Source organism: Sphingopyxis sp. FD7 (assembly GCF_003609835.1).
Taxonomy (GTDB): Bacteria; Pseudomonadota; Alphaproteobacteria; order Sphingomonadales; family Sphingomonadaceae; genus Sphingopyxis.
In genome coordinates, this window is the sequence record NZ_AP017898.1 from 510,072 (window position 1) to 622,714 (window position 112,643).

Consider the following 112,643-nt stretch of genomic DNA (forward strand, 5'->3'; position numbering starts at 1 on the left):
GACGGCGACGAGCATCACGAAGCCGGCAAAGATCATGTTGAGCCTGCCCTTGTCGGCCGAGAGAACGCGCGCCGCTCGGGTCCCGATCGCGCTCCCCGCCACCCCGCCAAGGATGAACACTGCGGCGAGCGGCCAGTTGACGAGGCCCGACATCGCATAGTTGAACGAGGTCGTGAGTCCGAAGGCGGTCACCGCGACCAGCGAGGTGCCGATCGCGCGCAGGATCGGCATCGAGGTCGAGGCGACGAGACCGGGGACGATCAGGAAGCCGCCGCCGATCCCGAAAAAGCCCGAGAAGGCGCCGGTGCCGAGGCCATAACCGGCAACTTTGCCCACATTCTCGCGGCTGCACATCGCGCCTTCGATGCCCTCGTTCCCGCGGCTGCGGAACATTAGGATGGCGACAAGGATCATCAAAAGAGCGAACAGCAGCAACAATTGATGCCCGTCGATGCTCTTGCCGAGGGTCGACCCGGCAAAGGCACCGATGACGCCGGCCCCGCCGTAGATGAAACCGCAGCGCCAATTGACCGTGCCCGCGCGCGCGTGATTCCACAATCCGATCGCGGCATTGGCTGCAACCGCGAAGGCGCTGGTGCCGATGGCGACATGTGGGTTCTTCACGCCGACGAGATACAGGAGCAGCGGGACCGCAAGGATCGATCCGCCGCCGCCGACAAGGCCGAGCACGAAGCCGACCGATATGCCCGACACGCCGCCGAGGCCGTAGTGAAGAGCATCGATCATGCCGTCACCCTTCGGCGCCGATCATGTGGGGCTTCACCATCCATTCGCGGCCCTTGAGCATGCCGTGCCAATAGACGGGCGGCAGGATCGTGTCCTTGAGCAGCCACGACAGGCGCGAAGGGCGGGTGCCGTCGATCAGCCACGACGGAAAGCTTGGCAGCAGCTTGCCCCCATAGCCGAATTCGGCGAGGACGATCTTGCCCGCCTCGACCGTCAGCGGGCAGCTGCCATAGCCGTCATAATCGGCCACCGGCGGCTTGCCCGCGAGCGCGGCGAGCGCGTTGACCGCGACCACCGGCGCCTGTTTGCGTGCCGCCGCAGCGGTCTTGGCGTTGGAGGCGGCGCATGCGTCGCCAAGTGCAAAGATATTGGGATAGGCGGGGTGCCGCAGGGTGGCTTCGTCGACGGCGACGAAGCCGGACGGCGCGGCGAGCGGACTTGCTCGCACGAAGTCCGGCGCGACTTGCGGCGGCACGACATGAATCATGTCGAAGCGCTGCTTGATCGTCGTTACCTCTTCGCCGCGACGCTGTTCGAAGGTGGCGGTGCGTCCAAGCCCATCGATCGCGACGAGCTTGGATTCGAAATTGAGATCGATGCCATACCGTCCGACATATTCCATCAGCGCCGGAACATATTCGGGAACGCCGAACAGCACTGCGCCTGCGTTATGGAACCGGACGTCCGCTGCAGCAAGTGTTCCCGACTTCTCCCAGCGGTGGCACGACAGATACATCGCCTTTTGCGGCGCGCCGGCGCATTTGATCGGCATCGGCGGCTGGGTGAAGATCGCGGTTCCGCCCTTGAACTCGCGGACGAGCCGGTTGGTGTATGGTGCAAGGTCGTAACGATAGTTCGACGTCACCCCGTTGCGCCCCAGCGTCTCTGCCAGCCCCGGGATCGCATCCCAGTCGAGCTTGATCCCGGGGCAGACGATCAGCACGCGATAGCCGATGCGCCGCCCGTCGCCGAGCTCGACGCGATTGGCGTCGGGTTCGAACCGCGCCACCGCGTCCTTGATCCACTCGGCGCCCGCCGGGATCAGGCTTGCTTCGCGCCGGTGGGTGAACGGCGCGTCGAAAACCCCCGCACCGACCATCGTCCAACCGGGCTGGTAATAGTGGTCGTCCGACGGCTCGATGACGGCCAGTTTGACGTCGCGACTGCGCCGGAGGATGCTCGCGGCGGTGGCAATCCCCGCCGCGCCGCCACCGACGATGACGATGTCGAACTCGGCGCGCGCGCCAGACCTGTCCTGCCGCTCCGCCATCGCGGCGAGCTTTTCCGAACGGCTGCCCGAACGACAATAAGCGAGCACGGGCCCGGGCAGGTTGCCGAGGGCGTTTGCCATCAGGGCGGCGTCCGTGTCGCTTGCCTGGCCCGGCACGACCGGCAGGTGGGTGAAGGCAAGTCCGCTCGCCTCCGCCGCGGCGGCAATCGCTGCGGCGGGCGGCTGCCCCGCGTCTTCGCCGTCGGGACGGTTGCAGATGATCGTTCGATAGCCTGCCGCGGCGATTGCGGGCACGTCCTCGGGGCGGATTTGCGGGCTGACGCTCAGCCGCGCGTCGATTGTCCTGATGTCCATGGATACCACTCCGTTATCCTTTATCAGCGTCTCGTCAGGCGGTGCAGCACCATGCCCGCGATCATCGCCGCGACTGCGATGCCGGCCTGGGAGGGCGCGATCGCAAGCCCGGCGATCGCTGGACCGGGGCAAAGCCCGCTCAGCCCCCAGCCGATCCCGAACAACATCGCGCCGACGACCAGGGGCGCGTCGATGCCGCGCGTCGCGGGTAGATCGAAGCTGTCGGCAAAAGCCGGGCGCGGCGAGCGGCGCTGCAGCGCCCAAGCCAGCGCCATCGGCACCAGCGCTCCGGCCATGACGAACGCCAGCGTGGGATCCCATTGGCCGAAAACGTCGAGGAAGGCGCGGACGCGCTGGGGATCGGCCATGCCCGACAGCGCGAGCCCGGCGCCGAAGATCGAGCCCGCGAGGAGCGCGGCAACCAAGCGGCTCACAACAGGCCGCCCGCGCGCATCATCGCGACGCTCGCGATGCCGCTGGCCATGAACACGAGCGTTGCAATGACCGATCGCGGCGATAGCCGCGCCATACCGCATACGCCGTGGCCGCTCGTGCAGCCCGACCCGAGCCGCGTGCCATAGCCGACGAGAAGCCCGCCGACGACGATCTGCCACGTCGCGGCGGGATAGCGCGCTTCGACCGCGCCGAGCAGCAGCGCGACAAGCGCCGCGCCGATCGGCAGGCCGATCACGAAGGCAGCCGCCATCGCGCGCGGCGCCCCGATATCCGCGATGCCGAGCGCCCGCGCGCCGAGCCCGCTGACCCCGGCGATGCGGCCGTTGCCGAGCAGCATGATCGCGGCGCTCGCGCCGATCAAAAGGCCACCGAGCAATCCTTCGACCGGCATCGCCTGAGGAAAGGACGCAATCATACGGCGTTCACGGGAATCTTAAGGTAGCGGATGCCATTGTCTTCGGGCGCGGGCATGTGGCCCGCGCGCATATTGACCTGGATCGACGGCATGATCAGCCGCGGCATCGACAGCGAGATGTCGCGCGCCTCGCGCATCGCGACAAATTCATCCTCGCTTACCCCGTCATGCGCGTGGATGTTGTGCGCGCGCTCGTCGGCGACGGTGGTTTCCCACACATAATTGTCGCGGCCTTCGGGTAAATAGTCGTGGCACATGAACAGCCGCGTCTGCGGCGGCAGCTCGAGAATGCGGCGCAGCGAGCGGAACAGCTGGCGCGCATCGCCGCCGGGGAAGTCGGCACGCGCGGTACCATAGTCGGGCATGAACATCGTGTCGCCGACGAACACCGCATCGCCGATCACATAGGCATTGTCTGCGGGGGTGTGGCCGGGGACGTGCAGGACCGTCACGGGAATCTCGCCGATCCGGAACTGGTCGCCGTCCTTCCACAGTTGATCGAAATCCGACCCGTCGCGCTGGAAGTCGCTACCCGCGTTGAACAGCTTGCCGAAATTGCGCTGCACGGTGACGATATGCTCGCCGATCGCAATTTTTCCGCCCAGCTTGTCCTGCAGATAGGGGGCGGCTGACAGATGATCGGCGTGGGCGTGCGTTTCGAGCAGCCAGTCGACCGTCAGGCCTTGCGCCTCGACATAGGCGATCACCGCGTCGGCCGACTCGTGCGACGTGCGCCCGGCGGCCGGATCATAGTCCAGAACCGAGTCGATCACCGCCGCGCGGCGCGTCGCGCGATCATGTACGACATAGGAAATCGTGTTCGTCGCATTGTCGAAAAAGGCCTTGATTTCGAACGCTTGCGCCTTTGCTGCCTCGACCTGGGCGCCAGCCTTTTCGATAACCTGGTCCATCATTTGCCGATCCTTTAAAATCAGATTTACATAAATTATGTAATTGAATAGAGTGATTGCGTCAAGCCGGGCTGCGAGGCAAGGCTTGGAACACAGGAATGGATGACCAAATGACCGAGATGACCGACGCGCCGCGACCGATTGGATTGGGCGATGCCGCCCCGAATTTCACCGCGCGCTCGACCAGCGGGCAGCTGGCGCTGGCGGACTATCGCGGGCGCTGGCTCGTGTTCTTTTCGCACCCCGCCGACTTCACGCCGGTCTGCACGACCGAGTTTATTGCCTTTGCGAAGCGGCAGGCGGATTTCGACAAGCTGGAATGCTCGCTTCTCGGGCTGTCGGTCGACAGCCTCTACTCGCACCTCGCGTGGGTGCGTGCGATCGAGGCGCATTTCGGGGTCGCGATCGGGTTTCCCATCGTTGAGGATCCCAGCATGGCGATCGGCCGCGCCTATGGCATGATCGACGCCGCCGCGCAGGACAGCGCCGCTGTTCGGGCGACCTATATCATCGATCCCGAGGGCATCGTCCGCGCGATCAACATATATCCGCACACCGTCGGTCGGTCTGTCGACGAGATATTGCGCACTGTCGCCGCGCTCCAGCAGACGGCCGACGGCAAGCGGCTGACGCCCGAAGGCTGGCGACCGGGCGACGCGTTTCTGGCGCCGCCGTCCGAAAAGGTGATGGAGGGTAACGACCTCGGCTGGTTCTGCCGCACCATGGATGCGCCATGACTGCGATCTACGAGGATCGTGCGATGGCGGACAAGGTGGTCGAAAAGCTGCGCGTCTATGCCCAGCCGCAACGGCTGATGATCCTGTCGTGCCTGCTGCGCGGCGAACGGACCGTCAGCGAGATCGAGGCGGCGACGGCCATCGGCCAACCCGCGCTCAGTCAGCAACTTGCCGAGCTTCGCCGTGGCGAACTCGTCAAGACGCGCCGCGAAGCCAAGCAGGTCTATTATGATTTGGTGGACGATCAGGTTGCGCTGTGCGTGCGGAGCATGGAGGCGATTTTCTCCGGAGCGGTCTCAAGTGTGAGTGATCTTGCCACCGCCATCGCCGAGCCTTCGAAAGTAAATCCCGTCGCCCCGGCGGGCGCGGCAGCCTTTGCGCGAATTGAGAGGTAATGGTCAGGGCGCGAAAAAAATGATCTGTCTACCCGTGTGAAATTTGGATTGGGGGGCTTATGATCTGGTTCCGGCTTTTCCTTCTCGCGTGCTTGCTCTCGATCCTAATTTACACTGGCGTCACGATCGCCGCGCACGGATGGAACCTGTTGCCGGTCTTCTTCGGCGATATGGCGGCCATGGGTTGGCCGGGGCAGTTCAATTTCGACTTCTTCACCTTTCTGCTATTGTCTGGACTGTGGACTGCCTGGCGCAACGACTTTGCCGTTGGAGGCTGTTTGCTTGGCTTGGTGGCTATCTTCGGCGGCATGCTGTTCCTCTCGATCTACCTCTTGGCCCTCAGCTTCCGGCACAAAGGCGATATGGGCGAAATAATGCTCGGGACTAACCGGACGCGTTCGAAATCTTGATCGGAGCGAAGGCAATCCAACCTGAGTTAGCACGCTGCGATCCTTCCATTACATCGATTTCAACTCGGTCTGCTAGCCGCGCAAGCATCCCAAGCGTTCCCATTTCGGCCATTTCGGCCGCAGGAGAACGATCATGGGTAGATCAGAATTCGACTATTTACCGCCACGCCCGGCGTGGAATGCCGGTCGAAAGGTAGGCGCAAAGCGACCGTTAAAGCCACGGCAGATATGGGCAATTCGCTTTCACCTGGATCGGGAGCATCGGCTTCGCGACCGGGCGCTTTTCGATCTTGCGATCGACAGCAAACTGCGAGGCTGCGATCTTGTGAAGATCAGGATTGGTGACCTTGTCACCGGCGGTGAGTTGAGAACGCGAGCAATGGTGATTCAACAGAAGACCGGTCGACCAGTCCAATTCGAAATCATGTCGGATGCTCGCGGCAGCCTCCTCGCTTGGCTCGAACGTCGCGGCGGATCGATAGAGGACTACGCGTTCCCAGCCGGATCGACCACTCCGCTCATATGAGCACGCGCCAATATGCGCGTCTGGTCGACGAATGGGTCACGGTGACGTGACCCCCTGATTTTCCTCCAACAGTGATTAGAGTCCGGTCTTGAAGGAAGGACGGACAGATGAAGCGTTTGAGGTTTTCGGAAGAGCAGATCATCGGGGTGTTGAAGGAAGCGGAGGCGGGCGCGAAGACCGGCGAGCTGGCGCGGCGACACGGGGTGTCGGAAGCAACGATCTACAACTGGAAGGCCAAGTATGGCGGCCTTGAGGTGTCGGAGGCGAAGCGGCTACGCTCGCTCGAGGACGAGAACGCGAAGCTGAAGCGGTTGCTTGCGGACTCGATGCTGGACAATGCGGCGCTGAAGGATCTTCTCACAAAAAAATGGTGACGCCCGCCGTTCAGCGGGAAGCGGTCGCCCATCTCCAGGCTTGCCATGGGATGAGCGAGCGGCGGGCGTGCCGTGTCACAGGCGCCGATCGGAAGAGCATGCGCTACCGGTCGCAGCGTGGCGACGATGCCGAGGTTCGGGAGAAGCTGCGCGAGTTGGCGCAGCAGCGTCGCCGGTTCGGTTATCGGCGCCTGCATATCCTGCTGCGCCGGGAGGGCGTGATGATCAACAGGAAGAAGACCCAGCGCCTGTATCGAGAGGAGGGGCTGATGGTCCGACGAAGACGCAACCGGCGCCGGGCGATCGGTGCGCGGGCGCCCGCACCGGTGCTCGCGCTGCCGAACCAGCGGTGGAGCCTCGACTTTGTGCATGATCAGATGGCGTCAGGTCGGCGGTTCCGGGTGCTCAACATCGTGGACGATGTCACGCGGGAGTGCCTGCGCGCGGTGCCCGACACGTCGATCTCCGGGCGCCGGGTCGTGCGCGAGCTCAGCGATCTGATCGAGGAGCGCGGCAGACCGGGGATGATCGTCAGCGACAATGGGACCGAGCTGACATCGAACGCGGTGCTCGCATGGTGCGGTGAGGTCGGGGTCGAGTGGCATTATATCGCGCCGGGCAAGCCGATGCAGAACGGCTATGTCGAGAGCTTCAATGGCCGGATGCGCGATGAGCTTCTGAACGAGACGCTGTTCCTCGACCTCGATCATGCCCGCACAGTGATCGCGGCCTGGGCCGAAGATTACAACCAGGCGCGGCCACACTCGGCCCTTGGATATGAGACACCGGCGGCGTTCGCCGCCGAACTGCATAAGCAATGGCCTGTGCAGCTACGCCCTTCGGGCTCCGCTGCACAGGCCATTGCTTACACTGCGCTCATGCGCAACAAAGCTGCTGGGCTCTAATCCCCGCTGGTGGAAACCAGGGGGTCACGTCAACGGCTGTTGGTCTCCGAAGCGAAGATTATGGGACGCATTCGTTGCGCAGAACAAAGGCGTCGATTATTTACAAGGCGACCGGGAACCTGCGTGCTGTGCAGATTCTACTCGGCCACACCAAGATCGAAAATACGGTGCGATACCTCGGTGTCGATGTTGAAGATGCGCTGACCCTAGCGGAAGGCATCGAAGTCTAGCCAGCAAATTAAAGTAGCCTAGAGAGCGAGCGTTTCAACCCGTGCCGGAACGTCCGCTCTCTTTGTTCGGTCCCCAAAAGCTGCCTGACCGCAATCGGCCATTTTTGCCTAAAAACGGCCAGCCAGGGCTCGGTCTCGAGCTTCTATCGAGGGCGATAAGGTTCGCAGGCGATTCCGTCGCCATCGCCATCCATCTCGGAGCGATAGCCGGGCTGCCCTCGATAGATCGGCGCGGCACCAGCAGCCCAAGCTTCCCTGCAGTCGCGGAAATATAAACTGGATGCTGGAGGTAGTGTCGCGGGTCGGGGGTCCTCTGACACGCGCGCGGGCGGCTGGCGCGGGGCAGGATTGATCGCTCGATATTCAGCAGGCATCTGGAACTCGCCGCCCCAGAGACCGAGCCTGCGCTCACGCGCTCTTGCTTCATTGGGAACATAGGCGGCCGTGAATTTTGGCAGGGCCACAGCGAGGCCCGCATCGACGACGGCGGCGGAGAGGTCGATTATTCCGACCTGGCACATCGCGACGGTGCGGCCATAGTCGTCGATGTCGCGCTGTTCGCAGCGCACGGACTGGCCTTCCACGATCGCGGCGAGCTTGTCGGCCGCTTCCTGGCCGCAGGCCCAGGGACCGTCGCCGCGCGTGCAGGTCTGCTTCAGTTCGGGCGCGTCGATCCCGTAAAGCCGGACGACGATACCTGTGAGGTTGAACGTATCGCCGTCGGAGACCCGCGCGGGGCCGCTCACGTCCTGTGCGACCGACGGGGTAGGGGGCAGGGCGAGCGAGAAGATGATAGCGGCGATCGCGGTGCGCGTGGGCCGGCGTGTCGCGCGGTTCGGGTTTTTCGATGTCACAGCAGGGTTGCGGCCGTGCGTGCCGCATTTTTCCTGGTACGACCCGCGTACCAGAGCTCGGGCGTGTGATCGATGACGAGACGATCGGCGGGATATTGGGTGACGAGCTTCATCGCCTCCTCGGCCGGTGCGTGCAGCCATGCCTCATGGTCTTCGGGATGTAGGATAACGGGCATGCGGTCATGGACCTCGAGCATCTCGGGGACGGCATCGACCATCACCATGGTGTAGCTGTCGCCCCATTCGTCGGTCGGACGCCAGAAGCCCGCGCAGGCAGCCAGCGGCTGGTCGGCAATGCTGATCCATGTGCGTGTCATTTGCCCTTCGGGCCCAACGGCTTCGGCGAAGGCGGTGATCGGGATGAGGCAGCGATGCCCGGGCTGGACGAACCATTCGCGCCACATGCCGTAAGGCGACATCAGCTTGTCGTCGCGGGCGTTGTTGACGTGGGTCGGCTTGTTGGGCTTGCCGGTCTTCTTGTTGGTGGAATGCCGCGGAAAGCCCCACACCATTGCGTCGAGCTGGCGTTCGCCGGCGACCTCGCGAACGACGAAGCCCGTGCCGCCCTTCCAGACATCACCGGTGCTCGCATTGGTCTGCTTCTTGCGCTGCGCCTTGAAATGCGATGCGACCTCGTCGACCGAGGCCTTGAGCGTGATCTGGTTGCACATCGGCGGCTCCCGTTCAGGCGGCGCCGAGCAGCCCCTCGAAACTGGGCTGGATCGGCGGCGTGATCGTGAAGCTACCTTCGGGGAAGGGGCGCAAGATGTCCAGCGGCGGGCGCTCCTGTTGCATCCAGTCGAACCAATCGTCGGGATCGACGACCGCCACATGGCGGTCCTTGTGCGGCGCAAGGTCCGGATAGGCGGGGACGGTCAACGCCGCGAAGGCATCGGGATAGTCGCGCGTCCCTCGCTGCCAGACCCCGGCAATGCAGAAGAAGGGGATGTCGGTGACGAGGCTTGCCGCATAGAGCGTCTTGCCGTCGCGCTTGATGCCGAACTCGTTGGCGAGGATGAGGCAGGGGCTTTCGATCCGCGCGGTTTCGGACTTGAGCAGCGGGATCTGTCCGATCTCGGGGTCGCGCGACCGGAGGCCCCAATGCGCCTCGATCTGGCGTTCTTCCTGGCCATCCCAGATCATGATCCGGTGCCCGCCTTTGCCGACACCCTGCAGGACGTCGTCGAAATCTCTCTCCATCGTCTAGCTCCTAGCTCCGGTAGCGGCGGATCGCGCGCTTCCATTCGCGTTCGTCGACCCGCTCCTTGATGCAGATCGCGTCCTTGTCCCAATTGACCACTTCGAGGCGGAGCGGTTCGACGCGGCGGCCGGAACTCCAGGCGCATTGCCGGCACCAGAAATGGCGGCACGCCTTGCGAAGATTATCGTCCCAGCCTTTGCGGTGAAAGCGGTACCAAAGCAGTCCCGCATCGAACTTGGCGTGATGACCGCAGCGGCAAACGGGCTGCACCGCATAATGCCAGATGGCCGCCTCGAAAATGTGCGTGGCCCGCGGAATGCCCGATTTCGTATGCTGCACGTCACAGCGCCAGCACCAGCTGATCGGCGTCGGCGGCGGCCGTGGTCTCACCGTGGATGCGCGCGATCGTCAGCGCCAGTTCCTGCGCGGCCGCTTCGCGTATGATTTCCGTTGGCGCGGTGAGGCCGACGCGCGCCCATCCTGGGGCGTCCAGGAGTGCGCGTGCGACTCGGTCAGGGTCGATTCTCATCATGGATCAATGAGAACATAAAAAGAACAAATGAGCAAGCTGCGGTACGCGCGCGTGGGCCCGTCTTCGCGATGCCGCCGCCACGCAAGCGGCCCCGGCGCAAGCCGAACGGACGGGCTCGGCCGTCCGGGCGTCCGCCCATTTCGGCATTTTCCAAGAAGCCGCCCAATAGCAATCGGCCCGAAACGCCAAAGCGGGTATCTTTGGAGCCCAGGGATACCCTGTGTTAAGCTTGGCTGTGCGGGGCGCACGCTGGTCGATCGTGCTTTGCGCCGGGTCAGTGACGCCGAATTATAGAGAGGAAAGATTACTCCAGATTGGCAAACCTTGTACGGAAAAGACAAACTATCCCGGCTGCAGGAAAGTTTTGTTTTTGAGAATGGCGAGGTTTCCCTAACGGCGGCCGCGTCGGTGGAGGGGCCTCTGGTGCCGATAAAGGGACCGGTCTCATCATTCCGATAACAGTCGGCCGGGCACGCGACCCGCCCGGCCGTATCTGGGCGGCGCTCCGCGTCCAGACCCCGGTTTTCCGGGCGCGGGGTGCCGTCATTTTCAGGGGCTAAGGCCACCCGGGGCTGCGCTCGGAATATTCGCTTCGGCGAGTGCGCGCCTACAAACTACCTGACCGCCATATCCAACGGTCAGAAGCCACGCATTAACCCGACGTGGCAGCGCGGAGAGCCCGCGAGCCGCATTGGTCACGCGAGGCGGGTGACGGGGTGAGGGCGCCGCGCATCCATGCGGCGTGGTGCACGCAGAGCTGACGTCGCCACTGCTATCTCATGACATTGCTGCCCGTCAGTTCGGGAGGCCACCTCCCCTATATCGCTCCCCTTCTTTCCGCTGACCCAGCCAGTCCTCTCAGTGACGCAGTGATCGGCTTTCGGCCTCCGCACGCCACGGCGCGGGCGGCGAGGTGAGCGCGCGCATGCGGGCAGCGGCGTGGGCCGAGGGCGCGGCGCCACAGAGGAGAGAAGGATCGGGAAGAGTGTCGCCGGGAAATGGTTCGCGCGCGACATTCGAAAGTAAGTGTCATGAATATCGGTGAAATCAGGAATGTGAATGATCGTCTGACTGGCTCGATCGCGACCCGCACGATCGACCTCCCGCGCATCGGTCTGCGCAAGGTCGAGAGCATGAACCCGCGGGCACCCGTTTACGAGGTGCTGGCGCTCAACGTCGCCCGGCGCTGGGTGCAGGTCGGGGCGCTGTGGGAAGCGGCGTCGAAGAAGACCGGCGAGGTTTTCCTCGCGGGCAATATCGACGACCCGAGCCTCCCCGAACCGCTGCCGGTGGCGCTGTTTCCGTCCGAAGACGGCGGCTACACCATCGCGTGGCGCCGCGAGACCGTCCGTGCCGAGTTCGGCGGCGGTTTCGACGCGAGCACGCGCAGCTATGACGAGCAGCCGCAGGACCGCGGCTTCGGCGAGAGCACGGCGGGCTCGAACGGCGCGCTGATGGGCGCCGGCGCCGACCTCGACGACGAGGTGCCCTTCGGCTGACGAAGGCGCCGCAACCGGGCCGGGAGGCGCAGCTGCGCTTCCCGGCTCTTTTCTTGCCCGATCCAAGGAGACCGAACATGGTCGCTCATTCTTCCGCGCAAAGTGTTGACAGCTTTGCAGACCTTCGTGCCCTCTACGCCGAACAGATCGCCACGCCCGAATTCCAGGCATCGTTCGGCGATCCCATCCCGCTTTCGATCATCGAACCCGGTGACGAGCCGGGCGAGCATGACATGCCCGAACCCTTCGCGGCGCAGGCCGAATGCGGCGGGATCATCGCGACGATCTTCGACCTTTTCAACGACACGAGGCTCGCGCCGCTTTCCGCCGAGATCGCGTGGGGGTTCGTGAACAGCTTCCACTTCGTCGCCGGGAAACTCGAGCGCCGCGAGGATGCTCTCGCGGCCGAGGTTGGCGAGATGGTCCGGCGCATGGACATGAGCGAGGTGTTCAACAGCGAGCTCGAGGAAAAGCAGCTCCTGTGCCAATCGACTGCCGAACAGCGCGCGGCGATCGAATGCATGCGTGACTATGCCGCCGAAATGTATCGCACCCAGTCGGGCTGGCCCTGGTCGCCCGCGCGCGGATCGCGTGCATCCTCGGCCTCGACTGCGAGCCAGATCGCGGCGCAGGACTTCCTGCGCGAACGGGCACTCGATGCGCGCGAGCGCTACCTGCCGCAGGGGCCGGTCGTCGTCTTCTCCGGCCCCGCGCAATGGCACGACTGGGAGATGCTTTGGCGGCGGCTCGACGAGATCCGCGCCCGCGTGCCCCATATGACGCTGGTGACGACCGGGCAGCGCAAGGGCGCCGACGCGATCGCTGCAGCGTGGGCGGGGCGATCCGAAACCCGCGTACCCGTCGTGGCCTTCGGCCTCTACGGGACCGGGCGTAAGACCGCCTTCACCCGCAACCGAAAGCTCGCCGAACTTCGTCCCGTCGAAGCGGTGGTTTGCGAGGGGTCGGGATTGCAGGCCAATCTCTACCAGACGCTGCGACAGGCCAATGTCCCGATCCACGCCTTCCGCAAGACGGACCAGGCGCCTGAGAAGGAGAGCGCCGTCCGCCGCCCCACCGCGCATGGCGCGATGAAAGCGGCGCGCGGCGATCCGATGTTCGCCGCCGCCTGACATCGGCCGGGCCATAGGCCCGACCGTCACTTTGATCTCCCTGAGCCGGTGCGCTGAAGCGCGCCGGCTTTTCTTTTTGCTGCAGGGGATTTGCCGCACGTCCTGACCGCCCAGGCTGCGCCGAACCAGCCACACCGCCGTGCTCGCATATCGCGCCGTACAAGAACGGGAGCCTTTGCGGATCGGGGGCATCGAGCCCCCGCTCCGCAAACCTCTTCCTCTCTCTCAAGTCTTCTTATCGTGGCACGGGACCGCATCGGCCTCAAGGACGGCGGGGCCCCACCATTTTCCCTGGCGGGTCGGGCGCGGGGCTTCTTCCTTCCATGTGCGGTGGCCGCCAGAGAAAATCGTGACCCCCACCGCCGCTTCGCGGTCGGGCTTCGCCCGATCCTTGACCCCGATGCTCGGCGCCCGTGCAGGGGGAATGACCTCTCAATCTAGAGGAGGTCAATATGACGACGTTCAAACGCAGCATAAGGGATTTTTCGGAAATCGCCGCACTTATTGCCGAGGAGACGGGAGAGGCGAACGACAGCTTCAGTGCCGCCTTCGACACCGATCTCGAACGCAGCAGGCTTGGGAAAAGCGAGGAGGAACTGACGTGCGATATGCCCGATGCGATGCAGGTGCAGCTTGCCGTCGAACTGATGATCACGACCGTGTTCGACGTGCTGCGCGACACGCGCATCGAAAGCGCGGCCGAACGGATCGCATGGGGGATCGTCCACAGCTTCCACCGCGTCGCAGGACAGTTCGCCGGACAGTCCGACCGGGCGGCGCAGGAGGTGCGCGAGTTGCTGCGCTCGGCCGACGGCAGCGAGATCCACGGCGTCGAACTTGAGGAACAGCAGCAACTCCTGGAATCGCTCGATGAAGCGAGCGATGCCATAGCCTGCATGCGCGATCATGCAGCGGACATCTTCCATGCCGAAACGGGGCGTCCGTGGTCGGCGCCGAAAGCGACGCTGGTATCGTCGAAGCGCACCGCGTCGGTTATCGCGGGGACCGATTATCTCGCGGCGCGCCGCCAGCGCCGCCTCGCGCAGCATTTTCCGGCGGGGCCGCTGGTGGTCTTCTCCGGGGGCGCTCGCTGGGCCGACCATCGCCCGATCTACAAGGCGCTTGAGGAGATGAAAGCGGCGCGCCCCGACATGGTGCTGCTGACCACCGCGCAGGACAGGGGCGCCGATGCCATCGCCGCGGCGTGGGCAGCAAGAACGAAGACGCCGCTGGTCGCGCTGGGGATCGACAAGGCGCGCTGGGGGAACCGGGCGGGGTTCGTCCGCAACGACCAGATCGCGCGGTTGCAGCCGGTGGGTGCCGTGGTCGCCGAGGGTACCGGGGTGCAGGCGCAGCTCGTGCGGGTGCTGCGGGCGGCGGGGGTAGACCCGGTGCTGCTCCCGCATCACGATATGCCGCGCGAACGGGTGCGAGCATAGAAAGGCGAGGGGATCGGTTCGGGCGCAAGCTCGGACCGATCCCCTTTTTTATGTCGAGCGTCCTGTCGCCACCCTCAGGGAACCGGACGCGGGAGCGCCCGGTCCCGTCGGGCGGCGATGCGGTGCGGCGCACCGGCCTCCTGCGCGCGGCTTCGCCGTGCTCGTCGCTGGGACCATCCCTTCGGGATGGGCGTCATTTGTTCGGGGCCATCCCCGAGAGGGCTTTTAGCGCCGCGACAGATGCAGTCCCTCCAGCACGGATCGCAAGATCGACGATCTCCCGAAATTCACGCTCGGTGAGCGTCTCGACAGGGAGCTCGGGCACGATCGCGGCATATTTGCCGCGCAGCGCGCGGCGGGCATTTTCGACATCGTCTGCGACCTTGCGCTGGCGCGCTTCGAGGTCGGCGAGGCGCTCGCGTTCACTCTTCTTGGGCATGTCCATCTTCCTTTCGATGGTCTGCCCGCCACGCACTTTCCTATCGAATGGATACGCCATGAATCAAGTCTCCCGAGAATATGCCCGGCGGGCCGCCGGGAAGGAAGAAATCCCCCTGGCGGGGGAGCCCGCGCGCCTTCCGGCACGAGGCTGCGCAGCGACATGGTCGCTGCGGTGGGCGGACGCACGCCGTTGGCGTTTGTAATGCACCCTACGCACGGGTGCTGCGTCGCGCTCTGGCCTGCAAAACCGAGGGTATTCGCGCGAATTCGCAAGAGTGCCGTCGGGCGTCACATGTCCGACATGTCGGACAAGCCCGGCGGACTTTGTCGGACAGCGCCGCTAACCCCTTGATCCGCCGCGCCATCTCCCATCTGACGTGTCGGACGCATTAGGCCATTGGAATATTGGAGCTTTACGGCTATAATCGAGCCGCTTCACGACCCCATGTCCAAAGGCTCCACATTTCTGGAGCATCCCTTTGGCAAAACTATCTCTCCGGCTCGACGACGCTCTTTACGACCGTCTGCTCGCCTCGGCGGATGCGGCGGGCATGACCCCGTCCGCCTATATCCGCGAGGCACTCGAACAGCTCAATGGCGCGGATCCCTTCGGGTTCCACGCCCGCTTCGATGAACTTCATTCGACCGTCATCCAGATCCTCGCGATCCTCGCGTCCGACGTCGGCGCGCGCGAGCCCCGGGCGCTCGCCAAGGGGATGGAGGATACCCTCCGATTGCTCCGCGAACGGGGGCTGCCGACTGGCGACGATCGTACCCTCACAAGGGGAGGGCCGCAGTCATGAGCATCTTCCGCAACGACACGCTCGGCAGTTGGACGCGCGGCGGTCAGGCCATCGTCCATAATGTCCGTATGACCACCCAGGTCTTCTTCCAGACCGTGATGGCGGGAACCGCGATCTGGATCATCGGCGCCATCTGGTACGCGCTCGAAAAGTCGGGCGACTATCAGCGCTACCTTCTCCTCAAATATGCCGAGGCCATGTTCAAGGCCGATACCGCGCGGGGGACCACCGACCCGGTGCTTTTTCGTACTCCCGAGGGGAGTGAATATTGGACCTCGGCCGACTTGCTCATCGGTGCGCCGATCATGAAAGAGGCGCTGAAGACGCTCGAGAGCGATATCATCACCGGGGCGATCCTCTCCGGCTTCTTCGCGCTCGGCGCACTCCTTGTCGCCTGGTTCTATTTCACCCGGATGGGGCGCGGGCTCGGCTCGAACGAATATCTGCGCGGCGCGCGCTTCGGGTCCGTCTGGCAGATCCGCCGCGCGCTCTGGCGCGAGCGCAAGGGGAGTTTCGCGATCGGCGGGGTCAAGGTTCCGCTCGCCTTCGAACCCGAACATATATTGATCTGCGGCGCTCCCGGCACGGGGAAGACCAACATGATCGTCAAGATGCTCGCCGGTATCCGCGCCTCGGGCCGGCGCGCGATCGTCTATGATACCGCCGGCACCTTCGTCGAGAAATTCTACCGGCCCGGGAAGGACATCCTCCTCAATCCGCTCGACGAGCGCACCGCCATCTGGTCGCCCTGGGTCGATGTCCCGCGCGACTATCATTATGACCAGATCGCGGAATCGATGATCCCCGACAAGCATGGCGATCCCTTCTGGTCGAAGGCGGCGCGCGGCACATTGGTCGCGGTCATGCGCAAGCTTGCTACCGAGAAGCGCACCTATGTCTCGGCGCTCCTCCAGACCATCGTGCGTTCGCCGCTGAAGACCCTCGGCGCCTATGTCGCGGGAACCGATGCGGCGGCCTTTGTGTCGTCGGAAGGCGAGAGGACCTCGGCGGGCGTGCAGGCCGAGTTGGCCTCGGTGATGCGAAGCTTCGCCTATCTCGACGACACGGATGACGGTCTCTCAATCCGCGACTGGGTGACCACCGAAGGGGATGACAGCTGGCTCTTCATCACCGTCAAGGCCGACCAGCTTCCCTCGCTCCGTCCCCTCATCACCGTCTGGCTCGACATCGCAATCAGCGCGATCATGAGCCTCGAGCCCGATCAGGCCCGGCGCCTCTACTGCGTGATCGACGAACTGCCGAGCCTCCAGAAACTGCCCTCGCTCTCGGACTTTCTCGCCCGCGCCCGCAAATATGGCGGCTGCGGCATCTTGGGGTTCCAGTCCTATCCGCAGCTGAAGGCAACCTATGGCCAGGAGGAAGCGGCTGCCGTCACCGGCTATTGCTCGACCTGGGTCGCGCTCCGGGGCAATGACGGCGACACCGCCGATCTCGTTTCGAAGAATCTGGGACAGGTCGAGCAGGTCGAGGCCAATGAGGGGATGAGCTACGGCGTCAATGATATGCGCGACGGGGTCAATCTCTCGCGCATCCAGGTGACGCGGCCGCTCGTCCTCAACACCGAGGTCACGAACCTGCCGAACCTTGCGGGCTTTTTGCGGTTCGGCCGCGGCTTGCCGGTGATCCGGTTCGACGATCGCTACAACCGGACGCCGTCCCCCGCCGAGGCGTTCATCGAGCGAAGAGATCCCCCGCTACGCACCGCGCGGACGCCTTTGCTGCCTGCTCCTGCTGCTCCATCCAAACCGCCTGCCGCGCGCAAGCGCTTGCCGAAACAGGCTCCCGGTTCGGAGGCGCCCCAGCTCCCGTTGGGCCCGATCGCAACTGCTGGCGATGGTGACAAAGGCGACGGAAAGACACCGATCGATACCGCCGGCGTGACCGGCGGGCATGACGCCGACGCACCGGTTGCACGCCTCGAGATCATTGCCACGCCGTGGACGCACTCGCTGCGCCAGCATGGCCGCCCGGGCGGCCGCCGCAGTCCGGCGAACCCGGCATGATCCACCCGCGCCGCCTCGGGGGAACGCCCGCCAATGTCGCCCGATATTACACCATCGGCGACTATTATACGAAGGGCGGGAACGAGCCCTCCGCGTGGGGCGGGCGGATCGCCGCCGAACTCGGGCTCAAAGGCGCGGTCGAGCGCGGGGCGCTCGAGGAGCTGCTCGCCGGTAAGGTCGGCGACCAGCATCTCGGGCGTCGCCGCCACGGCGCCATCGAGCATCATCCCGGCTGGGACTTCTCGGTCAATGCGCCGAAATCGGTGTCGATCATGGCGCTGGTTGCGGGCGACGAGCGCATCGTTGCAGCCCATGAGAAGGCGGTTGCCACCGCGATCGGCTGGATCGAGGAACATGCCGCGCTTCGCCGCCGCATGAACGGCGATATAGTCCACGAGACGACCGGCCAGCTTCTCTACGCGCGCTTCACCGAACATGCCTCGCGCGAACTCGATCCGCATCTCCACACCCATGTCGTCATTCTCAACATGACCCGGCATGCGGGCGACGAGCAGATGGTCAGCCTCGAAACCCGCGCCATGTTCGCCGAGCAGATGACTGCCGGGCAAATCTACCGCAACGATCTCGCGCATCGCCTGCGCGGACTCGGATATGATATCGACTTCGACCCGCGGCGGGGACTCTTCGAGATCCGCGGCGTGCCGCAAGACATGATCGCCGACATGTCGCGGCGCGCCGAACAGATCGACGCGCACGCAAAGGATCATGGCCTCGAAGGGCAGGCGGCACGCACGCGGTCCTTCTTCGAAACCCGCCGCGCGAAGCAGAAGGTCGGGCTCGAAGACCTTCATAGCCAATGGTCGGTGCGGTCCGCCGCGCACGCACCGACGCTGGGGGCAATTCGCAGCCGCGCGGACGAACGCGGCGAACGGGAAATCGACGTCGAGCGAGCGACTGCGAGCCGGGCTTCGCTCTTCGGGCTTCGTCAGTCCGAGGCGGGCGAGGCCGTCAACAATCTCGGGCAGCTCATTCGCACCGGGCTAGCCTCGCATGTCGGCGAAGTGCGCCTCGAAGATGTCCGGCCCCTCTTCGAAGCGCATGAGGAGCGCTTCAAGCTGCTGCGGACCAGGGAGCAAACCGGCGATGGCATGTTGACGCGCGGGCGGACCTCGCGCCGCACCGCACGCCTCGAGATCGCGCTTTCGGGCCAGATCTCGCTCAGCCTGGACGATACTGTGCCGCTTGCTTCGCGGGAACGGATCGATGCGGCGATCAGCGGCAGCATCCTCAACGACGATCAGCGCAAGGTGCTGGCCTGGCTCGCATTGTCGAGCGACCGGGTCGTCAGCGTCGACGGGGTCGCGGGATCGGGCAAATCGACGCTGGTCCAACAATTGAAGGCGGCCGCCGATCCCGATTGGACGTTCGTCGGCTTGGCGCCCACCTCGTCGGCGGCGGGCAAGCTTGGCGCCGATGCGGGCATTGAATCGCGAACCGTCGCGGCGCTGCTTGCCGGCGGCGGCCATGATATCGGCGACCGCCATGTGCTCGTCCTCGACGAGGCCGGGCAGCTCGGTAGCCGGCAGGCGCTGCGCGTGCTGCAAATCAGCCGCGACACGGGCGCCCGCGTCATCTTGCTCGGCGACAACAAGCAGACGGGGGCGATCGAGCAGGGAAAACCCGCCTGGCTCATGCAGCAGCTCGGGCTTCCGACCGCGCGCCTGATGATCGCGGTGCGCCAGGAAACGAAGTCGATGAAGGCCGCCGTCGCGAGCGCGCGGCGCGGCGATTATGCCGCGTCGCTCGATGCGCTCGACAAGGTGGTGAGCGGCGAACGCGCCGACAAGCTTGCGGACCTGCTGGTCGGCGAATGGACAAGGCTCAAACCCGGCACACGCGAGACGACCAATATCCTTGTTCTCGACAATGCGACGCGGCTGATCGTCAACAACCGGATTCGTGAGGTGCTGAAACAGGAAGGCGCAATTGGAGCCGAGGATCTGCGGCTCTCTATCCTCACATCGTCGGGCATGACCAACCAGGAGAAAAGCTTCGCGCGCTTCTATTCGCGCGGGCAGGTCGTCAGATTTGCGCGCGATGACGCGGAGCGCGGCATTGCGAAGAACACAGACTATCGTGTTGACGGCGTCGAGCAGGATAGCAAGGGCCGCCAATGGGTACGGTTGGCGGGCGAAGAGGGCGGTCAGTTGCTCTGGAACCCGAGGCTGGGACGGGCATCCGAGGTCGCCGTCTTTCTGGAGGACACACGCGACCTGGCAGCGGGCGACCGCATCCAGTGGCGCCTCGCCGCGAAGGCGCTCGACCTCAAAAATGCCGAGCGCGGGACGGTCGAACGAATCGACGGATCGGTTGCGACGATCCGATGGGATCGCAAGGCCGAGCCGCAGGCGATTGATTTGTCGCTCCACCGCACCTGGGACCATGGTTATGCCGAGACCGTCTATTCGGCGCAGTCCAAAACTTATGACCGCGCCTATGTGCTGGCGCCGCTCGGCTCGGGCCTCGTCAATGGCCAGAATTATTACACCGCGATCACGCGCGCGCGCTTCGGCGTAAAGCTCTGGACCGAGGATCCCGAGCGCCTCGTCCAGAAGCTCGAGGCGAATTCGGGCGAGAAGACGTCGGCGCTGGAGGCGCTGGGGCGCCTGACGCGCGACAGCCACCGAATGCGGAGCCTCCGCCACCCGAGCGCAATCGAACGCGAGCGCGCGGCCATGCTGCAGACACGAGCCGAACGTGCGCAGTTGCGGGCGGATCGAGACCGCATGTGGGCGGAGATATTCCGTCCGGTCAGCATCGCCGAACGGCTTGCCGGGGGCGCCCACCGAGCCGCAGGTCAGTTCCATGACTATCTGCGCGGACTGTTAAGCGCAGGCAAGCAAGCGGCGCCCGAACCGGTACCCGAACAGCAGCGCCATCAGGAACCCGAGCGCGGAGGGCATGATCGATAAAATGCGATGGTCCCGGACCGGACCACGAAGTCAGCGGACCGGCAAGCAAAAGTCACGTCGGACCGATGGCGGTCGAATCCGCGCCGGCGGCCCCTAATCTTTTTCGGAGCGACGAACCTCATGATGAAATCCCCTATTATCTATCACTTGCTGATCATCCTTGTCGCGGCTTCCACCCTTGCCGGGTTCGGAACCACGGCTTCGGCCAAGCCGCGGGTCACGCCGCAGGAAGCCGAACTCGCCACCTGCATACGCAAGGCCTCAAAAGGCAGGGCGTGGCTCGAGCGCACCTTGTGGGGCCTTCGCGACCAGGAGGGAGGCTGGATCGGCGCCGCCGTCGCCAACAGCAATGGCACACATGATCTTGGGCCCCTTCAGATCAACAGCTGGTGGGTTCCGAAAATTGCCAAACTCGTCGGACGTCCCGAGGTTCACGTCCGATCATGGCTGCAGAACGATGCCTGTTTCAACGCCGAGGCGGCGCGCTGGATATTTCTGTCCGGACTGGCCGCCACAGGCGACTATTGGAAAGCGATCGGCGTCTACCATAGCCCGACGGGCTGGCGGCAGGCGCGATATGCAAACAGCGTCGCGGTCCATTTGCAGCGACGTTTTGGACGATCGATATGGTGACCTCGATCATGGGAAGACCCGCGTTTTGGCGCCTCAGCGGAACCACGGCCCGCTGAATGGATCGGTGAGGTACTGCTGCGCGGCCTTGACGAGTCGCTGAACGCGCGAGCGGTAGGATGCACTTTCGACCCGCCAACGGCGCGCCGTGACACTCTCCCCGAACAGGACCTCGGCGATTCTCTTCTGTGATGCGCCTGCGGCCAGCGCATCGGCGGTTCGCAGCTCGAGTATCCAGCGCGCCGCTCGGCTTTCGCGCGGACGCAGCGGCGCCGGCATCTCGCCGCGCGCCGTCAATGCAAGAAACTGCTGCAACGCGGCGATCTTTGGGGCCGCCGAATCCAGGCCTTCGATCTCATGCACGAGCAGAGTGGATCGGCCGAGCAAGGTGCCATCATGGTGCATAAGCCGGATCAGCCAGCGACCATCCGAAATGAGCCAATGTTCTCTATTGCCTTGATCGACCGCGATCGAGACATAGTCGGCGAGCGCGAGGACATCGAAACAATCTCCGGGGCGAGGCGCGCGGCTTGCCGCGCGCGTTTGGAGAACCTTTGGGTCGACGTCGGGCGACCAGATGGGCCGGGCTTCGGGAGCGGGAATGGCGGGGTCGATCCAGGCAAGCAGACCGACGCTTATCGGTGCGTCGACCGGAAGCCGGTCGCGGGCCGCCCATAGGCGGCGATACCGACCTGTTCGCCGCAGCCATTCCCACGCGAAGGCGCGTCGGTCGCACAGCATCAGCGCGGAATATTCGCGTGCCACCTGCCAATCGGCTGCAGGCGGACCGCCGTTCATGCAAAATAGCCGGAATATATTCGGAATATTTTCATGAAGCGTCGTTCTGGACCTTGTCGATATCTCTCAGAGTCTGGAAGCTTGGAGGGTCGTGTCGTCGTGCCGCACGGCACGTTCCGGTTGCGCCCGGCGTGGCGGGTGTAAAGCCGCTTCGCCGCCGCGGAGCCGGACCTGCATTGTCCCGGCTCGTGGTTCTCCGGCGCATATATGCGGCACCGGGAGTATGGCTAGCCGGCTATTCAGCACCTTCCGCAAAATAGGCGCCGAGCCGATGCACAATCTCGGGCTCTATCGTCATGATGCTCCGCCGCCCGTCGAACGTATCGGGCTGCCGCCGTAATATGCCTGCTTCGCAGAGCTTTTGGGCGAGCCGCAGCGCGCTGCTCATCGGGATGCCCGACGCGACGCACATGGGATATAGATGGAGCACCCGGCCTTCGCACTGATGGATGAAGAGGTCGAGGAGCATGTCCCAGGCAGGCTCGACGAAGAGATGCTCGGCCCCAATCAGGTGTCGGCGCAGAAAACGGCGGCGCTGCGCGAGGCGCGCGTTGGCGAGCGCGAGCGCCCTGGCATGCCGCTCAGCATGAGTATCCGGACTCTTCAGCGTGAACGAAAAGGTGCCGCGTCGGGCCGCATCATCCACGACTATCCGTGAGGTCTGGTTTGCGGTCACGACGATATGACCCGACAGACGGATATCGAGTGCATGCCCGATATCCGCGAGGCGGCGCGTTGCTTCGATGTCCTCGTCGCTCGGATGCGGATTTCCGCTCGGATGATTGTGGACTAGCAGGATCGCGGCCGCGTTAAGCTCGAGCGCGCGGCGGAAGATGACCCGGGGATAGAGGGCCAGATGGGCGAGACTGCCGTTTTGCAGGCATTCATCGGCAATGAGGTGTCGCGCCCCATCGAGGAACAGGATGCGCAAATGCTCGTCGGCGAGCGACCCCATGGACGCAATGAGATAGTCTCTGAGTTTCGCATCGTCCGGATCGATCCGCCTCGTATGGAGCCTACCTCGCAGCGATGCGAGCATCGCGCGCCGCGTGCAGAGGAGGAGCTCGATCACCGCTGCACGGTCGCCGAGAATACGGGCCAGGGCTTCGGGCGTCTGGGCCCAGATCCTCTCGAGACTGTGAAACTCTTCGAGAAGCGCGCGCGCTAGGTCTTCGCTGTTTTCCGGAGAAATCGCTGCGATGAGCTGTGCCAGGACGGATAGCTGGCGTTGGTACGAAGCCGCCTTTGGTGCCGCCAGGTTGCGAACAACAGGAGAGGGGGAACCGCCCAGGAGGCCGCGACCTGCATGACCATATAGGCCGCCGGATCCATCGCGAGATTGAGGGCGCGGCTCGAGTGGGCCAGCAGCGGCAATATGTGGAGAACGGCCGCGATCATCGGCCAAAAACGATAGGCGAAAAGTGCGAGAAGCAATGTCGCGGAGGCGCCGAAACCATCGATGAGCAAATGCCCGAAATCGAGAACCGCATATTCTGGCGCAACGAACTGGTGCAGCAGCAGATCCGAGCCGACCATCGTCGCCGCGATCCCCGCCATCACCCTTTCGGGGCCGCCACCCCGCCAGGCGGCGTAGCCAAGAGCCGCGAGCAGGAACAGGGCGAAGATCGCGACGCGCATTTCGCACCTGTTTCACTCTCGCGGTCCCCGGTCAAATTCTTAGGTTGCGACCGCATGCAGCCGGTGGACGGCTGCCCGCTTCGGGCATTCCTCGTGCAGGTCATAACCCGCCGTTTCCTGGCCGATGGCAACCAGTTCGCCATGGACGCGCAGGACCTCGCCGCCGGCGTCGATCAGCGCCATCTGCGCTTTCGCAAGGCGCTGGATCGTCGCCTGCCCCTTGGCCGGCGGCACGCCTTCGGTGTCGCGCCGCGCCGTCACCACGCTCGCCATGAGCGACGATACGGCGATGAGGGCATCGTCGATCCGGAATTCGGCTGATGGGAGCTGCTGCTGCAAGCTCGTGGCAATGGATATGAGATGTTCGGACATGACTTCTCCTTTGCCGGAAGCAGGGCTTCCGACTGTTGCTGTTGGGCAAGATGAAGGGATTTAGCCGGACATGAGGCGCGTCAGCGCCTCGGCAATACCGAGCCCGCCGAGCAAAGCGAACACCACCACCATGAGCATGATAGCGATGATTGTGGCCTTGGCGGTCGGTGCATGGTCGTGCCTCCAGATCGTCCCGGACGGTGGGCGTTCGCCCGATAACCCGGCCATCGCCCCTTTGCCTTCGCGGACATCGAGATAATGGGCCGGATCGCCGTCCGGGAAATCGGATGGCGCGAGGGAGGGCATGATGGGAAGCTCTACCGGATCATATGCGATCCGATCGCATATGCTTTTCAGCCGGGCATAGCGGATTGCGGTATCGTCACGATTGACTGCGCCGAGCGTCTTGCGCGCAGCGGATATCCGCTGATCGACCGTGTACCGCGAGATTCCGAGCTCGCGGGCGATCTGCTTCGAGGTCTTGCGCTGGAGCACGAGGTCGAGGCACGCGCGCTGCTTGTCGGTCAATAGCGCCCATAGCCTTGCATCGGCCGCGCCCGGTTCGTGCGCCCCATCCATCCCGTCAGTTTCGTGACATTCCGGATTGAGGCAAGCCGCTTTTGAAATTTGGCTTCTTCATAAAGCCCGTCCCCCAACAGAAGTTACCCGTAGCCGGGCGCTGACTTTTGATTGTCGGAGTGCTTCGACTTCGAAACAATCCCCAATCTGGTTCTAACTGACGAATATATTTGAAACATATGGCGCCGCCGATAGCTTCGCCCCCGTTCCGCGCTGCCGATGGACCAACGGCAGGCGTCATGGCCGGACCTTTGCCTGCTTGAGAGGGCTCAGGGTTCGGCACTGAAACAGGGGCTGTACCCGGCAGTCAGGCTTGAGGACGCTGCCGGTGCCGCCAATGGGTCGGAATGCGCACAATCGAGGCCGCGCGGCAGCTCGAAGACGATATCATGACGGTCGAAAGCGAGGATGCGCTCGTCGATATCCTCCGCGAGATTTGCTCGCATATGGGCTGCGCCTGGTTTGCGATCAGCCACCATGTCGATTTTCTCGCGGCTCCTGACAAGGGCATCCGTCTCCACAATTATCCCGAAGGCTTTGCGCATTGGTTCGACGAGAATCGCCTCGGCGTCTCGGATCCCGTGCACCGCTTCAGTCATCGGCGAACCTCGGGCTTCCGCTGGCGCGATATGACGCTCCATCGGCCGCGACCTCAGGATGCCGAGGTGCTGGCACGCGCCCGGCGCCACAACATCGCCGACGGACTGACGGTCCCCGTGCATTTGCCGGGGGAGGCGCATGGCTCTGTATCCTTTGCATGGACCGATAGCGGATCGATGCCGCCCGAAGCGCTTGTCTTTGCGCAAAGCCTCGGGGCGTTCGTCTTCGAAGCTGCGCGCCGGCTCGGCGATCCCGTGTCGCTCGAAGATCGGCCGCAACTCACTGATCGGCAGATCGAATGCCTGATGTGGGCGGCCCGAGGCAAATCCAACTCGGTCATCGCGCAACTGCTCGACATTAGCGAGGAGACGGTGCGGGAGCATTTGCGCAATGCGCGGGCTGCCTATGACGCGCCGACCCGGATAGCGCTCGCCATCCGCGCCCTGTTCGACAGCGCGATCTGTTTCGGGGATGTCGCCCGAGGCTGACACCCCCCCTTTGTGTTATGGCACCGCCGCATTTCCCGGTTCATCTGGATTGTCTCTTTTCAAACAAGGGGACAATCTCATGCTTCTCACCGTAGACCGGGATAGCCGGGACCGCGAACATATCGCGCTTCGTTCTATGTTCGCGGCGCGCAAACGCGTCTTCATCGATCTTCTGAAATGGGACATTCCGGCCCTCGCGGGTCAATATGAAGTCGATCATTTCGACGATATCCATGCCACCTATCTGATCGTCACCGATGAAGCGGGCGAACATCTTGCTTCGGCGCGTCTGCTGCCGACCACGCGGCCCGCGCTGCTCGACGCGCTGTTTCCCTTTCTCGTCGCCGGTCCCATCCCTCAGGGGCCAGCGATCTTCGAAATCACCCGCTTCTGCCTCTCGCCCGGGATCGGCGCGCGGCAGCGCCGGATCGCACGCGACATACTTCTCGTGGGTCTCGCCAAACATGCGCTCGCGAACGGCATCCATACCTACACCGGCGTGGCCGAACTTGGCTGGTTCCGCCAGATTCAGACTTTCGGCTGGGACTGCCACGCGCTTGGCGAGCCGGTCCTCCACCAGGGACAGGCGCTTGTGGCGCTTCGCATCGATATCGATCGCTCCACGGTGGCGAAGCTCGCCGCAGCGGGCATCGCCGCCAAGTCTGCTGCGGCACCCGCCGCGCGTGCTGCTTGAGGAGGGCGCGATGATCATCAATCCAGCATCCTACGGAATAGATCGTCGAGGCTCGCCGGCGGCCCGTGACCTCATGTCCGATGGCTTCTCCATCATCCGGTGTGCCGCGCCACCGTCATTGCTCGGCCGTATCAATGCAGACCTCGATTCGCGTTATGCTGCCACACCCTTCTGTGAAGGCGGCTTCTACGGCGCGAGGACCAAGCGTTTCGGACGCTTGCTCATTCGCTCGCCGTACATGGCGGACCTCGTTATGAACCCGGCAATTCTCGAATTGGCCGAGGTCGCGCTTGGCAATTGGTGCGAGCGCATTCAGCTCAACCTCGCGCAGGCGATCGAGCTTCATCCCGGCGCGCTCGCCCAATTTCCGCACCGTGACCAGGATATGTGGCAAGGCGCGCTCGGCGAGGTCGAATATCTCCTCAACGTCATGTGGCCGCTGACATCTTTCACCGAGGAGAACGGCGCCACGATCATCTGGCCGCGCAGCCACGGGCTCGAAGCGCTGGTGGAACAGCCGACGGAAGCGCCCGTCGTCGCCGAGGCCGAGCCCGGCGATGCGATCGTCTTCCTCGGGTCGACGCTGCACGGCGCCGGCGCGAACCATAGCAAGGGTGTCCGGCGGGGTATCATTGTCAGCTACTGTCTTGGATGGCTCAAGCCCTATGAGAATCAATGGCTGGCCTATCCTCCGCATATCGCGCGATCATTCCCAAGGGAAATCTCCGAACTCGTCGGCTATGTCCAGCACAGGCCCAATCTCGGCAATTTCGAGGGTCAATGCCCGTCGGTCCTCTTCGATGCCGATCCCGAAGACGCGCGTCCGGCGGTCGATGCGCTTCGGCCCGATCAAGCCGCCATGCTCGCGCAGCACGTCGCGTCCCAGCAAGTGGGCGCCTCGGGGACGAGATCATGAGTCCCGGCGCGACGATGGAACTCGTCTATGCCGAGCTCAAGGCGAAGGTGATGCGCGGCGACTTCGCGCCGGGGGAGCGGCTCGAACCCGCGCAGCTTGCGAGGGTGCTTGGCGTCAGCCCGACGCCGGTCCGCGATGCCCTCTACCGCCTTTCCGGCGAAAGGCTGCTCGAAGCCTGGCGTCACGAAGGGTTTCGGCAACCGATACTGGCCGAAGCCGACCTCCACGACCTTTATGCCTGGGGCGCGTCGCTTCTGGCGCTGGCGCTCGAGGGGCAGCCGCCCGACCCCCAAATTCCGCAGCGATCGTTCAGCGACTCAGGAGCCGGCGATTATCCCGAGCGGGTTGCGGCGTTGTTCCGGGCCATCGCCTGGACCAACTCTAATCGAGAACTTCGATTTGCGACGGTGAGTTTGATCGAACGCTGCCATGTGTTTCGGATCGCCGAAGCACGCGTCGACCGGCGGTGCGATGCGGCGATCATCGCGATGGACGATGATTTTCGTTTCGGGCGCTGGAGCGCCTTGCGCAGCAAAATCACACGTTTCCATCGCCGCCGTATCCTTCTCGCGGGCCGCGTCGTGGCGGAACTCAGGCCGCGCGAAGAGTCGCTCTAGAATATATTCGACCCATATGAGCCGTATAAAATTCCTATTTGAACGACGGAGCATAGCCTTGGCCGTGTCGCAATTCCGCGGCATTGACGAAGGAGAGTCCCATGGACCGCAATGACATTGTCGAAGACGGCATCGAGGAACTGGGCGTCGCGAGCATCGAGACGCGCGGCTCGCTCATCTACGTCGCCGAAATCGGCGGCTTCGAACGGCTCGTTCCGGCCATCCTGGCTGACTGAAGGCCGGGGAGGGCGCGGCACATCGCCGCGCCCTCCACATTCTCATGACATATCAGCTTCGACCCGGGCTTTCCTTTGGCTTCATCGGCGAACGCGCCGTTTTGCTCGACCTCGACATCAACCGCTATTTTCTGATCAAGGCCGAGGCCGCCCAGGCTCTGCGGGACCTGATCGCCGGGACGGTTGATGCAGGCACAATTCGTCGCCTTCCCCGGCCCGGCGGGCGGTCGCTGCTGGTCGAAGGCAGCAACGGTTTCGAACCGGTGGAGGCTGCGCTGCCCGGCTCAAGTGTCCTCGAGGCGGAAGCCCGTGTGTCAGCCCATCTTCCATTTCACCATGCGCTGCGCGCGCAACTGGAGGCGAGCGCCAGCCTGCGGATATTGGGCATCAAGCGCAGTATCGCGGCATGGCGCCGGGCTCGCCCGGTGGATGTCGGGCGGCAGCTTTCCATCGAAACTGCGGACCACGCGCGCGCCTTCGCTCTTCGACGTGCCGACGTCCCGATCCAGCGAAGCTGCGTTCCGGACTCGCTCGCCCTGATGCGCCTCCTCTGGCGAAAGGGCCTCGACGCCGACCTCTATTTCGGCGTTCGCCTCGATCCTTTCGCCGCGCATTGCTGGGTGCAGGCCGAAGACTATCTGTTGTCCGATCCGCTGGCGAATGTGCTCAGTTTCTCACCGGTCTTCAGGCTGTGACTTTGCGCATCGCCTTCGAAGCGCGCGCTGCGTCGCATTCTGAACCCCGTGGGAGCCTCCGCGAGGTCGCGCGACTGGCCCATGTCCGGTTGCTGAGCGACGCGGCGGTAGCGTTTTCGAAGAAGGGTAACACGCTTCTGTTTGGCTGGGCGTTCCGCCGCTCGGACAATCGCGCCTGCGATGAGCTCGGTGATGACGAAGCCCGTGAAATCGAAGCGCGCGGCGCTGAATGGGCCGTCAAACATTTGTGGGGCAATTATCTTCTGGCCTGGAAGGAGCCGGCGGGCGATGTCCATGTCCTGCGATCGCCGGTGACGGGACCAGCGCTCTTTTTCGCCGAAGACGGCGCCTGCGCATTTTCGCACCTCGAGATTGGCAAGGCGATGGGCCTTTCCCTCGACAGGCTCGATCCCGCCGCGATCGATGCCCAGCTTCGCTTCCCTATCTTGCGCGGTCCGGCAACCGGGATCGCCATGGTGCGCGAGCTTCTCGCCGGCGAAACACTCATGATGGGTTCGCCCGCGGTCGTTCGCCAAGCCTGGTCGCCATGGTCCTTCACCGTGCGTCCACCAGTCGAGGCGTCGCTCGACGAGCTCCGCCGACACGTCATGTCAGCGGTCGGCGCATGGTCGACGCGGTTCGAGCGCGTCCAGCTCGAGCTCTCGGGCGGGCTTGATTCCTCGATCGTCGCCGCCTCGCTCGCGCGGACGCGTGCGACGTGGCGCGCGGTGACGCTTGTGACGCGGCGTCCTGATGGGGACGAACGCCGATACGCCCATGCGGTCGCCGATCACGCCGACATAGCGCTTCTCGAAATATTGCTGAATGCGGCCCCACCGGACCCGCTTGCTGCCCTCGGCGAACCGCGCGTCAGGCCCGGCGGCTTCGGCCTGATCGACGAGAGCGATATCCGGTTATGCGAAGCAGCCGAGGGCTATGGTGCGGGCGCGATATTCACCGGCGTCGGCGGCGATAATCTCTTCGGCTATATCATTTCCGCAGCTCCCGTAGTCGACGCGCTGCGCTTTGCCGGGCTCGGCGCGGCCTGGCGAGCGGCCTCCGACCTTGGGCGCCTCACTAACACCCATATGCTCGAAGCATGGCGCTTCGCTATCAGGCGCCTTCTGAAGCGGCCTCCGCCCTGGCCTCGCGATGAGCGGTTCCTGGCTAGCCGTCATGCTTCGACGGTGCCAGAACATCCCTGGTTTGCCGATGCGTCCGCCGCCAGCGACGGACAGCGCGCCTATGTGGGCATGCTGATGCGCATCCTGCCCTTTCTCGACGGTTATGACCGCGCTTTTCATGTGCCCGTGATCGCGCCGCTGCTTTCGCAACCATTGGTCGAATACGGCCTTGGCGTCCCGGTCTGGCAATGGTCGGCGGGCGGGCACGATCGCTCACTAGCGCGCAAGGCGTTTGCGGGCGATCTTCCGGCGCTTGTTTTACAGCGCCGAACGAAGGGCGGACTCGAATCCCTGTTTGTGCCGGCCTATGATCGAAACCGCGCACATCTGCGCGACTTTTTGCAGGAGGGACTGCTGGCGGCGCTGGGTATCATTGATTGTGACGCGATTGGCGCCGCGACCGCGCGTCCTGCTGGCGCGCTCGACAATGACTATGTTCGCATATTGCAACTCGTCGACATGGAAAGATGGGCGCGTTCGGTTGCAGGGGCACCGACGGCTGGCGGCCAATAGCCCGTGCCGGATGTCCGCCGGGGAACGGACGCCCGGCACGAACCTATGGCGCGGGACGTTGCAAGGGATGTCCCGCGCGCAATTCGCGCCAACGCGCATATCGATCCTGCTTTTGAGGGTTCGGATCCTCGAAATCGGCCAGCCAGAAGCGATACCAGTCGAGGTTGCGCGCATTGACCGCAAATTGATGCACCGGCTGGGTCTTGATGTGAGGCTCGTCGGCGAACACGAAGAGCTCGGCGGGCTTTCCGGCCCGTTTGAGGCGCGTGTGAAACTCGATGACAAGGCGAGCCTCGGCTTCGGGTAGTTGCATCAGGAGAGGGGTGTCGAGGCCGGCGGCGTCGCTTGTCGCGGAAAGCCGGTTCCAGCCTTCGGGATCGGTGTCGGGATCGCCGAGGCCCCATCGGTTCGCCAGCGTGTCGGGCATACCGCTGCCGGGCAACGCAGTGGCCCAATAGAAATGGGGTTCGAACTGCGCCGACGAGAGCGTCGCGGCGGCGAAGCGATCCGACTTGCGGATGGCCCAGAGGGCGACCTGCGATCCGAAACTGAGGCCGCCAATACCGACATGCCGTGGATCGACGATGCCGTCTGCGGCGAGCGTATCGATTGCGGCGGAGATGCCCGAAAGCGCCAGGTCATATTCTTCCTCAGCGTTGGAGAATTTGCCCTGAGCCTTTCGGATACAGAGAACCGCTATCCCGGAGTCCGCGAGGGGCAGCATCGGGATCTCGTCGCCGACGCCGCCCTTCAAGAAACCGTCGCAATGATAATATTGGATCACGAGCGGGAAGGGCGGCGCAGCGTGCGCTGGACGAAGCAGGAAACCGCTGAACTTTTGCCCACTGGCGATCGACCAGGACATGGGCGTGGCCTTTGTGGCGATCTTGCGCCGCAGGTCCGCATTGGGGTCGACCAGGAGTTTCCGGGCCCCGCTGCTATAATCGACGCGAACAAGCCTCGGCGGCGAGACGCCTGAGGCTTCGGCGCAGACAAGGAAGGCGGGTCCAATCGCGCAGCGATCGGGATTGAAGGGCGAGAAGGGCGCCCCGTCGGTGACCGCGAGCCGTTCAGGCGCTTCGCCATTCAGACGCCACAACGAAATTGTCTCTTCGGATCCCGGACTGGCCTCGAAGAGCAAAAGCGCCTTGCCGTCGGGGCGCCAGCCAAGCGCGCGGAGCCTGGGTGATGCACAGGCAGCGATAGCGCATTCGAGGGGCGGATGGCCCGGCTGCAACACGTCGACGCGGGTTTTGCCTCCATCGCGAACGATTCTGGCCTCCGCGCTGTCGCCGGCGACGACATGTTGCCCGATCGCAGAGGTCTGCGGCACGGGAGAGTCGGGCTGGGCCGATCCCCACACCATCGCCGATTTTTCCGTCGGCGGCGTGTCCGCGAGGAGGCGCACGCGTTCAAACCATCCTCCCCGCAGCCGCTGCATGACGCGCTTCCCGTCGACGATCGCGCCCCCGGCGAACGGCTGCATGACATCGACCGTTGGATCAACGAGCACCCCCTCATCATAGGCCCGCTTTTCCGCCGCCGCGATTTGGGCTCGTGTCGCCCCGACATGATAGATGATGCGGCGACCATCGTCCGCCATCCGGAAATCGACGATGTCGGCAGGATCGGAAATCGCGAGCCGGGCCTTGCCGCCCATGCGCCACGACCACACGCCGACCGCGCCGTCCTGCATCGCAAGAAAGTGGAAGCCTTTCGAATCCGCGTCCCATATGGGCGCATTCTCGATCAGCGTGCCGGCAAAGCTGAACCTCGCCGCGCCTCCATCCGCGACGCGGCGATGGTCGCCGCCATTGACCCCAACGATATGCCAGCCAAGTGCAACGCGGTTTTCGGCCACCGAAGGCTCGCTCACACGATAGGCAGCCCAGCGGCCGTCGGGCGATATGGTGACGCCGCTGATGTCGCGTGTCGCCACAATATCCTCGACGGTGACGAGCGGCGTGGCGGCGGCCATCGCCGCCGCCAGCATCACCATGTTACGATCCCCTGCAGCGCGATCGTTCGCCCTACAGCGCTCGCCTGCTCGGGGTCATAGCCGAGTACCGAGGTCGCCGTTCTGAAAAGGACATAAGGCGGGTCCCGATCGAAGAGATTGTTGACGTTGAGTGCCAGGCGGAAGGCTCGCCCACCTGGAGCGCCAGCGATGCGCGCGCCGAGCTGGAGGTCGAATGTCGTCCAGCTCTTCACCTTTTCGGCAGGCGTCGCGGTCTGGTTGCGATAACCCGACATATGGAGCAGCGACAGCCCGCCGTCGAAGGGCCCCGCCTCGAAGCCGAGGCGACCGCGCAGGCGGAGCTTCACGGGATTGCCAAGCGTCCCGACCGCGTTGATCGCTGGCGCGGAGCGCGTGACCTGCTGGTCGATGCTGAACAGGCGAGATCCGCCCAGCGAAAGCGTGAGCGCGCCATTCGGAATGGAATGGCGGTAGGAAGCGTCGAAATCCAGGCCGCGGATCGTCACCCGCGACAGGTTGAAAGTTCGCGCATCGGCGATGACCTCGATATCCGAAGCTTGGACACCGAGCGGATTTCTGAGGTTCGGATTTGCGAAATAGGCAGCGACCTCCGCCGGGTCGGGCGTCTCGTCGACAAGCTCGCCATAGACATCCCGCCGTGCGAGGAAGTTGAAAATATCGAAGGAGGCGCTCGCGATACGGTCGCGATAGGCAATGTCGAACCAGGTGGCTGAAAGCCTCAACCCCGGCAGGGCGACGGGTTCGAGGTCGACGCCCGCCGTCCAGCTCGTCGCCTTCTCGGGGCCAAGGTCGGGACGGAAACCAAGTAGCGCGAGCGCCAGCGTCTGGCCGGTCGGCGATTGAGGATCGGGCAGATAGACGGGCTGGTAGGTCGCATTGGCGGCGCCGACCAGTTCGGTGAAGAAGGGTGCCCTGAAGGAATGGCCATAGGAGGCCCGGACCACCACGCCCCGAACGGGCGTCCAGCGCAGACCCAGCTTGGGGTTGCTCGTGCTGCCGACGTCCGAATAATCCTCATGGCGTCCGGCGAGCGACAGCTGCAGCGCACCCGGGAGGCTCGTCCCTGCATCGAAGATGGGAATTACCAACTCGCCATAAAGGGCTCGAACCGTGCGCTTGCCCGGAAGCCCGGGCAGGCGCGAGGTGGTTGTGCTGTTACCGAAGAGGTCAAAGACCGACGTATAGTCGAGGCGTTCGCCGCGAATCTCGGCGCCGGCGGCGAGTTTCACTGTGCCGGCGGGAAGATCGAACAAACTGCCGTCCGCGCGCAGAGCCGCCGTCCAGACTCGCGAGCGCACCCGCGAGACAAGGCCGCCGCGAAGTCTGCCGACAAGCGCCGGATCATTGACCGCGCCGTCTCCGAACACGTTCAGCGCTGTTGCCGGGTCGGATAATACGAGCGCCTCGGAGCGGCGCGTGATGTGGATGATATTGATGTCGTCGGCGCGCTCGCGCTGCAGGCCGTAGCCGCCGCTGATCTCGAGCGACCAGTCGCCAACATTGGCGCGTGCCCCGCCTGAGAGGTTGAGGGCGCGCGCTCTACCGCGCGCGCCCTCGGGACCGAAATCGGCCGACGGGTCGTAGAATACCGTGATCGGCTGACCGGTGCCGATCGGATCGACATAATAGGGATTGGCGCTCGTGACGGTGACGGGAACGGGTCCGAACCGGCGCTGGTTCACACGGTAACGCCTGTCCGCATAGAGACCCCGCGCAAAAAGGGTGATCGCCCCGATCTCCTGTTCGGCTGAGGCATAGAAGCTGAGGCTGCGTTGGCGCGGCAGGATGTCGACGAGCCGCTGCGCGTCGGCGCGATTGAAGCTCCCCTCGATCAGATCGGCCGCGGTGAGGCCCCGCCCGTCCTGTCCAGGGGGAATTGCGAAAACGCGGCCATTGGCGGCAAGGATCGTCCCGGGATTGGCGAAATTCGACCGAAGGTCGGGGCCGCCTACGGGGCGCAGATCTTCGCTGGTGAAGCGCCGCTTCGTTGCGGGCAGGTTGCCGCGGCTGTAATATTCGGCGGCGAGTACGAGGTGACCGCTGTTCCATTTTTTGCCGAGCAGCTGGGCGATCTGCATCTCGCTGAAATCGCCGTCCGCCGTCCCGGCTCGCATGCGCGTCTCCGCACCTTCGAAGCGATTGCGGAAGCGAAGATTGACGACGCCTGCTACCGCGTCCGAACCGTAAATGGCCGACGCCCCGTCGGTCAGTATCTCGATACGGTCGATCGCGGACGAGGGGATCAAGGAGAGATCGGTAAACGCACCCCAGGCACCGCCCATGGCCGGGCGAACGCCGTCGAACAGGGTGAGCGTAGAGGCGCTGCCAAGACCGCGCAAATTGATCCCCGACCCGAAGTTGAGATTTGTGTTCGCATTGCCTCGCGCGGTCGCGCCAAATGTGGCCTCACTGGGGCCGCCCGAGAAATTCTGCGGGATGGTTTGAAGATAGTCGGCGAGCGTCGTGCGCCCGCTCCGGTCAAGCGCATCGCGATCCACGATCGTCACGGGCGAGCCGACCGGGCCGGCTCCGCGAATGCGGGTACCGGTGACAATGATCTGCGCGTCATCACTCTGCGCGGTCCCGCGATTTGCCGAGCTTTCGGCGAACCTGTCGCCCTTTCCCTCGCGGATAACGAGCGTTCCGTCCACGCTTTCGGCGACCAGTTCGGTGCCGGCCAGAAGCTGCGCCAGGGCCGCATCGGCGTTGAAGGTGCCGCTGACCCGGGCGCTTTTCTTGCGCGCGACAACGTCCGAATTGGCGATGACGTCCCGGCCCGAAAGTTCGGAATATTGCCGCAAAGCGTCCGCCAGATCCTGCGGCGCGATGTCATAGCTTTGTTGGCCCGTCTCAGCCGAGGCGGCGGGCACTGGAAGCCCAATCGTCGCAGCCGTCGAAGCCAGGATAGCTGCCAGAAGTCTCACTCTCATCTTTCCCTCCCGCGCGGCCGTGATGGCCGTCTGGAAGGGCGAGACGAGGCCGGCTGAATTATCCCCCCGTTTTTTTTCGGGACAGGATGATGGCGCCGTCACTCTCTTGGGCCGAAAGTCCGAAAACCGCGCTGAGTTTTCGCGCGAGCGACGCGCTGTCGGTGACATCGAACCGGCCCGTGACCTCAAGCGATCCGAGCGCGGGGTCAGCCAGCCGGATTGACTTGCTGTTCACCCGGTTCGCTTGATCGATGACCTCGCTGAGCGGCAACTTGTCGGCGACGACCCGAGATGTCGGTTGGACGTTTGCCACGGGTAGCGTCATTGCCGTGTCGGGCGTCGACCGAGCGGCGTCGCCGCGCGGCAGATGAAGCGGTTCGCCGCCCTGTACCTCGACCGTGTCGCCGGGGTTCAGTCTGACCGTGCGTCCGCCGGGCGCTGTCGCCCGCACATCGACAGAGCCGCTGACCAGCCGGACGCTCGGATTGCGTCGTGTCAGATCGACTTCGAAGATGGTGCCGAGTGCGACAATTTCGGATCCCCCGGCGATGACACGAAAGGGCCGGGAGGCATCGTGCGCTACGGTGAAACGGGCACGGCCGCCGGTCATGACGACCTCCCTGTCACGCTCCGAAAATCTGGTCTCGATCTTCGCTCCGTCGAGGAGTTCAACCAATGTGCCGTCGACCAGCCGAACGGCTTCGCCCTCGACGGACCGGGTCGCGATTTGCGGACCGGTCCCGGCACGCCCGGCATACCAGGCGCCTCCGAGGGCAAGCATGACGACGAGCAGGAAAGCCGTTGCCCAGCGTAGCCGGTTTGATCCGGAAGGGCGCAGCGCACGCGCCCTGATCCGGCCCGCGACATTCACATCGAGAGCCGCCCAGCGCTTTTCCGCCTCGGCATAGGCCGCGGCATTTTCGGGATCGGCCATCCACGCATCGAACTTCGCGCGATCAGCCGCCGCATCGCTCGCGCGCATGCGCGCGAACCATTTTCCCGCTTGTACCTCGCGGCTCATGACCGCGGACCTTTTACGCGAAGGATTGCCGTCATGGCCTTGGCGATTTGCTTTTCCACGCCCTTCTCGCTCATTCCTGTTGCAGCCGCAATTTCGGCATAGGACATACCCTCGAACCGGTGCATCAGGAAGATGTCGCGGGTTTTCGGTTTCAGGCGTTCGAGACGGTCCTCGACACGGCGCATCATGTCCCTTGCTTCGAGCGCGGCGTGGGGGTCGGACCCTGGATGCTCGGTATCGTCATATTCATGATGTGCCGAGGCGAAGCGACGCCGGTCGACATGGGCACGTTCGATGAGCAGGTTGCGTGCCGCTCGTGCCAAATAGGCTCCGGGCTTTTCGATCCGCGACACAATATCCGCGCCGCTTGCGGCAAGGCGTTGGAAGCACTCCTGGACCAGATCCCCGACATCCTGTGAATTCGTCCGTCGGCGCAGGAAACGGGAAAGTTGCGGCTGGTGCTCTTGATACATGGCTTCGATAGCCGCAGACTTATGCTGGTTGCCCCAGTCATCGATTTCGATCTGAAATGCAGGCTCCGCTCGCCGGCGCGCTTCGGCAGCCTCTTCGTCATAATCCATTGTCTCGCCTTCCCGGACGGGAGGAAAGGCGGCCTAAAGCCGGGTGTTGAGAACACACTTGAGGCGCGTGCGCCGTCGCCTTTAGCCCGAAGGCTTGTACATACGCGACGGCCACCCGGACAGGATGGCGAACAGGTGTTTTTGCTCAAAGGGTTCTCAAGCCCCGGCATCGCGCCGCCTGCCAGCCCGATGCCCGTTCAGCATAATCGATTGCTTTCCAAGAGCAAGACTTCCGCCGGACCATGCCTCATCGTGCCCGGACACTCGGAAAAGCAAGGGGATGCGCGCGCTTCTTGTTCGGAATGCAGGGAGTGAAGGGGGGGAGTCAGAAAGGTGGTGGCGGTCGCTCAGGCTGCCGGTCTGGCAGGAGGATCATCATGTCCAGCAACGGGAGCGGGAGTAAGCGGTTGCGGATCGCGCGGCGGGCGATCCGCCGAATGGAGCCGTTCGATCGCGCCGTCTTTCTTGCGATCCGGTTCGAGAACGCGGGCTACGAGGATTTGGCCGAAAGACACGGCATGGGCATTGAAGAGATCGAGAAGGCGTTTGCGCGCGCCGTCCATATCCTGATCACCACGCCGCCCCCGCCGTGGTGGCAGATCTGGCGCTATTGAAGGCCGCGCCCTTGACTTCGAGACGCCACCGCCCTGAAACGGCGTCATGGGAAAATATGATGCGCTTGGCGCCTTCCTCAGGCGGTGGAGGGTTTGCCACGATGCCGATGGCGTCGAGCTCAGCTTTTCGCACATCGAGAGCATCATTGGCGCGGTTCTTCCGCGCGCGGCGTTCGGTGCCGATTGGTGGTCAGCGGCAGAGTTTTCGGAAGTAGAGCCGCCCCATCGACGTGTCTGGCTCGATGCGGGCTTCGAGGCGGTTGCCAAACCGGCTCGCGAATGCGTCTATTTCCGTCGTCGAAGCGGCGGCCAGTAGCTAGAAAGATATCCGACTATGCCGGGGTCAATATGATCAGGATTGATTGTCCATATTATTCCTCTACATTGTGACGGACGCGAGGTTTTTATGAACAAACAAACGACCCTGAATGTCCGTATTGGCGGCGCCCTCAGCGATTTCGTGGCGACCAATGTTGGCGACGACGGCTCCTATGAGAATGTCAGCGAATATGTCCGTGATCTCATTCGGCGCGATAAGGAACGCGCGGAAGCGGAGCAATTCGCCCGCTTGAAGGCGGAGTTGCAAAGGGCCTTCGCAGCGCCTGACTCTGACTTCGTGCCTCTCGATGCCGATGCGGTGATCGGTCGGGCGCGCCGAAACTGACGATGGCTAATTTTCGGGTTTCCGCGATCGCCGGGCAGCGGCTCGACGAAATCTATGCCTATACGCGGGAGAAGTGGGGAGATGCGCAGGCAGAAGCCTATGTGCGGGGCCTTTTCGACTGTTTTGGTCGGATCGCCAGGCGCGAGCTTCTTTGGCGGGCTATTCCGGCTGAATTCGGTGTTGATGGCTATTACGGCAAGTGCGAACATCATTATGTCTATTGGCGTTTGCTCGGCGACGGAACTGCGGGCATCGTTACGATCCTTCACGAACGCATGCATCAGATGGATCGTTTCCGCGACGACACCGCGGCATAAGGGGCTGCGGCAGTTCCGAAGCGCAGGGCGAAAATGAAAACAGAAATCGACCACCTTCCGGCAAAGCAGCAGGGCGAACTCGAACGCATCAAGGCCGTGCTGATGGAGGAGTTCGCGCGATCGATCGAGCGCGCGACACAGCCTGGCAAACGCAACGGCAAGATCCTGAAGATCATCCTGTTCGGCAGCTATGCCCGCGACGATTGGGTCGATGAGCCGGAGAATGGCTATCAGTCCGATTTCGACCTGCTGATCGTTGTCAGCCATGAGGATCTCACCGACATCTCCGACCATTGGTACATCGCCGAGGACAAGATCCTCCGCGACCCCGATGTCGGACGGACGCTGAACATCATTGTCCATACGCTCGCCGACGTGAACCGCGCGCTCAGCCGCGGCGAATATTTCTGGGTCGATATCATCCGCGATGGCGTGATGCTATACGACCTGCCGAACCATCCTTTGGCAACGCCGAAGCCGCTGACGCCAGTTGATGCCTATGAAATGGCCGTGGGGTATTTCTCGGCAAATTTTGCGGAAGCCGGGCGCAGACTGGAAGCGTTCGATTTCGAGTTTGGTAAGGCCATGCTTGACGGGGGATGGCTAAAGGGAGCTGCATTCGCATTGCACCAAGCCGTTGAGCGGCTTTACGGGTGCTATTTGCTTGCAAACACGTTCTATTTTCCACGCTCGCACAATATCAAGTTCCTGCGATCGCTCGCAGAGGACCGCGAGCCGCGCCTGGTTGAAGCCTGGGCTCGCGACAGTAAGATCGACCGCCGCCGCTTCGAATTGCTGAAACGCGCTTATGTTGAGGCTCGATACTCTGCCAGTTACGAAATTAGCGCTGCCGACCTCGAAGCGCTTGCAGCGTCGGCCGAGAAATTGCGCGCGATCGTCGAGGCGATCTGCGGTTCACATATCGCGGACCTGAAGAAAGCTGCCGGCGGCAGCTAAAATCCTGGTTCGTTGCCCGTGATCAGTTTCAGGAATTCTCGTACTGTGACGATCTGTGCTCCGGCATGGCGTTCCAGGCTCAGCAAGTCGGCCTTGTCGCCCGTGATCAGATATCCTGCTTTCGACTCTTCGATCATCGCCAGCAGATAATTGTCCCATGGATCGCGGCTGACAGAAACGTCGGGCAGGTCCTGCGCCATGATGGCAGCACCCTTCAATTCGTTGACCAGTCGTCCGGCGACTGCAGGGTTCAACCGAGCGCGGATTTTCGGATAACGAGTGACGCGCCGAAGTTCGTCCAATTGTTCGGCAGATGTGACCAGCGCGACCCTGCCCTGACGCCATAGGGCAATCAGCTGGTAGGGCAGCGACCGTTCATGCAACAGGGCGCTCACAAGCACATTGGTATCGATAATGACGCGCATGCGTCAGTTCCGACGCGCGTCGGCAACCGCTTCGTCTATCAGACTATCCATCTCCTCCGGTGACAGGTCATCGAAACCGGCACGGGCCTCCGCCAACGTCAGGTCGAGCAGGCGCCATTTCACCGATTCTTCGATAAAACGCGACAGGTCGCCCTTCTTCATGCCACGCTGGGCAAGATAGGTTCGGACATCGATGTCGGTTTCCGGTGCGACATTCACCGTCCAGCGGGTTACTTCGCCCATCACACATTCCCTCATCGTCGCTAAAGCGGTTATACGCTTATCATCTTATGTGCCGTCTATCAACCGACCAGCCTAAGGGGCGTTGGAATCACCGCAAGCAAACGGGAGGCTCGTTTTTTGTGGTACCAATATTCGAGCCTCTGCAAGACCGGCGCCGGGCCGCAGCTTTCGTCTGCGGCGCCTGCCTATCTGGCTTTTCGCGCCGGAAAGCGCAGAGGCTTGGTTTGGGCGAATGTCGGATGTCGCGGCACATCAAGATGATCCGACTTTCGATGTCGAAGCCAACCGACTGCGTTTCTGCCGCGAGCTGCTCATGGAGCGGCGAATAATGGACCGCTATATCCGGGAAATCAGCCTGAGCCCTGCAAGCTGGATCATCTTGCTCGAGCTTTATTCAGCTGACGCCGCTAGCAAACGATTGTCCGTATCCAGCCTCGGCTATGCGAGCGGCGTTTCGATCGCGACGGCCGTTCGGCTGACCCAAAGTCTAGAAGCGCGCGCGATCGTCGAACGTCAACGAGATCCGCACGATGCGCGCCGAACAAATGTGGCGCTTTCGGCACGCGGGAGAGCATCTCTTCGGTGCATCTTTGACGATTGCGTGGCGAACAGGGCTGCAGCGCCAGCCCTGAAGAATTAGCCCATTGCAACCTGAGGGAAGGGAGGGGGCGTGGCGAGCGTGCAATCGAAATCGGCGAGGGGAGCACATGTCGCTTAGCTCCCGAGGTAATTCGTTCGATTTCGGCACCACTCCGAATTCCCATGCGTTGCCGTCGATGCTACATTTGAACGCGAGGTAAGCCATGCAGAACACGCCTTCTTCAGCGATCCCGGAGCTTGAAATTCCGCAGCCCGCTGCGGCCGATTGGCTGTGGCGCCCGTGGTATGCCAAGCTCTGGTGGGCAGCGATCCCAATATATTGGACGGTGGCGGCGGCGTCGTTGAAGAACCCAGCCCTTCGGCCGTTCTTCGAGAGCGCATTCGCTGGCTATCTGACCATCCTCTTCTTCCCGCTCACGGCGCTGCTCGTTCTGGGGTTCGGATTCGTGCGCGCGTGGCTCGATAGGCCTTTCGCCGGCGACCCGCTCTCGGATGAGGAAATCGAGGAACTCGAACGTATCAAGATCGAGCAGGAAACTCTGCGGTATCCCCCAGACCATTTGCGTCCCGTAGGCGATATCTACGATCCGTTCTCGGGCACGATCTATATCGGCAATCCGCTCAGTCCCAACAACGGCTCGCGAATCTAGCGCTTCTTGTCGCTGTTATCTCCGTCGAATGGACCGTTGGCGAGATCAGTCGAGAACCGGCCTTTGCTCAAGATCGATGACTGCTCATACGACGTCATCGGGGCCGTGATGTCCGCAGTACCTCGCGCGGAATCGGCCTGACCAAGATAGCGATTCCGTAGCCCTTCCTGTCCAAGCACTTGTCGGTTCAACTCGCGGGTGAACGTCGCTTCGGGAGTTTCTGACCGCGCGGCGGCGCGTTCTGCTGCGGAAATCGCCCCGCGAACTTCATAGTTGACGATATCAAGGGAAGCTTGGGCGTTTTCACTGCTGATCCCGACGTCGCGGCTGGAAAACCCGAGGCTTCCGCCGACATTTCCCGAAGTCGCGGTTTGCGATCGTGAACCGCCTTTTTGCTTACCGCCACGGGAAGCATAATCGCTGCTTTGCGCGCTGCCGCCGATGTTGCCGCCGACAGTCGTTCCCATGGTGATCTGATCCTGTGCCGAGCGCGATATCGAACGCTGCCAACCCGTCTGCGCCATGATTGCCGACACATCGCGCTGCAGCGTATCGGCCACCTGCGGATTAAGCCGCCACTCGCCATTGCGATCCATCTCGAACCCGCCTTTGAGCCAGTTCGCCATCATGGCCTGACCCTGTTCGCTGCTCAGCATATTCTCGATCGTGTCGGGTCCGGCCAGCTTGCCGGCCTCATATTTGGTGCTGGTGTCGCTGCGCGCCGATTGCGAGAATCCCGTGCTGCTCGACACCAGCAGATCATTGTCCGCGAAACTGAACCGTGCGCGGCCGCCTTCGGCGATGGCGCCATATTGGCTGTCGTTGATGAGTCCTGCCGCCCGGAGCTGGCGCGCGACGTCGGGCGATACATTGAGATTGAGGTCGCCATTCTGCGCCATCGCGAGCTCGCGCTTCGTCATGTTGATGCCCTCGCTGCGCAGTAGGCCCTGCATGCGCGTCAGCCGCTCATTGTCGACGATACGCGTCAGCCGCTCGTTGCGTGCGCGATCGGCGATGCCCGCCGCGCCGCCCTCGGCCATGTCGACCTGGTTCCCCGCCGTGCGGCTTAGCGCCCCAATGAAGGTATCGAGCTGCGCCGCCTCGCGCGTCGAAACGCCTGCCGCGGCCGCCCCTTCCGCAAACCCGAAATTGTCACTCTGCCGCCGCTGCTCGCCGATCCGCGCGGAGCCGCGCACGCCCGAATGGCCGATCTCGCGCTGCGCGTCGAGCTTGCCCGACCGTTCCGCGAAGTCATAGCCCGCTGCCTCGCGGGTGCGACCATAGACGCTGGTGCCTTCGCGTCCGGCTTGCTCGGTCGCGCCATCGGCGGTGCCGAGCTGGACCGAGGCGTTATAGGTTTCTAGCGCGCGCATGACTTGCGCCTCGTTGCGTCCCGTCGCGCGGGAGAGGGAGGAGATGGCGGACGAGCGCGCCTCGCCCGAGAGGGTGTTGATGAAGCCGATACGCCGCGCGGTTTCGTCGACGGGAAGGCCGAGCATTGCGGCGGCGTTTCGCTGGCCCTCGTTGCTGCCGGTGCGATATGCCTGCTCGGTCGCGACATTCCGCCGCTCGACGGCGGCTACATTGTCGCTGGCGTAGTCACGGCGCCCTTCCATTGCGCCGACATTGATCTGCGCGCCGGTCAGGTCGTTCCGCAGCATCTGCTCCTGGTCGAAGCTGTTGGCGATCAGCTTGGCGAAGGTCGGGTCGGCCGACACCTGCGCGATCACGGTCGAAGCCTTGAGCTCGGCGTCCTTCCCCGCATAGCCGTTGCGCTCGAAATGCCGCTGCGCGCCCTGAAACATCATGTCGTAAGCGCGCGTGTCGCCGAAGGCCTTCCACTGGACCATGTTCTGCGTGAAGCGCGCAAAGGCGCGCTCGCCCGCCTGTCCCTCGCCGAAATAGCTCGTGCCGAGCCCGCGCAGCGCATCCTTCTCCGCAAAATTGTGGATCGCCGCCGTCGTCGCATTGGCGCGCACGGCCGCCGCCGTTGCAGGATGGGTGAGATCGCGTCCGACCAGAGCGGGCGCGAGGTTGCCGAGGTCGCGCGCGGCATCGGTTGCGCCGAGCGCAAAGCCCGTCGTGCCGCCGACGCCGGGTGTGCGATCGGCGAGATAGGTTCCGGCGGCGCCGAAGGCGCGGTTGCTGCCGAGCGTCGAGCGCTCCCCGAAATCCCCGAAGCTCGACGTCGCACCGCGCCGCGCCATCGTGCCGCTCGCCGACGCCTGCGCCTCGAGCGCCTGCGCTCGGCCTTCGTGTGTCATGATCGGGGTCGCGGCCGCGGTGCCCTGACCCTGCGCCCCGAGCGCGCCGCTGGTGAAGGAGGTGAACACATTGCCCGAGAAGCGGAACACGGTGAACACGAAAGCTCCGGCGAGCCCGGCGGCGGCGGTTCGGAAGGATCCGAAGATGGCGAGCGCCTTCATGGCCGAGCCGGGCGCGAGCATCCAGGCATTGGCGGCGACATGGTTCGAGCGCATCTCGGCAAGCACGTCCATCGCGCGGCCGAGGGTCAGCTGATAGATGCCGGCGTCGATCACCCCCCACATGGCGACGAACACGAAGAGGCCGAGCGCGAAGCTCGCGACGCGCAGGTTGATCGGGGTCAAGATAAAGAGGAGGGCGATCGGCATCATGAACAGCATGATGCCGAAGACGGTCGCGCGGATCGTCGGCATCCATTCGTTCGCGGTCGACATGGTGGCAAGCCCGCTCGAGACGACGGCGCGGTTCGCCATGACGCGCGCCGCGGTCGCGGGGCTGTCTTCGAAGAGCACGTCGCCGACGGCGTTACCGAGGTTGATGTTGGTCATCAGTTGCTGGAGCGTGAGCGGGGTGCCGAGCATCTTGTCGCCGAGCGCGCCAAGGTTCGAGCGGCAGCGCTGGAGCTGGGCGGCGTTCGATATGTCATAGCCGGTGCGTTCGCACACCTGCCGGCTATAATCCTCGAAAAGCGCCGGATCGGAGAGGCGGTCTGAGATATGCGTCCATGCCTCGGTGCAGCTCACCGTGGTGCCGCCCTTGTCGGAGGCGGTGAACACCGTGCTGAAGGTCGCCGGCCCCGCCATCGCGGCGAACGCCTGCGGCAGGTCGGTGGTGGTCCTAAACAGCTGATCGTCGTCGATGCCATAGGCGGGCGACACGCGCGCGACCGGGTAGCATTGGCGGACATAGTCCTTGATCGTCGCGTCGAGAAAGCTGTCGGTCATCGGCCCGCGCGGGGATACGGCATTGAGAAAGAGATCGAAGCTGTGCCCGCCGGCGCCGAACTCGAGCTTGGCATTGGGATCGAGCGTATTGTCGTCGATCGTCTCGGCGATCGCGCGTTCCATCATGTTGGTGACGCCGGCCACGAGCACGATCAGGTTCGGCACGTCGCCGACCGGCTGATAGGCATTGCGGACACGGTCGTAGACATGGACCGTTCCCGTCGTCGCGACGAGGCCGACGAAGAGGCCGATGCCGACGAGCGTCTGGAAGCCGAAGGCGACGATGCCCATGCCGTTGCCGCGCACGCTCGCGAGGAGCGCGCCGAGCGCGATGCCGGCGACGGCGATGATCACCACCAGCGTCTCGTAGCGCGGGTCGGCGAAAATCATCGAGACAAGGCGGAACGCGTCGACCGTCTCGTTGAACCCGTCATAGGTGTGGAAGCTCGTCTCGAGCGCCAGCGCGGGAGCGGGAACGAGCGCGAAGGCGGCGGCGAGCGTGGAAGGGAAGGGCGCGCGCATGGCGGTCAGCGGTTGGCCGCGGCGCCCGCGGCATCACGAGCATCGCGGTCGCGCTGGCGGACGAGACCGGCGTAATTGGCGGAGAGGTTGGCCTGGTTCAGCGCGGCCATATAGGATTGGCGCATCTGGGCGCGCTGGCGGAGGACCTCCTCGCGCAGCCCCTGGAGCTGCTCGATCCCCTTGGTGAGAATGCGCGTCTGGCAGATGTTGGAGTTTCCGGCATCGGCGGCGCCCGCCGCGGTGGTACCGCGCTCGGCGTTCGACAGCGCGAAATCGAGACTGCGCGTGAGGTCGTTGAGCATCTGGTAGGCGAGGGTCAGCGCCACCAGTTCGTCGGTGTCGCCGATCACGCTGTCCTCGACGCCTTCGCGCACGCCCCACTCAAGCATGCGGTAGATCGGCAGCGTCTTCACATTGGCGACGAACTGGCGTTCCTCGGCCGTGAGCGCGGCCCGGGTGCGGATCTTCGTCGCGATCGCCTGCATCCGCTCGCGCGCGAGGATCAGCGCGCCGCGGCCCGGTCCGTCGACGCCGCAATCGGCGCCGGTCGGCGGGATATTGAGCGCGCGGCGCTGGACACGTCCGGTCAGGAAGTCCTCGACGCCTTCGGTCTCCTGCCGCGGGCAGGCGGGGATCGCCGAAAAGAGCGGCACCTTGTCGGTGGCATCCCAGCGCATATAGACGTCGCCGACCCGGGCGCGCATGACCCCGGTCCATTCGCTCGCGCCGACCCGCGCGGCGGCATGGGCGAGGAGCGAGCCGGTGCGGAAGATGTCGGTGACCTCGCGCGGGCAGTTGGCGAGCGCGTCGCGCAGGTCTTCCGTCGGATTGTTCTGGTTCGCCTGGATCTTCTCGCGGCTCTGCTGATAGCTTTTCGCATAGCCTTCCTTGATCGACTTGTAGCCGGTCATCTCCTCGATGATCCCTGACATATTGTCGTCGCCCTTGGCGATCTGGACCATGCGGTTGGCGAGGCGGCAGTCGTTGACCTGGATCGAGTTCAGATAGTTGGTCGCCGCCTCCATCTTTGAGATGATGTTGCCCATCTTCTCGTCGAGGGTTTCGAGGAGATATTGGAAGGCGACGGCGGGCGCGGCCTGCAGGATGCTTTCCAGCTTCTGGACGAGATACTCGGGATCGAGGAAGGACATGCCGCCGAGGAACATGTCGATCCCGCCGCAGCCGGCGCGCACTTTCGGCAACGTCACGCTCATGAGGTAATCGTTGTGGACGTCGACGCGGCCCGAGAAGCCGCCCGCGGTCACATAGCCGCGCGCCTGATCCTCGAAGCTGCCGGGCGAGGTGTAGGTCACATTGTCGAACCAATGCTCGGCCCAGCTTTGGGCATGAGCCGGCGCGGCCATTCCCATAGCTGATAGCGTAGTGAGCGCAGCGATCATCTGGCGGGATTTTGGCATGACTTGCTCCTTTCAATCCTCTCGGGCCGGGTTCGCCATGATCAGCATGTTATGCAAATTAACCTTGCAAAACTGGAATAGAACTCCATAAATGCAAGGATGATTGATCGCCGTATCTCGACGGAACTGGCGGAAAGGTTGGCCGAAGTGCCAGCTGTTGCGCTCATCGGCCCAAGACAGGTCGGCAAGACCACGCTCGCGGTTGAAATCGGCGAATCCAGACCCTCGATCTACCTCGACCTCGAGTCCGATGCGGATCGCGCCAAGCTGGCGGAACCCGAACTTTATCTTGCCGGACATGCGGACAAGCTGGTCATCCTCGACGAAGTCCATCGTTTGCCGGGACTGTTCCAGATCTTGCGCGGGCTGATCGACGCCGGTCGGCGTAGAGGCCAAAGGACAGGCCGCTTCCTGCTCCTCGGCTCGGCATCGATCGATCTTCTGCGCCAGTCGGGAGAGAGTCTCGCCGGACGTATCAGCTACCTCGAAATGCGTCCGCTCGACGGGCTTGAAGTCGGCGATGATCAAATTGACCGGCTTTGGGTACGCGGCGGATTTCCCGATAGCTTCCTTGCGGCGAGCGATCGGGCAAGCCAGCGATGGCGGCAGGATTTTATCCGCACCTATCTCGAACGCGATATTCCAATGTTCGGTCCCCGCATCGCGGCCGAGACACTCCGCCGTTTCTGGACGATGCTCGCACATCATCAATCCGGCCTTCTCAATGCGGCCGAATTTGCCCGGAGCCTCGGCGTCGACGGCAAGACGGTCGCTGGATATCTCGATCTTCTGGTCGATCTTCTCTTGGTCCGACGTCTCGAGCCGTGGCACAGCAACGCAGGCAAGCGTCTCGTCAAATCGCCGCGCATTTATGTCCGCGACAGCGGACTCGTTCACACACTGCTTGGGCTTTCGTCCTACGAAGATATTCTCGGCCATCCCATCGCGGGGGCAAGTTGGGAAGGTTTCGTCATCGAAACGCTGACCGCCGCTGCCCCGGAGGGGACGAAAGCCAATTTCTATCGGACGGCGGCGGGCGCGGAAATCGATTTGCTGCTGACGCTTCCTGGCGGCGAGCTTTGGGCAATCGAGATTAAGAGGAGCCTGCAACCCAAGCTTGAACGCGGCTTTCATCATGCCTGCGACGATCTCTCGCCCGCGAAGCGATTGCTGATCTATCCCGGCCGCGAGCGCTACCCGCTTGCCGATGGCGTCGAAGTGATGCCGGTTGTGGTCGCCGGTCATGCACTTCTCGCGGAGGTATAGGCGGGCAGTGTTCATGGCTTGGCACTGCGCTGCGATGGCGCTCCCGGACTGTTCCCGACGATCCCCGTAAACTTGGAAAGCGCACGCACGCCGACAGCGGGTTTCACCCCAGTCAGCATCTTGGCGGACAGATAAAGATTGCGCGCGAGGTTCGGACTATGGTCGGTGCCGACCGCGATCGGGATGATACGGTTCGCGTCCTTCACCGGGCGTACCCAGGCTACGGGATGCCCGACCCAGGGGAGGCCGACCCGACCCGAGCGCAGCATCGCTTCGTCGGCGCCGAGCGCCCGAACCCGCCAGCCATAACGGCGTCCGAGGTCTTGGAGCTTCGGCCAGAGGTCGGCGCAGGGGAGGCAGCCCGGCGCCGTGCTCATCTCGACGATGAAGGCGCCGCCCGCGCCGCGCAACTCCTCGGCGAAGTTAGGCGGAAAGGACCGCGTTACCGGAACGCGCGCGAGCCAGACGTTCATCTCGGCCGCGCTCGCAACCGGGTGGATCGCGGCGCGCGCCGCCTGCTCGCGCGAAGGGGACTGCGCGAGCGCCGGCAAGGCGAGGCCGACGCAGAGCAGCGAGAGGAGGGCGCGCGCCTTCATGGCCGAGGTTCAAGGCTCGAGGTGACGAGATCGCCGCCGAGTACGCGGGGATCGGTCGCAGAGACCGGCCCCGCCGACAGGGCATCGAAGAAGCCGTCCTCTTCGCCCGCGCCGGTCAGGAATTGCTCGGGCCGGATATCGCCGAGCAGCAGCCGCACCGCCTGGTAAGCGGTCTGCGAAAGGTTCGGATAGGATTCGACGCCGCTCGCGATCACCATGCGCTGGGCGCTGCCGCGGCGGATCACCATCGTCGTCGGCGTGATCTCGACCCCGAACCGCGTGGCGAGTTCGGGCCGCTGGTCGATGTCCATCAGCGTGACCTGCCAACCGGTTTCCTCGCGGAAGCGCTCGATGATCGGCCACTGCACGCGGCAGTATCCGCAGCTCGAGCGCGAGAACATCACGAGCGCGAACTGCCCGGCCTGGCCGCGAAGATAGTGCCGCCGGACCTGCTCCTTCTCGGCCCCCATCGTGGCACGCGCGTCCCCGACCATCGGGTTGGCGGACTTGGCGCTGAGTTCGGGGTGATGAAGCATCGCGACCTGGGTGACGCCGGCGAAGGCGCGGGCCTTTCGCCTCGCAAAGTCCTGCAAGCGCCAGAAATCGGCGACGGCATCGATCGTGAGCACGGTCGCGGCATAGTCGCGCTGCGCCTCGATCAGCTTGCGGATCTTCGGCGGCGTTAGGCGCGCAAGCTCTGCCATCGGCGGAATCCGGGGCTTCGCCAGCGCTTCGGGGTCCGCATCGTCATCCTTAGGCGGCGGGGCCTGATACCACCAATAGCCTTGCTTGGGTTCGGGCTGAGCCGTGCGGGAAAGCTGAGCCGCAGCGGGCACCGCAACGCCGACGGCCAGCGCGACGAGCGAGAGCAGGGAAGCGCGCATCACAACAACTTCTCCATCCGCTTGAGCTCGCCGATCGGCACCGGGCCATAATAGCGGCTGTCGAACCCGCTCGGATGGTGCGAGCCGACATAGATGGTGCCGGGCAGGATCAGCCCGTTGTCGGGACGCCAATGCTCGAGCCGCTGGCCGTTTCGCCCGAACGGTTTGCTGATACCGAGCAGCTTGCCTTCGCAGAAATACCAGCCGTCGAGCGCATTGGGTTCGAAGGTCGAAGGCTTCTCGATCAGGCTGATGCGCTCGCCGGGAAAGCAGAGCGCGAACTTGGTGACATTGACAGGTTTTGGTCCCGCGAGCGGATGCGAGAGCGTGAACATGACGAGGTCGCCTTTCGCGATCGGCCCCGGCGCGGCGCGCACGGCCCAGGCGTCGATCGACGGCGACATGACCCAAGTGACCTGTGCCATCGCCCAGCAGGCGAAAAGGCCCGAGGGAATGACGATCGCGCAGGCCTTCCATAGCCGGTTCGGGCGCGCGGGCTGCCCAAGCCCTTCACTGCCGAGCGCGACCGCCGCGCGGCGCGGCAGTCCTTTCAGCGCGATGGCAAGTCGCTTACCGAGCTTCCAGGCGTGACTGAGCATCGCGCACCTCCTCCTTTCCGCCGAGGCGGGCAATTTCTTCGAGCAGGCCGGAGAGCGCCGCGTCACCGTAAACGACATGGGAAGCGCGCGGACTCTCGTCCTCGCGCTCGCAATAGGGGAGCGCCGGATCGCCCGGGATCATCGCGAGCGCAGGCACGCGGGCGACGCCGTGCTGGCGGAAGACCAGCGGGTCGACGATCACCTGGATGTCGCGCATCACGCAGGCCGGGCCTTCGCAGCCCGGATCGAGCCGCAGCATCTCGGCGGTGAGCTTCGCCATCGGCGCCACCTTGGTCATCCCGCCCGGCATGCCGCGAAATGCGATCACGCCGCGCGCCTTCTCAACCTGCGCGGCATAGGTTCTGAGCGTTGCCGTCGGCATCGACGAGGAGACGAACAGCACGGGCACCCAGCCCTTGGTCGCTTGCGCCGGCCCCGCATCGGCGATGGCCTTCATGTCGGGCGCTTCGAGGCCGAGCGCCTGGCCGAGCCGCTTCGCCATCGCCTCGCGCTCGGCAGCGAAGCGATCCTTGCCGGCCTTGAGCGCGTCGCGCGCACGTGATTCCATTGCCGGAGACTTGGAGTGGCCGCGCAGGGCTTCGAAGGCGCGGCGGCGCTCGGCTTCGGTCGGCTCCGGCAGCTCCGATGGAGCGTGGACAGGCTCGACTTTTGGCCGCGAGATTGCGCCGCGCAGCCGTTCCATCGCGGCATTGCCTTCGCGTTCGATCTCACTGCGCGCCGACGAGGGCTCTTCGGTCCCCGGCGACACCTGCGCTGTCCCGGCGCTGGGCATCCCCGCCCATCCGGCGAGCGCGATCAGCGCGGCAAGGCGCGGCCTAGCGGCCGATGGCCTGCGTATAGGCATCGATGCGATCCTTCATGTCGATCTGGATGTCGGCTTGCGCGCGGGCCTCGATCTCGTTGTAATATTCGGACAGGTCCATCCGGCTGAAGTCGAGCGCCTGGAATTCCTCGGGCGTGAACCCCCGGCAGTTCGGCGTCTTCACCGGCCCCCAGCCATCGGCAAAGGACTTGAGTTGCGGACGGCCCTGTTCCTGGATGATGCGGCCGAGCTTGGTGTTGAAGCAGCAATGGCTGCGCGATTTCTGGACGCAGATGCCGAGGATCTTCGACGAGCAATAGCTGCCGATCTCGACGCACATGCCCGAGCCGCGCAGCATGCCGACTTCCATATCTTGCTGGTCGCAGGAGGTGAGCAGGAAATCGATCATCACGTTGATCGCGAGGCTGATCGCGATCGAGGTCGGATCGATGCCGACGATGATCGCATTGGCGCCCGCGCTCGCCGCCTGGCTCGCTGTCGCCCCGGCTTGGAAGGCGGCATAGGCGGCCTTGGCGCCGGTGAACACGCCCTTGGCGATCGCGATCTTGGTCTGGGTCGATGCGAGCGACGAGCCCATGCCGTCCTTGACGATCTTGCCCTTGTCCTTGCAGCAGCTCTGGAAGCCGGTCTTGAGCCCGGCGGGGCGGCAGCGCAGCGCGCGGCCCGCGAAGATCTCGATATTGCCGAGGCAATTGCCATCGGCATCGACCGGCCCATCGGCGGGCGCGCCGGGATCGTCGATAACGGGCTCATCCTCGATCGGGTTCGCGGCGGTATCGATACAGCTATGCGGCGAGCAGGCCGGAACGCCGCCGCTCGTCGGCGTCTCGCAGCCATATTGGGGTCCAAGCGGGCACGACCAGCCGCCGCCGGGCTCGGCTGCGCACCAGGCGCGCTCGAGCGGACATTGCCATCCGCCGTTTGCTGTTCCGGTGCAGCTTGCTGTTTCGCCGGGGCCGTCGGCCTCGCCGCTGCCGTCGAGATCGGCGGCGCAAATCTGCTGGGCGTGCGCTGGCGCGGCCGCGAGCGCGCTGCCGATAGCCAGCCCCAGGACTAGCAAAAGGATCAGCGCGGCCCGGTGCGGCCAAGGGATGTCGCGCCAGCTCATCGCGCCGTCGCCGTGCAGGCGAGATCGGCGCCGGCGAGCCGGACCGTCTGCATCACCACCACCGCTTCGGGGAAATCGTCGAGACAGCCGCAGGGGCTGACGATCGTCTCGCCGGGACCCGCCGGGCAGACATTGTCGGCGCGGCAGACATGATAGAAGGTGTCGAACCCGGTCGGGTTCGTCTGCCTGGCGCCGACGACGCCATCGGGCGCGGCGTCTGCGTTCGCCTTGGGCGCCCGCGTCTTGCAGATCGCCTCGCAGGCGGGCACCGAGCCGCGGTCGGGGAGCGCGAACGGCCGCGTCAACGACGCCATGCCGCCGTCGGCGGTGCGCACGCGGTCGGCGAGCATCGTCTCGGTCGAATGGTCGATGATCCACGCGCCGCGCCTGAGATCGGGCTCGGGCATGGAGCCCGTGTCGACGACGCATTTATAGCTGCGCTCGCGGCGGAAGAAGTCGCGGGTGAGTCGGATGGTGCACGACCCGGTGCCGAACAGGCGGGTTTGGGTGAGGGGTCTCAGGCCGGCGCTGATGCCATTGCGGAAGGTCTGGACGCCGTCGACATTTTCGCTGTCGAGGCGGCACTTCGTATCGCCGCCTGTGCCCGCGCACAGGTCGACGAGCCGCTCGCTGGGCTCGCAGCCGGGCGAGACGCGGATCTCGACATCGACGAGACCCCATTGGGTCGTGAGCGGCGCGCCGCCGCCCCCGCCCCGCACGCGCGCCGATACGGTTGCGGGACCTGCCCGGAGGTCGGCCGTGAAATCATAAGGCGTATAGTTGCGCGCCGCGCCGCCGTCGGTGCGGCAATCGCCAGAAGGCAATCCAGTGGTCAGCCAGGGGCGCGGTCCGGCCGAGCTGACGATGCGGCCGTTGACGCGGCCCTGGACCCAGTCGTCGGCGCCCATCTCGACGATCTGTGCGGATATAAGCTTCGCGGGGTCGCTGACTTCGAAGCGCGCGGTGAAGATTGGCGGCGATCCGCTGCAATCGCCGTCGCCGATGATGCGATAGCGGCGACATCCCTCGCCGCAGTCGCGAACCGAATAAATGGAGCCCGACGCGGAGACGATATCGTCGTAACCGAGCGGCAGGAAGGTCACTTCGCGCTCGATCGTGCAGGCCCGGACCTGCTCGGCACGGCCCGTGCCGGCAGGTGAGCCAGCGAGCGACTGGAACAGGCTGTTCGACCGCGATGCGGCAAAAGCGTCGCCCTGGATTGCGGTCGGGTTCGCGCGATAGGCCGTCTGGGGCAGGGCGGGATCGGGGCTGCACGCGGTCGATTGCGCGCCGACATATTGAATGACGGGACCGTTCACCCGTGCGTCGGCGACACCGTTGCGCGGATCGTGGCTCGACAGCGCGCCGACCGCACCGCCGCCAAGATCTTTCAGCACCGACGGCAGATTGCCCATGACGAGGTTCGCGCCGCAACTGTTGTTGACGCAATAGCAGCCGGCGAGCGCAGGCATCTCGACTTCGGCGAGCTTGAGGTCGCCGCTGCTGTCGACATCCCATTGGAAGCTGCGGCAGTCGCTCCAGCTCCCGGGGCGGCAGGAGATCACGCCGTTGGCGCAAATCCCCGACACCGGCACGGGCAAGGTCGTCACGCTATCGAATTGGCCGTCGATATCCTTGTCGCGCGCGATGCGGACGGTAGTGATATCGCCGCCCGCGCCAGGCTGGATCAGGATTTCAAGGAAGTTCGCCGTCTTCTGGCAGGCGAGGTTCGGCGTGAAGCTCTTGCTCTTGTCGACCGTCGCGATGGACTGCCCGGCGAGGCCGGGGCTGATGTAATTTTCGAGGATGGCTTCGCTGTCGCTGCTCTTGGAGCGCGAGGCCTCGGCCGCGGTGCGCGCACGGTCCTCGATCGTCTGGGCCAGCGCCACGCCGGGGAGCGCGGCCGAGATAGGCAACAGGGCAAGAAACCGCGGGGTCACGAGCGATTCCCGTCGATGGTGCGCGAGCCATGGGCCACGCGAAACAGGTCTCCCGCCCGGAAATCATCGCATCCGGGCGGGAGGAGCCGAAACGCCGCCTGGCCTTCGAAGACGGTGAGCACGGCCTTCACCTGCGAACGCAGCGGGGTTGAGGCACAGCTTTCCGCCGTCCGAGGTTCGGTGGCCGCCTCGGCTGAAGGTGGAGCGGCGCCCAAGGAGAGGGGGCAGGGCGCCGCCCCCGCCTCGCGCGCCTGCCGGCAGCCACCAGGGCTGTGGCGGGCAGACCGGGCCGATTCCGGGCTGCGCGCAAGGCGATCGGTATGCGCCGGAACCGGCGCCGCATCAGGGCGTCGAGATGCCAGCACAGCAAATCGCTTTCTCGAAGAGCATGAACTGGGCGTTGTCCTTGCCGGGCGCATGCTTGCCCGAGGTCCAGAGTGCGCCCGGGCGGCCGATGTTGACGCACTTGCCGCCCTTCACCGGCTCCATCATGACCGGCCCCCACCGAGTGGTCCGGGCTATATGTTAGTGCATTGACGCCTCCATCGCCAGTGTCGGCCGTAGGTGGAGCGAAGCGGAACCGGAGGGCGACACTGGCGATGGAACGGCCTCCGGCGCGGGTGGTCGGTATCCCAGCGAGCTGTGCGGCCGGACGGTGTTGTAATGTCGCCGCCAGGCCTCGATCAGGATCCGGGCCTCGGCGAGCGAGTAGAAGATTTCGCCGTTGAGCAGTTCATCACGCAGCGATCCGTTGAAGCTCTCGCAATAGCCATTCTCCCATGGTGATCCGGGCGTGATATACAGCGTCTTCACGCCGATCTGGGCGAGCCATTGCTGCACCGCCGTCGCGATAAACTCCGGGCCATTGTCGGACCGTATGTGCGCTGGTGGCCCACGCGTGACGAACAGCTCGGCGAGCGCCGCCAGAACGTCATCGCTCCTGAGCTTGCGTGCCACCGGCAACGCCAGGCACTCCCGGCTCGCCTCGTCGATGATCGAAAGGATCCGGTATTTGCGACCATCGTGGGTCCGCCCTTCGACGAAGTCGTAGGACCAGACATGGCCGGGATACTCGGGCCGAAGCCGGATGCACGATCCGTCGTTCAGCCAGAGCCGCCCGCGCTTCGGCTGCCTTTGCGGTACCTTCAGCCCCTCGCGCCGCCAGATGCGCTCGACCCGCTTGCGGTTCACATGCCACCCCGCATCGCGCAGCAACGCCGTCACCCGGCGATAGCCATAACGACCATATTGCCGGGCCAGCGCAATGATGTCCTCGGTCAGAGCTGCTTCGTCGTTCGCCCCGCGGGGCGCCTTGCGCTGTGTCGATCGATGTTGCCCGAGCACACGGCACAGCCGCCGCTCAGACACCGGCATCATCATTCTGATGTGATCGATACAGCGCCTTCGGCGCGCGGGGCTCAGAAGTTTCCCCGGGCAGCCTCCTGCAATATCAGCTTGTCCAGCGTCAGGTCCGATATCGCACGCCGAAGCCGCGCATTCTCTTTCTCCAAGTCCTTCATCCGCCGCGCCTGGTCGGTCTTCAGACCGCCATATTCCTTACGCCACCGATAATAGGTCTGTTCCGTAACGCCGATCCGGCGACACGCTTCAGCCGTCGTCGCCCCCTGCGCCAACACGACCTCCGCTTCACGCAGCTTGCCGATAATCTCTTCCGGGCGATGCTTCTTGGCCGGCATTCATATTCTCCTTCGTCATCCAAAATATCATCAATTTTGGACCACTCAGAAGGGGGCAGATCAGTGATCGACTGATCAATCATTCCACGATCATACTATATCATATCTTACAGTAAAGGGTTTTCAGAATATGATGTTGGCTCTACAGTCCATGACGATGGTTGAACCTCGCAATACAAGCGGCATCTCTCCCGCGAAAAGTCTTCTGACGGCCTCAGACGAGTTTGTCTTTCTCATCGAGGAAGTGCCCCGCAAACTGCGTCGGAAGTTTGATGCCTCAACGGCGCGCTTCGGATTGACGCGAACCCAGTGGCGCGCGCTCGTCTATATCTATCGGACCCCGGGCATGACCCAAACCGACCTCTCCAAATGCCTCGAACTGGAGCGTGCCAGCGTTGGCCATGTTGTCGACCAGCTGGAAAGAATGGTGCTCGCGGAACGGCGCGCTGCCAAGGGCGACCGGCGCGTCTGGGAACTTCATCTTTTGCCCCGAGCGATCGAAATCCTGCCTCAGCTGCGCGCCGAAGCCGACATGATCTACGCGCGACTGCTCCATATGATTTCCCCAACTGAGATACGCGCGATGCGCTCATTGCTGACGAAAATGTCCGGCAATCTCGAAAGCGGATCGGAAGACATGCCTCCTCGATAGGAGCCGTGGAAGATTTGAAATGGCCGACGCCATTCATCGTCAGCAAGCCGATATCCCCAACTGGCACCGCTCGCGTCTGAGGCGGCGCGCCGCGGCCGTTCTGCCCCCGCTGCATCAGGTTGCCAGCACTGACGGCTAACTAATTGCGAATATCGCGGCACGGAGCCCTACCTGCCTCCCGCCGTGTTGCAGAATAGTCCGATCGAGCCGGCAATCGTTCGGCGGTGAGCGCCCTCCCGCGAGGCGGGCCGCTCTTGGCTTCGCGTGCCAGCGCCAATTGACCGACGAGCTATTTCGTGCAACGAGTTGTCTACCAAGAAACGAACCTCTGCGTGGAGACCGACATGGCTCAACCCGAGCGCTTCATGTGAGGGCGGATTGCCGGTGCTGTCCGCCGTCAGCACCAATGGCACAGATTTGAGGTTGTGATTTAAGGAGGATTTGGGCTTCGTCGTAGTGACTAAGGAACGAGGATGAAGCCCAATCCTCCTTGAAAAAATCGGCGCCGAAGGCCCCTGCTGAGCGGCTGGTGAAGTGTCCGTCGTCAGAACATTTGGCACAACTCGCGGCGTAAATTAGCGGAGTGCGGGCCTCGTCAGGGGCTGGATTTTAAGCGGCGAGCTTGCGGTGTTGCAAGCGCCGATATTCGATGGTCTGTCGTTTGATCCTTTCACGCTGTTTGATGATGGCTGGTGCCCTGCCGAAGTAGGCGTCGGCGGGCGTCACGTTGTTCAGGCTCTCGTGGTAACGTTGATTGTTGTAGTGCTCGACGAAGGCTTCGATCTGGGCCTCGAGGTCGCCGGGCAGGAAGTAGTTCTCCAGCAGGATGCGGTTCTTCAGAGTCTGGTGCCAGCGCTCGATCTTGCCCTGGGTCTGAGGGTGGCACGGTGCACCGCGCACATGACTCATCTGCTGAGCTTCGATGTATTCAGCCAGTTCGCCAGCGATGTAGCTGGGACCGTTATCGCTGAGCAGCCTGGGTTTGTGCAGCACGGTGGCGCTGTCGCAGCCCGAGGCAGCCAGCGCCATGTCCAGCGTGTCGGTGACGTCCTCGGCCCGCATGTTGGTGCACAGTTTCCAGGCGATGATGTAGCGCGAGAAGTCGTCGAGCACGGTCGACAGGTACATCCAGCCCCACCCGATGATCTTGAAGTAGGTGAAGTCGGTTTGCCACATCTCGTTCGGCCGGGTGGTCTTGGTGTGGAACTGATCGGCGGCCTTGATCACGACATAGGCCGGGCTGGTGATCAGATCATGGGCCTTCAACAGGCGGTAAACCGTGGCTTCCGACACGAAGTAGCGCTTCTCGTCGGTGAACCGCACCGCCAGCTCGCGCGGTGACAGTTCGCTGTAGTCCAGGGCCATCTCGACGATCTGGTCCTGGATATCATCGCCGATGCGGTTCCACACCCGGGTCGGCGCCGACGGCCGATCCTCCAAGGCCTCCGGGCCGCCTTCGAGGAACCGGTCATACCAGCGGTAGAAGGTCCGACGGGCGATGCCGAGCTGGTCCAGCGTGCGTTTGGCGGGCAGGTGCGACTGCTCGACGATCCGGATGATCTCGAGCTTCTCCGAGGCGGGATACCTCATTCGTCGTCGCCCCCATCCGCGATCATGCTTTTTTTGAGCAGGCGGTTCTCCAGGGTCAGGTCGGCAACGCATTCCTTCAGGGCGCGGGCTTCGCGGCGCAGATCCTGCACCTCGCCAGTGGTCGCGGCACGGGCGGTGTCGCCGGCCAGGCGGCGCTTGCCGGCTTCCATGAACTCCTTCGACCAGGTGTAATACAGGCTCTGGGCAATGCCTTCCTTGCGGCACAGCTCGGCGATGCTGTCCTCGCCGCGCAGGCCATCCAGCACGATGCGGATCTTGTCTTCGGCCGAGAAGTGCCGGCGGGTTGCACGCCGGATGTCCTTCACCACCCGCTCCGCAGGGGCCTTGGTCGGCGATTTTGCATTGGAGGATTTGGGCTTCATCTTCGTTCCTTCGTCACTACGACGAAGCCCAAATCCTCCTTAAATCACAACCTCAAATCTGTGCCATTGGTGCTGACGGGGAGCAACGGCGTGCGACGCGCCGGCACTTCTCTGCAGAGGACAAAATCAGGATCGTGCTGGAAGGCCTGCGCGGCGAGGACAGCATCGCCGAGCTGTGCTGCAAGGATGTCATCGCCCAGAGCTTGTATTACACGTGGTCGAAGGAGTTCATGGAGGCGGGCAAGCGGCGCTTGGCGGGCGACACCGCCCGTGCCGCGACCACCGGCGAGGTGCACGACCTGCGCCGCGAAGCCCGTGCCCTTAAGGAATGCGTGGCCAATCTGACGCTGGAAAACCGGTTGCTCAAAAAAAGCATGATCGCGGATAGGGCCGACGACGAATGAGGCAACCCGCATCCGAGAAGCTGGAGATCATTCGGATCGTCGAGCAGTCGCACCTGCCGGCCAAGCGCACGCTGGAGCAGTTGGGCATCCCGCGCCGGACCTTCTAACGCTGGTACGACCGCTACCTCGAGCGCGGGCCGGAGGCGCTGGAGGATCGGCCATCGGCCCCGAGGCGGGTGTGGAACCGCATCTGCGATGATATCCAGCAGCAGATCATCGACATGGCGTTGGATACAACCGACCTGTCACCCCGCGAGCTCGCGGTGCGCTTCACCGACGAGAAGCGCTACTTCGTGTCGGAAGCCACGGTTTACCGTATGTTGAAAGCCCATGACCTGATCGCCAGTCCGGCCTTCATCGTGATCAAGGCCGCCGACGGGTTCCACACCAAGACGACGCGGTCGAACGAGATGTGGCAGACCGACTTCACCTACTTCAAGATCATCGGCTGGGGCTTGGTGTACCTGTCGACCGTGCTCGACGACTTCTCCCGTTATGTCATCCTTTGGAAGCTGTGTACCACCATGCGGGCCGGGGATGTCACCGACACGCTGGAGCTGTCCCTCGAAGCTTCCGGATGCGCGTCGGCCAGGATGATCCACAAGCCGAAGCTGCCAATGGGCCCGGCCAGCATATTGCCCGCGCCCCTTAATTCGTCAGGGAAATGGGCGGCGAGGAATTGCCGCATTTCGGTGCGAAATGCGTCTTCGCTCGTCTAGACATCAGGTTCTAGCTGAGTTGGCACTGAAACCTCCGTTCAAAACTGAATTTGCGACGCCGCACGCGCACGACAGGGCTGCGCTCTGTCTGGTCAGTATTGCTGCTCGGGAACGTGCAAAATCAAACCTTCCACTCCTTCCACCATGGGTATCTGGCAGGCGAGGCGACTGTATTCGTTGGCACCTTCGGCAAATTGCAGAAGCTCTGCCTCCGCTGCCCCTTCGACCAGGCGACCAACCCTGTCGATCCAGGCCGGATCGACATGGACATGGCAGGTCGCACAGGCGCAGACACCGCCGCAATCGCCGTCGATGCCCGGTACATCATTGAAGAGCGCCGCCTCGCGTGCGGTTTCGCCCTCGGCAATTTCGACTTCCCGCCGCGTTCCATCGCTGGATACGAACGTCACTTTGACCATCATACACTCCGTATTTCTGCTTCAGCAAATCAGCGCGCGTGCAGCCGCACCGGCAGATTGGTGATCCCGCGCACAAGGTTTGAGAAAAGGCGCTCGGGCTCGCCGGTCACTTCGACCTTGGCGAACCGCTTGTGAATTTCTTCCCAGATGATCCGCAACTGCAGTTCTGCCAGCCTGTTACCCATGCATCGATGGATGCCATAACCGAATGACAGGTGATGGCGCGGATTCTTGCGGTCGATGATGAACCGGTCAGCCCGGTCGATGACCGTTTCGTCGCGGTTGCCCGACAGGTACCACATCACGACCTTGTCGCCCTTCTTGATCTGCTTGCCGCCAATCTCCCAGTCCTGCAGCGCAGTGCGGCGCATGTGAGTCAGCGGCGTCTGCCAGCGGATGATTTCCGGCACCATGCTGGCGATCAACGAAGGGTCGTCATTCAGTTTGCGATATTCATCGGGGTTCTGATTGAGCGCCAGCACACCGCCGCTTATCGAATTGCGCGTGGTGTCGTTGCCGCCCACGATCAGCAGCAGCAGGTTACCCAGAAATTCGAGGAAGGGCATATCCCGTGTCGCCGGGGAATGCGCCATTATGGAAATCAGATCGTTCTTCGGTTCTTCGTTGATGCGCTGCTCCCACAGTCCTTTGAAATACATCGCGCACTCGATGAGTTCTTCACGCCTCGCTTCGTACGATTCGACGATGCCGGTTTCAGGGGCGGCCGTTGTGACGTCGGACCAGCGCGTGAGCTTGCGGCGTTCCTCCCACGGGAAATCGAATAGGGTAGCAAGGGTCATCGTGGTCAATTCAACTGAGACCTTGTCAACCCAATCAAATTCCTCGCCTATCGGCAGATCATCGAGAATCTGACACGCTCGTTCGCGGATTGTCGGTTCGAGCAACAGCAAGTTGGACGGCGCTACAGCGGGGGTGACGGCCTTGCGTTGCTGGTCGTGCTTTGGAGGATCCATAGCGATGAACATTTCAAGTTCGAGCGCGCCTTCCACCGAATGCATGTCCTGAATGGCGATACCGCCGAGCTTTGCCTCCGACGAAAAGACTTTGTGGTTGGTGTCGACAGCCATGATATCGTCGAACTTGGTGATCGACCAGTAAGGCCCAACATAGCTTTCGCGGCAATAGTGGACCGGCTCCTCTTTGCGCAGCCGGTCGAAATACAGGCCGATCGTGTCCTGCTGAAAAAGACTCGGCCGTGCGACATCAATTTCGTCGATCGGAATGGCTGCAACTTTTCCGGCAGTATCCAGCTCCATCGTGTCGATGCTCATGTCTCGTCCTCCATCCCAGGCAAGCAGACTCACCTTGCTATCAAACAGGTAGATGTTTCGCAGGGTGTGGTCAATAAAGCTTATAAGGATTGTTGCGACATTTGACCGCACTGCAAACTTCATAGACTGATGCTGGACATGCCATCCGATAAACTCTTATAAGGTTTTATCAGAGGAGCGATTCCCAGTGATGCAACCGAAGGTCGATGATTCGAGGAAGGCCAAGCGTGCGCTCACGCTTGCGCAGGACATCGTACGCGATATCGAAGCCGGGGCGCATGTTGCGGGCGACAGGTTGGCGCGCGAGGACGAAATGCTTGCGCGATACGATGTCGCCCGAGCGACCTTGCGCGAAGCGCTTCGCTTCCTTGAACTCCAAGGCGTTATCCATCTTCAACTAGGTCGCGGTGGCGGGCCGGTGGTCGCTCGCCCGCAGACTGGCGATTTCGCAAACAGCCTCTCGCTGATCCTGCATTTCATGGAGGCGGACTTGAGGGGCTTGCTCGAATTGCGCGAAGCGATTGCGGCGGATGTTGCAGCCTATGCCGCCCAGCGCGCGACCACGGGTGATCTGAGCGCACTTGCCGATTGCCTCAAAGAGCTGGAGCGAAACGAAGCGAGCAGCCAGTTCGAGGAACTGAATCGCCGTTTTCACGATATGCTCGGCTGGGCCAGCGGCAATCCGCTTTTCGGCCTTCTGACTTCCGCGTTGCATATGCTTACCCGCGAATTCTCGCTCTCGCTGGGGTATTCGGCGCAAGAGCGTGCGGTCCAGTTGCGTTTCTTGCGCCGCGTCCTTGAAGCTGTGCGCAAGGGCGATGCCGAAGGAGCGCGGCAGGCTATGGCGCGTCTCGTGGCGGGCTCCGCCTCCTATCTCGCACAGAGAAGCCCTGAGCTTGTGTCCCAGAAGGTCAGGTGGGGACAGACGTAAAAAACGGGCGCCGGTGGGTGGCGCTGGATGGAGAGGGTATTACGATGGCACTCAAGAGCCGCATATGCGAAATTCTCGGGATCGAATACCCGATCCTTCTGGCCGGAATGGGCGGGGCGAGTGTCCCCGCGCTCGCGGCCGCAGTATCGAATGCCGGGGGACTTGGCGTTCTTGGCGCTGCGGCCTGCTCGCCAGACCAGTTGCGCAGCTGGATCCGCCAGACCCGCGAACTGACCGATAAGCCATTTGGGGTCGACACCCTTCTGCCTGCCTCCGTCAGGCGCGGTTCGGCACCGCAGAGCGGCGCCTCGCTCGAAAACCCGATGGCACTGCTTGGCGAATATCAGCAGTTCACCCGCGATTTCATGGAACGCGAGGATCTGCCCGAAGTGGATGCCGCAATGGCCATGCGCGCGGCTGGCGCGCCGGAAATGGGCAAGGGCGGTCCGCAGCTGTTCACGCGGGAGTTTTTCGAGGCGCAGATGGAAGTGGTAATCGAGGAAAAGGTGCCAGTCTATGCCGCCGGCCTCGGCAATCCCGGACCGTGGATGGACCGCCTTCATTCCAATGGCACCAGGGTCATGGCGGTGATCGGCAAGGTCAAGCACGCCCAGCAGGTGGTCGATTCCGGCATCGACATGATTGTGGCGCAGGGCCACGATGGCGGCGGGCACAACTCCCCGATCGGAACCTTCTCGCTGATTCCGCAGGTAGTCGACGCGGTGGGCGATCGGGTTCCCGTGATCGGAGCAGGTGGAATCTCCGATGGCCGCGGAGTCGCCGCAGCGATGATGCTGGGCGCTCTGGGCGCGTGGGTCGGAACGGCGTTCCTGGCAACCGAAGAGGCAGGGATTGAACGGTTCCAAAAGGAAGCAATAACCGACGGCGGCGATGCAGATACCGTCGTTAGCCGTTCGTTGACCGGCAAGCCTGCGCGCATGATCCGCAACAAATGGGCCGATGCTTGGGTTGCGGCGGGCAAGGAGCCGCTTCCGATGCCTTACCAGTCGATGATTTCAGGGCCGGTCATGGCTTCGGGCATAAAGGCTCAGCGCAAGGATATCATGCCCGGCTTCGCGGGGCAGGGAATTGGATTGATCCATTCGATCCGTCCAGCGGCAGAGGTCATGCGCGATCTTGTCGAAGGGGCCGAAAGGGCGCTGGCCGATGCCAGATTCTATTCCTGAATTGCGGCAAGACGGGTACGCTGTATGAACGCTTCGCAGACCTTATCCTTTGCCGACAAGGCCGCCATAACCGGTGTGGGCGAAACCGCATTCGTCAAGGGCACCGAACGGACCGCGGTGGACATGATGCTGGAAGCCTCGCGCCGCGCAATCTCAGATGCCGGGCTGAAACCTTGCGACATCGACGGCATGGTGCCGCCGCCGATCTATACGACCTCGGAGGAAATGGCCGCCAATCTCGGCATTGATGTGCTGCGCTATGCGGCCACCGTTCACATGGGCGGCGCCAGCCCGACGACGGCGCTGCAGAACGCGGCAATGGCGATCGCCAGCGGGCTTTGCGATCACGTGCTGGTGACGCTCGGTTGGAACGGCTATTCCGCCCTCAGGCCCAAGCCGGGTGCCCCGCCCACTCGGGCGATGAACATGAACACGCTGACCAATACCATCCAGGGCTATTACATCCCCTATGGTGTGTTCCTGCCGGTGCAGATGTATGCTTGGCTGGCGACCCGTCACTCGAAGCTTTACGGCGTGGGCGCGGATGCGATGGCAGCGGTAGCGCTAGCCTGCCGGCGTCACGCGCAGTTGAATCCGCGCGCCTTTACCTATGGGCGCGAACTCGACGCGGAAACCTATCATTCGGCGCGCTGGATATCCGAGCCCTTCCGCCTTTACGATTGCTGCCTTGAAACCGATGGCGCCTGCGCGGTAGTCATATCGCGAATGGATCGGGCCAGGGATATGCCGCATGTGCCCGTCAGCATCGCCGGTGCCGCGGAAGGCCACCCCTATCCCGCCGACGACATCCCCTCGCGGCCCGATCCCTTCAAGATTGGCCTCAGCTATGCTGCCCCGCGCGCTTTCGACATGGCGGGCGTCAAGCGCGAGGACATGGATTTCCTGCAGATTTACGACTGCTTTACCTATGTCGTTCTGCTGCAACTGGAAGCGATGGGCTATTGCGAACCGGGTGCACAGTTCGAATTCGTCGCCAATGGCCAGATTGAGCTGGGTGGCCGCTATCCGATCAACACCCATGGCGGCTTGCTCAGTGAGGCGCATGTCTGGGGACTCAACCACGTGGTCGAGGCAGTGCGCCAGCTTCGTCACGACTGCGGCGAGCGCCAGGTGCTGGGAGCCCAAACTGGTCTTGTGACCGGCTGGGGTGACCTTGGCGATGGAAGCATTGCCATTCTCAGGAGGTTTGCATGAGCAGCGAGAGCGATCTGCCTCCCAAAATGCGGCCCTCCGCGCAGGTTGCGCCGCCCAAACCGCGACCTCGCCCGCAAGACCCGGTTGAGCAGGAATTCTGGAAGCGGTGCCAAGACGGCAATCTCTATTTCCAGCGCTGCGGCGGCTGCGGCTGCTTCCGCCACCTACCGCGCTATATGTGCGCAAAGTGCGGCTCGCCGGAATTCTCCTGGGAACGCAGCAGTGGCAAGGGCACGCTGTTTTCCTGGACCGTTACCCACCAGGCCCTCCACCCGGCTTTTGCCGACGAAATTCCCTTCGTGGCGGCGGTGGTGGAATTGGAAGAGGGCGTACGCATGGCCACGCGCCTGATTGGTTGCGATCACGAGCGCCTAGCGCTCGACCTTCCGGTGGAAGTGGAATTCGAATTGATCGGTGAGGACTTCCGCCTTCCTGTTTTCCGCCTGCGTGAAAGTTAGAAGCGTCATGGATCTTGATTACGGGCCCGAATACGATGTCTTCCGCAAGCAAGTGCGGGCTTTCATCGAAGCGCACCGCCATCTCGCGCCGCCTTCTGCTGACCGGGCGGCCCGACCTTCGTCCAAGGCAGTCGAATGGCAGAAGCTGTTGATCGAGCATGGGTATACCGCGCGAACGATCCCGCAGGAGTATGGAGGCTATGGAGCGGAGCCGGACATTCTCCAATCGCGCATCATCGCAGAGGAATTTGCGCGGGCCAGGGTGCCGGGCGGGCTTTCTAATCAGGGAATCTCGATGTTCGTGCCGACCCTGCTTGAACTCGGCACCGAGGAACAGAAACGGCGCTGGATCGAACCCACGTTGAAAGGCGATATCGTATGGTGCCAGGGCTATTCCGAACCCGGTGCCGGGTCGGACCTAGCCAACCTCAAGACCAGCGCGCACATCGAAAACGGCGAATTTGTTATCAATGGCCAGAAGATCTGGACCAGCACCGCCAAGCAGGCCGACATGATCTTTTGCCTGGTCAGGACCGAACCTGACGCACCCAAACATGGCGGCATTTCCTACCTGATCTTTTCGATGGACACGCAGGGCATCGAGGTTCGCCCCTTGAAGACGATGACCGGTCACGCCGAGTTCAACGAGACGTTCTTCACCGATGTGCGCGTCCCCATGCACCAGATCGTCGGCCAGCGGGGCCAGGGCTGGTTCGTCGCGAACGCAACCCTAGGCCATGAGCGCGGAATGCTGGGCGATCCCGACGCGCTCGAAAACCGGCTGCAGGCGCTGATCGCACTGATGCAGGAAGAGCGTTTGGGCCAGGGTCGCGCGATCGACAATCCGGTACTGCGCGACCGGCTAGTGGCACTTCAGGCCGAAGTAGCGGCGATGAAATACAATGGGATGCGCATCCTTTCGAACAGCCTTAGGGGAGAGCCGGGCGGCATGGCGAAGCTGATCGTCAAGTTGCAAAGCTGTGAACTCGCTCACCAGATATCCGCGCTGGCAATCGACGCCATGGGCGAACTGGGCATACTCTATCACCACAGCCCGCGTGAGCGGGACGGCGGGGCGTGGCAATGGAACTATATGTTCCAACTCGGTCTCATCATCGGCGGCGGGACCGCTCAGATCCAGAAGAACATCATCGCCGAACGCGGCCTTGAAATGCCACGTGAGCCGAACCCCGCGGACATGGCGCGACAGAAGCAGGGAGCAGACTGATGGACTTTGGACTTTCGCAGGACCAGCAGATGTTGCGCGACGCCGTTTCGCGGTGCCTCGCCGATACCAGCCCGCTCAGTCACGTCCGCGAATGTGCGGAGCGGGACAATCCGTTGAGCGACCAGGTGTTGCGCGCCCTCCACGATCTGGGCGTTGCCGGAATGCTCGTCCCCGAAGAGCATGGCGGGCTCGGCATGACCTTGCTCGACGCGGCGGTGGTGGCGGAACAGCTTGGCTATGCGGTCGCACCGGTGCCGTTTCTCGCCAGTCAGGTTCTCGCACCGATCGCCTTGCGCGAAGCTGGCAACGAGGAGCAAAAGGCCCACTGGCTGCCAAAGATAGCGAGCGGCGAGGCGCGTGTCGGTGTCGCGATTTCCGAGACGATCGAGGTGCGCGACGGCGCGGGAGTTTCCTCTGCCGGCGGGAAGCTCAACGGCACCGCCCTGTTCGCGCTCGATTTCGAAGGAGCTGATGCCTACGTCGTCGCCGATTCCGGTGGCAGGCTGCACCTTGTCGGTGCCAAGGCGTCCGGGCTGGAAGCTATCGCGTTGACGACCATCGATCGCACCCGTAGCGTCGGGGAATTGCGGTTTGACGGGGACGAAGCGGAACCACTGGCTGACGATGGCGGAGCTACAGTGGCCCGGCTGCGCGATGCGGGCCGCGTGATCCTCGCCGCAGACAGCCTTGGCGCAGGTCAGGCCATGATCGAAAGGGCTGTCGATTATGCTGGTCAGCGCGAACAGTTCGGCCGCCTGATCGGTAGTTTCCAGGCCGTAAAGCATATGTGCGCCGAGATGGCCGCGCGGCATGAACCGTGCCGTTCGCTCGTCTGGTACGCCGCCCACGCCTTCGACGCGGTGCCGAATGAGGCATCACTGCTTGCCTGCCATGCCAAATCGCACACGGCCGAGGTCTATCGATTTGTCGCACGCACTTCCACCGAAGTGCACGGCGGAATGGGATTCACCGACCTGCTTGGCCTGCATTACTGGTTCAAACGGATCGGATTCGACCGGCAGGTTCTGGGTGGGCCAGAAGCGGTCCGGGCGGAGGCTGCGGCACTTCAGGGCTGGACCAAAGCTGCGTGATGTTTCTTCCAAGGGAAGTGCGCCAAAGCCGCCACCCCGTTCGGAGAGGGGAACTAATGTGATCGACTGGAATCTCGGCGACATTCTCGACGCTATCGAGCCCGTCATGCCAAAGGATGCGCCGGCCCTGATACACGGCGACCGGATCATCACCTGGCCCGAAATGTCGGGACGTTCGAACAATGTTGCCCGCGCGCTCCGGCAGCGCGGAGCCGGCAATGGGGCCAAGGTTGCCTTTTATATGCGCAACCGACCCGAATATGGCGAGTTGATGGCAGCCTGCTTCAAGGGGCGCCTGATCCATGTGAACATCAATTACCGCTATGTCGCCGAGGAGGTCTTCTATATCTTCGACGATTCCGATAGCGAAGTGATCGTCTACAGCTCGGAATTCCGCGACTGTATCGTCGAGCTCAAGGATCGGCTCGAGAAGGTTCACACCTTTGTGGAAATTGGCGAGGCTTCGCAAATCGCGCCTTTTGCGATCCCTTACGAAACACTCGCGCAAGAAGGCGACGGATCGGCGCTCGGCATAGTGCGCTCTCCCGAAGATCAGCTCTTCATCTATACCGGCGGCACGACGGGCATGCCCAAGGGCGTGATGTGGCATCACGACCAAATGCGCAAAGCACAGCTCGAGGCCCAGAAGCTGCTCGCCCCCGTTCCTCAGACACTCGAAGAACACGTCGCGTTGATCACAAGTCAAGGGCCCGGCAACCGCACCCTGCCATCCTGCCCGATGATGCACGGGACCGGCTTCATCACCGCGATCGGCACACTTATGTCGGGCGGCGCCATCGTTACACTCGCAGACTCGTCCTTCGATGCGACGGAGTTGTGGGAAACAGTTGATAAGCATAAGGTGCAAAGCATCGCAATTGTGGGCGATGCCTTTGCCAAGCCAATGCTGCAGGCGCTGGACCGGAATCCCGGCCGCTGGGATACCAGCAGCCTCGTCACCATCGTTTCATCCGGCGTGATGTGGAGCAAGGAAGTCAAGGCTGGGCTGTGCAAGCATATCCCCCAGGTGGTGCTGATGGACAGCTTCGGCGCTTCCGAAGGGCTCGGCTTCGGCCGCTCCATCACAACCGCGCAAGGGGGCACCAACACCGCGAAATTTGCGATTGGCGAATTCTGTCATGTCTTTGATGAAAACGACCAGAAAGTGACGCCGGGAAGCGGCGTACCGGGATTTATCGCCCTCATGGGTGCGATCCCAGCGGGTTATTACAAGGATCCCGAGAAATCCGCCAAGACCTTCCGCACAATCGATGGGGTCCGCTATTCGATTCCGGGCGACTGGTGCACGGTCGAGGCCGATGGCAGCCTGACCTTGCTGGGCCGTGGCAGCGTTTGCATCAACACTGCTGGCGAGAAAGTTTACCCCGAGGAAGTCGAGGAGATTCTCAAGACCCATCCCGCGATTGGTGACGCGCTGGTCGTGGACGTGCCAAACGAAAAATGGGGTCAGGCCGTCACCGCCGTCGTCCACCTCAGCGGCGACGTTGCGTTCGACGAGCAAGCCGTCAAGGATCATGTGCGGGGGCAGTTGGCAGGCTACAAAACACCGAAGGCCATATATCCAACGAAGATCCCCCTGCGCGCATCGAACGGCAAGGCCGACTATGCAACGGCGAAGGCAATTGCCGAGAGCCTGACTGCCGCTTCATGACGAATCAGACTTCGCCCGATTATGACGCTGTGATCATCGGTGCTGGCTTCAGCGGGATCTACTTGCTCCACAAGTTGCGGGACGCCGGGTTCAACGTGCTGCTGGTCGATGCTGCGACCGATCCGGGCGGCATCTGGCACTGGAATTGCTATCCCGGCGCACGCGTGGATTCGCAGATTCCGCTCTATGAATTCTCGATCCCCGAAGTGTGGCGGACATGGACTTGGAGTGAGCGCTTTCCCGGCTGGGAAGAACTCAGGGCCTATTTCCGCCATGTCTGCGATACGCTGAACCTTTGGCCGCTGATGCGGATGGGATCGAGGGTCGAAAGCGCCGATTTTGATGCAGGGCGGGGACTATGGAATCTACAGCTTGAGGGCGGGCAATCCGTATCGACACGCTTCTTGCTCCCAGCCCTCGGTTTTGCGTCGAAGCCGTATATCCCCGACATTCCGGGCATTGAGGATTTCGAGGGCGAATGGTGCCACACGGCGCGCTGGTCGCAGGAGGGTATTGATCTCGATGGGCGCAAAGTTGCCCTGATCGGAACCGGAGCGAGCGGTGTGCAGGTCGCCCAAGAAGCAGCCAAGCGGGCTGAAGCGCTGATCCTGTTCCAAAGAACCCCGATCCTGGCCCTGCCGATGCGGCAGGAGCGGCTGACGCGGGAGGATCAGGAACGCGAAAAGCACAGCTATCCTGCCCTTTTCGAACAGCGCAGGCAGACGAGCGGAGGATTTGAAAGCCAGTCACTTGAAGTCTCGGCGCTCGAAGTCGACGAGATTGAGCGCAATGCCCACTTCGAAGATTTATGGCAGCGAGGCGGATTGAGGTTCTGGTACCACAACTTCGCCGACTTGCTTACCAATCGCGCAGCCAATCGCCACGCCTACGATTTCTGGCGCGACAAGGTTCGCGCGCGGATCGCCGATCCCGATCTGGCCGAGAAACTCGCCCCATCCGAACCGCCGCATCCGTTCGGCACGAAGCGACCTTCGCTGGAACAGGGATATTACGAGATTTTCGCGCAGGACAATGTTGCGCTGGTTGATCTGAAGGCAAACCCGATCACCCGTGTCGGGCCGCACGCAATCACAACCGCAGACGGCGAGGTCGAATGCGATCTCATCGTTTTCGCCACCGGCTTCGACGCGGGGCGGGGCGGGTTGATCGACATGAACATCACCGGCAGGGGCGGCCTGTTACTGTCGCAAGCTTGGGACAACGGGCTGCGCGCCTATCTGGGAATGGCGGTATCGGGTTTCCCCAACATGCTGTTCGCTTACGGACCCCTGAGCCCCTCGGGTTTTTCCAACGGCCCGACAAGCGCGGAAATGCAGGGCGACTGGATCTGCGATTTCATGGTCTGGCTGCGAAACAACGGTTACGATCTTTTCGACGCCGATCCGCAAGCAGAGGCGGACTGGACCGAAATGGTCGCTCAGGTTGGCGCTATGACGCTCTTTCCCGAAGCGGACTCCTGGTACATGGGCGCAAACATCCCGGGTAAGAAGCGCCAACTCATCAATTTTCCAAGCGTGTCGACCTATGCTGCGATTTGCGGCGATGTGGCACGCGATGCCTACCGCGGCTTTGCCGCCAGCACACCAGCGAACAAGGACAGCGCAACCTGATGAATGAGATGTTCAGAATAAGTGACTTTCCAGTGGACATTGATCCTGTTTGGGCTGGCGACGGCTCACATCTGCCCGAATGGTTCGTGTCGGCGCTCAAGGTGCCCCGCGAAGAAGGTTATGTGGAAATAGATGGGGCCAAGGCGCACTATTTCCGCTGGGGTGACCCCAGCAAGCCCAAGGTATTGATGACCCATGGCTTTCTGGCACATGCGCGCTGCTTTGCCTTCATTGCACCGTTTCTGGCAGAAGATTATGACGTGGTGGCGTTTGATCTGGCCGGCATGGGCGACAGCGACATGCGTGGTCGCGCCGACCTCTTGGCGAGAGGGGGCGAGTTTCGCGAGATTGCCGAGGCGCTGAATATGTTTGCGGATGGCCAAAAGCCGACAATCATCGCGCACAGCTTCGGGTCGGGCGCAGCCCTGACAGCCGTGACCCAGTGGCCCGAGGCCTTTGCCGGAGTGGTGGTTTGCGATCTCATGATCATGCGGCCCGCTCTCCTGGAAGAGTACTGGAACCTCAGGCGGTCAAGCCCTGGTTCCGGCGATCCGGACAAGCCCAGCAAGCGTTATCCTTGCTATGAAACGGCACGTAAGCGGTACATCCTTTCCCCGCCCCAGCCGGTCGGCGAGCCATTCCTTCTGGACTACATGGCCTATCATTCCCTGCGACAGGATGGAGACGAGTGGACGTGGAAGTTTTCAACCGAGGTCTTTCGGAGGAGCAACAAGCCCAACGAATGGCTCACCATGGGCGAGCGTCTGGTGCAGGCACCGGGCCGGAAGGCCATCGTGCACGGCGGTATGAGCCAACTCTTCACCCCGGAATCGGCCGAATACGTCCGCGAGCTGGGTGGAGGTGACATTCCGATCATCGCGGTGCCTGAAGCCCGTCACCATCTGATGCTCGATCAGCCTTTGGCCTTTGTAACCGCACTCCGCAGCATTCTTGCCCTTTGGGATACGCACACTGCACCGCCACTTGCAGCCTGATCCTGGTTGTCCTTCGCCCCGGGTTCCCGCAGGTGCGGTGCTTGCCAGACCTTGCCTGCCGGGAAAGGGAGCTGCCACTCAGCGTTCGCCGGCCATGCCGTTGCGGCGTTCAAGCCATCGTTCGCGCCGCACCAGATAGAACGGGAAGGCGAAACAGTGCCAAGCAGCGAAAGCATGTAACCGGTGTTTTCAGGCCACGGTGGACCATGGCATGAGTTGGGCGAGATTGTTGGCGGGATGACCGTTGGCAAGTTTCACGAGGGTCTGGGTCATCCACCCGTGCGGGTTGACGCCGCTGATCTTGCAGTTTTCGATGAGCGTGGCGATCACCGCCCAGTTGTCGCCGCCTTCGTCGGAACCGGCAAACAGGGCATCTTTGCGATTCAATGCGAGGGGGCGGATCGAGCGTTCGACGGTATTGGAGTCGAGCTCGATGCGGCCGTCGTCGATGAACCGGGACAGTCCATCCCAGCGGGTGAGCGCATAGCGGATCGCCTCGCCGAGCTTGCTCTTGGCGCTGACTTGGCGGCCAGGGGCGGCAAGATATTGATGAAGATCACCGACGATGACGCGGCTGCGTTCGGTCCGAGCGGCACAGCGTTGCTCGGCGGGTGAACCGCGCACCTCGTCCTCGACACCATAGAGCAAGGCAATGCGGCGCAGCACTTCGGTGGCGACCGGCGACGTGTCGGCCAGTTCGTAGAACTTGCGGCGGACGTGCGCCCAGCAGAAAGCGAGCCGGATCTGCTGGCGCCGCCGGGCGAGCGCGGCGTAGCCGCCATAGCCATCGACCTGCAGGATGCCCGCGAAATCACCAAGGTGCGTGTGAGGGCGTTTTGCCTTGCGATCTGGCGCATAGACATAGGCAACGATCGGCGGATCGCAGCCGCCCCATGGTCGATCATCGCGAGCATAGGCCCAGAGCTGTCCTGTCTTGGTCGGCCCGCGCCCGGATCGAGGACCGGGGCGGTTATCTCGTCGGCGAACAACCGCTCGGATCGTCGTAGCTCGTCGAGAATGTGGTCACGCAAGGGGCGCAGATACCAGGCCGCTCGCCCGACCCAGTCGGCCAAAGTGGATCGGTCGAGCCGGATGCCCTGCCGGGCGTATATCTGGGCCTGCCGGTAAAGCGGCAGGTGATCGGCATACTTGGATACCAGCACCTGGGCGATCAGTGCCTCGGTGGGAGTACCGCCCTCGATGATCCGCGCTGGCGCCGGAGCCTGCACGATCGCGCTCTCGCACGAACGGCAGCCATAACGCGGCCGCCGGGTGACCAGGACGCGGAAGGTGGTCGGCACCACATCGAGGCGCTCGGCCACATCCTCGCCGATCTTCCGAATGTGCCGATGGCAGGATCACACCCTCGGCCTCAAGCTGTTTACGCAAATCCCGCCGCCAGGCGTATAGCTGCGAGGGATCCAGCCCATGCCGGCGCGCCACAGGACTGACGCCCTTGCGGCCCGAATAGCACTCCGCGACAATCGAGGCCTCCACCTCGGGCGGCCACTCCCGCCGCTTGCCCGCGCCGATGAACACCTCAAGGCGGCGCGCCAAGCTGGCCGCCGGACGCCCACCCAGCGCCAGCCTAAGGTGATGTACGATAGAATCCAGGCGGGCCGTACGCCGGGCAAATGTTGCAGTCACATCTGGAGGAAAGCGTTCAACGAAGATCCGCGTGGTGCAGCGGGATGTGGCGCAGCGAAAACGCCGGGCGACAAGAGTAATCCGAACCGGTCGGCCATGAGAGAGTAGATCGGCGAGTGTACAGTGATATCGACTGTGGACACGCGCAGATGGGCGGCAGCAGTTCGGGTAAATCGAAACTCGAAATCGGGATCGCCGGGTGATCCGTATCTGATCGGCGGCATACTCGACCTTGTCGATCACCAATCCTGTTGGCGCAATGGCTTCGCGAAAACCTCTCCCATGCATGGCGATCTCCTCCTTCGGGGAAAAACTCGCCACTATCAACGCACTTGCACCAAAAGTGAGTCAGAGCCCCATTCTGGCGCTAATCCACATCCTAACGCGAAGGGCTCGGGCGCTTTAGCGTACGAAAGCCTCTGATGGGGGAACCCGCGTGGGCTCTGGGATTGAGCTATGGGATTTGTTTTGGCCTGGTCGGAAGGGCACCGTACATAGTTGCAAGACGACCCGGGCGACAGCGCGAGGCGCGAACTCGACCGTTATGATCGACGCTCAAAGCCTCCATTTGTCGTCCTTTGGCGGATGTGCGGCAACTCTCTGAGGCGATCGGCGCAAGGCGGCCCGTTGGCCAGCGCCGGGCGCGCGCGGTCGTTCTTGGGAATGGGGGCAATTGCCGCACTGGCCGAACTCGAACGCGTGGTCTCGACCTTATTGGCCTCGTCAACAGGACTGGGCCGCAATAGCTAGCAAGTTGCCAGCTCGAATTCGACGCTCATAAAATGATTACTCGGTCGGCGATTTTTCTGCCGGCGAGCTTGAAAAGCTGCGACTGCGATCGCGAGCGAATTTGCAACCAAAAATCGGCTTCCGATATCGTCCAGCCCTTGCCAAATTTTGTGATGGTTTCTATGATGGTTTCAGCGGTATCTCGTTGTTGATTGCATCGGATTTCCGCCGCTTTGATGCCCAGTTCAGTTCCTCTTCTGGGCACCATTTTTCTTTCCACCAGCGCTGATTACAGGGCGATCAGGTGACAAGCCGAACCTCGGCGCGTCAGGCTGCGGACCGGCCGAGCGCTGCCCGTCGGTTGGTCAGTTGCATTCGGGGAGACGTGGTGCCGCTTACAGGACTCGAACCTGTGGCCCCATCATTACGAATGATGTGCTCTACCAACTGAGCTAAAGCGGCAACGGGGGCGCCACTAGCAGTGGCGTGGGGCGAAGACAAGCGCCCTTGCGCAAGATTCGGGCGGAGGCTCATTCGCCGTCGAGCGGCAGCTGCGTTGTCGCCTTGATTTCGGAGAGCGCGACGGTCGAGTTGATTTCCTGAACGCCGGGCAGCTTGCTGAGCTGGTCGAAGAAAAAGCGTTCATACGCGTCGATGTCGCGCGCGACGATGCGCAGCATGAAATCGGTCGTGCCCATCAGCACATAGGCGTCGAGCACTTCGGGAAAGTCCTGAATCGCGGCGCTGAACTCGTCGAGGTTGGCGCGGCCGTGCGCGTTGAGCTTGACCTGCGCAAAGACATGCGCGTTGAGCCCGACCTTGCGGCGGTCGACGATCGCCACCCGCTTCCTGATGAAGCCTTCGCGCTCCAGCCGGTCAATGCGGCGCCAGCAGGGCGATACAGACAGGCCGACGCGCTCGGCGATCTCGGCCGTCGTCTGATTCGCGTCGCGCTGCAATTCGCGGAGAATCCTTATCTCGAATGGATCAAGGTCGGACATTCATTTCGTTTATCAGCTGAAGAAGGAACATAATATCCCCAAAATGCGCCAACGAATGAAATTGCGATCAAGAACGCCCCGCCGGGCGGTGCGATAAGCGCCGCATCGTTCAAGGAGAGTTTTCATGGTCGTCCGTCCTGCCCGCCTGGCTCCGCCGCTCGAATGCGTGCGCCTCCATGATCTCGAAGCCGGGCTCGACGGCTTCATCGCGATCCATTCGACCGCACTGGGGCCGGGCGCTGGGGGTTGCCGCCTGTGGTCCTATCCCGACGCGAGCCATGCGCTCGCCGACGCCGTGCGGCTGGCCGAAGGGATGAGCTACAAGAATGCGCTTGCGGGACTGCCGCTCGGCGGCGCGAAGGCCGTGTTGCGGCGGCCCGAGGGCGAATGGGATCGTGTCGCGCTGTTCCGCGCCTTTGGCCGCGCGGTCGATGAGCTGGGCGGCCTCTATGTGACCGCCGAGGATGTCGGGACGGGCGTGAAGGACATGCAGGAGGTGGCGCGGGCCTCCCGACACGTTGCCGGCTTGCCGTCTGTCGAGGGGCGCGCCGGGGGCGATCCGTCGCCGTGGACCGCCAGGGGGGTATTCGACGCAATGGCGGTCGCGGCCGAGTTTGCGCTCGGCCGGGGGCTCGAAGGCCTGACCGTCGCGGTCCAGGGCACGGGCAATGTCGGCGCCGACCTGTGCCGCCGCCTGGCCGACGCGGGCGCGCGGCTGGTGATCGCCGATGTCAGCCCGGTGCGCCGCGACCGGCTGAAAGCCGTGCTCGGCGCCGAAGTGGTCGACGTGGCAGAGATCGCCTTGGTCGAGGCCGACATCTTCGCGCCCTGTGCGCTCGGCGGCGCGCTGGACCGCGACACCGTGCTCGGCATGAAGGCGAAGATCGTCTGCGGCGCGGCGAACAACCAGCTCGCGAGCCCCGACGTCGCCCGCCTGTTGCTCGATCGCGGCATCGTTTATGCGCCCGACTATGTCGTCAATGCGGGCGGCATCATCAATGTCTCGGCCGAATATCTGGGCGAGGACGTCCGCGACGTCGAGTTGCGCGTCGCCGAAATCGGCCCGCGCGTAGGCGCGCTGCTGGAACGGGCGGCGCGCGAGGGACGCTCGCCCGCGCTCGTCGCCGACGAAATGGCCGAAGAGGTGATCGCGGGCGCGCAGCGCGCGGCGGCCTGAGCCGGCATTCCCATGCACCGCTTTGAAATCGACGCGATGGCCGACCCGCAATCGCTGCCGCGCGTCGCCGATTTTTTCGCGCAGCGCGCGCTCGTCCCGGCGACGATGACGATGCACCTGCTATCGACGCACATGCGCATCGAGATTGTTGTCGCCGGGCTGGACGCCGCGCGGGCCGCCGTCCTCGCGGCCAAGCTGGGCGAGGCTGTAGCGGTCGTGCGATCCGATGTGACCGCCGCTGACCCGCGGCTGCGGCTCGTCGGCTGACGGCGCTGCATTCAACTTTTTCTTGTCCGCGCACGAGGCGAGCACGGCTTGCCTCGCCGCGCCGCGCGTGCAACGGCCGCGCGGACGAATGGCGGGAGAGTCTTGATGCGGTTCGACGTGGTGATCGTGGGCGGCGGGCATGGCGGCGCGCAGGTGGCGGTGATGCTGCGCACGCAGAAGTTCATGGGGTCCATCGCGATCATCGGCGACGAACCCGAACTGCCCTATGAGCGCCCGCCGCTGTCGAAGGAGTATTTCGCGGGCGAGAAGGCGTTCGAGCGCATCCTGCTGCGCCCCGCCAGATATTGGGACGAGCGCGAGGTGACGATGCTGCTTGGGCGGCGCGTCGCGAGCGTCGATCCTTCGGGGCATAGCGTGACCACCGACGACGGCGAGACGATCGGTTACGGCAAGCTTGTCTGGGCGGCCGGCGGACATCCCCGGATGTTGCCCATTCCCGGTGGCGACCTGCCCGGCGTGCAGGGCGTGCGCACGCGCGCCGATGCCGACGCGATGAAGGCCGCGTCCGAAAGTGCGAAGCAGATTGTCGTGATCGGCGGCGGCTATATCGGGCTCGAGGCGGCGGCGGTGCTGACCAAGGCGGGCAAGAAGGTGGTCCTCCTCGAAGCGCTCGACCGCGTACTTGCGCGCGTCGCGGGTGAAGATCTGTCGCGCTTTTTCGAGAAGGAGCATCGCGATCATGGCGTCGACCTCCGGCTCGGCGTGTGCGTCGAGGCCATTGAAGGCGATACGCACGTCACCGGGGTGCGGCTGGCGGACGGCGAGGTCGTCCCCGCCGAGCTCGTCATCGTCGGCATCGGCATCGTGCCCGCGGTCGAGCCGTTGATCGCCGCGGGCGCGGCGGGCGGGAACGGTGTGCTCGTCGATCGTTTCTGCAAAACGAGCCTGCCCGACATCTATGCGATCGGCGACTGCGCCGCGCACGCCAATGATTTTGCCGAAGGCGCGGTGATCCGCCTTGAATCGGTGCAGAACGCCAACGACCAGGCCAATGTCGTCGCCAGGGGCATCTGCGGCGACGAGGCGCCCTATCAGGCCATCCCCTGGTTCTGGTCGAACCAATATGATCTGAAACTCCAGACAGCGGGTCTGTCGACCGGGCATGATCGGGCGGTGCTGCGCGGCGATCCGGCAACGCGCAGCTTCTCGATCGTCTATCTGAAAGCGGGCAAGGTCATCGCGCTCGACTGCGTCAATGCGACGAAGGATTATGTGCAGGGCCGGATGATCGTCACCGCCGGGCTGCGCGCCACGGCGGAGCAATTGGCCGATACCGAAACGCCGCTGAAGGCGCTGCTGCCCGCCTAGGCGTCCAGCGGCGGCTCGTCGCCCAGGGCTTTCTTCAGCGTCGTCTGGATGTTGCGGAGCAGGCGGCGCAGCGCGACGACGACCATCACCGCACCGATGGCGAGCAGAACCGCGATGACGATCGCCAGCGGCGGAAAGGCGATGGCGAGCGCGATCAGGCCGCCCGTCGCGACATCCTCGCCGGTCGATACGACAGCGTTGCTGACGGGTTCGGGGCTGACATTGACGACGGCGCGCGTCGTCGCCTTGGCGCCATGACTGAGTAACGCACCGCCGCCGCCGAGCAGGAAGGCGATGACCTGCCACGCCGGATCCGAACTGTCGACCAGCGCCAGCGCGAGCAGCGCGCCGCCCAGCGGGCGGATGATGCTGTGGACCGTATCCCATGCCGAATCGACCCAGGCGATCTTGTCGGCCAGGAACTCGGCGATCGTGCCGACCGCGGCGACGCCGAGGACCCATGGATTTGCGAGCACCTGGAGCGCCGCCAGATGTTCGGGGAGCGGCAGCCAGCCGAAGCGCATCGCGACGCCCGTTGCCAGAATCGTAAGATAGAGCCGCCAGCCCGCGAGCAGGCTGAGACTCGCTGCAACACCCAAAATCTCCACGATTCCCAATGGTCAGCTCCCTATCCCGTGGATATGGTCCGCCGATCATCCTGCACCCTTGGCGGCGCGGCGGCAATGGCGGGATGACAAGGTGGAACGGCGCGGTTATCGCCGGGAGTCATGAGCGATGCCGTTTTGCCGTCCACATCCGAAGCCGTCCTGCCCGACGGCGCCATTCCCGCCGCGACGCTGGTGATCATGCGGCCCTCCGGCGACGACGGCCCCGACGAGATTTTGATGGTCAAGCGATCGGCGAATATGGCCTTCGCCGCGGGGGCGGTCGTCTTTCCCGGTGGCCGTGTCGATCCCGACGACCACGAGGTCGCGCGTCGTCACGCGCCGGGGGTCGATCCGGCCGACGCTGCCGCGCGCGTTGCCGCGCTCCGCGAAACGCTGGAGGAGACGGGGCTGGCGGTCGGATGGCCGGGCCTTGCCGAACGCGAGGTCGCCGAGGTGCGGCGCGCCTTGCTCGGCGGGACGTTGCTATCCGACATATTGACGGCGCGCGATGAACGAATCGCGTTGGAATCGCTCGTCCCGTTCGCGCGCTGGTGCCCCAACTTCAAAGAAGCGCGGACCTTTGACACGCGCTTTTATGCCGTCGCTGCCCCGCCGCACCGCCACGAGCTCACCGTCGAGGAAGCCGAGCACAGCCATATTTTCTGGGCCAGCGCCGCGGCGACGCTGGCGATGGCCGACCGCGGCGAGGTGTCGGTGATCTTTCCAACGCGCCGGAATCTGGAGCGGCTGGCGCAGGCGCCCGATTTTCAAAGTTTTTCGGCACATTCGCGCCAGTATCCGGTCGAACTCATCACGCCCTGGATCGAAGATAGCGATGGCCGATCGCATCTCTGCATTCCCGATCATCTGGGCTATCCGGTGACCCGCGAGGCCTTTGACCGTGTGCGGCGTGGATGAAGCGAAACCGGCGACAAGTTTTCGTCTATTTATAATTTACTAAGAGTCTGATTCAAAATTATCGCGATAGATTTCATGCTCTTGCGATACGGCGGACGAAGAGCTGAATTGAGGCGATGAACAGCCACGCGGTTGCCGATGCGATGGTCTGCTCGAAGTCTTTGGCGAGGCGGCGGTTGCGACCGAGCCACGCAAAGGTCCGCTCGACCACCCAGCGTCTGGGCAGGACCTCGAAGCCCTTGGCATGGTCGGATCGCTTGATGATCTCGACCGTCCACTTCCCGATCTTGCGCAGCGCCTGGCGAAGCTTGTCGCCAGCATAGCCGCCATCGGCGAAGATGTGCCTGAGCCAAGGGTGACGGCGGATGATCTCGGCCAGAACAAACGGCGCGCCATCGCGATCCTGCACGTCAGCGGTGTGGATCACGGCATGAACGAGATTGCCCTCGGTGTCGGTCACGATGTGTCGCTTGCGGCCCTTGATCTTCTTGCCTGCGTCATAGCCGCAAGGCCCGCCGCTTTCCGTGGTTTTCACGCTTTGGCTGTCGATGACCCCAGCGCTCGGAGAAGCCTCGCGCCCGAGGGCTTCCCGCCCGATCAGCAGCAGGGCGTGATTGAGCGAGAGCCACAGACCATTGTCGCGCCACAGATAGAACCAGCGCCGCACCGTCGAGACCGGAGGAAAGCAGGGCGGCAACATCCGCCAGGGCAGCCCACCGCGCAGCAGATACAGGATCGCCTCGATGATCCGCCGCAGCGGCCATTTGCGCGGTCGCCCTACACAGCAAGGGCCCGGAAGTAACGGCTCCAGCACGGCCCATTCCGCATCGGTCAAATCGCTTGGCAAAGCCAGGTCGGCACGGGCATACTGCGCCCGGGTGGTGTCGGTCCACATCGTTGAACTCCCGAAGTTTGTTGCAAAACCCCGTGAATCAGCGACTTGGGCTCGCGTCAAGCTAACCCGCTGGCACCACTCAACTTAATTTCGGATCAGGCTCTAAGATTTCAGGGGGTAGGGCAAAACGTCGTTGCAATTGCCGAAGCCCGTGCGTAAGAAGGCCGGGCAGAAGCAGACCGGGGACGAACTTCGCGGTGTGATTCGACAAGACTATCCAGTGGACGGAGAAAAAGATGAACCTGCTTAAGAAAGCTGCGATCTCCCTCGCAGCCACCTCGATGATTGCGGCGCCTGTCGCTGCGTCGGCTGCGCCTGCGGCGCGCGCCGCTTCGGCCGTTGACGGCCAGAGCGAACTGGAAGGCAGCACGAGCTGGATCATCGCTGTCCTCGCTCTCGCGGCTGTCATCGGCGGCATCATCATCGCGTCGGACAACGACGACGATGAACCGACCAGCCCGTAAGATCGGCTGATCGCCAGAAATACCAAGGGGCTCCGAGCATCGCTCGGGGCCCTTTGTGCATTGGGGCATGGCGTTCCAGTGGATAGAGTGCTCCGGAGCCGGTGCGTCCAGCCCGCGATGTGTCCGGCTCCGATGCGCCGGATTCAAGGGCCATGGCCTTTATGCCTTTCGAGCAATATCTGTTCCCCGGCGAAAGCCGGGGTCCAGGGGGCATAGCGTAACGCCTGGCTTTTGGACGCCCTGGCCGTCGGCTTTCGGCGGAGTGCCGTCCCCACTTGTCCAAGAGGATGCGGGGGTCCAGCCCTTGTTTGTCCCAGGGGACCAGCGCCAAACCCGATCCCTGTCTCGCCGCCGTTCGGGCAAAGCCTGTCCTGAGCGCCTGCAAGGCCGTCGAAGGGACCGGAATCTCGCCCTCACATCTTGTCGCACCGGCGAGATTCCGGCATCCGCCGGGATGACACGACAGGAACGCGGTGCTTCAGTCCAACCCGATCGGTCCTAAAGCTCGATACGGCGGGTCGAGCGCGATCGGTCCAGCGGAATCGCCCCCCGCGCCTTGCCGACCAACGCCGGATCGATCGGCACGATCGTTAGCGTATAGCCCTTTTCGCTCGCTTCATCGGTCCGCGCGGCGTCGGCCAGGACCGCGCCCCACGGATCGACCGCCAGGCTGTGTCCATAGGTCGCGCGGCCATCGGCATGCTGCCCGCACTGCGCCGCGGCAACGATATGGCAGGCGGTTTCGATCGCGCGGGCGCGCAACAGGATGTGCCAATGCGCTTCGCCCGTCGGCACGGTGAAGGCGGCGGGGACTGCGATCAGCGTCGCGCCGCGCTCGACCAGCGCACGATAGAGTTCGGGAAAGCGCAAATCGTAACAGATGCTGAGCCCCAGTGCGCCGAGCGGCGTATCGACGACGCAGAACGTATCGCCCCCGGCATAGGCCGCCGATTCGTGCCAGTTCTCGCCCGAGGGCAGTTGCACGTCGAACATATGGATCTTGTCGTACCGCGCGCGGATGCTCCCGTCGGCGGCGATGATATGGCTGCGGTTGACGCGCTGCTCGCCATCATCGGCGAGCAGCGGCATCGACCCCGAATGCAGCCATATCGCGTGCCGCTTCGCCATCTCGCGCAACACCTGCGGCCAGGGGCTTTCGGCCTCGGTCGCGATATGCGTCGCCGACCGCGCGCGATCACGGTCGAGCAGCAGTGACATTTCGGGCAGGAAGGCCATCGAAGCGCCATGGCTTGCGGCCTCGCCCATCGCGCGGTCGATCGCCGCCAGATTCGCGGCAGGATCGACCCCGCTGGTCATCTGAACCAGCGCGGCGAGGGGGGCAGGGGACGGATTGTCGTTGGGGCCGGTCATGTTCCCTGGCTAATCCTGCGCGCCGCCGCGGACAAGGCGACAGTTCAGTGGCCAGCAAGGTTTGAAGGCGATAAGATAGCGCAATGTCATCTGATCCCGCGCGCATGTGCTTTCATTTTGCTCGTTCCCTGGCTCTCGCCGCCGCCGCCGCGCTGCTGCTGGCGCCGCCTGGTGCGCGCGCCCAGGACGATGTCGCGACGGCGAAAGCGGCAGAGAACAGCGACTGGCTCTATATCGGCAGCGACATTCCGCGCGATACCGCGTGGCGGTTCGGCGTGCTTCCCAATGGCCTGCGCTATGCGGTGCGGGGCAATGGTGTGCCGCCGGGGCAGGTGTCGATCCGCGTGCGCATGGATGTCGGTTCGATGTTCGAGACCGAGGCCGAGCGCGGCTATGCGCATTTGCTCGAACATCTGACCTTTCGCGGGTCCGAACATATCCCCGATGGCGAGGCGAAGCGCATCTGGCAGCGTTTCGGCGTCACCTTCGGCAGCGATTCCAATGCCCAGACGACCCCGACCCAGACCGTCTATCAGCTCGACCTGCCGAGCGTGACGCCCGCGAACCTTGACGAAAGCATGAAATTGCTCGCCGGCATGATCCGCGCGCCGCGCATTTCGGAACTGGCGGTCGCCGCCGAACGCGGCGTGGTGATGGCCGAGCTGCGCGAATCGGATGGTCCGCAGAAGCGTATCGCCGATGCGACCAACGCACATCTGTTCGCGGGTCAGTTGCTTGGCGACCGGTCGCCGATCGGCACGACCGTGTCGCTCGGCAAGGCGAGCGCGGCGTCGGTCGGCGCCTTTCACGATCGCTGGTATCGACCCGAACGGGCCGTCGTGGTCATCGTCGGCGACGGCGATCCCGCCACCTTCGCCGGGCTGATCGCCCGCTATTTCGGCGACTGGAAAGGCGAGGGCGCGAATCCGCCCGATCCCGATTTCGGCAAGCCCGACCCCGCGGCCCCCGCCGCGCTTGAAATTGTCGAACCGAATCAGCCGCTCGCACTGACGCTCGCGATGGTCCGGCCGTGGAAAAGACGGATCGACACGGTCGAAAATACGCGGCGGCTTTACCTCGAGTTCATCGCGCAGGCGCTCGTCAACCGGCGGCTCGAAAATCGTGCGCGCGCGGGCGGCAGTTACCTCGTCGCGACGGTCGAACAGCAATATGTCAGCCGCAGCGCCGATGTGACCGCGGCCTCGATCGTTCCCTTGACCGACTGGAAGGCCGCGCTCGCCGATGTCCGCGGCGTGATCGCCGATGCGGTGAGCCGCCCGCCGTCGCAGGCCGACATCGACCGCGAGACCAACGAGATCGAGGCCTTTCTGTTGAAAGAGCTGGAAAATGCGCGCAACGAGCCCGGCGCGCGGCTTGCGGACGACATGGTGCGCGCGGTCGACATCAACGAAACGGTGACCAGCCCGCAGGGGCAGGTCGATATGTTCAGGGCGATCCGCGCTTCGGCGACGCCCCAGGTTATGCTCGAGATCAGCCGCGCCATCTTCTCCGCGCCGGTTACGCGCGTCGTGCTGACCACCCCCACCTCGGCTGGCGGCGACGATGTGGTTCTTGCCGCCCTGAAGGCGCCCGTCACGGCGCGCGACGAAAGGCTTGCGGCGGTCGAGGCCGATTTCGGCCAGCTTCCTTCGCTCGGCAAGCCCGGCGCCATCGTTGCCACGGCGCCGCTGCCGGGGCTTCGCGCCGACCGGATCGAGCTGTCGAACGGGGTCACCGCGCTCGTGTCCAACAACAAGGTCGAACCGGGCAAGGTGCGTGTCAATGTACGCTTCGGCACCGGCAATCGCAGCGTCGCCGCCGATGCGCCGAACCTCTTGTGGACCGGCGACTATGCGCTCGTCGCGAGCGGGATCGGTCCGTGGGGGCAGAATGAGATCGACCAGCTCACCAATGGGCGGCAGATCCAGATGAACTTCGCGATCGACGACGACGCGTTCGAGCTGTCGGCCGAAAGCCGCCCCGCCGATCTTGCCGACCAGCTGCGGCTGATGGCGGCGAAGCTGGCGCTGCCGCGCTGGGACGCGGCGCCGGTCGAGCGGTTGCGGATCGGCTATCTGACCGGATATGAGCTCAATGACGCGACCCCCAATGCTGTGCTCGAACGCCATTTGCGCGGCTGGTTGACGGGCAATGACGCACGTTGGGCGGCGCCCGACCGGGCGGCGATCGAGGCGCTGACGCCCGCGGCCTTCCGTGCCTTCTGGGAGCCGCGGCTCGCCAGCGGTCCCATCGAAGTGCAAATCTTCGGCGATCTCGAAACGGTCGATTACCGGAAGATCCTGGCCGAAACCTTCGGCGCGCTCGCGCCGCGGAGCATATTGGCGCCGCCGGGCGGCCAGCGCGTCGATTTTGCGCCGCATGTCACCGTTCCCGAAATCGCTTATCACCGCGGCGAGCGCGGGCAGGCCGCGGCGATGACGGCATGGCCGACCGGCGGCGGGCGCGCCAATCCGCGCGACGCGCGCGCCCTCGACGTGCTCGCGGCGATCTTCAACGACCGGTTGTTCGATCGACTACGTGCTGAACAGGGCGCCAGCTACGGCCCCACCGTCGACAGCCACTGGCCCACCGGCTTTGACAGCGGCGGCTATCTGCTCGTCGGCAGCCTGCTCGCGCCAAAGGATATCGACGGCTTCTATGACATTGCACGCGACATCGCCGCCGACCTTGTCGCACGGCCGGTCAGCGCGGACGAACTGGCGCGCAACGCCGGTCCGATCCGCGAACAGGTGGCGCGTGCATCGACGGGGAATGTCTATTGGATGTTTTTGCTCGAAGGCGCGACGCGCGACCCGCGCGTGGTCGCGGCGGCGTTGTCGCTCCAGGACGATCTGGCGGCGGTCACCGCCGCCGATGTCCAGCGGCTCGCGCGCCAATATCTGACGCCCGGTCGCCAATGGTCGCTGGCGATCCTGCCCACGGGCATGACGCTGGCCGAAGCGTCGGCGCTGCGCGCGGCCCCGGCATCCGCTGTCGGCGGGCGTTAGAGCGGCGTTCCGACTATCTGATCCGCCGAGACGGAGCCGATTTTGGCCCAGCGCGAGGAGAGAGGAGGGAGCCATGCTCTCGCATAGTGACCGACGATCGACGCTGCGATGGGCCAAAATCGCCCCGCCGCCCGCGGTTGCGTCAGGAAGCCCCTCGGACTTCGTCGCGCTGCTTGTCCGGGCAACCAGCCCGGCCAGCACAGCACTCCTTGCCGAGAAGCTTCCTGACGCAATCCCGGCGGATCAGATAGTCGGAACGCCGCTCTAGGCGGTTTCGCTAGAGTCGGCCGTCGACCGTGTGCGGCGGATGCGCGGTTCGTGATCCAGCTTGCCCTTGGTCATGATGTCGTGGCGCATCTTGGCGCGGACGTCGTGGATCGATGCGATCACCGGACCCATCGCGACGCCCAGGTCGATCAGCACCGCTTCGGCGAGTTGCAGCGAGCTTTCGAGCGTTTCGGGCACGGCATCGCTGGCGCCTGCCTGATAGAGCGCGGCGGCATGGTCGGCATCGCGCGCGCGGCTGATGATCGGCAGGTCGGGATATTTCTGCCGAAGCCGCCGGGTCATTCGCAGTTGCTGGACGGGATCGTCCATCGTCAGCACGATCGCCTGGGCGTTGTCGATCCCCAGCCTGTCGAGGCTGCCGGGCCGCGCCACGTCGGCATAACGGACGATAAAGCCATCCCGCCGGGCCGTCGCCACTGCGTCGATGTCGGCATCGACCGCGATATAGGGCCGGTCATGTTCGCGAAGCAGTTCGGCGACGGTATGGCCGACGCGCCCGAACCCGACGATGACCGTGCGCCCCTCGGGCGTCTCCAGCTCGTCGGCATCGCCGCCGCGCATTTCGATCCGCCGTGCGACGTCGTGACCGATGCGCGCGAGCAGCGGCGTGATCGTCAGTCCGATCGCAGTGACAAGTTGCCAGAACTCGGCGGTGTCGCTGGTGATGAGCTGCGCCTGTAACGCGGCGGCGAGCACGATCAGCGTGGTTTCCGACGGACTCGCCATCAACAGGCCAACTTCGGCCGCGGTCCCGCGCCGTGCGAAACCCGAAAAGCGCAGCAGCGCGGCGGTCACCGCCGCCTTGATCGCGATTACCCCGACCACGGCAATCATCAACTCGGGCCATTGTTCGACGATCGTGCGGAGGTTGAGCCCCATGCCGACGCTGATCAGGAAAACGCCGAGCGCGAGCCCCTTGAATGGCGCGGTGATCGCTTCGACCTCGCCATGATATTCGGTTTCGGCGATCATCAGTCCGGCAAGCAACGCGCCGACGATCGGCGACAGGCCGACCGCTGCCGTCGCCAGCGCCGCGACGATGACAACCAGCAGGCTGGCAGCGAGGAAGAGTTCGGGGTCTTTGGCGCGCGCGGCCTGCGCAAAGATGCGCGGCAGCAGGAACCAGCCGCCAATGGCAAGCGCCGCGATGACGAGCGCGCCTTGCCACAGCGTCGCGAACAGTAATTGGGTGCTGTCGCCGCCCGCGGTGGGGGCAAAGGCGCCGAGGATGAAGATGATCGGGACGATGGCGAGATCCTCGAACAGCAGCATCGAGAAAGACGCGCGACCGACCGCCGATTTGGTGCCGGCGATCGGCAGCACGAGCGCGGTCGACGACAACGCGAGCGCGATGCCGAGGCCGAAGGCGGCGGGGGTCGCATGGTCGGTGAAGAGCATCAGCGCACCGCCCAGAATCGCGCCGCCGACCAGCAGCTCGGCGGCGCCGATGCCGAACACCAGCTTCCTGAGTTGCCACAGGCGGCGGAACGAAAGCTCCAGTCCGATCGAGAAGAGCAGCAGGATGATGCCGAATTCGGCGAACAGCGCGATATCCTCGGTCGATCCGATCGTGACATGTCGCAGCCACGGATAGTCGGCGGCGAGCGCGCCCAACCCCGATGGCCCGACCAGCAGCCCGACGAGGATGAAGCCGATGACCGGGGGCAGGCGAAAGCGCGCAAAGGCAGGGATCACAACGCCCGCGGCGCCGAGCACCACCAGCGCGTTGCCGATGGCGGAGGTTTCTGTTTCGGATACCATAAGGGCCGACCTTATGCAGGCCGACCCCGATTGGCTAGATCGTTATGGAAACCGCATTAGAGCATCGTGCCAGAAATCTGTACCGCCTCCCCTCGTCTTCGGCCAAAGGCCGAAGTTTATCCTGAGCGCCCGCCAGGGCAGTCGAAGGGCTCGGGGAGACGGATGATTCAGATTTCGCGCAATTTGCTCTAATTCCATCGTCCCGGCCTTCGCCGGAGTGGCGACAAGAGGGTTAAGCGCCCATCTTCTTGTCGAGATTTTCGACGATGGCCTCGAAGAAGCCTTCGGTGGTCAGCCAGTTCTGGTCGGGACCGATCAACAGCGCCAGATCCTTGGTCATCTTGCCGCTCTCGACCGTCGCGACGCAGACCTTTTCGAGATCGTCGGCGAACTTCACCAGCGCCGCATTGTCGTCGAGCTTGCCGCGGTGCTTGAGGCCCCCGGTCCAGGCAAAGATCGACGCGATCGGGTTGGTCGAGGTCGCCTTGCCCTGCTGGTGCATCCGATAGTGCCGCGTGACGGTGCCGTGCGCGGCTTCGGACTCGACGGTCTGGCCGTCGGGGGTCATCAGCACGCTGGTCATCAGCCCGAGCGAGCCGAAGCCCTGAGCCACCGTGTCCGACTGGACGTCGCCATCGTAATTCTTGCACGCCCAGACGAACTTGCCCGACCATTTGAGCGCCGATGCGACCATGTCGTCGATCAGGCGGTGTTCGTAAACGATACCGAGCGCATCGAACTTCGCCTTGAACTCAGCCTGGAAAACCTCCTCGAAAATGTCCTTGAAGCGGCCGTCATAGGCTTTCAGAATCGTGTTCTTGGTCGACAGATATACCGGCCATTCGCGCGCAAGACCGTAGTTCAGGCTGGCGCGCGCGAAATCACGGATCGAATCGTCGAGATTATACATGCCCATCGCGACGCCCGACGAGGGGAATTGGAACACTTCCTCGTCGATCAGCGTGCCGTCTTCGCCCTCGAACACCAGGCGCAGCTTGCCGGGGCCGGGGATGCGGAAGTCGGTCGCCTTATACTGGTCGCCGAAGGCGTGACGGCCGACGACGATCGGGTCGGTCCAGCCGGGGACGAGCCGCGGCACATTCTTCATCACGATCGGTTCGCGAAAGACGACGCCGCCCAGGATGTTGCGGATCGTGCCGTTCGGCGACTTCCACATCTTCTTGAGGCCGAACTCCTCGACGCGGGCTTCGTCGGGGGTGATCGTCGCGCATTTGACGCCAACGCCATATTTCTTGATCGCGTTCGCAGCTTCGACGGTGATCTTGTCGTCGGTGCGATCGCGTTCCTCGATGCCGAGATCGTAATAATGCAGGTCGATGTCGAGATAGGGCAGGATCAGTCGCTCGCGGATCCATTGCCAGATGATCCGGGTCATTTCGTCGCCGTCGAGTTCGACGACCGGGTTGGCTACCTTGATCTTGCCCATGCGTTTCTGCCTTTATCCTTGGGGAGTCGGAGTTGCAGCGGGCCTTAGGCAAAGCGGGGCGATTGATCAACCGCCCCGACGCAACGGGTCTCGCGCGTGCCCACGCAACGATGTCGGCGCCTTATCCATTGTCACTGGGGACGCTGCCCCCTAGAAGAACGGCCATGTCGAACATCATATCCTCGAACCGGCCCGGCGGCGGCATCAAGTGGCAATGGCCCTCGGTTCATCCCGAAGGCCGCAAGTTCCTGTTGATTGCGGGGATCGTGACGCTCTGCTTCTGGCTTCTGGGATGGGAAATCCTCGGCTGGCTGATGTTCGGCGTGACGTTGTGGGTCGGCGCTTTCTTTCGCGATCCGGTGCGCGTTACCCCCGCTGGCGGCGACATGATCGTCGCTCCCGCCGACGGATTGGTCACGCAGATCGCCGAAGTCGCGCCGCCGCCCGAGGTCGCCGGACCCGACGGCCTGGGAAGCGCGCCGATGCTGCGTGTGTCGATTTTCATGAGCGTCTTCGACGTCCACATCAATCGCACGCCGGTTGCGGGCACGCTGCGCAAGCTCGTCTATATTCCGGGCAAGTTCGTCAACGCCGACCTCGACAAGGCGAGCGAGGAGAATGAGCGCCAGCATTTCGTCGTCGAACGCGCCGACGGGGTGCGGGTCGGCTTTACGCAGATCGCGGGCCTCGTCGCGCGGCGCATCATGCCGTTCGTGACGATGGGCAACGAACTGGCGACGGGGCAGCGCGTCGGCCTGATCCGCTTCGGCAGCCGCGTCGATGTCTATCTGCCCGCGGGCACCACGCCGCAGGTGCTGCTCGGCCAGCGCACGCTGGCGGGCGAGACGGTGATTGCGCGGATCGGCACGGCCGAGACGATCGAAGGCGTCGGGCAATAAAGTGGCGGACGGCGACCAGCCCCTGCCCGAAGCCGATACCGCGGGCCGCCGCATCGGCGGGATCAGCCTGCGCGCCTTTGCGCCCAACGCGATCACCGCGCTCGCGCTCTGCTTTGGCCTGACCGGCGTACGCTTTGCGATCGGCGAGGAGTGGGACAAGGCGCTGGCGGCGATCATCTTTGCCGGGGTGCTCGACGGCATGGACGGGCGCATCGCGCGATTGCTTCGCGCGCAGAGCAAATTCGGCGCTGAGCTCGATTCGCTGTCGGACGTGATCGCTTTCGGCGTCGCGCCGGCAATGATCCTGTTTCTCTGGTCGCTGCAATATGCGCCTAAATTCGGCTGGACCGCCGCGCTGGCGATCGCGGTGTGCTGCGCGCTGCGCCTCGCGCGCTTCAATTCGCGCATGGATGCCGAAATCCAGCCGCACAAATCGGCGGGGTTCCTCACCGGCATTCCGGCGCCGGCGGGCGCCGGGCTTGCCTTTGTTCCCGTCTATCTGTGGCTGGTGACCGGCAACGACCTGTTCCGCCAGTGGCAGCTTGTGATGCCTTGGGGCCTGGGCGTCGCGATGCTGATGATCTCCGCCATTCCGACCTATAGCTGGTCGTCGATCCGGCTGCGTCGTTCGTGGCGGCTTTTTGCGCTGGCGGGGGTGGGCCTGCTTGGCGCGGCGCTCGTCACCGCGCCCTGGCACACGCTGCTCGCCGTGTGCGCCATTTATATCGTCCTGATCCCGTTCGGTTTCGCGAGCTATGCGAGGGTCAGGCGACGCGGCTGAGCGCGGGTTCGGTACGAAACGCGGCGCTGGCTGCGCGCAAAGCCGGGCGCCGCCCATCCACGCGGCGCAGCGTCATCCGCTGTGGAGCGGGGGCCGTTTGCATTCCGGTCGCGGCTTCGGGAAATGCCCCTTCGCCAAGCAGCGCCGACAGGATCGCATCCTCATTGTTCCGGAGCATCGCGAAGATGATCGTCACGCCCAGGCAGGCGGCAAGGGCAAAGACGAGGGCGGCTGCGACCTGAACCATGAACTTGTCCTTTCGGCTTTCGCTTGCGAAACCTTTGTTTGCCTGCGACGGCTTCGTTGGACTTTCGTTTCATGTTCATGTTATGTTCTCAATAATGTTGCGGTGAACCGTGAGTTTTCGCCGACAAACTGAGCGTGCGCGAGGCGGGGCCGACAAAGGCGCGGCGGCTTTGGTGTGGGGCGCAGTCGGCGCGGCCCCGGCGCAATCGGTCCAAAGGTCAGGAAAGGTCAGCCTTGTGCGGCGGCCGATTGGCCGCGCCCGGCGCGCAGGTCGCGCGCGATTGATGCGCGTGCTTCCACGCCGGGCGGCGAGCGCTTTGTCCACATTTGAAAGAGCCGGGATGAAGGCTGGCACAGCCGGGCCATGTCGGACAGCTTTTTGTGGCCGGTCTGGGGTGGATTCCGGCCGATCCTCCCCCGCAGGGGGAGGGGACCATGCGCATGGTGGAAGGGTACGGGCCCGCACAGGCCGCGTTCGACCGATGGTGCCCATCCACCACCTTCGGTGGCCCCCCTCCCCGTTCCGGGGAGGAGCGCCGCGTCCGCAATCGGCCGGCAGCCGTCATTTGGCGCCCCCCGCACACGGCGTTTCCCGCTTGCTTTTCGTGCACAAGGCAGCTAACGGGCCGCCCATTCCACATGGAAGGCGCACATAAACCGGTGCCGGATCATCCGCCCCGCGGACCCCGGTTCTTGCTTTCCAGAGGATCAACCGGAAGGAGAAAGACCATGGCGGCACCTGTCGTCACGATGCAGAATCTTATCGAGGCCGGCGCCCACTTCGGCCACCAGACCCACCGCTGGAACCCGCGCATGAAGCCGTATATCTTCGGCGCGCGCAACGGCATCCACATTCTCGACCTGTCGCAGACCGTGCCGCTTTTCGCGCGCGCGCTCGACTTCATCGCCTCGACCGCGGCCGCCGGGGGCAAGGTGTTGTTCGTCGGCACCAAGCGCCAGGCGCAGGGACCGATCGCCGACGCCGCGCGTGCGTCGGGTCAGCATTTCGTCAACCACCGCTGGCTGGGCGGCATGCTCACCAACTGGAAGACGATCTCGAACTCGATCAAGCGCCTCAAGGCTCTCGAAGAGCAGCTTTCGGGCGACACCTCGGGCCTCACCAAGAAGGAAGTGCTCAACAAGACGCGCGAGCGCGACAAGCTGGAACTCAGCCTTGGCGGCATCCGCGACATGGGCGGTATTCCCGATGTCATGTTCGTGATCGACGCGAACAAGGAAGAGCTGGCGATCAAGGAAGCCAATGTCCTTGGCATCCCCGTCGTCGCGATCCTCGATTCGAACGTCTCGCCCGACGGCATCGCCTTTCCGGTTCCGGCGAACGATGACGCGGCGCGCGCGATCCGCCTCTATTGCGATGCCGTCGCTCAGGCGGCGACGCGCGGCGGCCAGCAGGGCCGCGCCGATCGCGGCGAAGATCTGGGTGCGGCGGTCGAGCCCGTCGCCGAAGCGGCGCTGGCCGAAGAGGCCGCGGCTCCGGTGACCGAGGACGAGCAGGTTCCCGCCGAAGCGGCCGCCGAAACCGAGCGTCAGAGCGACGCCTGAGCGTTCGCGCATGAAGGGGCGGCGCGGCAGCGATCCGGCGCCGTCCCTGTCATCGGTTTGACTTATCGCGCCGCCATGCGCGCGGCGAACGCAGGCCACAGCGAGCCTGCCCCTTTTGGAAAGGATTATGACATGGCTGAGATCACGGCCGCCCTCGTCAAGGAACTGCGCGACCGCACTGGCGCCGGCATGATGGACTGCAAAAAGGCGCTCGCCGAGAATGATGGCGATATCGAAGCGTCGATCGACTGGCTGCGCACCAAGGGCCTCGCCGCCGCCGCCAAGAAGGCCGGCCGCGTCGCCGCCGAAGGGCTCGTCGGCTTTGCGACCGACGGCACCCGGGGCGCTCTCGTCGAAGTGAACAGCGAAACCGATTTCGTCGGCAAGAATGAGCAGTTCCAGGCTTTCGTCCGCGACGTGACGCAGGTTGCGCTCGCCGAGGGCATCACCGACATCGACGCGCTCGCCGCCGCGCCCTATCCCACCGGGGGCACCGTGGCCGAGCAATTGACCAGCAACATCGCCACGATCGGCGAAAATCAGTCGCTGCGCCGCGCCGCGCTGCTGACGGTGAAATCGGGCGCCGTGACCGGCTATGTTCACAACGCCGTTGCGCCGGGCATGGGCAAGATCGGTGTGCTGATCGCGCTCGAATCGAGCGCAGGGTCCGATGTGCTCGAACCGCTCGGCAAGCAGCTCGCGATGCACGTCGCCGCCGCCAACCCGCTGGCGCTGAACGGCGACGACCTCGACGCCGACCTGGTGGCGCGCGAGCGCGCGATCGCGGAGGAAAAGGCCGCCCAGTCGGGCAAGCCCGCCGACATCGTCGCCAAGATGGTCGACGGCGCGATCGCCAAGTTCCGCAAGGAAAACGCGCTGCTGTCGCAGCTCTTCGTGATGGACGGCAAAACCCCGGTCGCCGAGGTTGTCGCCGCCGCCGGCAAGGATGTCGGCGCCGCGATCACGCTCAAGGGTTTCGTGCGCTTCCAGCTCGGTGAAGGCATCGAGAAGGAAGAAAGCGACTTCGCCGCCGAAGTCGCGGCCGCCGCCGGCGTGTGATCCGCAGAATTGGACTGCTGGCCCGGCGTCGCCGTTTCACTTTCGTCACCCCGGACTTGATCCGGGATCCCGCTGATCCACGTCGCAAAGCGGGATGCCGGATCAAGTCCGGCATGACGAAGAGAGAGAATCGGCTCCGCGCCCGGCGCGGCAGTCCGCTTGGCAATGGCGCGCGCCTTCACTAGGGTGCGCGCCATTCGCATATCATCCCTAGGCAAAGGTATCTTCGCACCATGGCATTGCCCGGCCTGAAACGCATATTGCTGAAACTGTCGGGCGAAGCGCTGATGGGCTCCAGCCCCTTTGGCATCGACCCCGAAACGGTCGCGAGCATGGCCGCCGAGGTGAAGGAGGCCAAGGATCGCGGGCTGGAGATTTGCCTCGTCATCGGCGGCGGCAACATCTTTCGCGGCATGGCGGGCGCCGCCAAGGGCATGGACCGCGCGCAGGCCGATTATATGGGGATGCTCGCGACGGTGATGAACGCGCTCGCGATGCAGAATGCGCTCGAGCAGCTTGGCGTGCAGACGCGCGTGCAGTCGGCGATCGAGATGGACAAGGTGTGCGAACCGGTGATCCGCCGCCGCGCCGAGCGTCATATGGAAAAGGGTCGCGTGGTGATTTTTGCCGCGGGCGTCGGCGCCCCCTATTTCACCACCGACAGCGGCGCGGCGCTGCGCGCGGCCGAGATGAAATGCGACGCGCTGCTGAAAGGCACGAGCGTCGACGGCGTCTATAATGCCGACCCCAAGCAGAACGCCCATGCCGTTCGCTACGATCGGCTGAGCTATGACCGCGTGCTGGCCGATAATCTGAAAGTGATGGACGCGAGCGCCGTCGCGCTGTGCCGCGACAATCATATCCCGATCGTGGTGTTCAACATCCGCGAACCCGGAAATCTGGCGCGCGTGCTGGCGGGCGAGGGCGTCTGCACCGTCGTCGGCGACGCGGGCTGATGGATTTATCATGCCGACTTTGGCTTTGCCTTTCCCCTTCGCTCGACGCGAACGGGGCTGGGGAATAGAGAGGAAGAGAGATGGCGAAATATGACAAGGCCGACCTCGAACGCCGGATGCACGGCGCGGTCGAATCCTTAAAGCATGACCTCGCCGGGCTGCGCACGGGCCGCGCCAATGCCGCGCTGCTCGACCCGGTGACGGTCGAGGTTTACGGCAGCCACATGCCGCTCAACCAGGTTGCGTCGATCAGCGTGCCCGAACCGCGAATGCTGTCGGTGCAGGTGTGGGACAAGGCGAACGTCGGCCCCGTCGACAAGGCGATCCGTTCGGCGGGGCTTGGCCTCAACCCGATCGTCGATGGCCAGATGCTGCGCCTGCCGATCCCCGAAATGACGCAGGAGCGCCGCAAGGAATTGTCGAAGCTCGCGGGCCAATATGCCGAAAAGGCGCGTGTCGCGGTGCGCAACGTCCGCCGCGACGGGATGGACAACCTCAAGGCCGACGAAAACAAGAAGGAAATCAGCGAGGACGAGCGCAAGCGCGCCGAAACCGAGGTGCAGAAGCTGACCGACGCGACGATCGCAGAGATCGACGCTGCGGCGGCGGCCAAGGAAAAGGAAATCCTGGGCTAAACCGATGCGCGACGGTGCCGCCATCGCGATCCTCCCCGGGACGGGGAGGGGGACCATGCGAAGCATGGTGGAGGGGTACCCTCTATCATACGCTGCGTGTGGCCTCGCGTGCCCCTCCACCACCTTCGGTGGTCCCCCTCCCCGTCCCGGGGAGGATTTATGAGTCACGGCGCGCGCCATGTCGCCATCATCATGGACGGCAACGGCCGCTGGGCGAAGAAGCGCATGTTGCCGCGCGTCGCCGGGCACAAGGCAGGAGTCGAAGCGGTGCGCACCATCGTGCGCGCGGCGGGCGAGCTGGGGCTGGAGGCGATGACGCTCTATGCCTTCAGTTCCGAAAACTGGAAACGGCCCGAGGAAGAGGTCAACGACCTGATGGGTCTGATGAAGCGCTTCATCCTGTCCGACCTCGACGAGTTTGCGGCCAATGATGTGCGACTGAAAGTGATCGGCAACTGGCGCGCGCTGGCGCCCGACGTCGTCGCGCTGATCGACAATGCGCTCGACCGCACGTCGGGCAACAAGCGCACGACGCTGGCCGTCGCGCTCAACTATGGCGCGCAGGACGAGCTGGTTCGCGCGGCGAAGGCGGCGGCCGCGAAGGGCGAAATCACCGCCGAGGCGATCGAGGCGAACCTCGATACCGCCGACATGCCGCCGCTCGACCTGCTCATCCGCACGTCGGGCGAGGTGCGCTTGTCGAACTTTCTTTTGTGGCAATCGGCCTATGCCGAACTTTATTTCACCGACAAGCTGTGGCCCGATTTCACCCCGGCGGACCTGAAGACGGCGCTCGATCAATTTGCACGGCGCGATCGCCGTTACGGGGGACTTTGACGATGGCGGGCAAATCGGATCTTTGGGTGCGGGTCGGATCGGCGATCATCCTGTTCGCGATCGCGGGGACCGCGCTGTGGTTCGGCGGCATCGCGTTCGGCTTGCTGCTGCTCGTCGGCGGCGCGCTCGTTCTCGTCGAATGGCTCGCGCTGGTGCGCGCGATGGCGCTTGGCGGCGGGGCGCGGGCGGGGCTGATGCTGCTCGGCCCGATCCTGATCCTTGGCGCGGCCGCGGGGCTGTGGTTCATTCGCGACCAGCTGGGCATGACCGTTGCGCTCTGGGTCTTCGGCATGGTCTGGGCGACCGACATCGGCGCCTATTTTGCCGGGCGTGCCTTTGGCGGCGCGCGGCTGGCGCCGATGATCAGCCCGTCGAAGACCTGGTCGGGCCTGCTGGGCGGCATGGTCGCGGCGCTGATCGCCAGCGCGACGATCGGCGACCGCGCCGGGATCGTCGGCGTGCCGCTGTGGATCGGCCTGTTCATGGGCCTGCTCGCGCAGATGGGCGATCTGGCGCAAAGCTGGATGAAGCGCCGCGCGGGCGTGAAGGATTCGGGCAGGCTGATCCCCGGCCATGGCGGCCTGTTCGACCGCGTCGACGGTCTGCTGCCGGTGGCGCTGCTGCTCGGCGCGCTGGCGTTTGCGGGCCAGATTACGGCGCGCGGCTGACATGGCGCGCTGCCTCTCCCTCTTCGGCGCCACGGGGTCGGTCGGGCAGTCGACGCTCGACCTCGTCCGCCGCGACGGCGAGGCATGGCGCGTCGGGGTGCTCACCGCCAATTGCGACGTCCGCGAACTGGCGCGGCTGGCGATCGAGTTTCGGCCCGATGTTGCGGTGGTGGCCGACGAAAGCTGTCACGACGACCTCAAGGCGGCGCTGGCGGGATCGGGGATCGAAACCGCGGCGGGCGCGGCCGCGCTGGTCGAGGCCGCGCAGCGCCCGACCGACCTCGTGATGGCGGCGATCGTCGGCACCGCGGGGCTGGCGCCGACGATGGCGGCGCTGGCGGCGGGGCACGATGTCGCGCTCGCCAACAAGGAAGCGCTGGTATCGGCGGGCGAGCTGATGACCGCCGCGGCGCGCGCATCGGGCGCGACGATCCTGCCGGTCGACAGCGAACATAATGCGATCTTTCAATGTCTTGCCGGCGGGCGGATCGACCAGGTGCGGCGCATCATCCTGACCGCGAGCGGCGGCCCGTTCCGCACGATGAGCGCCGAGGAAATGGCCGCGGCGACCCCGGCGCAGGCGGTGGCGCATCCCAACTGGTCGATGGGCGCGAAAATCAGCGTCGATTCGGCAACGATGATGAACAAGGGTCTCGAACTCATCGAGGCGCATCATCTATTCCCCGTCGGGCTCGACCGGATCGAAATCCTTGTCCACCCGCAATCGGTGATCCACAGCCTTGTCGAATATATCGACTGTTCGACGCTGGCGCAGCTCGGCTCGCCCGACATGCGCATCCCGATCGCGTCGGCGCTGGCGTGGCCGCAGCGGATGGCGACGCCCTGCGCGCCGCTTGACCTCGCGACGATCGCGCGGCTCGATTTCGAGGCGCCCGACGAGGCGCGCTTTCCCGCGACCGCGCTCTGCCGCGGCGCGATCGCCGCGGGCGGCGCGCGCCCGGCGCAGCTCAACGCCGCGAACGAGGTGGCGGTCGCCGCTTTCCTGGCGGGCCGCATTTCCTTTCCCGCCATCGTCGACACGGTGCGCCGGGTGATCGACGCGGCGGAACCCGCGGCTCCGTCATCGCTTCAGGACATATTCAGCGTCGATGCCGCATCGCGCGCGGCTGCCCAGTTTTTTGTGGACCAATTTGAACATGCTTGAAACCCCCGGTTTCGCCTTCACGGTTCTGGCCTTTCTCCTCGTCCTTGGCCCGCTCGTGTTCGTGCACGAATATGGCCATTATATCGTCGGGCGCTGGTGCGGGGTGAAGGCGGAGACTTTCTCCATCGGTTTCGGGCGCAGGATATTCGGCTGGACCGACAGGCGCGGCACCGAATGGAAGATCGGCTGGCTGCCGCTCGGCGGCTATGTCCAGTTCGCGGGCGACCGCGATGCGGTGAGCCGGCCCGATGCCGGATGGCGGTCCTTGCCCGACGAAGTGCGTTCGCACAGCTTTCCCGCGCAGCCCGTGTGGAAACGCGCGGCGATCGTAGCGGCGGGGCCGGTCACCAACTTCCTGTTCGCGATCCTGATCCTCGCCGGTTTTGCGTGGGTTGGCGGCAAGGTGGTGACGCCCCCCGTCGCAGGCGCGATCGAGATCGGGTCGGCCGCCGATGACGCGGGGCTGCGCGTGGGCGACCGGATCGTCGCCATCGACGGCCGACCGATTGCGACGTTCGGCGATATTCCGATGGCCGTCGCGCACCGTCCGGGCGAGGTGATGCAGTTGCGCGTGCTGCGCGAGGGAAGCGAGCGAACGGTCGCGCTGGCGCCGCGGCTGGTCACCGAAAAGGATCCTTTCGGCAAGGAATATGAACGCGCGATCATCGGCCTCGCGCCGCCGCCGCCGCAGCTTGAGAAGGTGTCGATCCTCGAAGCCCCGGCGGTCGGGCTGCACCAGACCTGGCAGATCGTCCGCCAGACCGGTGAGGTGCTCGCGCAGTTTCTCACCGGCCGCCGTTCGATCAAGGACATGAACGGCCCGGTCAAGATCGCTGAGATTTCGGGGCAGGCGGCGACGCTGGGGATCGCCTCGCTGATATTCTTCATCGCGCTCATCTCCATCAATCTGGGGTTCATCAACCTCTTGCCATTGCCCATGCTCGATGGCGGTCATCTGCTTTTCTATGCCTATGAGGCGATCCGGCGGCGGCCTGCGCCGCTCCGCGTGCAGGAATGGGCGTTCCGCTTCGGCTTTGCCGCGGTGGTGACGCTGATGCTGGTCGTGACTTTCAACGATTTGGGCTCATTGGGCCTTTGGGACAGGATCGCGCGCTTGATTGGCTAGCGAGTCTGGGGCAGGGAGTGCGCGCAAGCCCGCGGTCAGGCGGGTTTGTCGTTTTTTGAGTATTTTGCGGGATGAACGGCGTGGCTTCACACAAAATCTTGAGCCGGACACAATTGTCGGTGGCTCTTCTGGCCGGTACGATGCTCAGTGCGCCGCTGATGGCGCAGGATATCGTGCCGCCGACCGTTCCGGCACCGACGACTCCCGCGGCTGAAGCGGCGCCCGCCGCCAGCACGATCCAGTCGATCACCGTCACCGGTAACCAGCGGCTCGAGGCGCAGACAATTCTGTCCTATCTGCGGCTGCGCGTCGGCCAGACCTATGACCGCGCGGTGCTCGACCAGGCGCTGAAAGACCTTGCCGCGACCGAGCTGTTCAAGGATTTCCAGATCACCGACAACAATGGCGCGCTGCAGATCCAGGTCACCGAGAATCCGGTCATCAACCGCGTGATCCTCGAGGGCAACAAGCGGCTCAAGGAAGACAAGATCCGCCCCGAGATCAAGCTGGCGCCGCGCCAGATCTTCACGCGCTCGAAGGTGCGCGCCGACGTCGCCCGCATCATCGAGCTCTACAAGCGCCAGGGCCGCTTCGCCGCGACCGTCGAGCCCAAGATGGTGTCGCTCGACCAGAACCGCGTCGATGTGGTGTTCGAGATCAATGAAGGACCGAAATCGAAGGTCCGCCAGATCAACATCATCGGCAACGAGAAGTTCAGCGACGGCGACCTCAAGGACGAGATGGCGACGAAGGAAACGGGGCTGCTGACGATCCTGTCGTCGAACACCAGCTATGACCCCGATCGCCTGGCCTATGACCAGCAGAAGCTGCGCCTGTTCTACCTGACCAACGGCTACGCCGATTTCCGCGTGATTTCGGCGGTGGCGGAGCTGACGAGCAACAAGCAGGATTTCATCATCACCTATGTCGTCGAGGAGGGCGAACGATACAAGTTCGGCGACGTCGATGTGAAGAGCGAGCTGCGCGACTTCCAGCCCGAGATGCTGAAGAGCCTGCTGCCGATGAAGACCGGCGACTGGTATGACGCCAAGCTGGTCGAGGATACGGTCGAGAGCCTCAGCGAAACCGCGGGCCTGTTCGGTTACGCCTTTGCCGACATCAACCCCGAGTTCCGCCGCAATCCCGACGACCGGACGATGGACATCACGTTCAACGTCGCCGAAAGCCCGCGCACCTATGTCGAGCGCATCGACGTCAACGGCAACACACTGACCCACGACAAGGTGGTGCGCCGCGAGTTTCGCCTGAACGAAGGCGACGCCTTCAACAGCTTCGGCGTCAAGCGTACCGAGAACCGCATCAACAGCCTTGGCTATTTCCAGGAGAATCTGGAGATCGAGCGCAAGGAGGGCAGCGCCCCCGATCGCATCATCCTGGAAACCAATGTCGAGGAAAAGCCCACGGGCGAACTCTCGCTGTCCGCCGGTTTCTCGTCGATCGAGAATTTTCTGCTCCAGGCGTCGATCCGCCAGCGCAATTTCCGCGGGCTTGGCCAGCAATTGCAGGCGTCGGTCAATTATTCGAGCTATTCCAAGTCGGTCGAGCTGGGCTTTACCGAACCCTATCTGTTCGATCGCAACATCTCGGTCGGCGGCAGCGTCTATCGCCGCGACCTCAATTCGTTCAACTTCATCGATAACGACCGCCGCACGACGTTCGAGCAGGTGACGACGGGCTTCCAGATCAACGCGGGTGTTCCGCTCACCGAGTTCCTGTCCTTCTTTGGCCGTTACAGCCTCAACTATGACGATGTGACGCTCGATCGCGACATCTATTTCTTTGGCGACCAGTGCGATCCGCTCGTTGCCGGCCGCTATCTCTGCGACGCCATCGGCAAGCGCACGACGTCGCTCGTCGGCTTCACGCTCGCCTATGACGACCGCGACAACCGGATTCGCCCGACACGCGGGCAGTCGGCGTCGATCAGCCAGGATTTCGCGGGGCTGGGCGGCAGCGTCAAATATGTCCGCACGCGCCTTGCCGCGTCGAAGCATTTCAATCTCGGCAGCCGCTTCATCCTCAACATCTCGGCCGAAGGGGGCTATATCCACCCCTTTGGCAGCGCGCCGACGCCGACGAGCGACAAGGTGCGTCTGACCGATCGCTTCTTCCTGGGCGAGCCGCAGATGCGTGGTTTCGACATCCGCGGCGTTGGCCCGCGCGTCATCCGCTATGCCGCCACTTACGATCCCGCCAACCCGGTCATCGACACGAGCAATGACAATCGTGGGCAGATCGACGACGCGCTCGGCGGTCGCGCCTATTATCAGGGACGGCTCGAACTCGACATCCCGCTCGGCACGGGTGCGAAGGAACTGGGCCTCAGGCCGTCGATCTTCCTCGACGTCGGTTCGGTGTGGAGCGTGAAGCGCCCGACGCTGACCACGCTCGAAGATTTCCGCGACACGCGCGACGGTGTTCCGGGCAGCGGGCTTTACAAGTTCCTGTGCCGCAACGCGTCGACGGGCGTGACCCAATTTGCGGACGAAACCACCACCACGACAAATGGGGTGACCACCGGCACCGGGCAATATACCACCTGCCCCACCGGCTTCTCGGCGCTCGCGCCGTTCGAGGAACGCTTCTTCGGCGACACCTGGATGCCGCGCGTCGCGATCGGCGCCGGGGTCAACTGGAACTCCCCCTTCGGTCCCTTCCGGATCGACTTCGCTTACGCCCTTCGCAAAGAAGAGGGCGATGATACCAAACGCTTCTCATTCAACGTAGGAACCCAATTCTGATGAAAAAACTTCTTGCCGCTTCCGCGCTGGCGATCGCCGCGCTGTCGGTTTCGCCCATCCTGTCGGCCCCCGCCATCGCGCAGGCGAAGGGCGTGGCCGTCGCCGACGTCCGCGTCGCCGCCGCGCGTTCCAACGCTTTCCGCACCGCCTCGCAGCAGATCGAGACCACCTACAAGGCGCAGATCGACCAGCAGCAGTCGCGCGGCCAGACGCTTCAGGCCGAAATCAACGTGCTGATCGCCAAATATAATGAAGAGGCGAAAAAGACGCCGCAGAACCAGGCTGCGCTTCAGGCCGCGGCGAAGGCGGTGCAGGACAAGCGGCAGGCCGCGCAGGCCGAACTCGCCCAGATCAGCCGACCGGTGGACCTTGCCATCGCCTATGTCGAGGATCAGATCAGCGTCCGTATGAACGAGGCGATCAAGGCGGCGATGACCGCGAAAAAGGTCGACCTGCTGCTCAATCCCGACGCGGTGCTCGCGCGCGAGAATAATGTCGACATCACCGACGCGGTGGTGACCGAACTCAACCGCATCCTGCCGAACGTGTCGATCGCCGTTCCCGCGGGCTATCAGCCGGGCCAGCTCGTCCAGCAGCGCAACCAGCAGCTGATGGACGCCGCGCGCGCCGCGCAGCCCGGCGCCACGCCGGCACCGGCGCCGACCGGCAACCAGCCGACGACGCGCTAAGCGCGATGGCGGCCGGGGAAGACAGCATGGCCGAAGCCATGGGTCCGGCGGACATCCGCCGGATTCTGGGCTTGCTGCCGCATCGTTATCCGATGCTGCTCGTCGACCGGGTGGTTTCGATGGTCAAGGACCAGTCGATCCATGCGGTCAAGGCGGTGACGATGAACGAGCCCTTTTTCCAGGGCCATTTCCCCGGTCGGCCGATCATGCCCGGCGTCCTCATCGTCGAGGCGCTGGCGCAGGCGGGCGGCGTGCTCGCGATCGAATCGCTCGGCCTCGCGGGATCGGGCAAGCTCGTCTATTTCATGGGCATCGACGGCGTGAAGTTCAGAAAGCCGGTCGAACCCGGCCATCTGCTCGACCTCAACGTCACCATCCTTCAGGCGAAGCGGAATATCTGCAAGTTTGAAGGGCGGGCGATGCTGGACGGGCAACTCGCGACCGAATGCCAGTTCACCGCGATGATTGCCGATCCGCCGAGCGATTAAACCGAATCCTTCGGCTCTCGCGGTCATTGCGAGGAGCGCAGCGACGACGCAATCTCCAGCCATGGGTCTTGCGCACGACCGATAGCTGGAGATTGCTTCGCTTCGCTCGCAACGACGAGGGCGCAGGTGTTGCATATTCCCCGATTGCCCGGTAAAGGCGCCGCTTCGCGTCCCCGGACGCACAGACTCAAGCTGCTGGTCGGAAACCAGCGGCGCAGGAGCCAGGAAATGAAAAAAGACATTCACCCCGACTATCACATGATCACGGTCAAGATGACCGATGGCACCGAATATCAGACGCGCTCGACCTGGGGCAGCGAAGGCGACGTGATGACGCTGGAAATCGACCCGACCGCGCACCCGGCATGGACCGGCGGCCAGGGGCGTATGCTCGACAGCGGCGGCCAGGTTGCCAAGTTCAACAAGCGTTTCGGCGGGCTGACGCTCAAGCGCTGAGAATCCGTCATCCCAGCGAAAGCTGGGATCGCTGGCGGTTCTTCGGGACGATAGCGGTCCCAGCGTTCGCCGGGACGACGATCACCCCAGAACCTTTGCAAGCGCGCTTTGCCAGCCGGCAAGGCGCGTTTTGCGTTGCCCGGCGTCGATTGCGGGCGTGAAGCGCGTCGCGGTGCCGCGCATCGCCTGCGCCGCGGTCTTGAGGTCGGGGTAAAGCCCCGCGCCGGTCGCGGCGAGCATGGCGGCGCCGAGCGCCGTGCTCTCGACGAAATCGGGCCGCTCGACGGTCAGGTCCAGCATGTCGGCCAGATCCTGCGCCATCCAGTCGTTCGCCGCCATGCCGCCGTCGATTCGGAGTTCGGCCCAGTCGACCCCGTCCGCGGCGAAGGCGGATTTGAGGTCGTGCGCCTGATAGGCCTGCGCCTCGAGCGCCGCGCGCGCGACATGCGCCTTGGTGCTGGCGAAGCTGAGGCCCGAGAGCGCCGCCAGCGCATCGGGCCGCCAGTGCGGCGCCCCCAGCCCCGACAGAGCCGGGACGAGATAGACGCCGCCATTGTCAGCGACCGATCGCGCCAAACCCTCGCTTTCGCCCGCGCTTGCGAGCAGACCCAGGCCGTCGCGCAGCCATTTGATGAGACTGCCCGCGACGAATACCGATCCTTCGAGCGCATAGGAACGGACGTCCCCTTCCTGCACCAGGACCGTCGCGAGCAGACGATTCTCCGAAACCGGCCGCGCCCGCCCGCTCGCTGACAGGATGAAGGCGCCGGTGCCGAATGTCGCCTTGGTTTGCCCCGGCGCCAGGCATGCCTGACCGATTGTCGCCGCCTGCTGGTCGCCGGCCATGCCGCAGATCGGGATCGCGCCGCCGAAGAGGGCGGGGTCGGTCGTGCCAACGGTTGTCGTGCATCCGGTAATTTCGGGGAGCAATCGCATCGGTACGCCGAACAGATCGCAAAGTCCGGCATCCCAGCCGCCCTGACGCTCGATCGCCATCAAGGCCGTGCGCGACGCATTGGTCGCGTCGGTGACATGCACGCCGCCGGTCAGCCGATAGACGAGCCAGGATTCGATCGTCCCGACGGCCAGCCGGTCGCCCGCCTCGCGGAGCTGCGGCCAATGCCGGAGCGCCCAGCCAATCTTGCCGCCGGAGAAATAGGGATCGAGCAGCAATCCGCTCGCCCGCTGCACCATCGTCTCGTGCCCAGCGTCCTTGAGCGCGGCGCAGTCGGCGGCGGTGCGCCGGTCCTGCCACACGATCGCGCGGGCGAGCGGGGCGCCCGTCCGGCGGTCCCAGAACACCACCGTCTCACGCTGGTTGGTGATGCCGATCGCCGCGACACGATCCGGCCCGCCCGCGCGGGCGATCATCTCGCGCGTGCAGGCGAGCGTCGCCTCCCAGATCTCGGCGGCGTCATGTTCGACAAGGCCCGGAGCGGGATAATGCTGGCTTATTTCCCGCTGCGCGCTGCCGAGCGGCGTGCCGTCGGCGCCGAACAGCATCGTGCGGGTCGAGGTCGTGCCCTCGTCGATGACGATGATCTTTTCGGTCACCTATTATCTCCCAAAGCTTTGATGGCGAGCCTGCCAAAGGGCGCCGGTTGGAACAAGAGTTGGAATAAGATTCGCGCGGAGGCGCAGAGCGCGCAGAGAAGAGAATAGGGGGGCGAAGCCGCCGATAACCTCCACTCAAGTTCCTCCGCGTCTCCGCGTCTCCGCGCGAACCAGAATCTCTGCGCCTCTGCGCGAATCCCTGTCTTCCTCCAGCGAAAATGCCGCGCAATTATCTTGCAATGGCGCGCAACCCATGTCATATGATTGTGCAGCGCAGCATGGCGGGCTTATCCGCCGCAACCACCGGCAGCGTGATTTTCCCGCCCCAAAGAGGCGCGGGACGAGCCGGAAGCGCGCTTTGTCCTGAAGAGGCACCCTTTCACGCGGGTCGTTTCGAGCCCGCGGCCCGTGCGCCGTCCGTTCGCGAGCGAACGGATGCGCCTGCGCGTCGCTCTATGTGAGTATTTATGACGACTTTTAATGACTTTGGCCTGCACGCCGACATCAATCGCGCGCTTGCCGCCAAAAACTATAGCCAGCCGACCCCGATCCAGCTTCAGGCGATCCCGGTGCTGAAACAGGGCCGCGACCTGTGCGGCATCGCGCAGACCGGCACCGGCAAGACCGCGGCCTTTTCGCTGCCGTCGATCCACCATCTGCTGACCTGTCCGCACCGCGCCAACCCGCGCGGTTGCCGGATGCTCGTCCTTTCGCCGACGCGCGAGCTGGCGGCCCAGATCGCGCAGAGCTGTCGCGATTACGGCCGTTTCACCAAATTGCGCGTCTCGACCGTGTTCGGCGGCGTGCCGGTGGGCAAGCAGATCCGCGATCTCGCGCAGGGTGTCGACATTCTCGTCGCCACGCCCGGCCGCCTGCTCGACCTCATCGACCAGCGCGCGCTGCGCCTCGACGATGTCGAAATCTTCGTCCTCGACGAGGCCGACCAGATGATGGACATGGGCTTCATCCACTCGCTGCGCCGTATCGCCAAAATCCTGCCGTCGCGCCGCCAGAACCTGTTTTTCTCGGCGACGATGCCCAGGGAGATTGCGGGGCTTGCCGACCAGTTCCTCAACGATCCGGTCACCGTGTCGGTCACGCCGCAGGCGACGACCGCGGAAAAGATCCGGCAGTTCGCCACCTTCGTCGAACAGAAAGAAAAACAGGCGCTGCTCACCTCGGTGATCCAGCGCGAGGACATCGACCGCGCGCTGATCTTCACCCGCACCAAACATGGCGCCGACCGCGTCGTGCGCCACCTGGCCGGTGCGAAGATCAAGGCGATGGCGATCCATGGCAACAAGAGCCAGAGCCAGCGCACCCAGGCGCTCCAGGCCTTTCGTTCGGGCGAGATCAAGCTGCTCGTCGCGACCGACATTGCCGCGCGCGGTATCGACGTGTCGGGGGTCAGCCATGTCATCAACTTCGAGATTCCGAACGTTCCCGAACAATATGTCCACCGCATCGGCCGCACCGCGCGCGCCGGCGCCGAGGGCAAGGCGATCAGCTTCATCGCGCCTGACGAACGGCCCTATATGCGCGACATCGAGCGGGTGACGCGGACCAGGGCCGAACCGATGCCGCTGCCCGACAATTTCGGCGAACTGGTGCGAAGCCTGCCCAAGCCGGTCCAGCCGCCGCGCGATACCGGCAGCAAGGGCCGCAATCCCCAGCGCCAGCGCGAGGAAGCGCTGCGCCAGCGCGACGCGGGGCACCGCGATGGAGGCCAGCCGCGCGGCGAGCGCGGCCCGCGCCGCGACGGTGCGGCAACCGACGGCCAGCCGCAGCGCAAGCGCCGCTTCCACCCGCGCGGCGGCAAGGTCGGCGCGCACAAGGGCGCGGTGAAGCGCGTCGGTTGATGTAAACCGTCATTGCGAGGAGCGACGCGGCAATCCCCAGCGATCGGCCCTAGCTTAGGCTGATAGCTGGAGATTGCTTCGCTTCGCTCGCAATGACGATATTGACGCTATGCCTCGGTCAGCTACCCTCGCATCGATAAGATGACGGGGACACAGGATGAGCGAAAGCCCGACAATCGACACCCGCCAGAGCGAGCGCAAGGTGATCCTGGCCTCGTCGCTCGGCACGGTGTTCGAATGGTATGATTTCTACCTCTATGGTCTGCTCGCGACGGTCATTTCGGCGCAATTCTTTTCCGGCGTCAACGAAACAACCGGCTTCATCTTCGCGCTCGCGGCCTTTGCCGCGGGTTTTGCGGTCAGGCCCTTCGGCGCGCTCGTGTTCGGGCGCATCGGCGACCTTGTCGGGCGCAAGAACACCTTTCTGGTGACCATGGGGCTGATGGGCGCGTCGACCTTCCTCGTCGGCCTGCTGCCCAGCTATGCGTCGATCGGGGTTGCCGCGCCGATCCTGCTCGTCCTTCTGCGCCTTCTGCAGGGCCTCGCGCTCGGCGGCGAATATGGCGGCGCCGCCACCTATGTCGCCGAACATGCGCCCGAGGGGAAGCGCGGGCTGTTCACCAGCTTCATCCAGACGACCGCGACGCTCGGGCTGTTCGCGGCGCTCGGCGTCGTCATCGTCATCCGTTCGGCGATGGGCGAGGCGGCGTTCGCCGACTGGGGCTGGCGCATTCCGTTCCTGATCTCGATCGTCCTGCTCGGCATTTCGCTCTGGATTCGCCTCCAGCTCGAAGAAAGCCCGGTGTTCAAGCAGATGAAGGCGGAGGGCACGACCTCGAAGGCGCCGCTGACCGAGGCGTTCGGGCGCTGGGAAAATCTGAAATGGGTGCTCGTCGCGCTGTTCGGGGCGGTCGCGGGGCAGGCGGTGGTCTGGTATTCGGGGCAATTCTATGCGCTTTTCTTCCTCGAAAAGACGCTGAAGGTCGACGGCGCGACCGCGAACATATTGATCGCCATCGCGCTGGCGCTCGGCACGCCCTTTTTCATCTTTTTCGGCTGGCTCAGCGACAAGGTCGGGCGCAAGCCGATCATCCTGGCGGGCTGCGCGCTCGCGGCGCTCACCTATTTCCCGGCGTTCCAGATGCTGACCGAAGCGGCAAATCCCGCGATGGCAAAGGCGCAGGCGCGCGCGGCGGTGCGCGTCACCGCAGACCCCGGCGCCTGCGCCTTCCAGTTCGATCCCGTCGGCAAGGAAAAGTTCGAAAGCACCGGCTGCGACATTGCCAAATCGGCGCTTGCCAAGGCCGGGGTCAGCTACACCAGCGTGACGCGGCCGCGCCACACGGGCGATGCCGCCGATGTCTGGATCGGCGATCGCGTGCTGATCGCGCCCGAGCCGTGGCGGATCGCCGAAGAAGATCGCGCCGCGGCCATCGAGGCCTTCCGAAGCGAGCTGGCCGCCGCGACCGCCGCCGCGGGCTATCCCGCCAAGGCCGACCCCGACGCGATGAACAAGCCGCTCGTCGTCGCGATCCTCTTCTACCTCGTGCTGCTCGTGACGATGGTCTACGGCCCGATCGCCGCGCTGCTCGTCGAGCTTTTCCCCAGCCGCATCCGCTACACCGCCATGTCGCTGCCTTATCATATCGGCAACGGCTGGTTCGGCGGGTTCCTGCCGACGACGGCGTTCGCGATGGTCGCCGCGACGGGCAATATCTATTACGGCCTCTGGTATCCGGTGATAGTCGCGCTGATCACTTTGGTCGTAGGCCTGCTGTTCCTGCCCGAAACCTTCCGCCGGTCGATCCATCAATAGCGGATATTGACGTCGGGAGGGCGTGCGCTAGGTTCCCCTCGGCCTTGAGGGGGGCTGGATGAGCATCGACGACGACCTGGATTTCGATCCGCCGCCACCGCCGCGGCGGCCCTTTTTCCGGCGCAAGCGCGTCCTGATCCCGCTCGCGGTGCTGGCGGCGCTCGTCGTCGGTTTCCTGCTGCTCCTGACCCCCGACACCGACCGCGCGGCGATGATCGCCAAATATGGCGGGGCGGACGCCGCCTTCGCCGCGGGGCCGGCGGGGCAGCGCATCCACTACCGCGATCAGGGGCGCCGCGACGGCCCCGCGATCATCCTGCTCCACGGATCGAACGCGAGTCTGCATACATGGGAACCGCTGGTGAATCGGCTGGGCGGCGATTACCGCATCGTCACGCTCGACCTGCCGGGGCACGGACTGACCGGCGCGATCCCCGGCCGCGACTATAGCGCGTCGGCGATGATCGATGCGGTCGATGTCGTCGCGGCAAGGCTGGAGCTCGACCGGTTCATCCTCGGCGGCAATTCGATGGGCGGCTGGATCGCGTGGCGCTATGCGCTCGAACACCCCGCGCGCGTCGATGCGCTGCTGCTGATCGACGCCGCCGGAATGCCGCTTCGCAAGGGCGAGCGGCCACCCGAATCGAACGTCGGTTTTCGCCTGCTCGAATATCCCCTGGGCCGCTGGCTCGCGACGCGGATCACCCCGCGGATGCTTGTCGAACAGTCGCTGCTGGGCTCGGTCGAGAAGCAGGACATCGTCGACGAAGCGATGATCGACCGCTATTGGGAATTGCTGCGCTTCCCCGGCAATCGCGCGGCGACGGTGATCCGCGCGCGGACCAGCCGCGAGCCCGAAATGGCGGCGCGGGTGGGGGAGATCAGGGCACCGACGCTGATCCTGTTCGGCGACCGGGACCGGATCATCAACCCAAGCGCGGCACAGACTTTCCACGAACGCATCGCGCGGTCGGAGGTGCTGCTGCTGCCGGGTATCGGGCATCTTCCGATGGAGGAAGCGCCCGACGCGACCGCCGCGGCGATCGCCGACTTCCTCAAGCGGCGGCTTGCAATACGGGCGGCTGATCCAGAAACGCGCTGACCCGCGCCGCGACGGTCGCGGCATGGGTGAAGGGAAAGAGGTGCGAACCCGGCACCACTTCCAGCACCGCGCCGTCGATCAGGTCGGCGATCGCCTGACCGTGGCAGGCGGGCACGACGCCGTCGCGCTCGCCCATCAGCACCAGCACCGGCACATCCTTCAGCCGCGGCAGCATTGGCGCACTCGTCCACCCCGCCATCGCCATCGACTGATAGGCGAGGCCGAGCGGCGTCGCCGTCGGCAGTTTCAGCCCGCTCGCGAGCATGTCGTCGTCGAGCAGCGCGGCCCAGCCGATCCCCGGCGCGCCGACGCTGGGCGTCGTCGCCATCAGCACCAGGCGGCGGACGCGCCCCGGAAACTGGATCGCGATCTGCTGCGCCAGCGCGCCGCCCCAGCTGAAACCCGCAATGTCGAGCGCCGTGTGACCGAAGCGCCCGGCGATCTCCATGACGACCGCCGCCATCGTCGGCGCGGCATAGGGGAGCAGCGCATCGGGCGAGGCGCCGACCCCCGGCATGTCGAGCGTCCACACCTCGCGCCCGTGCATCTGCGCGAGCAGCGGCGCGGCGGCGGCGATGTCGGCGCCGATGCCGTTGAGGAACAGCAGCGGCGTGCCGGGCGCGCCTTCACGCCAGCGCGCGATGCGCAGCGTCAGTCCATAGACATGCTGGGTGCTGATGGCCGGGCGGCCGCCGATCCTGCTCATGCAACGCGCCCTGGCACAAGTCGGTGACGCATGAAAGTCCGCCCTTCCTTGCATTCGTCATCCCGGCCTTCGCCGGGATGACGGGTAAGAAAATCAGGCGCCGTCCTTTGCAGCCGCCGCCGCCTGTTCATAGCGCAGGCAATCGAAAATCTTTGCGCCCGCCAGAAATACCGCGCCGGTGCAGGCGAGCATCAGCAGCTTGCCGCCAAGCCCCGGATATTCGTGCAGATAGGCGGACCCTCGCGCCATCGCCCCGACGGCGAGTGCATAGATGATGAGGCACGCCTCAAGGCGGGTCTTGATGACGAACAGGCGGCCGATCTTCTTGAGCATCGTCAGTATCCAAGCAAACGCCATGCCAGCCGCGCGAATCCGGGATTCGCCGAGCGGCGGAGATGGTAAATTGTAAATTAACCCGACAGGAGAAGGCAAGGGACGAGGGTTTGGGGTGGGGGGAGCGGCCGTGCCTCCCCGTTCCGGGGAGGATCGCGACGGCTGCAATCGGTCGATACCGCCAGCCCGTTTAACCCCTGTGCGCGAACCAGATGATGTGCCGCGCGCCCTTGCCGCCTGCGCGGGCCCGTACGCCGACCTCTTCGACCCTGAACCCCGCCCCTGCCAGCCGCCGGGCGAAGCGCGCGTCGGGCGCCGCCGACCAGATGGCGAGGGTGCCGCGGGGCCGCAGCGCGGCCTTGGCGGCGGCGAGGCCCGCGGGCGAATAAAGGCCGTCGTTCGCGGCGCGCGTCAGCCCGTCGGGGCCATTATCAACGTCGAGCAGGATCGCGTCATAACGCCCGCGTCCCTCCGCAATGACGGCCGCCACATCGCCGATGACCAGATCGACGCGCGGATCGTCGAGGCAGCCCGCCGCCAGTGTGGCCATCGGCCCGCGCGCCCAGCCGATGATCGCGGGGACCAGTTCGGCAACGGTGACTTCTGCGTCGGGGCCAAGCGCGGCGAGCGCGGCGCGGAGCGTGAAGCCCATGCCATAGCCGCCAATCAGCAGGTGGGCGTTTGCCGTGCTCGCCAGCCGCTCGCAGCTCATCACCGCCAGCGCCTCTTCGGAACCGCTCATGCGGCTGCTCATCAGCTCATTGCCGCCGATCGCGATGATATATTCGTCGCCACGCCGGAACAGGCGAAGCTCCTCGCCGCCGGGCACGGGGGCGGTGTCGATCAGCTCGCGAATCTGCAAGTCGCGTCAGCCAAGCTCGGCGAGGTCTAGCGCGTCGAGGAGCGCGGCCCGCGCCTTTCGCACATCGTCGAGCAGCGCCGCCGAAGCGAGGTCCGCAGGCGCGATCGCCTCCGGCCAATGCGCCGCAACCACCGCGGCGATCCGGTCGAGCTTCCCCTCGTCGGCGATGAAGCGCGGATCGACCGTGGCGGGATCGGCGACGACGCGCAGCCGAAGGCACGCCGGGCCGCCGCCGTTCGCCATCGATTGCCGCACATCGACGGGCAGCAGGCGGCGGATCGGGCCATTGCCGACGATCATCTCCTCCAGCCAGCTCCACACCGCGGGGGTTTCGCGCGCCTCGGTCGGCAGCACCAGCGCCATGCCGCCTTCGGGCAGGCTGACAAGCTGGGCGTTGAACAGATAGGATTTGATGGCGTCGGGCAGGCTGACGGCGCTCGCGGGCACCTCGACGATTTCGACCGCGGGAAAGGCCGCGCGGATTTCGGCGTGCGCGGCCTCGCGATCCTCGAACGCGGTTTCGTGGGTGAACAGCACATGCTCATTCGCGACTGCCACCACGTCGTTGTGAAAGGCGCCGCCCTGGATCGCCGTGTCCGACTGACGAATGAAGAGCGTGCGCGCCGGATCGAGCCGGTGGCGCCGCGCCACGGCCTTCGAGGCGTCGAGATGCTGGCGCGCGGGAAAGCGGCCGCCGCTTAACCCATAGACAAAGATTTCAACGCCCGCGCCGTCATGGCCGCTGCACAGCCGCATATGGTTCGCCGCGCCCTCGTCGCCGAAGGGGGCGGGTATCGGCGCATGCACGGCAAAGGAGGGGTGGGCAAAGGCCAGGCGAAGCTGCGCCAGCGTCCCCGGCCATTCGTGGCTGCGATGCGGCATGGTGACGAGGTTGGCGACGGTGAGGTGGCATTTGCCGTCGGCGCAGTCGGGTGCGGGCGAGACGGTCGCCGCGTTCGCCGCCCACATCGACGAGGCCGACCAGGCCTGCGCGCGCAAATGGCCCTCCGCCGCTTCGGGCGAGGTGCCAAGCTGGGCAAGCCATGGCGCGTCCGGGCGGTCGAGCGGCACGAAAAAGCCTTGCGGCAGGCCAAGCGCGAGGTTGTGGCGCATCTTCTCTAGGCCCTGCAGCGCGGCGGCGCGCGGCTGCGACACGTCGCCCGCATGGCTCGCCGAGGCGATATTGCCGCGGCTGAGCCCGGCATAATTATGCGTCGGGCCGATGATCCCGTCGAAATTGATTTCGGTGAGCATGAAAATCCCCTCTCAAACCCCTCCCCTGAAGGGGAGGGGCTTTCGTCATCGTCCGATCCAGCTGATCGCGTCGCCCTTGCCGACACTCAATATCCGCGCGGCGTCGGCGTCGATCCGGCCCTCGGCATCGACCTTGCCGAAACAGCAGCGGAAATCCGCCAGCCGCCCCGTTGCGATCAGCGCATCCTCGCCATCTTCGGCAATGCCCGCCACCTCGACATGCTTTGCGTCGCGAATGCTCGCCACCTGGTCGGTGCGCGCGGTCATCGTCGGGCCGCCGTCGAAAATGTCGATGTAATTTTCAAAGGCGAAGCCCTCATTCTCCAGCATCCGCATCGCGGCGCGCCCGGTGGGGTGCGGAACGCCGATCACCGCGCGCGCGGTTTCGGGCAGCATCGCGATATAGACCGGATGCTTGGGCATCAGGTCGGCGATGAACTGGTTGCCATGGACCGCGTT

The 112,643-nt window shown here is 64.2% G+C and carries 108 protein-coding genes, 1 tRNA gene and 6 pseudogenes (2 of these 115 cut by a window edge); 62 read left to right on the plus strand and 53 right to left on the minus strand.

What is annotated here, in order from left to right; all coding sequences use genetic code 11:
* The 5 genes in view from SPYCA_RS02355 to SPYCA_RS02375 are tightly spaced (at most 23 nt apart) and all read right to left on the minus strand, a layout consistent with a single transcriptional unit that may run on beyond the window.
* Positions 1–747: the 5' portion of a sulfite exporter TauE/SafE family protein gene (locus SPYCA_RS02355; protein WP_120218800.1), read on the minus strand. Its footprint begins 39 nt before the window's first position; the window shows 747 of its 786 coding nt (coding positions 1–747); the start codon lies at positions 745–747; the stop codon falls past the left edge of the window.
* A 4-nt stretch (positions 748–751) separates the two neighbouring features.
* Entirely contained in the window at positions 752–2,332 is a 1,581-nt protein-coding gene (locus tag SPYCA_RS02360; RefSeq protein ID WP_120218801.1) for a bifunctional protein tyrosine phosphatase family protein/NAD(P)/FAD-dependent oxidoreductase, read from the minus strand.
* Positions 2,333–2,355: 23 nt separating this feature from the next.
* Entirely contained in the window at positions 2,356–2,766 is a 411-nt protein-coding gene (locus SPYCA_RS02365) for a DUF6691 family protein (RefSeq protein WP_120218802.1), read from the minus strand.
* Positions 2,763–3,203, minus strand: coding sequence for a YeeE/YedE family protein (locus SPYCA_RS02370; RefSeq protein ID WP_120218803.1), 441 nt, complete (start codon positions 3,201–3,203; stop codon positions 2,763–2,765). Before SPYCA_RS02370 ends, SPYCA_RS02365 begins: the two co-directional genes overlap by 4 nt.
* On the minus strand, positions 3,200–4,117 hold the full coding sequence (locus tag SPYCA_RS02375) for an MBL fold metallo-hydrolase (RefSeq protein ID WP_120218804.1): 918 nt from the start codon (positions 4,115–4,117) through the stop codon (positions 3,200–3,202). Before SPYCA_RS02375 ends, SPYCA_RS02370 begins: the two co-directional genes overlap by 4 nt.
* Before the next feature lie 107 nt (positions 4,118–4,224).
* Between SPYCA_RS02375 and SPYCA_RS02380 the strand changes: the two genes are divergently transcribed.
* From SPYCA_RS02380 to SPYCA_RS02410, 6 genes and pseudogenes are all read left to right on the plus strand, one after another.
* Positions 4,225–4,851: a peroxiredoxin gene (locus tag SPYCA_RS02380; protein ID WP_197715364.1), complete on the plus strand. Its 627-nt coding sequence runs from the start codon at positions 4,225–4,227 to the stop codon at positions 4,849–4,851.
* On the plus strand, positions 4,848–5,246 hold the full coding sequence (locus SPYCA_RS02385; protein WP_120218806.1) for an ArsR/SmtB family transcription factor: 399 nt from the start codon (positions 4,848–4,850) through the stop codon (positions 5,244–5,246). Before SPYCA_RS02380 ends, SPYCA_RS02385 begins: the two co-directional genes overlap by 4 nt.
* Before the next feature lie 59 nt (positions 5,247–5,305).
* Entirely contained in the window at positions 5,306–5,656 is a 351-nt protein-coding gene (locus SPYCA_RS02390; RefSeq protein WP_120218807.1) for a hypothetical protein, read from the plus strand.
* A 133-nt stretch (positions 5,657–5,789) separates the two neighbouring features.
* Positions 5,790–6,223 (plus strand): annotated as a pseudogene (locus tag SPYCA_RS19460) (hypothetical protein); the annotation flags it as partial.
* Between the two features lie 66 nt (positions 6,224–6,289).
* Positions 6,290–7,461 (plus strand): IS3-like element ISSpma3 family transposase gene (locus tag SPYCA_RS02405; protein ID WP_120218809.1). Its coding sequence is split into 2 segments (ribosomal slippage): positions 6,290–6,542 and positions 6,542–7,461, totalling 1,173 coding nucleotides; the frame shifts between segments, so codons are not numbered across the junction.
* Between the two features lie 32 nt (positions 7,462–7,493).
* A pseudogene (locus tag SPYCA_RS02410) lies at positions 7,494–7,691 on the plus strand (tyrosine-type recombinase/integrase); the annotation flags it as partial.
* Between the two features lie 143 nt (positions 7,692–7,834).
* Here the strand turns inward: SPYCA_RS02410 and SPYCA_RS02415 are convergent.
* The 5 genes from SPYCA_RS02415 to SPYCA_RS02430 all read right to left on the minus strand — a co-directional run bounded on the left by SPYCA_RS02415 (position 7,835) and on the right by SPYCA_RS02430 (position 10,275).
* Positions 7,835–8,437, minus strand: a complete 603-nt coding sequence (locus SPYCA_RS02415) for a thermonuclease family protein (RefSeq protein WP_232003471.1) — start codon at positions 8,435–8,437, stop codon at positions 7,835–7,837.
* A gap of 104 nt (positions 8,438–8,541) precedes the next feature.
* A complete protein-coding gene (locus SPYCA_RS19465; protein ID WP_062769464.1) occupies positions 8,542–9,216 on the minus strand; it encodes an SOS response-associated peptidase in 675 nt (224 codons plus the stop codon).
* Positions 9,217–9,229: 13 nt separating this feature from the next.
* Positions 9,230–9,745, minus strand: coding sequence for a hypothetical protein (locus tag SPYCA_RS19175; RefSeq protein WP_062769467.1), 516 nt, complete (start codon positions 9,743–9,745; stop codon positions 9,230–9,232).
* A 10-nt stretch (positions 9,746–9,755) separates the two neighbouring features.
* A complete protein-coding gene (locus SPYCA_RS02425; RefSeq protein WP_058804215.1) occupies positions 9,756–10,085 on the minus strand; it encodes a hypothetical protein in 330 nt (109 codons plus the stop codon).
* 1 nt (position 10,086) lies between these two features.
* Complete coding sequence (locus tag SPYCA_RS02430) at positions 10,087–10,275, minus strand: DUF6771 family protein (protein ID WP_232003473.1); 189 nt, start codon at positions 10,273–10,275, stop codon at positions 10,087–10,089.
* Between the two features lie 1,034 nt (positions 10,276–11,309).
* On the opposite strand from SPYCA_RS02430, the gene SPYCA_RS02435 reads away from it, so the two are divergent.
* The 3 genes from SPYCA_RS02435 (at position 11,310) to SPYCA_RS02445 (ending at position 14,346) form a co-directional block, all read left to right on the plus strand.
* A complete protein-coding gene (locus SPYCA_RS02435; protein WP_120218811.1) occupies positions 11,310–11,777 on the plus strand; it encodes a DUF736 domain-containing protein in 468 nt (155 codons plus the stop codon).
* Between the two features lie 77 nt (positions 11,778–11,854).
* Positions 11,855–12,907: a DUF2493 domain-containing protein gene (locus SPYCA_RS02440; RefSeq protein ID WP_058804218.1), complete on the plus strand. Its 1,053-nt coding sequence runs from the start codon at positions 11,855–11,857 to the stop codon at positions 12,905–12,907.
* A 452-nt stretch (positions 12,908–13,359) separates the two neighbouring features.
* Positions 13,360–14,346 (plus strand): SLOG family protein, encoded by a 987-nt coding sequence (locus SPYCA_RS02445; protein ID WP_062769470.1) that lies wholly within the window; start codon positions 13,360–13,362, stop codon positions 14,344–14,346.
* Positions 14,347–14,539: 193 nt separating this feature from the next.
* Here SPYCA_RS02445 and SPYCA_RS02450 read toward each other — a convergent pair whose 3' ends face one another.
* Complete coding sequence (locus SPYCA_RS02450) at positions 14,540–14,785, minus strand: hypothetical protein (RefSeq protein ID WP_058804246.1); 246 nt, start codon at positions 14,783–14,785, stop codon at positions 14,540–14,542.
* A gap of 481 nt (positions 14,786–15,266) precedes the next feature.
* Here SPYCA_RS02450 and SPYCA_RS02455 point away from each other — a divergent pair, with 481 nt between their 5' ends.
* The 4 genes from SPYCA_RS02455 (at position 15,267) to SPYCA_RS02470 (ending at position 21,180) form a co-directional block, all read left to right on the plus strand.
* Positions 15,267–15,590: a hypothetical protein gene (locus SPYCA_RS02455; protein ID WP_120218812.1), complete on the plus strand. Its 324-nt coding sequence runs from the start codon at positions 15,267–15,269 to the stop codon at positions 15,588–15,590.
* Entirely contained in the window at positions 15,587–17,614 is a 2,028-nt protein-coding gene (locus SPYCA_RS02460; RefSeq protein WP_120218813.1) for a type IV secretion system DNA-binding domain-containing protein, read from the plus strand. The genes SPYCA_RS02455 and SPYCA_RS02460 overlap by 4 nt, the downstream gene beginning before the upstream one ends.
* Positions 17,611–20,547 carry a MobF family relaxase gene (gene mobF, locus SPYCA_RS02465; protein ID WP_120222112.1) on the plus strand — a complete coding sequence of 979 codons (2,937 nt, stop codon included), beginning with the start codon at positions 17,611–17,613 and terminating at the stop codon, positions 20,545–20,547. Before SPYCA_RS02460 ends, mobF begins: the two co-directional genes overlap by 4 nt.
* Positions 20,548–20,694: 147 nt before the next feature.
* Complete coding sequence (locus SPYCA_RS02470) at positions 20,695–21,180, plus strand: lytic transglycosylase domain-containing protein (protein ID WP_443029492.1); 486 nt, start codon at positions 20,695–20,697, stop codon at positions 21,178–21,180.
* A gap of 33 nt (positions 21,181–21,213) precedes the next feature.
* Here SPYCA_RS02470 and SPYCA_RS02475 read toward each other — a convergent pair whose 3' ends face one another.
* The 5 genes from SPYCA_RS02475 to SPYCA_RS02495 form a co-directional block, all read right to left on the minus strand.
* Positions 21,214–21,975: a DNA -binding domain-containing protein gene (locus tag SPYCA_RS02475; protein WP_120218814.1), complete on the minus strand. Its 762-nt coding sequence runs from the start codon at positions 21,973–21,975 to the stop codon at positions 21,214–21,216.
* A 235-nt stretch (positions 21,976–22,210) separates the two neighbouring features.
* Positions 22,211–23,047: a JAB domain-containing protein gene (locus SPYCA_RS02480; RefSeq protein WP_120218815.1), complete on the minus strand. Its 837-nt coding sequence runs from the start codon at positions 23,045–23,047 to the stop codon at positions 22,211–22,213.
* A gap of 92 nt (positions 23,048–23,139) precedes the next feature.
* Positions 23,140–23,613, minus strand: coding sequence for a hypothetical protein (locus SPYCA_RS02485; protein WP_120218816.1), 474 nt, complete (start codon positions 23,611–23,613; stop codon positions 23,140–23,142).
* A gap of 39 nt (positions 23,614–23,652) precedes the next feature.
* Entirely contained in the window at positions 23,653–23,985 is a 333-nt protein-coding gene (locus tag SPYCA_RS02490; RefSeq protein WP_120218817.1) for a hypothetical protein, read from the minus strand.
* A gap of 60 nt (positions 23,986–24,045) precedes the next feature.
* The gene (locus SPYCA_RS02495) at positions 24,046–24,564 is read right to left on the minus strand and encodes a helix-turn-helix domain-containing protein (RefSeq protein WP_120218818.1); all 519 of its coding nucleotides are present in this window, start codon (positions 24,562–24,564) and stop codon (positions 24,046–24,048) included.
* Between the two features lie 347 nt (positions 24,565–24,911).
* On the opposite strand from SPYCA_RS02495, the gene SPYCA_RS02500 reads away from it, so the two are divergent.
* The 6 genes from SPYCA_RS02500 to SPYCA_RS02520 all read left to right on the plus strand — a co-directional run bounded on the left by SPYCA_RS02500 (position 24,912) and on the right by SPYCA_RS02520 (position 28,810).
* Positions 24,912–25,652, plus strand: coding sequence for a LuxR family transcriptional regulator (locus SPYCA_RS02500; protein ID WP_120218819.1), 741 nt, complete (start codon positions 24,912–24,914; stop codon positions 25,650–25,652).
* On the plus strand, positions 25,636–26,346 hold the full coding sequence (locus SPYCA_RS02505) for an acyl-homoserine-lactone synthase (protein ID WP_269462436.1): 711 nt from the start codon (positions 25,636–25,638) through the stop codon (positions 26,344–26,346). The genes SPYCA_RS02500 and SPYCA_RS02505 overlap by 17 nt, the downstream gene beginning before the upstream one ends.
* A 73-nt stretch (positions 26,347–26,419) precedes the next feature.
* On the plus strand, positions 26,420–27,262 hold the full coding sequence (locus SPYCA_RS02510) for a phytanoyl-CoA dioxygenase family protein (RefSeq protein WP_120218821.1): 843 nt from the start codon (positions 26,420–26,422) through the stop codon (positions 27,260–27,262).
* Entirely contained in the window at positions 27,259–27,879 is a 621-nt protein-coding gene (locus tag SPYCA_RS02515; protein WP_172594961.1) for a GntR family transcriptional regulator, read from the plus strand. The genes SPYCA_RS02510 and SPYCA_RS02515 overlap by 4 nt, the downstream gene beginning before the upstream one ends.
* Before the next feature lie 101 nt (positions 27,880–27,980).
* On the plus strand, positions 27,981–28,115 hold the full coding sequence (locus SPYCA_RS19675; RefSeq protein WP_255266016.1) for a hypothetical protein: 135 nt from the start codon (positions 27,981–27,983) through the stop codon (positions 28,113–28,115).
* 44 nt (positions 28,116–28,159) lie between these two features.
* Positions 28,160–28,810: a lasso peptide biosynthesis B2 protein gene (locus SPYCA_RS02520; RefSeq protein WP_120218823.1), complete on the plus strand. Its 651-nt coding sequence runs from the start codon at positions 28,160–28,162 to the stop codon at positions 28,808–28,810.
* On the opposite strand, the gene SPYCA_RS19180 is transcribed toward SPYCA_RS02520, so the two are convergent.
* Positions 28,750–29,346, minus strand: coding sequence for a hypothetical protein (locus SPYCA_RS19180; protein ID WP_172594962.1), 597 nt, complete (start codon positions 29,344–29,346; stop codon positions 28,750–28,752). The two genes, SPYCA_RS02520 and SPYCA_RS19180, sit on opposite strands and share 61 nt — an antisense overlap.
* Between SPYCA_RS19180 and SPYCA_RS02525 the strand changes: the two genes are divergently transcribed.
* Complete coding sequence (locus tag SPYCA_RS02525; RefSeq protein ID WP_172594963.1) at positions 29,320–30,507, plus strand: asparagine synthase-related protein; 1,188 nt, start codon at positions 29,320–29,322, stop codon at positions 30,505–30,507. The genes SPYCA_RS19180 and SPYCA_RS02525 overlap by 27 nt on opposite strands.
* Positions 30,508–30,550: 43 nt before the next feature.
* On the opposite strand, the gene SPYCA_RS02530 is transcribed toward SPYCA_RS02525, so the two are convergent.
* The 4 genes from SPYCA_RS02530 to SPYCA_RS02545 form a co-directional block, all read right to left on the minus strand.
* The gene (locus SPYCA_RS02530) at positions 30,551–32,506 is read right to left on the minus strand and encodes an Atxe2 family lasso peptide isopeptidase (protein ID WP_062770306.1); all 1,956 of its coding nucleotides are present in this window, start codon (positions 32,504–32,506) and stop codon (positions 30,551–30,553) included.
* The gene (locus SPYCA_RS02535; protein WP_062770303.1) at positions 32,500–35,376 is read right to left on the minus strand and encodes a TonB-dependent receptor domain-containing protein; all 2,877 of its coding nucleotides are present in this window, start codon (positions 35,374–35,376) and stop codon (positions 32,500–32,502) included. The genes SPYCA_RS02530 and SPYCA_RS02535 overlap by 7 nt, the downstream gene beginning before the upstream one ends.
* Positions 35,377–35,494: 118 nt before the next feature.
* A complete protein-coding gene (locus SPYCA_RS02540) occupies positions 35,495–36,457 on the minus strand; it encodes a FecR family protein (RefSeq protein WP_120218825.1) in 963 nt (320 codons plus the stop codon).
* The gene (locus SPYCA_RS02545) at positions 36,454–37,038 is read right to left on the minus strand and encodes an RNA polymerase sigma factor (protein WP_120218826.1); all 585 of its coding nucleotides are present in this window, start codon (positions 37,036–37,038) and stop codon (positions 36,454–36,456) included. The genes SPYCA_RS02540 and SPYCA_RS02545 overlap by 4 nt, the downstream gene beginning before the upstream one ends.
* A 407-nt stretch (positions 37,039–37,445) precedes the next feature.
* Between SPYCA_RS02545 and SPYCA_RS02550 the strand changes: the two genes are divergently transcribed.
* The 5 genes from SPYCA_RS02550 (at position 37,446) to SPYCA_RS02570 (ending at position 39,590) form a co-directional block, all read left to right on the plus strand.
* Entirely contained in the window at positions 37,446–37,652 is a 207-nt protein-coding gene (locus tag SPYCA_RS02550) for an RNA polymerase subunit sigma (protein ID WP_120218827.1), read from the plus strand.
* 46 nt (positions 37,653–37,698) lie between these two features.
* On the plus strand, positions 37,699–37,968 hold the full coding sequence (locus tag SPYCA_RS19470; protein ID WP_120218828.1) for a DUF7662 domain-containing protein: 270 nt from the start codon (positions 37,699–37,701) through the stop codon (positions 37,966–37,968).
* 90 nt (positions 37,969–38,058) lie between these two features.
* Positions 38,059–38,316, plus strand: coding sequence for a ribbon-helix-helix domain-containing protein (locus tag SPYCA_RS02560; RefSeq protein ID WP_120218829.1), 258 nt, complete (start codon positions 38,059–38,061; stop codon positions 38,314–38,316).
* A 2-nt stretch (positions 38,317–38,318) separates the two neighbouring features.
* The gene (locus tag SPYCA_RS02565) at positions 38,319–38,633 is read left to right on the plus strand and encodes a type II toxin-antitoxin system RelE/ParE family toxin (protein ID WP_120218830.1); all 315 of its coding nucleotides are present in this window, start codon (positions 38,319–38,321) and stop codon (positions 38,631–38,633) included.
* A gap of 102 nt (positions 38,634–38,735) precedes the next feature.
* Entirely contained in the window at positions 38,736–39,590 is an 855-nt protein-coding gene (locus SPYCA_RS02570) for a HEPN domain-containing protein (protein ID WP_232003474.1), read from the plus strand.
* Here SPYCA_RS02570 and SPYCA_RS02575 read toward each other — a convergent pair.
* The gene (locus SPYCA_RS02575) at positions 39,587–40,015 is read right to left on the minus strand and encodes a putative toxin-antitoxin system toxin component, PIN family (protein WP_120218832.1); all 429 of its coding nucleotides are present in this window, start codon (positions 40,013–40,015) and stop codon (positions 39,587–39,589) included. The genes SPYCA_RS02570 and SPYCA_RS02575 overlap by 4 nt on opposite strands.
* 3 nt (positions 40,016–40,018) lie before the next feature.
* The gene (locus SPYCA_RS02580; RefSeq protein WP_172594965.1) at positions 40,019–40,258 is read right to left on the minus strand and encodes a ribbon-helix-helix domain-containing protein; all 240 of its coding nucleotides are present in this window, start codon (positions 40,256–40,258) and stop codon (positions 40,019–40,021) included.
* Between the two features lie 232 nt (positions 40,259–40,490).
* Here SPYCA_RS02580 and SPYCA_RS02585 point away from each other — a divergent pair, with 232 nt between their 5' ends.
* On the plus strand, positions 40,491–40,898 hold the full coding sequence (locus SPYCA_RS02585; protein WP_120218834.1) for a MarR family winged helix-turn-helix transcriptional regulator: 408 nt from the start codon (positions 40,491–40,493) through the stop codon (positions 40,896–40,898).
* A 163-nt stretch (positions 40,899–41,061) separates the two neighbouring features.
* On the plus strand, positions 41,062–41,508 hold the full coding sequence (locus SPYCA_RS02590) for a hypothetical protein (protein WP_120218835.1): 447 nt from the start codon (positions 41,062–41,064) through the stop codon (positions 41,506–41,508).
* Here SPYCA_RS02590 and SPYCA_RS02595 read toward each other — a convergent pair.
* Both SPYCA_RS02595 and SPYCA_RS02600 read right to left on the minus strand, forming a co-directional pair.
* Entirely contained in the window at positions 41,505–45,239 is a 3,735-nt protein-coding gene (locus SPYCA_RS02595; protein WP_120218836.1) for a conjugal transfer protein TraG N-terminal domain-containing protein, read from the minus strand. The genes SPYCA_RS02590 and SPYCA_RS02595 overlap by 4 nt on opposite strands.
* Positions 45,240–45,244: 5 nt before the next feature.
* A complete protein-coding gene (locus SPYCA_RS02600; protein ID WP_062770270.1) occupies positions 45,245–46,657 on the minus strand; it encodes a conjugal transfer protein TraH in 1,413 nt (470 codons plus the stop codon).
* 99 nt (positions 46,658–46,756) lie between these two features.
* Here SPYCA_RS02600 and SPYCA_RS02605 point away from each other — a divergent pair, with 99 nt between their 5' ends.
* Positions 46,757–47,923, plus strand: a complete 1,167-nt coding sequence (locus SPYCA_RS02605) for an ATP-binding protein (RefSeq protein ID WP_062770267.1) — start codon at positions 46,757–46,759, stop codon at positions 47,921–47,923.
* Positions 47,924–47,934: 11 nt separating this feature from the next.
* Here the strand turns inward: SPYCA_RS02605 and SPYCA_RS02610 are convergent, their stop codons facing one another.
* The 8 genes and pseudogenes from SPYCA_RS02610 to SPYCA_RS02645 all read right to left on the minus strand — a co-directional run bounded on the left by SPYCA_RS02610 (position 47,935) and on the right by SPYCA_RS02645 (position 55,591).
* On the minus strand, positions 47,935–48,519 hold the full coding sequence (locus tag SPYCA_RS02610) for a hypothetical protein (protein ID WP_062770264.1): 585 nt from the start codon (positions 48,517–48,519) through the stop codon (positions 47,935–47,937).
* A complete protein-coding gene (locus tag SPYCA_RS02615; protein WP_062770255.1) occupies positions 48,516–49,403 on the minus strand; it encodes a conjugal transfer protein TraF in 888 nt (295 codons plus the stop codon). The genes SPYCA_RS02610 and SPYCA_RS02615 overlap by 4 nt, the downstream gene beginning before the upstream one ends.
* A complete protein-coding gene (locus SPYCA_RS02620) occupies positions 49,403–50,002 on the minus strand; it encodes a S26 family signal peptidase (protein ID WP_062770252.1) in 600 nt (199 codons plus the stop codon). The genes SPYCA_RS02615 and SPYCA_RS02620 overlap by 1 nt, the downstream gene beginning before the upstream one ends.
* Entirely contained in the window at positions 49,974–50,705 is a 732-nt protein-coding gene (locus SPYCA_RS02625) for a type-F conjugative transfer system pilin assembly protein TrbC (RefSeq protein WP_232003477.1), read from the minus strand. Before SPYCA_RS02625 ends, SPYCA_RS02620 begins: the two co-directional genes overlap by 29 nt.
* Before the next feature lie 133 nt (positions 50,706–50,838).
* Positions 50,839–51,954 (minus strand): conjugal transfer protein TraN, encoded by a 1,116-nt coding sequence (traN, locus tag SPYCA_RS02630; RefSeq protein ID WP_062770246.1) that lies wholly within the window; start codon positions 51,952–51,954, stop codon positions 50,839–50,841.
* Positions 51,951–53,894, minus strand: a complete 1,944-nt coding sequence (locus SPYCA_RS02635; RefSeq protein WP_232003479.1) for a hypothetical protein — start codon at positions 53,892–53,894, stop codon at positions 51,951–51,953. Before SPYCA_RS02635 ends, traN begins: the two co-directional genes overlap by 4 nt.
* 342 nt (positions 53,895–54,236) lie before the next feature.
* Positions 54,237–54,386, minus strand: a pseudogene (locus tag SPYCA_RS02640) (TraU family protein); the annotation flags it as partial.
* A 33-nt stretch (positions 54,387–54,419) separates the two neighbouring features.
* A protein-coding gene (locus SPYCA_RS02645; RefSeq protein ID WP_120218721.1) for an IS3 family transposase occupies positions 54,420–55,591 on the minus strand; the annotation gives its coding sequence in 2 pieces (ribosomal slippage) (positions 54,420–55,327 and positions 55,327–55,591; 1,173 coding nt in all).
* Between the two features lie 151 nt (positions 55,592–55,742).
* On the opposite strand from SPYCA_RS02645, the gene SPYCA_RS02650 reads away from it, so the two are divergent.
* A complete protein-coding gene (locus SPYCA_RS02650) occupies positions 55,743–56,243 on the plus strand; it encodes a MarR family winged helix-turn-helix transcriptional regulator (RefSeq protein ID WP_223181259.1) in 501 nt (166 codons plus the stop codon).
* A gap of 609 nt (positions 56,244–56,852) precedes the next feature.
* Here the strand turns inward: SPYCA_RS02650 and SPYCA_RS02660 are convergent.
* Positions 56,853–58,216, minus strand: a protein-coding gene (locus SPYCA_RS02660; protein WP_085995949.1) for an IS3 family transposase whose coding sequence is annotated in 2 segments (ribosomal slippage) — positions 56,853–57,866 and positions 57,869–58,216 — 1,362 coding nt in all. Because the reading frame shifts where the segments join, the coding sequence is not laid out codon by codon here.
* Between the two features lie 32 nt (positions 58,217–58,248).
* Between SPYCA_RS02660 and SPYCA_RS02665 the strand changes: the two are divergent.
* Positions 58,249–59,234 (plus strand): annotated as a pseudogene (locus SPYCA_RS02665) (helix-turn-helix domain-containing protein); the annotation flags it as partial.
* Positions 59,235–59,431: 197 nt separating this feature from the next.
* Here the strand turns inward: SPYCA_RS02665 and SPYCA_RS02670 are convergent.
* Both SPYCA_RS02670 and SPYCA_RS02675 read right to left on the minus strand, forming a co-directional pair.
* Positions 59,432–59,761: a 2Fe-2S iron-sulfur cluster-binding protein gene (locus tag SPYCA_RS02670; RefSeq protein ID WP_228383639.1), complete on the minus strand. Its 330-nt coding sequence runs from the start codon at positions 59,759–59,761 to the stop codon at positions 59,432–59,434.
* 26 nt (positions 59,762–59,787) lie between these two features.
* Positions 59,788–61,050, minus strand: coding sequence for a cytochrome P450 (locus tag SPYCA_RS02675; protein ID WP_039575372.1), 1,263 nt, complete (start codon positions 61,048–61,050; stop codon positions 59,788–59,790).
* A gap of 190 nt (positions 61,051–61,240) precedes the next feature.
* On the opposite strand from SPYCA_RS02675, the gene SPYCA_RS02680 reads away from it, so the two are divergent.
* Genes SPYCA_RS02680 through SPYCA_RS02720 form a run of 9 tightly spaced genes read left to right on the plus strand, consistent with a single transcriptional unit; the run spans position 61,241 to position 71,458 of the window.
* Positions 61,241–61,981, plus strand: a complete 741-nt coding sequence (locus tag SPYCA_RS02680) for a FadR/GntR family transcriptional regulator (protein WP_039575369.1) — start codon at positions 61,241–61,243, stop codon at positions 61,979–61,981.
* A gap of 44 nt (positions 61,982–62,025) precedes the next feature.
* Complete coding sequence (locus tag SPYCA_RS02685) at positions 62,026–63,168, plus strand: NAD(P)H-dependent flavin oxidoreductase (protein ID WP_054588690.1); 1,143 nt, start codon at positions 62,026–62,028, stop codon at positions 63,166–63,168.
* Between the two features lie 24 nt (positions 63,169–63,192).
* The gene (locus tag SPYCA_RS02690) at positions 63,193–64,383 is read left to right on the plus strand and encodes a thiolase C-terminal domain-containing protein (RefSeq protein WP_054588689.1); all 1,191 of its coding nucleotides are present in this window, start codon (positions 63,193–63,195) and stop codon (positions 64,381–64,383) included.
* Positions 64,380–64,841, plus strand: coding sequence for a Zn-ribbon domain-containing OB-fold protein (locus SPYCA_RS02695; protein ID WP_054588688.1), 462 nt, complete (start codon positions 64,380–64,382; stop codon positions 64,839–64,841). The genes SPYCA_RS02690 and SPYCA_RS02695 overlap by 4 nt, the downstream gene beginning before the upstream one ends.
* Positions 64,842–64,848: 7 nt before the next feature.
* The gene (locus tag SPYCA_RS02700; RefSeq protein ID WP_054588687.1) at positions 64,849–66,069 is read left to right on the plus strand and encodes an acyl-CoA dehydrogenase family protein; all 1,221 of its coding nucleotides are present in this window, start codon (positions 64,849–64,851) and stop codon (positions 66,067–66,069) included.
* Complete coding sequence (locus tag SPYCA_RS02705) at positions 66,069–67,160, plus strand: acyl-CoA dehydrogenase family protein (protein WP_054588686.1); 1,092 nt, start codon at positions 66,069–66,071, stop codon at positions 67,158–67,160. Before SPYCA_RS02700 ends, SPYCA_RS02705 begins: the two co-directional genes overlap by 1 nt.
* 58 nt (positions 67,161–67,218) lie before the next feature.
* Complete coding sequence (locus SPYCA_RS02710; RefSeq protein ID WP_054588685.1) at positions 67,219–68,832, plus strand: acyl-CoA synthetase; 1,614 nt, start codon at positions 67,219–67,221, stop codon at positions 68,830–68,832.
* A gap of 29 nt (positions 68,833–68,861) precedes the next feature.
* Positions 68,862–70,463 (plus strand): flavin-containing monooxygenase, encoded by a 1,602-nt coding sequence (locus SPYCA_RS02715; protein ID WP_232003481.1) that lies wholly within the window; start codon positions 68,862–68,864, stop codon positions 70,461–70,463.
* On the plus strand, positions 70,463–71,458 hold the full coding sequence (locus tag SPYCA_RS02720) for an alpha/beta fold hydrolase (RefSeq protein ID WP_039575348.1): 996 nt from the start codon (positions 70,463–70,465) through the stop codon (positions 71,456–71,458). The genes SPYCA_RS02715 and SPYCA_RS02720 overlap by 1 nt, the downstream gene beginning before the upstream one ends.
* A gap of 189 nt (positions 71,459–71,647) precedes the next feature.
* Here the strand turns inward: SPYCA_RS02720 and tnpC are convergent.
* From tnpC to SPYCA_RS02740, 5 genes and pseudogenes are all read right to left on the minus strand, one after another.
* Positions 71,648–72,813: pseudogene (gene tnpC / locus SPYCA_RS02725) on the minus strand (IS66 family transposase); the annotation flags it as partial.
* Between the two features lie 22 nt (positions 72,814–72,835).
* Positions 72,836–73,393: pseudogene (locus SPYCA_RS19785) on the minus strand (transposase); the annotation flags it as partial.
* A gap of 487 nt (positions 73,394–73,880) precedes the next feature.
* Positions 73,881–74,114 carry a hypothetical protein gene (locus SPYCA_RS18955; RefSeq protein WP_146625083.1) on the minus strand — a complete coding sequence of 78 codons (234 nt, stop codon included), beginning with the start codon at positions 74,112–74,114 and terminating at the stop codon, positions 73,881–73,883.
* A 106-nt stretch (positions 74,115–74,220) separates the two neighbouring features.
* Positions 74,221–74,296 (minus strand) — tRNA-Thr (locus SPYCA_RS02735).
* 68 nt (positions 74,297–74,364) lie between these two features.
* On the minus strand, positions 74,365–74,835 hold the full coding sequence (locus SPYCA_RS02740) for an Lrp/AsnC family transcriptional regulator (RefSeq protein ID WP_120218837.1): 471 nt from the start codon (positions 74,833–74,835) through the stop codon (positions 74,365–74,367).
* Positions 74,836–74,959: 124 nt separating this feature from the next.
* On the opposite strand from SPYCA_RS02740, the gene SPYCA_RS02745 reads away from it, so the two are divergent.
* The 3 genes from SPYCA_RS02745 (at position 74,960) to SPYCA_RS02755 (ending at position 77,608) form a co-directional block, all read left to right on the plus strand.
* Positions 74,960–76,012: a Leu/Phe/Val dehydrogenase gene (locus SPYCA_RS02745; protein WP_120218838.1), complete on the plus strand. Its 1,053-nt coding sequence runs from the start codon at positions 74,960–74,962 to the stop codon at positions 76,010–76,012.
* 12 nt (positions 76,013–76,024) lie between these two features.
* Positions 76,025–76,279 carry a hypothetical protein gene (locus SPYCA_RS02750; protein WP_120218839.1) on the plus strand — a complete coding sequence of 85 codons (255 nt, stop codon included), beginning with the start codon at positions 76,025–76,027 and terminating at the stop codon, positions 76,277–76,279.
* Positions 76,280–76,384: 105 nt separating this feature from the next.
* A complete protein-coding gene (locus SPYCA_RS02755; RefSeq protein WP_120218840.1) occupies positions 76,385–77,608 on the plus strand; it encodes an NAD(P)/FAD-dependent oxidoreductase in 1,224 nt (407 codons plus the stop codon).
* Here SPYCA_RS02755 and SPYCA_RS02760 read toward each other — a convergent pair.
* Positions 77,605–78,225, minus strand: a complete 621-nt coding sequence (locus SPYCA_RS02760; RefSeq protein ID WP_120218841.1) for a DUF4126 domain-containing protein — start codon at positions 78,223–78,225, stop codon at positions 77,605–77,607. The two genes, SPYCA_RS02755 and SPYCA_RS02760, sit on opposite strands and share 4 nt — an antisense overlap.
* A 111-nt stretch (positions 78,226–78,336) precedes the next feature.
* Between SPYCA_RS02760 and SPYCA_RS02765 the strand changes: the two genes are divergently transcribed.
* A complete protein-coding gene (locus tag SPYCA_RS02765) occupies positions 78,337–79,134 on the plus strand; it encodes an NUDIX domain-containing protein (protein ID WP_120218842.1) in 798 nt (265 codons plus the stop codon).
* Positions 79,135–79,207: 73 nt separating this feature from the next.
* On the opposite strand, the gene SPYCA_RS02770 is transcribed toward SPYCA_RS02765, so the two are convergent.
* On the minus strand, positions 79,208–80,029 hold the full coding sequence (locus SPYCA_RS02770; protein WP_066114500.1) for an IS5 family transposase: 822 nt from the start codon (positions 80,027–80,029) through the stop codon (positions 79,208–79,210).
* Between the two features lie 236 nt (positions 80,030–80,265).
* On the opposite strand from SPYCA_RS02770, the gene SPYCA_RS02775 reads away from it, so the two are divergent.
* Positions 80,266–80,493, plus strand: coding sequence for a hypothetical protein (locus tag SPYCA_RS02775; RefSeq protein ID WP_041384001.1), 228 nt, complete (start codon positions 80,266–80,268; stop codon positions 80,491–80,493).
* A 498-nt stretch (positions 80,494–80,991) separates the two neighbouring features.
* Here the strand turns inward: SPYCA_RS02775 and SPYCA_RS02780 are convergent, their stop codons facing one another.
* On the minus strand, positions 80,992–81,864 hold the full coding sequence (locus SPYCA_RS02780; RefSeq protein WP_120218843.1) for a carbon-nitrogen hydrolase family protein: 873 nt from the start codon (positions 81,862–81,864) through the stop codon (positions 80,992–80,994).
* Positions 81,865–81,947: 83 nt separating this feature from the next.
* On the opposite strand from SPYCA_RS02780, the gene SPYCA_RS02785 reads away from it, so the two are divergent.
* Positions 81,948–84,872, plus strand: coding sequence for a M16 family metallopeptidase (locus SPYCA_RS02785; RefSeq protein WP_120218844.1), 2,925 nt, complete (start codon positions 81,948–81,950; stop codon positions 84,870–84,872).
* A 264-nt stretch (positions 84,873–85,136) separates the two neighbouring features.
* Here the strand turns inward: SPYCA_RS02785 and SPYCA_RS02795 are convergent, their stop codons facing one another.
* Together SPYCA_RS02795 and SPYCA_RS02800 are read right to left on the minus strand one after the other, a co-directional pair.
* The gene (locus tag SPYCA_RS02795; RefSeq protein ID WP_120218845.1) at positions 85,137–86,921 is read right to left on the minus strand and encodes a cation:proton antiporter domain-containing protein; all 1,785 of its coding nucleotides are present in this window, start codon (positions 86,919–86,921) and stop codon (positions 85,137–85,139) included.
* A 232-nt stretch (positions 86,922–87,153) separates the two neighbouring features.
* Positions 87,154–88,368: an NADP-dependent isocitrate dehydrogenase gene (locus SPYCA_RS02800; protein WP_120218846.1), complete on the minus strand. Its 1,215-nt coding sequence runs from the start codon at positions 88,366–88,368 to the stop codon at positions 87,154–87,156.
* Positions 88,369–88,532: 164 nt separating this feature from the next.
* Between SPYCA_RS02800 and SPYCA_RS02805 the strand changes: the two genes are divergently transcribed.
* Together SPYCA_RS02805 and SPYCA_RS02810 are read left to right on the plus strand one after the other, a co-directional pair.
* Positions 88,533–89,267: a phosphatidylserine decarboxylase gene (locus SPYCA_RS02805; protein WP_120218847.1), complete on the plus strand. Its 735-nt coding sequence runs from the start codon at positions 88,533–88,535 to the stop codon at positions 89,265–89,267.
* Position 89,268: 1 nt separating this feature from the next.
* Entirely contained in the window at positions 89,269–90,048 is a 780-nt protein-coding gene (locus SPYCA_RS02810; RefSeq protein ID WP_120218848.1) for a CDP-alcohol phosphatidyltransferase family protein, read from the plus strand.
* On the opposite strand, the gene SPYCA_RS02815 is transcribed toward SPYCA_RS02810, so the two are convergent.
* Entirely contained in the window at positions 90,032–90,295 is a 264-nt protein-coding gene (locus tag SPYCA_RS02815; protein ID WP_120218849.1) for a hypothetical protein, read from the minus strand. The two genes, SPYCA_RS02810 and SPYCA_RS02815, sit on opposite strands and share 17 nt — an antisense overlap.
* 728 nt (positions 90,296–91,023) lie before the next feature.
* On the opposite strand from SPYCA_RS02815, the gene rpsB reads away from it, so the two are divergent.
* The 12 genes from rpsB to rpmE all read left to right on the plus strand — a co-directional run bounded on the left by rpsB (position 91,024) and on the right by rpmE (position 102,698).
* Entirely contained in the window at positions 91,024–91,857 is an 834-nt protein-coding gene (gene rpsB / locus SPYCA_RS02820; protein WP_120218850.1) for a 30S ribosomal protein S2, read from the plus strand.
* Between the two features lie 132 nt (positions 91,858–91,989).
* Positions 91,990–92,916: a translation elongation factor Ts gene (gene tsf, locus SPYCA_RS02825; protein WP_120218851.1), complete on the plus strand. Its 927-nt coding sequence runs from the start codon at positions 91,990–91,992 to the stop codon at positions 92,914–92,916.
* 233 nt (positions 92,917–93,149) lie between these two features.
* Positions 93,150–93,872 carry a UMP kinase gene (gene pyrH / locus SPYCA_RS02830; RefSeq protein WP_120218852.1) on the plus strand — a complete coding sequence of 241 codons (723 nt, stop codon included), beginning with the start codon at positions 93,150–93,152 and terminating at the stop codon, positions 93,870–93,872.
* A gap of 80 nt (positions 93,873–93,952) precedes the next feature.
* A complete protein-coding gene (gene frr, locus SPYCA_RS02835) occupies positions 93,953–94,507 on the plus strand; it encodes a ribosome recycling factor (RefSeq protein WP_120218853.1) in 555 nt (184 codons plus the stop codon).
* Between the two features lie 159 nt (positions 94,508–94,666).
* Positions 94,667–95,344, plus strand: a complete 678-nt coding sequence (gene uppS, locus SPYCA_RS02840) for a polyprenyl diphosphate synthase (RefSeq protein ID WP_120218854.1) — start codon at positions 94,667–94,669, stop codon at positions 95,342–95,344.
* A 2-nt stretch (positions 95,345–95,346) separates the two neighbouring features.
* The gene (locus SPYCA_RS02845; RefSeq protein ID WP_120218855.1) at positions 95,347–96,012 is read left to right on the plus strand and encodes a phosphatidate cytidylyltransferase; all 666 of its coding nucleotides are present in this window, start codon (positions 95,347–95,349) and stop codon (positions 96,010–96,012) included.
* Between the two features lies 1 nt (position 96,013).
* Positions 96,014–97,177, plus strand: coding sequence for a 1-deoxy-D-xylulose-5-phosphate reductoisomerase (locus tag SPYCA_RS02850; RefSeq protein WP_120218856.1), 1,164 nt, complete (start codon positions 96,014–96,016; stop codon positions 97,175–97,177).
* Positions 97,170–98,303 (plus strand): RIP metalloprotease RseP, encoded by a 1,134-nt coding sequence (gene rseP, locus SPYCA_RS02855; protein WP_120222115.1) that lies wholly within the window; start codon positions 97,170–97,172, stop codon positions 98,301–98,303. Before SPYCA_RS02850 ends, rseP begins: the two co-directional genes overlap by 8 nt.
* Positions 98,304–98,374: 71 nt before the next feature.
* On the plus strand, positions 98,375–101,065 hold the full coding sequence (gene bamA, locus SPYCA_RS02860) for an outer membrane protein assembly factor BamA (protein WP_120218857.1): 2,691 nt from the start codon (positions 98,375–98,377) through the stop codon (positions 101,063–101,065).
* Positions 101,065–101,754, plus strand: a complete 690-nt coding sequence (locus SPYCA_RS02865; protein ID WP_120218858.1) for an OmpH family outer membrane protein — start codon at positions 101,065–101,067, stop codon at positions 101,752–101,754. The genes bamA and SPYCA_RS02865 overlap by 1 nt, the downstream gene beginning before the upstream one ends.
* 26 nt (positions 101,755–101,780) lie before the next feature.
* A complete protein-coding gene (fabZ, locus tag SPYCA_RS02870) occupies positions 101,781–102,242 on the plus strand; it encodes a 3-hydroxyacyl-ACP dehydratase FabZ (protein ID WP_120218859.1) in 462 nt (153 codons plus the stop codon).
* A gap of 228 nt (positions 102,243–102,470) precedes the next feature.
* On the plus strand, positions 102,471–102,698 hold the full coding sequence (gene rpmE / locus SPYCA_RS02875; RefSeq protein WP_011542237.1) for a 50S ribosomal protein L31: 228 nt from the start codon (positions 102,471–102,473) through the stop codon (positions 102,696–102,698).
* 81 nt (positions 102,699–102,779) lie between these two features.
* Here the strand turns inward: rpmE and SPYCA_RS02880 are convergent, their stop codons facing one another.
* Positions 102,780–104,252 carry a glycerol kinase gene (locus tag SPYCA_RS02880; protein ID WP_120218860.1) on the minus strand — a complete coding sequence of 491 codons (1,473 nt, stop codon included), beginning with the start codon at positions 104,250–104,252 and terminating at the stop codon, positions 102,780–102,782.
* 467 nt (positions 104,253–104,719) lie between these two features.
* Between SPYCA_RS02880 and SPYCA_RS02885 the strand changes: the two genes are divergently transcribed.
* The 3 genes from SPYCA_RS02885 to SPYCA_RS02895 all read left to right on the plus strand — a co-directional run bounded on the left by SPYCA_RS02885 (position 104,720) and on the right by SPYCA_RS02895 (position 109,029).
* Positions 104,720–106,111, plus strand: a complete 1,392-nt coding sequence (locus SPYCA_RS02885) for a DEAD/DEAH box helicase (RefSeq protein ID WP_120218861.1) — start codon at positions 104,720–104,722, stop codon at positions 106,109–106,111.
* A 157-nt stretch (positions 106,112–106,268) separates the two neighbouring features.
* Complete coding sequence (locus tag SPYCA_RS02890) at positions 106,269–107,927, plus strand: MFS transporter (protein WP_120218862.1); 1,659 nt, start codon at positions 106,269–106,271, stop codon at positions 107,925–107,927.
* Positions 107,928–107,985: 58 nt separating this feature from the next.
* Positions 107,986–109,029: an alpha/beta fold hydrolase gene (locus SPYCA_RS02895; RefSeq protein WP_120218863.1), complete on the plus strand. Its 1,044-nt coding sequence runs from the start codon at positions 107,986–107,988 to the stop codon at positions 109,027–109,029.
* Here SPYCA_RS02895 and SPYCA_RS02900 read toward each other — a convergent pair.
* The 5 genes from SPYCA_RS02900 to SPYCA_RS02920 all read right to left on the minus strand — a co-directional run.
* Complete coding sequence (locus tag SPYCA_RS02900) at positions 108,983–109,735, minus strand: alpha/beta fold hydrolase (protein ID WP_120218864.1); 753 nt, start codon at positions 109,733–109,735, stop codon at positions 108,983–108,985. The genes SPYCA_RS02895 and SPYCA_RS02900 overlap by 47 nt on opposite strands.
* 93 nt (positions 109,736–109,828) lie before the next feature.
* Positions 109,829–110,068 (minus strand): hypothetical protein, encoded by a 240-nt coding sequence (locus SPYCA_RS02905; protein WP_120222116.1) that lies wholly within the window; start codon positions 110,066–110,068, stop codon positions 109,829–109,831.
* Between the two features lie 190 nt (positions 110,069–110,258).
* Positions 110,259–110,930, minus strand: a complete 672-nt coding sequence (locus SPYCA_RS02910; RefSeq protein WP_120218865.1) for an MnmC family methyltransferase — start codon at positions 110,928–110,930, stop codon at positions 110,259–110,261.
* A 6-nt stretch (positions 110,931–110,936) separates the two neighbouring features.
* On the minus strand, positions 110,937–112,184 hold the full coding sequence (locus SPYCA_RS02915; RefSeq protein ID WP_120218866.1) for an N-succinylarginine dihydrolase: 1,248 nt from the start codon (positions 112,182–112,184) through the stop codon (positions 110,937–110,939).
* Positions 112,185–112,229: 45 nt separating this feature from the next.
* Positions 112,230–112,643 carry the 3' portion of an arginine N-succinyltransferase gene (locus SPYCA_RS02920; RefSeq protein WP_120218867.1) on the minus strand. 588 nt of this gene lie beyond the right edge of the window, so only the last 414 of its 1,002 coding nucleotides appear in the window; its start codon lies beyond the right edge, outside the window; the stop codon is at positions 112,230–112,232.

Excerpts from the sequence above, each read along its gene's own strand:
- SPYCA_RS02360 (WP_120218801.1), bottom strand. The coding sequence starts at position 2,332 with ATGGACATCAGGACAATCGACGCGCGGCTGAGCGTCAGCCCGCAAATC.
- SPYCA_RS02370 (WP_120218803.1), bottom strand. The coding sequence starts at position 3,203 with ATGATTGCGTCCTTTCCTCAGGCGATGCCGGTCGAAGGATTGCTCGGT.
- SPYCA_RS02375 (WP_120218804.1), bottom strand. The coding sequence starts at position 4,117 with ATGATGGACCAGGTTATCGAAAAGGCTGGCGCCCAGGTCGAGGCAGCA.
- SPYCA_RS02380 (WP_197715364.1), top strand. The coding sequence starts at position 4,225 with ATGACCGAGATGACCGACGCGCCGCGACCGATTGGATTGGGCGATGCC.
- SPYCA_RS02385 (WP_120218806.1), top strand. The coding sequence starts at position 4,848 with ATGACTGCGATCTACGAGGATCGTGCGATGGCGGACAAGGTGGTCGAA.
- SPYCA_RS02390 (WP_120218807.1), top strand. The coding sequence starts at position 5,306 with ATGATCTGGTTCCGGCTTTTCCTTCTCGCGTGCTTGCTCTCGATCCTA.
- SPYCA_RS19465 (WP_062769464.1), bottom strand. The coding sequence starts at position 9,216 with ATGTGCAACCAGATCACGCTCAAGGCCTCGGTCGACGAGGTCGCATCG.
- SPYCA_RS19175 (WP_062769467.1), bottom strand. The coding sequence starts at position 9,745 with ATGGAGAGAGATTTCGACGACGTCCTGCAGGGTGTCGGCAAAGGCGGG.
- SPYCA_RS02430 (WP_232003473.1), bottom strand. The coding sequence starts at position 10,275 with ATGAGAATCGACCCTGACCGAGTCGCACGCGCACTCCTGGACGCCCCA.
- SPYCA_RS02435 (WP_120218811.1), top strand. The coding sequence starts at position 11,310 with ATGAATATCGGTGAAATCAGGAATGTGAATGATCGTCTGACTGGCTCG.
- SPYCA_RS02440 (WP_058804218.1), top strand. The coding sequence starts at position 11,855 with ATGGTCGCTCATTCTTCCGCGCAAAGTGTTGACAGCTTTGCAGACCTT.
- SPYCA_RS02445 (WP_062769470.1), top strand. The coding sequence starts at position 13,360 with ATGACGACGTTCAAACGCAGCATAAGGGATTTTTCGGAAATCGCCGCA.
- SPYCA_RS02450 (WP_058804246.1), bottom strand. The coding sequence starts at position 14,785 with ATGCCCAAGAAGAGTGAACGCGAGCGCCTCGCCGACCTCGAAGCGCGC.
- SPYCA_RS02460 (WP_120218813.1), top strand. The coding sequence starts at position 15,587 with ATGAGCATCTTCCGCAACGACACGCTCGGCAGTTGGACGCGCGGCGGT.
- mobF (WP_120222112.1), top strand. The coding sequence starts at position 17,611 with ATGATCCACCCGCGCCGCCTCGGGGGAACGCCCGCCAATGTCGCCCGA.
- SPYCA_RS02475 (WP_120218814.1), bottom strand. The coding sequence starts at position 21,975 with ATGAACGGCGGTCCGCCTGCAGCCGATTGGCAGGTGGCACGCGAATAT.
- SPYCA_RS02485 (WP_120218816.1), bottom strand. The coding sequence starts at position 23,613 with ATGCGCGTCGCGATCTTCGCCCTGTTCCTGCTCGCGGCTCTTGGCTAC.
- SPYCA_RS02490 (WP_120218817.1), bottom strand. The coding sequence starts at position 23,985 with ATGTCCGAACATCTCATATCCATTGCCACGAGCTTGCAGCAGCAGCTC.
- SPYCA_RS02495 (WP_120218818.1), bottom strand. The coding sequence starts at position 24,564 with ATGGATGGGGCGCACGAACCGGGCGCGGCCGATGCAAGGCTATGGGCG.
- SPYCA_RS02500 (WP_120218819.1), top strand. The coding sequence starts at position 24,912 with ATGCGCACAATCGAGGCCGCGCGGCAGCTCGAAGACGATATCATGACG.
- SPYCA_RS02505 (WP_269462436.1), top strand. The coding sequence starts at position 25,636 with ATGTCGCCCGAGGCTGACACCCCCCCTTTGTGTTATGGCACCGCCGCA.
- SPYCA_RS02510 (WP_120218821.1), top strand. The coding sequence starts at position 26,420 with ATGTCCGATGGCTTCTCCATCATCCGGTGTGCCGCGCCACCGTCATTG.
- SPYCA_RS02515 (WP_172594961.1), top strand. The coding sequence starts at position 27,259 with ATGAGTCCCGGCGCGACGATGGAACTCGTCTATGCCGAGCTCAAGGCG.
- SPYCA_RS19675 (WP_255266016.1), top strand. The coding sequence starts at position 27,981 with ATGGACCGCAATGACATTGTCGAAGACGGCATCGAGGAACTGGGCGTC.
- SPYCA_RS02520 (WP_120218823.1), top strand. The coding sequence starts at position 28,160 with ATGACATATCAGCTTCGACCCGGGCTTTCCTTTGGCTTCATCGGCGAA.
- SPYCA_RS02525 (WP_172594963.1), top strand. The coding sequence starts at position 29,320 with ATGGGTTCGCCCGCGGTCGTTCGCCAAGCCTGGTCGCCATGGTCCTTC.
- SPYCA_RS02530 (WP_062770306.1), bottom strand. The coding sequence starts at position 32,506 with ATGGTGATGCTGGCGGCGGCGATGGCCGCCGCCACGCCGCTCGTCACC.
- SPYCA_RS02540 (WP_120218825.1), bottom strand. The coding sequence starts at position 36,457 with ATGAGCCGCGAGGTACAAGCGGGAAAATGGTTCGCGCGCATGCGCGCG.
- SPYCA_RS02545 (WP_120218826.1), bottom strand. The coding sequence starts at position 37,038 with ATGGATTATGACGAAGAGGCTGCCGAAGCGCGCCGGCGAGCGGAGCCT.
- SPYCA_RS19470 (WP_120218828.1), top strand. The coding sequence starts at position 37,699 with ATGGGAAAATATGATGCGCTTGGCGCCTTCCTCAGGCGGTGGAGGGTT.
- SPYCA_RS02560 (WP_120218829.1), top strand. The coding sequence starts at position 38,059 with ATGAACAAACAAACGACCCTGAATGTCCGTATTGGCGGCGCCCTCAGC.
- SPYCA_RS02565 (WP_120218830.1), top strand. The coding sequence starts at position 38,319 with ATGGCTAATTTTCGGGTTTCCGCGATCGCCGGGCAGCGGCTCGACGAA.
- SPYCA_RS02570 (WP_232003474.1), top strand. The coding sequence starts at position 38,736 with ATGGAGGAGTTCGCGCGATCGATCGAGCGCGCGACACAGCCTGGCAAA.
- SPYCA_RS02575 (WP_120218832.1), bottom strand. The coding sequence starts at position 40,015 with ATGCGCGTCATTATCGATACCAATGTGCTTGTGAGCGCCCTGTTGCAT.
- SPYCA_RS02580 (WP_172594965.1), bottom strand. The coding sequence starts at position 40,258 with ATGGGCGAAGTAACCCGCTGGACGGTGAATGTCGCACCGGAAACCGAC.
- SPYCA_RS02585 (WP_120218834.1), top strand. The coding sequence starts at position 40,491 with ATGTCGGATGTCGCGGCACATCAAGATGATCCGACTTTCGATGTCGAA.
- SPYCA_RS02590 (WP_120218835.1), top strand. The coding sequence starts at position 41,062 with ATGCAGAACACGCCTTCTTCAGCGATCCCGGAGCTTGAAATTCCGCAG.
- SPYCA_RS02595 (WP_120218836.1), bottom strand. The coding sequence starts at position 45,239 with ATGCGCGCGCCCTTCCCTTCCACGCTCGCCGCCGCCTTCGCGCTCGTT.
- SPYCA_RS02600 (WP_062770270.1), bottom strand. The coding sequence starts at position 46,657 with ATGCCAAAATCCCGCCAGATGATCGCTGCGCTCACTACGCTATCAGCT.
- SPYCA_RS02605 (WP_062770267.1), top strand. The coding sequence starts at position 46,757 with ATGATTGATCGCCGTATCTCGACGGAACTGGCGGAAAGGTTGGCCGAA.
- SPYCA_RS02610 (WP_062770264.1), bottom strand. The coding sequence starts at position 48,519 with ATGAAGGCGCGCGCCCTCCTCTCGCTGCTCTGCGTCGGCCTCGCCTTG.
- SPYCA_RS02615 (WP_062770255.1), bottom strand. The coding sequence starts at position 49,403 with ATGCGCGCTTCCCTGCTCTCGCTCGTCGCGCTGGCCGTCGGCGTTGCG.
- SPYCA_RS02620 (WP_062770252.1), bottom strand. The coding sequence starts at position 50,002 with ATGCTCAGTCACGCCTGGAAGCTCGGTAAGCGACTTGCCATCGCGCTG.
- SPYCA_RS02625 (WP_232003477.1), bottom strand. The coding sequence starts at position 50,705 with ATGGAACGGCTGCGCGGCGCAATCTCGCGGCCAAAAGTCGAGCCTGTC.
- traN (WP_062770246.1), bottom strand. The coding sequence starts at position 51,954 with ATGAGCTGGCGCGACATCCCTTGGCCGCACCGGGCCGCGCTGATCCTT.
- SPYCA_RS02650 (WP_223181259.1), top strand. The coding sequence starts at position 55,743 with ATGACGATGGTTGAACCTCGCAATACAAGCGGCATCTCTCCCGCGAAA.
- SPYCA_RS02670 (WP_228383639.1), bottom strand. The coding sequence starts at position 59,761 with ATGATGGTCAAAGTGACGTTCGTATCCAGCGATGGAACGCGGCGGGAA.
- SPYCA_RS02675 (WP_039575372.1), bottom strand. The coding sequence starts at position 61,050 with ATGAGCATCGACACGATGGAGCTGGATACTGCCGGAAAAGTTGCAGCC.
- SPYCA_RS02680 (WP_039575369.1), top strand. The coding sequence starts at position 61,241 with ATGCAACCGAAGGTCGATGATTCGAGGAAGGCCAAGCGTGCGCTCACG.
- SPYCA_RS02685 (WP_054588690.1), top strand. The coding sequence starts at position 62,026 with ATGGCACTCAAGAGCCGCATATGCGAAATTCTCGGGATCGAATACCCG.
- SPYCA_RS02690 (WP_054588689.1), top strand. The coding sequence starts at position 63,193 with ATGAACGCTTCGCAGACCTTATCCTTTGCCGACAAGGCCGCCATAACC.
- SPYCA_RS02695 (WP_054588688.1), top strand. The coding sequence starts at position 64,380 with ATGAGCAGCGAGAGCGATCTGCCTCCCAAAATGCGGCCCTCCGCGCAG.
- SPYCA_RS02700 (WP_054588687.1), top strand. The coding sequence starts at position 64,849 with ATGGATCTTGATTACGGGCCCGAATACGATGTCTTCCGCAAGCAAGTG.
- SPYCA_RS02705 (WP_054588686.1), top strand. The coding sequence starts at position 66,069 with ATGGACTTTGGACTTTCGCAGGACCAGCAGATGTTGCGCGACGCCGTT.
- SPYCA_RS02720 (WP_039575348.1), top strand. The coding sequence starts at position 70,463 with ATGAATGAGATGTTCAGAATAAGTGACTTTCCAGTGGACATTGATCCT.
- SPYCA_RS02740 (WP_120218837.1), bottom strand. The coding sequence starts at position 74,835 with ATGTCCGACCTTGATCCATTCGAGATAAGGATTCTCCGCGAATTGCAG.
- SPYCA_RS02745 (WP_120218838.1), top strand. The coding sequence starts at position 74,960 with ATGGTCGTCCGTCCTGCCCGCCTGGCTCCGCCGCTCGAATGCGTGCGC.
- SPYCA_RS02750 (WP_120218839.1), top strand. The coding sequence starts at position 76,025 with ATGCACCGCTTTGAAATCGACGCGATGGCCGACCCGCAATCGCTGCCG.
- SPYCA_RS02755 (WP_120218840.1), top strand. The coding sequence starts at position 76,385 with ATGCGGTTCGACGTGGTGATCGTGGGCGGCGGGCATGGCGGCGCGCAG.
- SPYCA_RS02765 (WP_120218842.1), top strand. The coding sequence starts at position 78,337 with ATGAGCGATGCCGTTTTGCCGTCCACATCCGAAGCCGTCCTGCCCGAC.
- SPYCA_RS02770 (WP_066114500.1), bottom strand. The coding sequence starts at position 80,029 with ATGTGGACCGACACCACCCGGGCGCAGTATGCCCGTGCCGACCTGGCT.
- SPYCA_RS02775 (WP_041384001.1), top strand. The coding sequence starts at position 80,266 with ATGAACCTGCTTAAGAAAGCTGCGATCTCCCTCGCAGCCACCTCGATG.
- SPYCA_RS02780 (WP_120218843.1), bottom strand. The coding sequence starts at position 81,864 with ATGACCGGCCCCAACGACAATCCGTCCCCTGCCCCCCTCGCCGCGCTG.
- SPYCA_RS02785 (WP_120218844.1), top strand. The coding sequence starts at position 81,948 with ATGTCATCTGATCCCGCGCGCATGTGCTTTCATTTTGCTCGTTCCCTG.
- SPYCA_RS02795 (WP_120218845.1), bottom strand. The coding sequence starts at position 86,921 with ATGGTATCCGAAACAGAAACCTCCGCCATCGGCAACGCGCTGGTGGTG.
- SPYCA_RS02800 (WP_120218846.1), bottom strand. The coding sequence starts at position 88,368 with ATGGGCAAGATCAAGGTAGCCAACCCGGTCGTCGAACTCGACGGCGAC.
- SPYCA_RS02805 (WP_120218847.1), top strand. The coding sequence starts at position 88,533 with ATGTCGAACATCATATCCTCGAACCGGCCCGGCGGCGGCATCAAGTGG.
- SPYCA_RS02815 (WP_120218849.1), bottom strand. The coding sequence starts at position 90,295 with ATGGTTCAGGTCGCAGCCGCCCTCGTCTTTGCCCTTGCCGCCTGCCTG.
- rpsB (WP_120218850.1), top strand. The coding sequence starts at position 91,024 with ATGGCGGCACCTGTCGTCACGATGCAGAATCTTATCGAGGCCGGCGCC.
- tsf (WP_120218851.1), top strand. The coding sequence starts at position 91,990 with ATGGCTGAGATCACGGCCGCCCTCGTCAAGGAACTGCGCGACCGCACT.
- pyrH (WP_120218852.1), top strand. The coding sequence starts at position 93,150 with ATGGCATTGCCCGGCCTGAAACGCATATTGCTGAAACTGTCGGGCGAA.
- frr (WP_120218853.1), top strand. The coding sequence starts at position 93,953 with ATGGCGAAATATGACAAGGCCGACCTCGAACGCCGGATGCACGGCGCG.
- uppS (WP_120218854.1), top strand. The coding sequence starts at position 94,667 with ATGAGTCACGGCGCGCGCCATGTCGCCATCATCATGGACGGCAACGGC.
- SPYCA_RS02845 (WP_120218855.1), top strand. The coding sequence starts at position 95,347 with ATGGCGGGCAAATCGGATCTTTGGGTGCGGGTCGGATCGGCGATCATC.
- SPYCA_RS02850 (WP_120218856.1), top strand. The coding sequence starts at position 96,014 with ATGGCGCGCTGCCTCTCCCTCTTCGGCGCCACGGGGTCGGTCGGGCAG.
- rseP (WP_120222115.1), top strand. The coding sequence starts at position 97,170 with ATGCTTGAAACCCCCGGTTTCGCCTTCACGGTTCTGGCCTTTCTCCTC.
- bamA (WP_120218857.1), top strand. The coding sequence starts at position 98,375 with ATGAACGGCGTGGCTTCACACAAAATCTTGAGCCGGACACAATTGTCG.
- SPYCA_RS02865 (WP_120218858.1), top strand. The coding sequence starts at position 101,065 with ATGAAAAAACTTCTTGCCGCTTCCGCGCTGGCGATCGCCGCGCTGTCG.
- fabZ (WP_120218859.1), top strand. The coding sequence starts at position 101,781 with ATGGCCGAAGCCATGGGTCCGGCGGACATCCGCCGGATTCTGGGCTTG.
- rpmE (WP_011542237.1), top strand. The coding sequence starts at position 102,471 with ATGAAAAAAGACATTCACCCCGACTATCACATGATCACGGTCAAGATG.
- SPYCA_RS02885 (WP_120218861.1), top strand. The coding sequence starts at position 104,720 with ATGACGACTTTTAATGACTTTGGCCTGCACGCCGACATCAATCGCGCG.
- SPYCA_RS02890 (WP_120218862.1), top strand. The coding sequence starts at position 106,269 with ATGAGCGAAAGCCCGACAATCGACACCCGCCAGAGCGAGCGCAAGGTG.
- SPYCA_RS02895 (WP_120218863.1), top strand. The coding sequence starts at position 107,986 with ATGAGCATCGACGACGACCTGGATTTCGATCCGCCGCCACCGCCGCGG.
- SPYCA_RS02900 (WP_120218864.1), bottom strand. The coding sequence starts at position 109,735 with ATGAGCAGGATCGGCGGCCGCCCGGCCATCAGCACCCAGCATGTCTAT.
- SPYCA_RS02905 (WP_120222116.1), bottom strand. The coding sequence starts at position 110,068 with ATGCTCAAGAAGATCGGCCGCCTGTTCGTCATCAAGACCCGCCTTGAG.
- SPYCA_RS02915 (WP_120218866.1), bottom strand. The coding sequence starts at position 112,184 with ATGCTCACCGAAATCAATTTCGACGGGATCATCGGCCCGACGCATAAT.